The sequence below is a fragment of the Paucisalibacillus globulus DSM 18846 genome, assembly GCF_000482485.1.
GTDB classification, from domain to species: Bacteria; Bacillota; Bacilli; order Bacillales; family Amphibacillaceae; genus Ornithinibacillus; species Ornithinibacillus globulus.
The window spans coordinates 85,114-200,456 of record NZ_KI519438.1; the positions used below are offsets into that span (position 1 = coordinate 85,114).

The window sequence follows — 115,343 nt, forward strand, 5'->3', positions numbered from 1 at the left end:
TTCACAACTTAAATTATTAATAAAGTTACCGCGCAGTTTACATCAACTGCGCATAACACCCACCCACTCTGCAGCTATTCACGCTACAGTACACGGTCTTTCCCGGCGCATAAATTATTCTACGTACAGAAAGCAATCTTCTGTATGGTCATTTACCATTCCAGTTGCTTGCATATATGCGTAGCAAATAGTTGGGCCTACAAAATTAAAGCCACGTTTTTTCAAATCCTTACTCATCGCTTGGGAGATTTCTGTCTGGGCAGGTACATCTTCACTGCTCTTCCTATGATTTAGAAGTGGCTCTCCGCCGACAAAACTCCATATATATGTATCAAAACTTCCAAATTCTTCTTGAATCTTTAGAAATGCCTTAGCATTGGAAACTACTGAGCGAATTTTCCTTTCATTACGAATGATTCCTTCATTCGTTAAAAGCAATTGAATCGTATCCTCATCATAATTTTTGATTATAGTTGGATCAAATTCATCAAATGCTTTTCGATAATTTTCCCTTCTTCTTAGGATAGTAATCCAGCTAAGCCCTGCCTGGGCACCTTCTAAAATTAGCATTTCGAATAACTTCTGGTCATCATGAACCGGTCTCCCCCATTCATTATCATGATAATCTCTGTATAATAGATCATCTTCAGGGGCCCATGTGCATCTATTTTTAGTCATTTGTTTCATCCTTTGTTTCTACTTCATTTTCATCATAAGAAATCCAGTCGCTAAAACTTCCTGGGTATAGCTTAACATCTTTAAATCCAGCCATTTTTAGGGCGATCACATTTGGCGTTGCTGAAACACCTGAGCCACAGGATACAATAATTTCCTTCGTCTTATCCAATTTTGCAAAGTGGCTCTCTAATTCCAGATTACTTTTCCAATTTCCGTTTGCATCTAGTACATTCATCCAGAAGTAGTTTTTAGCACCCGGAATATGCCCTGCTTTTTTATACATAGGTTCGGTTTTACCTAAATATCGATCGTACCCTCTCGAGTCAATCAGCGTTGCTTTCTTACTAGTTATATTCTGTCTAATTCGCTCCATGTTTACTATTTCATCAGAGCGCACATAGGGAATAAACGTCTTTAGCTTTTTCTTTAGGACTTCTTTTGATACAGGACGCCCCGCTTTCAACCAAGCATCAAATCCACCGTCTAGAATATACACTTGATTATGACCCATATAATATAAATCCCACCAGAAACGAGGTGCAAACATATCATTTCCTTTATCATAAACAACAACCGTTGTATCTTGGTCTATTCCCGCTTGTCCTAATTTTTCTGCAAAAACAGCTACATCTGGTAATGGGTGATTTCCGCCATGTTTAGCAGGTTTACTTGATAAATCTTCTTCCAAATCAAAATATACTGCACCAGGAAGATGTGATTCCTTGTATGCTCTTTTCCCCGCTTCTGAGTCATTTAATTGAAATCGTGCATCTACAATCACAACCTCTGGATTGTTTGTTATTTTTTCTACTAACTCTTCCACATTAATTATATAAGACATAAAAATCCTCCTCTTTTAAGCTGCTATTATACTAGTTCGCCATAGATTGTTTATTTTCCTTTTCTACCTCAATTTTTACGTTTCCTAATTATTTCGGAATACGGTATAATTATTTCTATATTAAAATAATTTATCTACAAGGAGCGAATGACATTGAGAGACGATATGATTAAACGATTTACTACATATGTAAAAGTAGATACACAGTCCAATGAGGATAACGATACAACCCCCTCAACACCCGGACAACTAGAGTTAGCAAAATTGCTAGTTGATGAGCTGAATGAAGTCGGCATGGAAGAAGTAACGATCGATGAAAATGGTTATGTATTCGCAACCTTACCTTCTAACACGGATAAGGAAGTACCCACCATTGGATTTCTTGCACATGTCGATACTGCTACTGATTTTACTGGAAAAAATGTTAAGCCACAAATCGTGGAAAACTTTGATGGTAATGACATCGTTTTAAACAAGGAGCTTAATGTAGTACTATCTTCAAAAGAATTTCCAGAGCTACCAAGCTATAAAGGACACACATTAATTACGACAGATGGAACAACATTACTAGGTGCTGATAATAAAGCTGGAATTGCTGAAATCATGACAGCGATGGATTATCTAATTAACCATCCGGAAGTTAAACATGGTAAAGTCCGTGTCGCCTTCACACCAGATGAGGAAATCGGTCGTGGACCACATAAATTTGATGTGGAAAGATTCCATGCCGATTTTGCTTATACTGTCGATGGTGGTCCACTTGGAGAACTACAATATGAGAGCTTTAATGCTGCAGCAGCAAAGGTTATATTTAAAGGGAATAGTGTTCATCCAGGAACTGCTAAAAATAAAATGGTGAACGCTGGAAAAATGGCTGCAGAATTCGTTAATAAATTCCCAGACCAAGAATCTCCAGAGCAGACAGAAGGATATGAGGGTTTTTATCATCTTATCTCCATTAGTGGCGATGTAGAAAATACTCGTGTTTACTACATTATTCGTGATCATGACCGTGAAAAGTTTGAAAATAAAAAAGCGACACTAACCAAGTTTGTTGATGAAATGAAAGAAAAATATGGTGAAGCTAGTGTCGAGCTAGAAATGAATGATCAATATTACAATATGCGTGAAAAAATTGAACCTGTAATGGAAATCGTTGAGGTTGCAAAAGAAGCTATGACAAACCTTGATATCAAACCTATTATTGAACCAGTACGTGGTGGTACAGACGGCTCCCAATTATCTTATATGGGGCTTCCAACACCAAACATTTTTACCGGTGGAGAAAACTTCCATGGTAAATTCGAATATATCTCTGTAGATAATATGGTTAAATCATCCGAAGTTATCGTAGAGATTTGTAAATTATTTGAAGCAAAGTAAGGTCAAAAAGCTATCCTAAGACATACCCTAGGATAGCTTTATTTTTATGAACATTGATAAGAAAAAGCCAATTATCAACATAAATGAAAGAATTAAGAATGTCGTAAAATAACTCCCTACTTCCAATAAATAGATAGCTATAATTGGTCCAAGCATAGCACCTAAAAACAGGATAAATGCATAGTAAGCATTAGCTAGTGCCCTTCTCTCTCCGCCTAGCTCTCCTATCAACACCATTACTGCTGGGAATATCAATGATATACCAAATACATACATAATACTCATCAGAATCAGAAAGAAAATACTACTTCCGATTCCAAGAAGTAAAAGTCCTGAGGCTGACAATGCAAGACCAATCCTTAAAGTTGTGAGTACCCCAATCTTGTTGACAATCTTACCTACAAATGGCGATATCAACATACCGATAATTCCAATAGCACGAATCCCTAAAATCTCATTATCATTCAAATAAAATGGCTCACCACCCAAAAAACTCCCTAACAACGTATACATTCCCATAAACGTTAACAAAAGCGTAATTGTAATGATATAAATTAATTGGAAATTCCGTTGTCTAAAAATCAACCTACTTTGATATAGATAAAATCGAATTCCCTCTTTATGACTTGGCTTGTTTGGTGTTGGAAAAAGAAAAAGTACAGCTAAAAATGTGATGAAATACAAAGCTCCAAAAACATAAAAGACCACTTCCCAACTTCCCCATTGATACATTAAATCCGCAAGCACTTGCCCAACTATCCCTGATGTTACGTAACCAAAACTAATAAATCCAATAGTCGTCACAAGCCTTTTCGAAGGTATAACATCAAAAGCATATGCCAATGCAGATGGTGCAAAGGTAGAAGCTATAAATCCCTGAAGTCCTCGAAGTGCTACAAGCCCCCCGAAGCTAGTCGTCATCCCAATTATTGGCGTTACAACCGTTAAGGATGCTAACCCAAACAAAATAACTGGTTTTCTTCCAATTCGGTCTGCCAGTGGTCCAAACAATAGGAATCCAACAGCATAAAAAAAAGAAAACGAGCTGCTAGTCCAAGCAGACATCGTTTTCGAAATATCAAACGTTCGTTCAAAGACAGAAAAGAGTGGTGTCGTCACATAGGCACTTGAGACCACAATTAAAGCACACCAAAATAAGATAAACGTAATCAAAGCTGTTGATTGTTTCTCAGATGCCTGTCGCAAAGATGCTACTCCCGCCATTTCTCCACTCCTCTAAATGTCTCTCTTCTAAAGATATGAGATAGTGGGGAGAAATGTGCCTACCCTAGGATCACTTCTTCTATCGCTAGCATGATATCAAAGGCTCCATCACTTTTGTTTGAAGTAACTACTACCTTATGACCATCCGGATACACCGCAGCATGAAAATTAACACCAGGATCATATCCCATGACATGTTGCCTTATTATTTTCCCTTCCTGCTTATTCATCCAGATTCCGTATCCATAGTACTCATCTTCATCACTTTCAACATGTGGTGTAAGGAATTTTTTAGTGATTCCTTCCGATAAAAGCTTATTTCCAACTAATGCATCCCAGAATTTCATCATATCGGAAGCAGTGATAAACGCACCACCATCCGCACCACCTTTGACTGGTATGGAGTAGATATTACTTTTCCAAGCTCCAGACTCTTCATCATCGATATACCCAATTGCAGTATCCTTTGGTAATTGGTCTAACGAGAAATAGCCCGAATGGTTCATACCAGCTTTTGCAAATACTTTGGTTTCAACAAAATCAGTAAAGTTCATTCCAGAAATTTGCTCAATAACCAACCCCAAAACGATATAGCCAGCATTATTATAATGGAATCTTTCACCAGGTTGAAAGAGCATTTCTCGGTTTTGAAACATTGGCAGAAAGTCTTTTGGACTTCGCATCGTATACATTGGCCGTTCTAACCAAAGCTCAGCAAAATCCTCCATGACAGACTCATCAAAGTAATCTGGTATTCCGGAAGTATGAGTAAGTAAATGGTGGATTGTAATATCCTTTGAGTAATGAGGGAAATAAACATCCAAACATTCCGACAATTTAGTTTGAAAGGATATCTTTCCTTCATCCACTAGGATACCAATTCCCACTGCAGTAAAAATTTTGCAACCTGACGCAATTCCAAATCGAGTGTTTAGCATATTTTCCAATTGGTCAGACCGATTAGAATACCCAAATACTGATTCATGAATAACTTCATCATGATGATGAACCTTTATTACCCCTGAAAAACCTACCTCTGAGACGATTTCTTCAACTTTTCTATCTATTAATTTGTTCATTATGCTTCTCCCTTTCCAATTTGAAAAAGCACAATTAAATCCCTGCATAATTAGTATACTATATAGTTACCAATAATATCCACCTAGACCTTTTTACTATTTTCGTAATTTATAACGATATTAGCTCCTCTTAGTAGTATAATAGTTATGATATTTATTGTTCCAAAAGGAGAGACCACCATGATTAACATCAAAGGTTTTTATATACTTATTATTAGTTGCTTTCTATTGTTTTTAACTGCATGTAGCCAAAATACAGATAGAGGTATAGAAAAGGCTCCATCTGACAGCATTTCTGAAAATGAACCGATAGATGAGCAAGATACAGAAACTGAGGTTGAAGAGCCAATAAGGGAAGAATTAGTTCTCCCATCCCAAGAGCTACAAAAGGGTGATCAAGGTAAAGATATTCTCGCTTTACAAAAGGCGCTAACAAAAATAGGTTACGAAATCACTTCTACAGAAATATACGATCAAGAATTAGTTTGGGCAATCACTGATTTTCAATTACAATCAAAAGAACTTCTTGCTTCTGGAATATATGATAAAGAAACAAGCTCTGCTTTAGAAAGCCTTATAGAACAGGAACTAACTATAACTCCTGGTGAGGGATTAAAATTTAAGCAAGACGAATTCTTAGATGATGACACAGTTGTTATTGGCAATCCTTATGATGTGCTTGCTCTAGTCAATAAACAACATGCACTTCCAAAAGACTATGTTCCAAGCGATTTAATATTCCCTGATGTCCGCTTTCCATTTGTGGAGGAATTACCTAAAAAGCAAATGCGTGAAGTTGCTGCCAACGCTCTAGAAAAGTTGTTTGCTGACGCGGAACAAGAAAATCTAGATTTATATGCACAATCTGGTTATCGTTCCTATGAACGACAAGACGTGTTATTTGCTTCCTATGTCAGTAATCATGGCGAAGAGGAAGCAAATATCTTTAGTGCTAGGCCAGGTGAAAGTGAGCATCAATCAGGATTAACAATGGATGTTACTAGTCCACATGTTAACAATACGCTTGTAGTAGAATTTGGTGAAACAAAGGAAGGAATTTGGCTTGAGGAACATGCTCCAGAATATGGTTTTATTATCCGCTATCCTAAAGGAAAAGAAGATATTACAGGATATCAATATGAACCATGGCATTTACGCTATGTTGGTGTTAAAGCTGCAACTGAAATTATGGAACGAGGAATTACGTTAGAAGAATATTTAGATGAAATACTTGCTAATTAATAATAAGGATATCTTGTTTAGGGACTAATCCCTTACAAGATATCCTTATTTTGTTGCCACAGTCTTTGGATAGAGGCGTTTTCAAGTTCTAAAAGGTAGACATCCGGATTAGAAAGGTTCTTCCAATCATCATAGCCAAAACTAGGCTGAAAGGATTTTAATAATAATGCCATTAGGTTACCATGTGTTATTATTACGATATTTTCCCTTGTATCCTCCTGAAGATTCCTAATTACTTCAATGCCTCGATTCATAGCTTCCCGACTTGATTCTCCACCGTGATAGGAAAGATCCAAATCATCGAAGCTCATTTTTAGTTTCTCCTGCCAATCGTTCAAGTTTTTCGTACTCAATAACCTTTCCGATAATCTACTATCAATTTCCATGTCAATTTTTCTTTGGTTCGCAAGTGGACGTATCGAATCAATAGCTCTCACGAAGGGACTTGTAATGATACGATTGATTTCTATAGTAGAGAAAAAATGGACTAATTCTTCAGCCTGTTTAACACCTTCATCTGTTAATCTAGCTTCACGTTCTTGCCCTTCAGCCTTACAGTGCCTCACAAGATAAACTCTTTTCCCCATATTAACCTCCAAAAAACTATTTTTTATCTTCCGCTTCAGCAACTCGCTTAACACGTTCCACAAACTGTACTACTACCTTGTCACTGTTAGCTAGTTTAACTAGCATTTTCATAAACCACTTCAATGGATTATTCGTAGTTGTATAACGGAAATATGTTTTATTATCATCTAACTTTTTTAGTTCATATGCAGTAGTAATCTCAACTACATTTGCTAGATTAAACCCAACTTTTACTCGCTTATAATCCTCAGCATTCTCATATTCCAGCGTTTCCACGTCATATTCTTGTACCCTTTTACCCTCACGATACTTCTGCCGATAAACTGTTCCAACACCATTCTCTGTTTCCTTTATTAGCTTATTCTCAACGACATTAGGCATAATTTTTTGCATATCCTCTAGATTTCCATCTAGAAGCTTCCATACCTGGTTTATTGGCGCATTAATTTCTATATCCTTTGTCCACTCTTTCATTCTAATTCTCCTATACTTTGTATTTTCTCCATTTTAACATAGCTTTTTTCTAGAGAGATATTTGATTTATACAGCTTTGGTCGTTTAGTAGGCGAAATCTTCAGAAGTACCTTGATACAATCCGATATTTCCTATTAGATTCACCATGAAAAGAAGAAACGCCCCAAAGACAAATCCCGGGACGTTTCTATCAAAATGGTTTTACAATCATTAACACAATAACAATCAAGAAAATAGCATTCTCCAATCTTTCCACAAAGAACAATTTCTTTGCCATTTCCTCATATTCAGCTGGAATCTCTTCCCCTTCTGCTTCTTTTAATAACCTTTTAATAGGCTTTGATCTAGGCGATAGCAATAGTGGGCCAAATGCCAGAGCAATGAGAAATAGTACTAAACTAGTTACATACCATCCTTGCTGAAATAGATAAGGATTAATAGCTCCCATTAAAAGTCCTGACAGTAAAAGTAAAGTTCCTCCAACCATCGTAAAGATATGAAGTCGATTTCGAATGACATATGAATGTCTTAGTTCAGTTAAATTAGAGGTTTTTGAAACAACAAGGATCATCATAAATCCTGGACCCATTCCTAAAATCGCTGAAAATATATGAATAAAAACTAGAATCTCATAAAATGACATAACACAACCTCCAATATCATTTCTCTATTTCTATGATACACCTTTTTCAATTCAACTGTACGTGATAAAAATCACATAATATGAAACATGAAAGCTGTCTCCTTACACTGTAGATAATATTTTCCCGTGTGAGTTTGCTTTTCTATATTAAATCATATACTATGTTAATTGAAAATGATTATCAGTCGCAAATTTGTACTATATCATACAACACAAAGGGGTGTTAGACATGCAAGTACTTAAACAAGAAACAGAAATAGCCGAGGTTATAAGAGAGCGCCGCTCCATAAAAAAAGGATATAACAATCACTATGTAAAAGAAGACACCGTTACAGATTTATTAGAGGACGCCATCTGGGCCCCTACCCATGGAATGAGACAACCTTGGAGATTTGTGTTTATTGGTGAAAACCAAAAACAGGAATTTGCTAAAAGAATTGCAAGTACTTATCCTGAGGAAAGACAAGCTAATCGGGAAAGTTATTTAAATGAGCCAAGTGCAATTCTTGTTGTTATCATGGAAAAAGGCGATAACCAAAAAAAGCAGGATGAAAACTTTGGGGCAACTGCTTGTATGATTCAAAACTTCCAGCTTCTTGCATGGGAACGGCATCTTGGTGTAGTTTGGAAAACTAATCCTCATATTTATGACTCAAAAGTGGAGGAAATTCTTCAAGTGAATGAAGAAGAAAGAATTGTCGGTTTCCTACATATGGGATATTTTGATGAGTTACCTACAAAGAAAGAACGTATTCCGGTGAGAGATAAATTTAGTACGTTTCAAGTGGTTTAGAACATCAATAATTAAATAACTATAGGGTTAACCCCGTTCTAAGTGAGAACGGGGTTATACTTATAATTTTTTAATATCACTTTAGATTCTCTTCATTATAAAAAGCAAAAGTTTGTAAAGCCAGTTAGGTAGTGTCTTTCTCCACCCATAAAACTGCCTTTCGTCCTTGAATTATATACAGCATTTTCATTCCACCTTTCTTATTTTTTTAATAACACATGATTATCGAAAAGTATAATAATCGATTTTTCTTTTGTTCTCTTCATAGATTTTTTGAACACTTTCATTATGAAGTGCTTCCTCTAGAGAAGTTTCACGTTTCCTAATCGTTATCGTGAAAAATAAAATATTTAGCGTCATTCCAAATCACCTCCTTATAATTACCCAACAAATAGAAAAAACCGCAGAGAGACACTCCACTGCGGTAAAAAAAGGCACAAAAATACCGCAGGGGCACGCTTCTCCCTGCGGTATGGGTATGCTTAATTTCATTAGAAAAACTCGTACTCACTAATCCTTTTGTGAATTAATACGTTTTTCTTAGACTTCGGGAAAGTTTATAAACTTCCCTACCTTGATAAAAAGTCTTAAGCGATCCATTCCAATATGGTCGAATGCGTAATTATTAATTTTTCTGAAGTTGTTGCTTGTGACATCATTTTTTTGTTAACCATCATTTCATTCGACCTCCTTAAGAATTTTTTAACTCACGTGGTAATTATATCCACTTTCATACTGTTTGTAAACAACTTTTGCCTAATTTTCTAAATATTTTTAGAGAACACTATATAAGGTACCCAAAATATAGGGGACTTATCCTGGCAGACAAAACTCTTTTTTTATTCCCAAACCGTGCTTTTTAAATTTGCATTATTTTCATGTCGTTCAATTGCTAAGTCAATTAAGCGACTAATTAATTCCGTATAAGGGAGACCACTGATTTCCCATAGTTTTGGATACATACTTATTTTCGTAAAGCCTGGTAATGTATTCACTTCATTTACATAAAGCTCATCGTTCTCCGTTAAGAAAAAGTCGACACGAGCTAAACCTTCACACTCTAATGTCTTAAACGCCTCAATTGCAGCTTTTTGAACCTTCTTCATTTGTTCGTCCGTTAATTCAGCTGGAATTGCTAAGTCAGCACCTTTTTCATCGATATACTTAGATTCATACGAATAGAATTCCGTATTCGGTAAAATTTCACCTGCGATAGATGCCACCGGTTCATCATTACCTAGTACAGCACATTCTACTTCACGTCCAACAATATTTTCTTCAATGACTACTTTATGATCATATTGAAATGCTGATTCAATTGCAGCCTTGAATTCTTCTTCTGTCTTTACCTTACTTACTCCTACAGAAGATCCTTGGTTCGCTGGTTTAATAAACATCGGTGTTCCGAGCATCTCACTTATTTCTGCAAAGTTTAATTTATCCTTATTTGGGCGTTTAACCGTGATCCCTTTAGCAACATTAATACCCGCAGCATTCATCAGTCTTTTAGCAACATCCTTATCCATACATACTGATGAACCTAAAACACTTGGACCGACAAACGGTAAGTTTGCCATTCTTAGCATTCCTTGTAAACTTCCATCTTCTCCAAGTGTTCCATGAACAATTGGAAATACCACATCAAGTTGCTCAAGAGACACAGCACTTTCAGCATGAATGAGTTGATTCTCAGAAGTTCCAGGTACAATAGCCACATTATCATTAGATTTATTTAAAGCAATCAATTTAGGGTTCTCAGCATCTAATAAATAAGAGGATTGGTCATTTAAATGCCATTTTCCCTCTTTATCAATTCCAATTAAAACAACGTCATATTTTTCTTTGTCAATTGCATCTACAATATTTTTAGCAGATTGTAGCGAAACTTCGTGTTCTGCAGACTTTCCACCAAAAATGATTCCTACTTTTGTCTTTTTCACGTTAGACGTCCTTTCTATTACTAACTAAATGAATAAAGTTTTCCATAAAACTAAAATAGCATAGTTTGGCTTGTTTTTAATAGTATCTACTTTAAAAATACCCAAAAAGTATTTATATACCGCCATAGGGTATATCATATTCTTCTCCACTTATGAATATAGTAACCAGGGACAAACAATCAAAGGAGTGGGCAAATGTCATACATTTTATTCTTTATTCTAAGCCTATGTACATTACAAATTATTGGTGTCATTCTTGTCAATTTAATTTATCGAGAGTATTTACCATCCATGCACGGGATGATTATATCCATGTCACTAGGTATGATGACTGGACTTCTATTTGGTACAGTATTAGGTTTACTATTAATGGGTGACTTGTTCACGTCAACAGTTATATCTATACTTATTGGCCTCTCTATAGGATTCTTTGCAGGCCTACCTTTTAATCTTTCAGCCGTCATTGAAGGAGGTGTTTCTGGGATCATGGGAGGCATGATGGGTGCTATGCTTGGTGAAATGATTCCCATGTCAAATCCAGACGCGATGATAAAATTAATGACATTCTTCACTGTTATGATTCTACTACTTCTATCCTATTTAACTGAAACTTCCATTAAAAATAAAGAGCTAAAAATACCTATTATCGTAAGTAATTATCCCTTTTTATATGTTTTTGTTATAGCAATATTATTCTTCCTTTTAAGAGATGTTTCTGTCATTACAATTGAGGACCAGCAATATCATTAAAGTCTTTGATACGTAAGCTAAGAAAATACTAGTAAGGTTAGTATGATCATTATACCAGGATGCTTGCTGATTGTTCGCACCAGGCTAACTGATGCATTTATGTACATGGTTTGGAGGTGTTTTTTCACCTTCGTTTTTTATAGTCCATCCTTTTTTCCTGTATCCTCAATTCATTAGCTAACTTTCTAAAACCTAGTAACGTTATTATAATACACCATAACCATTTTCCCCACTTAACATAATTAGGTATCCTACTAAAATTTATGAGGGTAGAATAAGACAGTAATAGTAAAAACGGAGCCAGTAACTTCTGGCTCCCAGTGTCATAGATAGGGCTAAAATCTATTAACCCACCATGAGTAGAGTACTATATAACTATTCCCCTAAACATGCATCAGTGTTGGCTTTTGGCTTGATAAAACAGCACAAATTCTCTCAATTCTAAGGATATGTTACTCATTTTTACTAGAAATAGACTAGTAAACAACCATGATAGTTACTAAAACATAAATTGTAGTGTAATAACAAATTTGAGTAAAAAGGAGAGAAATAGCATGAGTTGTTGTTCAAATGGAAAGAACTCGGATTGTGTTTGTCATGTGGTTCGAAAAATCGTCGAAGCTCAGAATGAAGTAGCTGCGGCACAGGATGACTGCTGTACGACTGGTTGTGAGCAATCCATCAAACAATTGCTTTCCCCATCAACCGGAGGGAATGGTAACGGTCCAACTACAATCCCATTCCTGTTATACTGCAAGAGCGCTTGTGACATATTCATTGCCAGAGGTATAAGAGACAATAGTCCTTCAGGCTTCGAGTGTGTCGAAACACCAATATTCAAAGCTAAAAAATTAAAGCATGGATGCTGTGTAGAAGTAGAATTACTAGACTTCGAATACCAACCTTCAGAATCATTCACACCACCAAACCATCCACCTAATAATAATTGTGGCATCATTCCAGTCGGTGCAAACCAATTAGTTGAAACCGGAATCTGTATCACATTAGATTTAGATTCCTTTAGTGGTATCCAATGTCTAAATCCTACTACCCCACTACCACAGGCTTGATAAGGACTCATTGAAAAAATGGAACCTCCGTTCACACTAATGTGATTGTGAGGTTCCTTTATTATTCTCCTTAATCACATTGGTATGAAAGGATATTTTCTATAGATTGTTGGTAGTACATAATTTGTATAGACTGTGCGGTAACAATTTTCCTTGATTCTTACTTAGTGAAAGTTTGTGCGATGACATCGCTCCGGCAGAATACTCCGCTTTCCGCGGGCACGGCCTCAGCCTCCTCGCGGGAAAAACGCCGCTGCGGGGTCTTCGGACACGTGCTATTCCCGCAGGAGTCTCCGTATTCTGCCTGCGCTAGTATTGGTTCTCTAATTAAAGTTAGTTTAATGACGTGATAAGTGAAGTTAATGAATTCAATCTAAACTAGCTCCGGAAATACACGGAGACTCCTATGGGAGGACAGGCATAGGTGAGACCCCGCAGTGCGAAGCGCGAGGAGGCTCAACAGCCGCCCATGGAAAGCGCAGTGTATTTCCGGAGCGGGTTTGATGCACTACCAAAAATAATTAGTTACCGCACAGTTTCCATCTACTATGAAGGAACAACTACCATCGTAAAAAAGATAAAATAGTTGCATACAAAGAATTGGATGCCACAAGCCCATTCGGATATAGTAAATATGGGAGGAATGAAAGATGAGGCAATTTACGGATATACATTCAATAGGGGCAATTGATGATTTCATTGAATCCAATTCACTAGCGTTTATATACATTTCAAGACCAAGCTGTAGTGTCTGCCATGCCCTTATGCCCCAAGTTCAAGAATTAATGGTTTCATACCCAGAAATAAAAATGGCACATATTAATACAGATGAAGTCGAAGCAGTTGCAGGGCGGCTTTCTATTTTCACTGTTCCTGTATTGCTTTTATTTGTCGATGGAAAAGAATATTTAAGAGAAGCTCGAATCGTTCATATGGATTTGTTTAAGGATAAAATTGATAAGATATACAGAAATGTGGTTGGATAACACTATCCAACCACATTTTTTAAATTTCTCTACGCATTGCTTTTAACACATCAATCTGTGTTGCTCGTTTTGCTGGTCGCATTCCTGATAGGATGGTAATCACCAAGCAAATCGTAACAGCTATTAGAACAAGACTCCATGGTATAGCTGAGAATTGCAGTCCCTCTGGCATTTCTTCATCAAATGCCGTTTCTAAGATCAACGGTAATCCTATATTCACAACCACACTAGTAGCATACGCAACAATGGTTCCAATAATGGCACCAATAACACCAATATAACTACTCTCCAATAGGAAGATTTGTTTAATCGTTTTTGGATTGGCACCGATAGCTTTCATAATACCAATATCTGGTGCCCTTTCCGTTACTGCCATAGTCATTGTATTATAAATTCCAATTGATGCGATGATTAAAGCAATTGTACCAACTAATATTAATCCTGCTTTTGCAATTGTAAATAAAGTATTTATTTGCTTCATTTCGCTAACAATAGAATAGGTTGCATAATTTTCTTCATCTAAAGTATCAACAATACCTTGTACGGATTCAAGACTTTCTGCATAGACATTAACTTGATCAAAAGTCTCCAGATGCCCCGTGACCTTATTCTCTGGATCAACAACAATTTCTCCACCTGCAGTACCTGTAAATGCTTCAATCTGATGGAAAACTTCTTGTGAGATATAGACATCTTGATTTAGCATCCATTCTCTACCAGGCTCTTCTAATACTCCTACAATTTTCAATGGAATCTCTTTTGTAACTTTTCCCTCTTCATCCTGCTGTACTGTCATAGTGATAGTTTGGTCCTTTACTTCCCCTTTGAATTGAAACTCTTCCTTCACCTCGCCAGTTTCAGCATCATAGATATCCTCATCAGTTTCCATGTATAATGTATTAGAAAAATGATAACCAACAACTACTTCATTTGGATTTTCAGGCAATCTTCCTTCAGCAAGCTTTAAGCCTGAAGCTATTTCAGATGGAAAGTGAGTAGAAACCGCCATTGTCTCAGCTTTATAGCCATCTATAGTGTAGGTAGGTAATTGTCCTAATTGAATTTTTCTAGTAACTGCTTTTACATGGTCAACCTTCTCCAACTTTTCTATATCTGCAACTGTCATAGCCTCGAATCCATTTTCTACTTCTTTTCCATGAACTTGTATTTCTGTTACAACTTGATCCTCTAGTGTTTCTTTTACAACACTTTGTTGTAAGCCATATCCAATTGATGCAAGAACAATTAGAAAGGCACATCCCATGGCTGTAGCTAAAATGGTCATGAAAGTCCGAGCTTTATTTTTCTTGATATTTTGACGAATAAAGCGATATTTATCTTTTAATTTCATATAGCAGCGCCCCCTTTCATCACGCGGCCATCTTTTATGGAAATAGTTCGATGGCCAGTTTGTGCAACTTCTTCATCGTGAGTAATGATAAGGAAGGTGATGCCTAATTCTCGATTTAACTTTTGTATAATCTCTAAAATCTCTGCTTCTGTTTCACTATCTAAACTACCAGTTGGTTCATCTGCTAGGATAAGTGTTGGTTCTAACACTAATGCCCTTGCGATACTCACCCGCTGTTGTTGTCCTCCAGATAATTCACTTGGATAATGGTCTTTAAAATCACCTAGGCCAACTTTTTCCATTAGCCTTATAACCTTCTCTTGACGTTTCTTTTCATCTTCACCTTTCAAAATTAAGGGTAGTTCAATATTTTGATAGGCTGTCATACTTGGAATCAATTGAAAGCTTTGAAATATAAACCCTATATGTTTAAGACGAAAGTCAGCAAACTTTGCCTCCGAAAGTTCAGAAACCTGTACCCCATCAATCCAAATATCACCCTCTGTTGGACGAATGAAACCACTAATTAAATTTAATAACGTGGATTTTCCAGAACCACTTTTTCCTACAACAGAGACGATTTCACCTTTTCCGACTTCCATTGTAATATCTTTTAAAACTGGTAAAATTACTTTTTGATCTTTTTTACCTAATTTAAAATGATGACTTAATTCTCTAATTTGAATCAAGTTTTCTCCTCCAATCATTCGTTTTTAGTAATGGTATAGAATTGTAGTGAAACGTCACCACTCTTATCTTCATCATTTTCAAGAACAATTTCACCCTGATATAAAACTTCGCCGTTCGTTATATCTCCAACAAATATTTTTGTGGATTTTTGCATGTCGTTATCTAAAACATAAAGCTTATCGTCTATCAAGTTAATACCATAATCTTCCGCTTCCATACCCAGTTCCTTTAAATCAAATGTTTGTTGTGTATCTATTTCTAAATTATCAAGATTAAAGCTTAATACAACTAGGTTATTTCCATCTTCATAGGTTATATAAGCATGTGTGTCCGATACAGATCCATCAAGGTGAATTTCATTTGATAGTAGTTTATCGTAATGATTTTCTGGTATTAGTAGTTCTTGTTGCTGATTGGTTTTTAAGTCATAAACATAGAATTTTCTTTCCATTAACTCTGTACTTATTTCCCCCTCATAATCATCGCTATGATTAACTTCTTTATATTGACCTATATCTTTTTGCAACAACAGATTATCTGTCGAGTCAATTGCACTAAGATCATTTAGAAAGGTTAAGTTTGACCACTTATCCTTATCGCTTTGTTCAAGTGGGTCAAATAGGGTTTGATCACCAACAATTTTTTCTGAAGAGATATCCATTGTATATACTTTTATATCATTAACATATTGGTCATTTAGATAATAATTCACATTGACAATTACCTTCAATTCTTTTTTATCCATATGAACTTCCAATACGTCTACATATTGAATCTCATCCATCCCGGGTAAAATTGTTTGGAATGAAGTAGATGTATTCGACTCTTTGTTTAAAACATCTACTTCTAAATGATATGTTGGTAGAAAATTCGGAGTCCAATCCGATACTTCAGCACCTACATATGCAAGATAGTCATCATTTTCAAAGTATGAGGAAGATTGATATATTTTCCCCCTCATAAAGTTTCGATACTTATCCTTGAGTTCCGTTGCTTCATTAGGCGGGAAGCGGGGGTCTCGTTTTTCAAAATAGGATAACTCTTCGTAGTAGGTCGTATTATCGAGTGATACCATTAAAGCACTAGAATATTGATCCCCCTCGTAATAATCGCCACTTATGGTCATATTCTTCAATATGGTTTCATCACCACGGATAGTTTTTATTTCTAACTCCGGAAATTGACTAGCTATCACTAATGCTGTATGTACAAAATACGTTACAAGTATGGTGATAATAACAATTAACAAGATTATAAGCTTCCAAAATCGCTTTAATACCATCTCATCACACCCTTATCTTCTTATTCAACAAGTAATTACTTATCCAAACCGAACCAGCTATTACAATAAGTCCAGTAATGACCATAAGAATAAATAACTCAACTGGATAAAAGAATCCTTCTAAAATGGTCACCTGTAATAAAATTGGGGAAATAAATACAAATAACGAAATCCCCGCAAACAATATCCCAAAGAGGATTCCCTTAAGGCGAAAGCTTCTCTCAAATAAAATCCCTGTAAATATAACAAACACAGCCATGAACCCAATCCCGTAATTAATAAGGAATTCAATCAAAGTCGTAGGATAAAGAACACGCATATAATCAAAACCATTAATAATTTGATTAAGATTTTGACTTTCCATATACGTTGTTGGCACAATCAGCTTTGCTATTTGACTTTCAATCAAGATAAAGACCAACTGCAAAGAAACAAGTCCCAGAACCATTAAAAATATCGACGTTGCTTTCGCAAAAAACAAATTCATTCTTGCTGTTGGAAGCATGAATAGTCGATAAACAAACGTATTTTTACCAAACCAATCACGATACCAGATAAGAAAAACATAAATTAATAAAGAAGCGATACAAATGATGATTGGTCCACTAAACAATAAAGATGTTGTTAACGTACTGAATGAGAATGTTCCTAGGTTCATTTTGATCAATTCAGCTGTATTTCCTTCTAAAAGTAGACCCTCTACAGAACCCATATAGGTGTTTGACATCCATATTATGCCGACCGTTTGCATAACTAACGTTAATCCGATTAGTACGACATATAGCTTAAAGAAACGACTTAACTCAAAGTTCGTTAATTTTAAATAATTCTTCACGGCTGGTACACCTCTCTCATCACATCAATTATCGATTTACCTTCGTTTTCTCGTACCTCTTCTGCATTAAATTCTCTTAATACGACACCATCATTTAGAAGCACAGCTTTATCTATCAAATGCTCGATATCACTAATCTCATGTGTTGTAATAATGACGCTACGATTTTCCACTAGATGGCTTGTGAATACATCTGCGATTTGTTCCCGACTAAATATATCAATTCCTGAGAATGGTTCATCCATTAAGAGATAGTCCACATCCAGAGCTAGACCGAGAAGCATATTCACTTTTGCAGAATTTCCTTTTGAAAGCGTGGAAAGACGATCGTTTTTGTCCAACTTAAAGAATTCAATCATTTCATCTGCACGTTTTTGATTCCAAGATTGATAGAAGTCTGCCATGAACTGCATTGCGTCTGAGATTTTCATACTTGGTAACATGGTAATGGCATCCGGAATAAAGGTAATTCTTTCATAACTTTCTTTACGAATCTTTTCCCCGTCAATTAGAATTTCTCCACGATTAATTGGTGTTAGATTCATGATGGCATTTAATATAGTTGTTTTTCCAACACCATTAATTCCTATTAGACATGTAATCTCACCTTTATTTGCGGTAAAAGAAACACCATTCAATATCTTTTTTCTACCAAATCTCTTGGTAATATCTTTTACTTCAATCATCGGTTACCCTCCTGTTCATTCGGGTTTTCCTCATACTTTTTCTTTACTAAATTAATTGCTTCCTCTAACGGTACATTTATCGATTGAACAGCAACTATGAATGTACTTACAGCCTCTAAGATTAACTCTTCACGAACTTGCTTAATGATCATTTCATTTTTCGTAATTCTACTTGGTAGATTTCCCTCTGTAAAAATCAAGCCCTGTTCCTCCATTTCCTTATACGCTCTTTGTGCAGTATTTGGATTAATTTTCAACTTATTAGCTAATTCACGCCGTGATGAAATTTCCTGACCAGGCTCAAAAACACCTTTTGCAATTTGTTCTTTAAAATACCGAATGACTTGAATATAAACAGGTTCTCGGCTATTTAACTTTATATTCATAGCTACCAACTCCTATCTTTCTTGATGACACCATTACACCTCTGTATTAACCACCTAGTACACTGTTGGCAAAAATGTGTATTAACCGATTAGTACACTATCTAATGTGTATTATATGATTAATACACATTAGAAGTCAACATGTTCTTTTTAAATTAGCAAAGTCAACACCAATGACCGATTCAGCAGTTGATGTTATGATTATTAAATAAAGTAAAAGAGCTAGGATAAAGAGGGGAAATTATGAAATTAGTATCATGGAATGTTAACGGACTACGTGCATGTGTCCGCAAAGGTTTTTTAGATTATTTTAATGACGTTAATGCAGATATTTTTTGTATCCAAGAAACAAAACTTCAGGAAGGCCAAATAAATCTTGAATTAGATGGCTATTATCAATACTGGAATTATGCGGAGCGGAAGGGTTATTCTGGAACAGCGATTTTTACTAAGCAAGAGCCTATTTCCGTAAAGTATGGTGTAGGGGATCAGGATTCCCAATCGGAAGGACGTATTCTGACACTGGAATTTGATGATTTCTTTCTCATCAATATTTATACTCCCAATTCACAGCGTGATTTGGCAAGACTTGATATAAGATTAAAATGGGAAGATGCTTTATTTAAACATGTTTTAGCACATGATAAAATAAAGCCAGTTGTATTATGTGGAGATTTAAACGTTGCACATAATGAAATTGATATAAGGAATTATAAAATAAATTACGGAAATTCAGGGTTCACTGATGAAGAACGCGAAAAAATGACTCGTTTTCTAAATGCTGGTTTTATTGACACATTACGTTACTTCTATCCAGATCAAGATGGAATCTATACGTGGTGGTCCTATATGAAAACTGTACGTGAGCGTAATATTGGATGGAGAATTGATTACTTTATCGTATCTGAAAGAATCAAAGATAAACTGATTGACTCACAAGTTCATCCTACTGTCCTAGGCAGTGATCACTGCCCAATAGCATTAGAAGTTGATATGTAATATTCATTCGACAAATTACAACAAAATTCGGGAAGTGACAGGCACCTCCCAAACAGAAAGGTATGATAGCTATGGAAAATGAAATTAAACTTACTTCTCTTTCTTCTAAGGGGGGGTGTGGGTGTAAGATTGGTCCTGCGGATTTATCTCAGGTGTTGCGAAATCTTCCTACTCCCATTGCTGATCCGAATCTTTTAGTTGGACTGGATACTAGTGATGATGCTGGGGTTTACAAACTTACTGATGATATCGCCCTTGTACAAACGCTAGACTTCTTTACTCCTATCGTGGACGACCCTTATGACTTCGGCCAAGTTGCAGCCGCAAATGCTATTAGTGATGTGTATGCAATGGGAGGAAAACCACTCACAGCACTTAATATTGTAGCATTCCCTATTTCAACCTTAGACAAAAGCATTCTCTCTGAGATTCTACGTGGGGCAGGAGACAAATTAAAAGAAGCTAATGTTACACTAGTTGGCGGACACTCTATCGATGATAAAGAACCTAAATTTGGATTAGCTGTAACCGGAGTTGTCCATCCTAATAAAGTAAGAACGAATACGGGAGCACAACCAGGTGACAAACTAATTTTAACAAAACCTATTGGGGTTGGAATTTTAACAACATCTATCAAAAATAATTTATTATCCAATGAAGAGGTAAAACGAGTAACCTCTGCCATGACGACACTCAATAAAACGGCTGCTGAAGTTATGGAAAAATATGATGTTCATGCTTCAACCGATGTGACTGGATTCGGACTATTGGGCCATGGCTCAGAAATGGCTATCGGAAGCAATGTTGGTATGATAATCTATTCGGACCAGGTACCTGTCCTTCCACGAGTTCGTGAATTGGCAGAGGCAGGTTCTATGCCTGGTGGAACAAAGAATAACTACAAACATGTGGAAGATGTAGTGATTTATCCAGAAAAAATGGATTCTATTAATAGACATATTCTATGTGATGCAGTAACTTCAGGTGGTTTATTAATATCTGTGGAAGGTACTAAAGCCGGCCAATTACTAGAAGATTTACTGGCAAAGGGTGTAGAAGCAAGCATAATTGGGGATGTAACAGAAGAAAACAAAGGTAAAATAATCGTTCGTTAAGATTAAGAAGGTGTAAACATGTTTCAGGATATTTCCTTACCTGATTTATTAGAAAAACGCAAAAAACAAAACCATACATTAGTAGATGTTCGATCTCCAAATGAATTTGAACAAGGGACTATTCCTGGTAGTATTAATATCCCAATTTTCACTGATGAAGAACGGGCAGAGGTTGGCACCATTTATAAACAAGTTGGTCCTGATGCAGCCAAAGAACGAGGCTTACAAATTTTTTCTCAAAAGCTTCCTACTTTTATTAGTGAATTTAAAAAGATTGAAACCCAAATCACAGTCTTTTGCTGGCGAGGAGGAATGAGAAGTAAAACAGCAGCCACTGTGCTTGAATTAATGGACATCCATTCTACCCGTCTATCAGGTGGCATTCGCTCATACCGCCATTTTGTTGTGGAATACTTAGAGAGGGGAACATTCAAACCTGACTTCATTGTCCTCAATGGGTTCACGGGCACAGGGAAAACTGCTATTTTGAAAAAACTAGCTGATAACGGCTTTCCAGTAATGGACTTTGAGCGAATGTCCAACCATCGCGGTTCTATCTTTGGACATATTGGGCTAAACCCAAGTAATCAAAAGCGATTTGAATCACTTATTGTTGAAAAAATGATTGATTTTAAAGATACGCCATTCGTGTTTGTTGAAGGAGAAAGTAAACGAATTGGCAAAGTAGTTATCCCTGACTTCCTCTATGAAAAAAAAGAAAAAGGACTACAGCTTATAATAGAGATGCCAGTTGAAGAAAGAGTTCGAAATATATTAGATGATTACCACCCGTGGGATTACCCAGATAAGTTCTTTGAAGCATTTAATATCATCAAAAAACGAATTCATACACCAGTAGCAAAAGAAATCGATGAATATCTTCATGAGGAAAAATTTGCAGAAGCAACGAGATTATTGCTAAGCCATTATTATGATCCAAGATATGAACATGCTACGAAAGACTTCCAAGGCGAAAAAATCAAAATTGAAGCAAAGAATGTGGATGACGCTTATAATAAAATCCTTAAAGATTTAAATTCAAAAGGCCTTTTAGGTAGCGATCAAGTAATTGGATAGTAATTTAAAACGGTAGCAATACTTCAATTGCTACCGTTTTGTTTATTGTTTAAGCTTTTGAAAATAGTCAATAATTCCAAGAGCACTTATTTGCATGTCTAAATTTATCAAAATATACACAGGATGGTCATCGGGAACTTGAAGCTGATTCAAATGGTCTTTCACACGATTAAACATTCTTAAAGCAAGAACATCATAGCCCTTACCTTTTGCAACAACTTGCTCTCCTTCTTCTACAAAAATATCTAACCACTCAGACACTTGATGTAATGCTTTGGTCGTTTTTAACGTGGAACCAAAATGCCCAAAATAAATAAAATCCAAATTCATAGCAAGCATACGATCAATGGACTCATGCATTGCAGTTGGATCAAAGTGGTTTGGAGAGGTTGATGGTAAAAACAAATCAATTCCCAGTGGGTCTAGTTGATCATAGCGAACCCCTGCCGTATCACCAGTAAACATCCCATTACTAACCGGATCATAAATACCAAGATGGTGACGAGCATGCCCTGGAGTATCCAAGAATTGCAGTGTACAATTTGGCCCAATTTGAAGAGTATCCCCTTCGTCCTTTACGATGAGCTTTTCCTCAGGAATTGGCTCAACTGGATCAAAAAATTCAGAAAAGCTTTCTCCATAAATTGCTCTTGCACCCCCTGTTAATTTAACAGGGTCCATTAAATGTCTTTTTCCTCGAGGATGAACGATGACCTTTGCAAGTGGGCAAAGTTTAATTAATACTCCTGCGCCCCCAGCATGATCTAAATGAATATGTGTAAGAATTATATATTTAACCTCATTTAACGTGTGCCCTAAATCTTGTAGACCTTTTCTTATGTGTTTTATTGAAGGACTAGGCCCCGTTTCGACAATCGTTAGCTCTTCTTCATTAATAACATATGTACCAGTTCTTGAAGGGATCCCCATATCAAACCCATCAATTAAGTGTATGCGATCCGTAATTTGGATTGGTAATCTTTGCATCTTATTTCCCCCTCCCTGCTTTAACTAACATAATCGTAGCATTTCTTATTAAAAAATTCACTAACTTAGCAAAATTTGAATGACGAGAAAGTGGTTCGTGCTAATTGGGCATATAGATTAAAGTTCGGAGGCACATTTACATGCGTGACCTCATCCTAATTAGCAACTGAATCATTTATTATTATCCACGAATCTCATGTTACCAATCTAAAGTATTTTTCCTAATTTATGGTTTGGATATTTCACTTGTAACAGAAGATAATATACTTGATTCTTCTTAAGGAGGTAATAAAACTTGAACATGAACATGAATAATCAACAACAACAAAACCTGACAGGTACTTCGCAAATGCCTGCTAATATAAGCCATGGTGGTCACGAGCTTTTTGATGCACACGAAGCTATTGGCGGAATAGTTTCCGGTCTTGAACAATATATGATCTATGAGCAATTTGTTCAAGATCCACAACTTAAAACAATGATGCAGCAGCACAAGACATTCTTAACTCAACTTTATAATACTCTGGTTGAAACACTTAAAACTGGGAATGAACCTGCTGTTAAAACTCAAACTTATAATATGGCCAGCAGTAACGATGTGCTTTATGGAATGACACCAAAACAACCTAAAAAGCCGGCACAGACTGTAAATGAGATAAATGACGAATGTGTATCCGGATTTATCATGGGTTGCTTAAAGTCTAGTTCATCAGCATTTACAATGGCCGCACTTGAAACAACTAACCCAGTACTTCGAAGAGTATTCGCCGATAGCATTCCAAATCTTATTGAAATGGCTTATGAAGTATTCCTGTATCAGAATAAACATCAATATTATCAAGTGCCTCAATTAAAACAAGAAGATATGCAAAACTACATCAACAGTTTTGCGCCAGTTCAAGGAACCATGCCTAATTAATTAGGAGAAATCTTTAGGGTGCTCAAAAAAAGAGCACCCTTTTTCAATCTTTTACGAATCCATTTTATAGTTGAAACGTATGAATAACTATTACATATTTTAGGAGGATGTTAAAATGAGCGATCACGAAATTGATTACAAACTCTATGGGGATGATATGCAATTTGTAGAAGTTGAATTGGACCCACAAGAAACTGTTATTGCAGAAGCTGGAAGTTTAATGATGATGGATGAACAAATTCAAATGGAGACCATCTTTGGTGATGGCTCAAAAAGTAGCCAGGGCGGAATTATGGGTAAATTACTCGGTGCAGGAAAACGTGTATTGACTGGTGAAAGTTTATTTATGACTACCTTCACTAACATTGGAACTGGTAAAAAACACGTATCTTTTGCTTCCCCTTATCCAGGAAAAATAATTCCCATGGACTTAAGTCAAATTAATGGTAAACTCATTTGTCAAAAAGATTCTTTTCTTGCTGCTGCTAAGGGTGTTTCAGTTGGAATTGAATTCCAGCGTAAAATGGGAACAGGTTTCTTTGGTGGAGAGGGCTTTATCATGCAAAAGTTAGAAGGAAACGGGATGGCTTTTGTCCATGCAGGTGGTACAATCCATCAAAGGGAACTTCAAATTGGTGAGACATTACGCGTTGATACTGGTTGTCTAGTTGCGATGACTGGTGAGGTTGATTACAACATCGAATTTGTTGGCGGTGTAAAAACTGCACTATTCGGTGGGGAAGGACTATTTTTTGCTACACTTAAAGGACCAGGAACAGTATGGATTCAGTCTCTTCCATTTTCAAGGCTCGCTAGTCGTATTTTTGCAGCAGCTCCTCAAAGAGGCGGTTCTAAAGGTGAAGGCAGTATTGCAGGAGGATTGTTTGACCTATTAGGCGGAGATAGAAGATAATTGAAAAAGCGGATTTTTCTTAAGAAACTAACCTCTTATGAAAAATCCGCTTTTCTTATAATTTCTGTCCATAATACTTATCCAAAGTAAAACCTCGCCCTAATATTTCTGATGCATTTAGGAAAATAACAAAGGACTCTGGAATTTCTTGTTGAAGCATTCCTTTTAGCTTAACAGCCTCTTGTTGATCAGCAACACAAAAAATAAGTGTTTTATCCTTATTAGAATATCCCCCAACTGACCTTACTTTTGTTAATCCCCGGTCAATTCCAGTCCGGATTAATTCTTGCACCTTCAGTTCATCTTCCGTTATGATTACAATTAGCTTAGAAGCAGAAGTTCGAAGTTGCACAAAATCAATTGTTTTGCTAGAAATATAAATAGCCATCAGTGCAAACAGTGTTAGTTCAAAACTAAAAACAAAGATAGAGGATGTAACAACTACACCGTCCACAATTAGTTGCGTATAGCCACTAGATTTACCTGTATACTTTTTCAATATCTGTGCGATGGATGCAGTTCCTCCTGTAGAACCTTTACCAATATAAACGATTCCAAGGCCAACACCCAAGACAATTCCACCGTAAAGCCCCCCTAAAAAGGGATTAGTAATCGTAACAGGTATATTAGAAGTTAAGCCAATCATAAATGGTACCCAAAAAGTACCGACTAATGTTTTACCGCCAAAGTCTTTCCCTAATACTAACCAACCAATTATAAATATAGGGATATTAATAACAAATTGGGTTGCTGCTGGACTAAACCCGAATAATTCATATAAAACTGTGCTCACTCCCGATATACCACCTGCAGCAAGCTTGGACGGAAGTAAAAATACGTTATATGATAATGCTACTAATGTAGCGCCAAAAATAACTAGTAAATATTCTTTCATAATTATTCTACATTGAATATTCATTTTTAAAGTTCCTTTCTTTGAGGACAAGCAAATAATATTCTATCATAGCTTTCTAGTTAATTGAATAGAGAGACTTGTACAATGAGGGCAAATCAAGCAATTCACCCAAACTTTCCCAATAGAAAAAAATGGTAATTAACTTGATTCATAGAGTCATTTACGTTAAAATCATAACTTGACGACTTTCCTTTATAAAGTGTCAGGATAAAAGAGTAAAAAGATGGGGTGAATATGATGAAAAAAGTCTTAACATCAAAGATGTCCTTCTTTTTTGTAGCTGTAATATTACTCTGGTTAAAATCATATCTGATCTACGTAAACGAATTTAATTTAGATATAAAAAATGGAATGCAGGAATTTTTACTTTTCTTTAATCCATTAAGTTCTGCCCTAATATTCCTAGGATTTGCTTTATTCGCAAAAGGAAGACGTGCAGGAATATGGATAATCATCATTGATACTTTAATGAGTTTTCTACTATATGCAAATGTTGTGTTCTATCGTTTTAATAATGACTATATAACACTTCCAACCTTAACCCAAACCGATAACTTTGGAAGCCTTGGAAGCAGTATTGCTAGTCTTATGAATTGGACAGACATTGTTTACGCACTTGATGTTGTCATCCTTATTGCCTTATTTATATGGTTAAAAAAAGGTTGGTCAACAGAAAGAATGAGCCGTAAGAAGCCTATTTTAGTACTTATTATTGGTCTAATTGCATTTTCATTTAACTTAGGTTTAGCGGAAGCTGACCGACCAGAGCTACTAAAAAGGACATTTGATCGTAATTATATTGTGAAGTATTTAGGAATTTATAACTTCTCAATATATGATGCGTTACAAAATATTAAATCTTCATCACAACGTGTATTAGCGGATAGTGATGATATTACAGAAGTTGAGAACTATACCAAAAATAAATATGCAGAACCGAACCCAGAATTATTCGGGGTAGCAAAAGGTAAAAACATTATTAAAATACACTTAGAGTCCTTCCAAACATTTTTAATTAACTATGAGTTACATGGAGAAGAGGTTACACCATTCCTAAACTCATTAGTAAATGATCCGGAACAAGACTATACGTATTTTGATAATTTCTTCCATCAAACGGAACAAGGTAAAACCGCTGATGCTGAACTAATTATGGATAATTCCATCTATGGATTACCAACAGGGTCTGCCTTTACAACAAGAGGTACAAATACGTACCAATCATTACCAGCAATTATAAATCAACAACAAGGATATACTTCTGCGGTATTCCATGGTGATTATAAATCATTCTGGAACCGTGATGAGATTTACAAGCAATTTGGAATCGATACGTACTTTGATGCAAGTTACTATGATATGAGTGAAGACAATGTTATAAACTATGGTCTACTGGATAAACCATTCTTCAAGGAATCTATGCCAATGCTCGAATCTCTTGAAGAGCCATTTTATGCTCATTTGATGACATTAACACACCACCATCCATATATCGTGCCAGAAGAGTTAGCATCCATTGCTCCAGCTGAAACTGGGGACAAATCAGTGGATACGTACTTCCAAACTGCACGCTATTTAGATGAATCCTTAGAACAGTTCTTTAATGATTTAAAAGAAGATGGGTTATATGAAGATTCAGTAATCCTATTATATGGTGACCACTATGGTATTTCTAATAACCATAATCGTGCAATGGGTGAAATAATCGGAGAAGAAATTACACCATTTATGAATGCTCAGTTACAACGTGTCCCATTATTAATTAAAATACCTGGTGTAGAGGGAATGGGAACCATTCATGAATACGCAGGGCAAATGGATGTTATGCCAACATTACTTCATTTACTTGGTATTGACGGGCAAGATTATATCCAATTTGGAACGGATCTATTTTCTAAAGGTCACAAGGATATCGTTCCATTCCGTAGAGGTGACTTTATAACTCCTGAATATTCATTAGTTTCAGGAACTTATTATGATAATACTACTGGTGAGGAAATCGAGCCTACAGAAGAAATGACGAAGACAAAAAATGAAGTACTTCATGAACTTGAACTATCCGATCGTTTGTTAAATGGAGACTTACTACGTTTCTATTCTCCTAACGAAGACTGGACACCAGTTGATCCATCCGAATATCGTTATGGTAATGAATCTGGAGTTCCTTTTAAAGTAGAAGAAACACCTGAAATACCAGTAGATATGAGAAATCCATCTCCGCTGAAATAATATAACGAGTAATCTTAAGGAAAAATTTCCTTTTGATTACTCGTTTTTATTTTGTCTCTTAGCCCATACTAATGATTGAATACTCCAGAAAGAGGTGAATGTTATGGGACGTGGCGACCATAATAGAGCAACAGGAAAAAACTTTTTTGCTCAAACTCCTAAAAATCAACTATCCGATGGAATTGATGTAGAGTATTCTGAAGAACTTGCGGACCACGATGATATAGTGGCCAATGAAAGAAGTAAAGCTGCTAATAGACGTGTAAGCAAAAAATAATTCATATAGGTGGCCTAGAGGCCACCTGTACTTATAGCAAAAAGTAATTGGGCAGTAAAATAAGTACTCATGACAATATAATCTGCCAATCGAAATGTAACCCTAAATTTATTTATAGCTAAAACAGCATCAGAAATAAAGAATAGTAATGATGCAACAATAAGTATTGCTATACCTGTCATACTGGCTAAGCCTACCATTATTGTAATTATAGCAATGTAAAAAGCAACTGCCACAAGAAGAATAATGCCCCCTACTTTTCGTACATGTTGGAATAAGAAAAAATAAAATGTAACAGAGATTAAAACTAAAAAGAGAATTAGTACTATATTTGTTAAAGTAAACGTAAAACGAAACATAAGAAGAAGCCCAATAATATATAGAACATGAGCAATGAAAAAACTAACTAAACCATGAATAAACCACTTTTCACGTAGCATTAAGAAAATATCGCCTAATAATGAAAATAACAATGCAAATAATACCCAATTACTAAAATTCGTACTTAATCCCGACTCAATAATAGTCAGAAGTATAATTAATATCATGGTACCAGGTTTCCAAATATATTTATAAATTCTTCTGTCATAATATATGGCAAAAATAAGATAAAGAATAGCCGACATCACGATGATCCCTATTATTATTCCATTCATGTTTTTCCCCCTTTCTTATTCTTATTCTTCACCTAGTCCAATAATCCTCTTTTATTTGCACCTAGTAGCGCATCTATTTTACAATAGAAAATAATATACGGATAAAGCGAGGCATCCACAAAATGAGTAAGAAGAATGTAGAAGATTATCTTACAGAAGGTATATATGGTACCCGATTACCAAAACAAGAGGAACGAGATTATTTTCTTGGAACCCTACGAGAACGAATTGTAATAGCTTTAACTATTGGCCAAGTCATGACCGATAAAGGGTTACAAAAGCTTGAGGAAAATATGAGGCAAAATAAAGGTGCGAAATTACTTTTCAACGGTAAAATAGCTTCAAGATTTCTTAAAGAAGAAAAGGAATTAGCAAATAAACATCATATTCCGTATACAGTTGTTACGAATGAAGAAGTAGAAACAGATATCGGAGCCGTACTTGCCTATGACCATGCGATTGATAAAGAAAATATATTTTATGAAGAAAAAACGGAGCAAAAAGAAACACCAGAAAAAGATAAAAATGACAGCTTTTTTAACAAGCTTAAACGGTTATTTTAAAAGGGTATTTTCTAAGAGGTTATTGTTAACTACACAATTTGTATAGACTGTGCGGTAACTTTTTTAGGATAGTGCTATCATACCGCTCCGGCAGAATACTCCGCTTTCCGCGGGCACGGCCTCAGCCTCCTCGCGGAAAGTTCGCCGCTGCGGGGTCTTCGGACACGTGCTATTCCCGCAGGAGTCTCCGTATTCTGCCTGCGCTAGTTAGAGTTTCTAATTTATGGATTGCTTGTAACATATTTTTTCAGTAATTAAGTACAAAAATTCTATTTCACTACCAGCGTAGGAAATACACGGAGACTCCTATGGGAGGACAGGCATAGGTGAGACCCCGCAGTGAGGGTACTACTTGACTATGCATCTTTGCTCCCTTGCACCGAGGAAACATGCTTCGAAGCGTTACTAGTAGACGCAGGTGCACTCTTTTTAGCGCGAGGAGGCTCAACAGCCACCCATGGAAAGCGCAGTGTATTTCCGGAGCGGGTTTGATGCACTACCAAAAATAATTAGTTACCGCGCAGTTTCCATCAATTGCGCAAATAAGCAACAAACATTACGAAAATAGTCTTTTAATAATCCCTCCTAGTATAAAATCCATACATGGCTTCATACTAACAGTGGAGGTGTGTAAGTATGGCGCAAAAATACCGTTGCCCAAATTGCAAAACAAACCGATCCCGCTTCAATATCATTGAGCAAGTTGCAAAGCCGGTAAAAATGGACCCTCAAACCGGGGATATTATGGATGAATACGAAAATAGCCAAGTAGAGCCATTCCATACCTTGTATAATGGTCCAAAATATCGAATCCAATGTGGTTCCTGTGGACTTGTTGAGGATGAACATACATTTATTAAATTTGGAGAACGTCCATTATAGCCACAGAATACAATCTGTGGTTTTTTCTATGTTACACTAAGGTATGGAGGTGTTCTTAATGCGTTTAAAAGATAAAAAGGTTATTGCTCTCGTTGAAGAGGACTTTGAAGATTTAGAACTTTGGTATCCTATTTTACGCTTACAAGAAGAAGGTGCAACCGTACATCTTGTGGGAAAAGAAGCAAACAAGAAATATATTGGAAAATATGGTGTTCCAGCAGAATCTGATTATGCATTTTCCGATATTAGAAGTGAGGATTATGACGCAATTCTTGTTCCCGGGGGCTGGGCTCCAGATAAATTACGACGTTATCCGGAGGTTCTGCAATTTATCAAAGAAATGAATGCAGAGAAAAAACCAATCGGCCAAATTTGCCATGCAGGTTGGGTCCTAATCTCAGCAAATATCCTACAAGGCAAAAAGGTAACAAGCACCCCTGGTATCAAAGACGATATGACTAACGCTGGTGCAACATGGTATGATGAACCGGTCGTTGCCGATGGACATATTATTTCAAGTCGCCGTCCACCAGATTTACCACCTTATGTCAAAATCTTTGCCGATAAACTTGCGGAGAAGTAAACTATAAACGATGCCCATTATTAAGGTAATGGGCTTTTCTATTTTTCTAACCGTACTATTCTCATCTTTACACACAGAAACCGTTTACATATAATTAAATTAATGATGAATTTCGAGGGAGGATTACATGAAACAAATTGAAGAAGGTACATTACTTTGGAAACCAAGCCAAGACCGTATAAACCATGCAAATATTATTACATATATAAATTGGCTAGAGGAAAAAAAGGACCTTTCCTTTAATGACTATTCATCGCTTTGGGAATGGTCAGTAAATCATATTGAACAATTTTGGGAAAGCATTTGGGAGTACTTTGATATCCAATCTTCTACTCCCTATCACACTGTTCTCACTTCACATAAGATGCCCGGAGCTAAATGGTTTGATGGGGCAAAGCTTAATTACGTAGAGCATGTTTTCCGGAACTACCAAAAAGATAAAACCGCAATTATCCATACATCAGAAATTCGAACGGAAAAACAAGAAATAACATGGGAAATGCTTTATCACGATACTGCTGCAATGCAAGACACATTGAAAAGCCTAGGTGTACAAAAAGGTGACCGAGTTGTTGCTTACATACCAAATATTTATGAATCTGTTGTTGCTTTGTTAGCTACTGCTAGTCTTGGCGCTATATGGTCTAGTGCTTCCCCTGACTTCGGAAAACAAAGTGTCATTGATCGATTTAAGCAAATTGAGCCAAAGGTAATGATTACCGTAGATGGTTATCGATATGGTGGTAAGGTATTTAATCGTATGGAAGTCGTGAAAGAAATCCAGTCTGAGCTACCGACACTGGAAGCAACGATTGCTATTCCTTATTTAACTTCAGATGAGCCGTTTAATAATCTCAAATCAGTACATTTATGGGATGAAGTTGTAAACTATACGAATCAAGAAATAACCTATGAATTCGTTGATTTTAGTGACCCATTATGGATATTATTTTCCTCAGGAACTACTGGAAAACCAAAACCAATTGTCCATAGTCAAGGTGGAATGTTAATCGAGCACTTAAAAGCATTAACCTTCCATACAGACCTGCATGAGAATGATCGCTTCTTCTGGTTTACGACTACTGGCTGGATGATGTGGAACTACCTAGTTGGTGGTTTACTAACTGGAAGCACCATAATTCTGTACGATGGTAATCCAGCATACCCAGATAAAAAGATGCTGTGGAAGTTTGCCGAGAATACGAAGATGACCGTATTCGGGACATCAGCAAGCTATATAACGGCATGTATGAAAGATGACTTTTCACCAGGTGAAGAATTTGATTTAAGTCATTTGCAAACAATCAGTTCAACAGGATCTCCACTTCCACCAGAAGGATTTCAGTGGTGTTATGATCATGTGAAAGATGATCTCTCTATCGCATCCATCAGTGGTGGTACAGATGTCTGTACTGCATTTATCCTAGGTACTCCAATTCTACCGGTTTATGCAGGGGAATTACAAAGTCGTGGCCTTGGTGTTAAAATTGAAAGCTTTGATGAAGATTCTAAGCCACATGTTAATGAAGTCGGCGAACTTGTTATCACTGAGCCTTTCCCAGCTATGCCTATTTTCTTTTGGAATGATGAAGATGGAATCCGTATGCATGATAGTTACTTTAATATGTATCCCGAAATTTGGCGGCATGGGGATTATATTAAAATCACAGAGCGCGGAACCTGCATAATCTATGGTCGATCTGATGCTACGATTAATCGTGGTGGGATTCGTATTGGTACGAGTGAAATCTATCGTGCAGTTGACCAAGTTAAAGAAGTCTCTGATAGTTTAATAGTTGATATTCCACTCGAAAATGGTGACTCATTTGTGCCTCTTTTTGTGATGATGAAGAATGACCAAGAATTAACTGACGATATTATTGCGGCTGTGAAGCAACAAATACGAGCACAATGTTCACCAAGACATGTACCAACAGAAGTTATACCAGTCAAGGACCTACCTAAGACATTAAACGGCAAGAAACTTGAGATTCCTGTTAAAAAAATTTTAATGGGGCAGCCTTTAGAAAAAGTAGCAAACAAAGGTTCATTGAGTAATCCAGAATCACTTGTTTATTTTGAGAGGTTTTATAAAGAAAGATTTAAAAAGTAGGATTAAGGAGGAAGAGACTTGGTTTTTACAGACTGGATAATAAGTTTATTAATCTGGTGGCTAATCTGTCTTATATTCCTAAGAATACAGAAAAGGATTACTAATAGAAGTTTCAGCAAAGACGTAATAGTAGCATTTATTCAGAGTACTGTTTTATTAGTAGCACTTTATGTTTTTTGGGTAATCGGAAAATAGTGTGGAAAGAGGGTTAAAAAGTACCCTCTTTCATAGCTTTAATCAGTGTGGAAAAATCAGCACCATAAATTTCTTCATACACCCATTCATAACCAGTTTGTGACCAATTTGGGAATTGATCAGGTAACATTTTTCCGAAAGTAGCTTCAACTTCTTTGAATTTCTTTTTCTTTTTAACTTTACGATAGCCTTGAGTAAACAAAATCTTTGCTCTAAGGGCTTCAAAAGAGTAACCACGACCAACATGGTTCATTGTCTTAATTAAACGATTCAGGGACTCCGTATAAGCGTTTGTAATCAGAGAATCAAAATAATTGAATATTTCTTCTTCCCAATTATTCATAGCCTTAATCAGATCTTCAAAATAAGTCATTAATTCTTTAGGTACATTTGAAAGCCAATTTTGATAGAGTTTATAAGCATTGTTGATTGATTCGGCTTCATAGATGTCAAAGAATTGCTCTTTAAGTTCATAAGCCTGTCCAAGCAATGGAAAGTTTTGAGTCCATACTTGTAGCTTTATCTGGTCATCAAAGTCTATTAAGTCTTTACTCCTTGTAAGAAGCACATAACGATCTCTCATAAGTTGTCTGCGTTCTTTTGCTGACACATTTTGACGGTTAGCTTTTCGGATTTTCTCTAAGGCTTCATTGGCTAATTTAACGACATGGAATTTATCAATAACGATTTTAGCATGTGGTATCACTGTGTTAACAGCACTCTTATATGGATTCCACATATCCATTGCTACAAGTTCAATTTTATCAATGTCTTGGAGCTTTGAAAGGTAACTGATAACAGTATCCTTATTACGTTTCCGTAAGATGTCAATTACTGACTTGTTTTCAACATCAGTGATGACACAACGATAGTTTTTAAGCAAATGGACTTCATCAATACCAAGCCATTTAGGAGTTCTAAAATCAGTTTGAGCTTCAAGCTCATCAACGTAATCATTAAAGATGTTTCGTACAGTTTTCTCATCAACACCAATTTCTTCTGCAACACTGGTAAACGTCTTTACAAGGCTTGCTTCTTGAATCCAATTAATTAGCCTATTAGTAACAGAACGATTGACATCCATATCTGGCAGATTTCCAAAAAATGTTTCATTACAATCTCTACATTTATATCGTTGACGATTGACATAAATACCGACACGTTTTGCGTGCATTGGCAAGTCAAAAAATAACTGTTGTTTCTTACCATGTTTATATAAGTTTGCAACAGTACCGCATTTTGAACAATGTGAAGGAGATAGAGCAGTAGACTCAACTAAGAATCTATAATCATATTCACTTTCTTTCATATCCACTATCTTAAAGTTTGGTAGATTGAGCATATTAGTTTTCATTATTTGATTTCCTTTGTTGTAATGATTATTTACTTACAGGGATACCATCAAAAAGATGCGAATTTACTACGATAAGATCATTTTTCTAATGTTTCCCATGTTAAAAGTCTCGCAATCATCGTATGTATATGGATGATCCACGAGACTTATGTGTTTACTATTAACTTACAGGATGAACGAATTCATTCTGAAAATAAGGCACAATACTTCCATGATAGGCTTTTCTTTCCTCTACAAAATGCCTTATCTCTGTAAAAAATGCCTCATCTAGCAATGGATATTGCACTGTTCGTACTTGGTCTAAGATTGAGTTATGTTCAATTACTGCGTCAACACTTGCGATTAATTGATTGACGACCTTTTTACTTGGTGTAATCCCCATAATATCCTTATAAATCTGTGCATCTTCTTTTACATCCAGTACATGGTATGGTAGCTTCATATCGATATGGATGCCATCAACGAGATTTTCCTCATATAAGGTACGAACTTTTTGGTAATAGATACCACTTGTTGTTACAATTATTTTTCCGTCAAAAAGTGTTCTCACCTGTTGCAATAGATCACGAACTTCATTTAATGAATTTATAAGAAATTCACCACCGCTGAACATGATGGCATCAAATAAAAAGCCACTTTTCCTTAAATAGTCATATAAATCATCTGCAGTCTTATATTCTTTTGGTGTGTTTGCGATGATTTCATCATAATTATGACAGCCAAAACAATGAAGTGGACAACCTGACAATGAATGAATCAATAGTGTCGTATGATTAGGCAAATCAGTAAATGTGCGAATAAAGTTATTATATAGTTTCATTGTGATGTGTTCACCAGCTAATTACTGGTGAACAACCTCCTTCAATACATCCTCTTTTAATCGTTTTCTAATCGTCCAATCATGCCTTCTCGCTTTTGACCAAAAGTTATACTTTCCTTCATAATATCCCATATCGTCTACATGTATGTTATTTCTGGAAATCATCTTCAAATAACCAATAACCCTGCTGAACGTTGCGATGTCTTCTGATGCACAGACAGGGCAATGATGAATGTTCTTAGCATCTTCAGCAATAATTTTCTGACCACAACTCATACAAGATGTAATAGTTGGTGTCAATGTAATGTAATTAATTGGTTTTTCAAATATTTTATCCAAATATCTTGCTAAGGCTTCTGGTTTTACTTTTGCTTCAAGAAAATGATGTAACACACTGCCGGATGTAGCGTAGCCTTGGAATTCGGCACTGTTTTCCAATTGTTCTAGGAAATCATCTTCAGAAAATGGAGTCATACAGCCGCTAGTCAAGTAAGGATTATCTCCTTCACCTTGTACAAAAATTTCTCGATTATTTGCTTTAGCCCATTTAAGATCATGGCGTGCAAGTTTGATGGCAGCATTTTCGGCAGGGGCATACTCAATTCCACATGCCACTTTATCTCTCACAATAAATTCATTTACAATCTCTGTCATGTATTGCATAATTTCATGTGCAATCATTTTACCATCTTTATCTTTAATTCCATCCTTATAGCCTGAATTTATGAGGCCCTCATTCATACCAGTAAGGGCGAACACATTAAAGTAGTTTTTCAAATCTTTATTAAAGGCGAAAAAAGTCGGGTATAATTCCTTGTTTTGTTCAATCCACTTTCTCTTTTCCATGTGGGCTTCCTGCATAACTTCCATGTATTCACGTATCTTCACTTTGATGAGATCCATGTCATGTCCGAATTCCAAAAGCATTCTGTTCATGTTTAAATTGAGCACCTGTACGGCACCAGTAGAACCTGTTGATGAACCGAATACTCCACCACCAGCTTTGGAAAGTGTCTCTAAATTAATTTGCAGCCGACAGCAAAGGCTTCTACTAACTTCTGGATCTTTTGCTTGAATAAGCGGATTTAATGCTTTGTAATATATATCTTCAAATGGCTTTGTTTTAAAGTTCTCAAAATATACACCGCCCCAATGATACATATTATCCAAAAGCTCGATAAACAATGGGTTATCGTAATTAAAGTGATCATCAATTTGCACTGTTAGTAATGGGAAGGTAAAAGGAATTCCATCACTACCGGTCCCGTTTTTCATTACATCAATAATAGCTTGGTTTATACGGTCAAAGTAAGTTGCTGGTATATCCTTATACTGTATATTTCGTCCTTTACCACCGATGACGACATATTCATCTTTTATTTCTTCTGAAGGTTTCCCGAACTCTAATGTAATATTAGAAAAACTGCTTTGTGCACCAGATCTAAGTGGCATATTTAGTTCCCAGATTAGACTTTGAAACAGTTCTATGAGTTCTTCATCTGTGTATGTAATGTCACGGCTTTCCTCATCAAACAAATAAGAAGCTGCGATGGTTGATAATTGTGCTAGCATAACTGCACCCGAGACTTGTTGTGATACTAATGTAACAACATTACTAAAATGCCGTATTAAAGTTGAAAGCCGCTTAGTTGGTTTGGAAGAGATCATATTTTTAGCCAGCGACGGAATACCTTTTGTAGCAATGTCCATACAGCTAATGGATACACAATAAGGTGCAAGCTGCTTATCGTGTACATAGACAATTCCCTCATCATATAACTCTTTTATTTTTGGTGGGAGAATGTGATTAAAAAGAAACTCTTCCTCCGCATGATTCGTTAAATTATGCCTTAAGAGTGGCAAGGAATAAACATAATTACTATTCTCGTGCCTGAGATAATCTGTTTGCTTGTTTTCTTGTTGGGATGTGAATTTATCAATAATGTCAATCGTATTTTGGAACATGTACAAACCTCTCCTTTGGACTTTTTAATTATGTATCTTGTTAATTCTTTATCACCTTAACACAATATATAGTATTAAGAAGTGATAAAAATCACTATATATTGTTTTTGTTTTAAGGGGAAGGTTTGATGTGGTACTCCGGGGAAAGTAGTCTAACAGAATGAAAATATTCTCTTACCTTCAGAAAAACACCACAATTATTGCTTTCTGTTAAGGGTGGAGAATTGTTGAAGAACTATAAACAGAATCTAGAAGACATAAATTTTGGCTGGATTTCGATCCTATCAAGTTGATTATGAGGTAATCAACTTGATAATTGTCCTATTGCTATTAATTTACGTTCCCCCCTATAACCATAATCGGTGTTTTTTTAAGTCAATAATCCAATTTGATGATATTGATGAAATGTAAGAAAACTAACTCTTACTAATTAAGCTATTTCTGTTACTTTTTTTATCCATCTCTATATGTAGAGAACTTCATAAGAGATTCCACACTATTATCCGATTTATAGTATGTTAGATGTTATCTATTTAATATGAGTATTCTACACGATAATCCGAGTACCCTGTTTTTTTTACTTTTTTTAAGTAGGTTATTTATTGATGAATATTTCTTTATAAAAAGCCACATATGGTTAGAAAAACTCACATTCTTTCGTCCTTTAACGAATGTGGTAGTTTTTCTTATTTCGGCGGAAAGTTTTTATACTTTCCTATCTACGTACAAAAGGAAGAAAGAGTAGGTTCACTCTCTCTTCCTTTTATTTGTAGTAAACATTTCCGCCTTACCAGAACCAGTTCGAAGCCGAATGACATTCTCACCATCCCCGGTCTTTCCGTGTAGTTGGTGGTTTTCCCTTTTTTCAACATACATGGGGATATTGGTAATAATATCACCAGAACCAGTTTTAATATCAAACATCGCATTTAATTCAAATTCCCGAAATTCAACATGTATATTTCCACTTCCTGTTTTCAAATCTAACGTTGAGTTATCTGAGACTGAAATATTAATGTTCCCCGAATTTGCATTTCCCTTAATAGAACCACGAAAATTGTTCATATTAATTTTACCAGAACCAACATCTGCAATCGTAGTTTCTGCCCAGAGTTTCTCAGCTTCTATTTTACCCGAATTTGCTTTTACTGCAGCATTTTCCATATAAACTTCTTTTAATATAATTTTACCAGAGCCAGATTTCACTTCTAAATCTTCACCTTTTGCCTCTGATATTAGAATACTTCCAGATCCAACTTGACCACTTATATCACCGTAGGAAGAGTGAATTTCTACTATTCCAGAATTAGCATGGAACCTTAATTTGTCTGCCCTTAATTCTTTAAGGAGCATTTTTCCAGATGTCGTATGAACATTTATCTTTTCGGCTGTTATTTTTGATAAAGTAACTTTTCCGGATGTTGCATTCGCTCGAAATGTCTTGGAGACAATATGGGACGCATGAATAATTCCAGATGTAGCTGAGACATCCCAATGATTTGCAATATCTGTAGGAACATAAATCTTGAGATAGCATTTCGGCAACTCACCGAAAACAAATGTTGGACCTTTATGTTCTTTTTTAGAAATAATCGTTAAGGCATTGTCTGCATCCATTATTTCTAATCCCGGGCCACCCTCATAGGATTCAAACATAATATCCACCTTAGGAAGCTCATGTATAATTACTTCCACATCGGTAACATCAACCGATATAATTAGATCATTTACTTTTTGTATATCAAAAGACCTCTCATGCTTTACCGTTTCTCTCGAAGTTCCAAATAATCTTTTAACTAGACCCATCCATACCTCTCCCATCCGCATCTCTATAATTTTAGTATATTAAGTTCTTCTCCCGCTTACAACATACTTATGAATGAGATGCACTCCGCCCAAGGCCTGAATTCTTATTCCAAGAATCGTTTCCGTTGTTCTGGCGAAGGGATCATACATGCATCCCTTTTGCCAAACCATTTATATCGATTACGAGCAATGATTTCATACACCATATCTCGGAGTGGTCGAGGAATGATAATAAAGATATAAACAAACTTCCATAAACCTTTAAGATTCCTACACACTTTTAATGCCGCAGTTGATTTAAAGTAAACGTTGTTATCTTCTAAGTAAATAAAACTGTCCAATTCAGTAGGTACGTTATGTTCTGTTAAGAGTTTTTGTCCGATATCACTCTGAAGTGAAGTAAACTGATAGATTCCTGTTGAATCCCTTTTAATAATGAACTGGACACTTGAATTACAGAAATTACATACACCATCAAATAGAATAACTCTATCCATACGACCTTTCCCCCTCACGTATATAGGAAATGCGCTCCATATAAAGAGCGCATTTCTTAGAAGTTTGGTTTTAATTCAGTCGGAATTTTTTTCTTCGTTGATAAGCTTACAATAACATATACAAAGAATGATGCAACAACTGGCATAACTACCGCATGCATGCCAAATGGATTGAAAAATGATTGAAAAACATCACTATACTTAGGGAGTAGTGTCGGTAATAGATCTGATAATGAATATAATCCGACCCCAGTTATAATCGATGCAATCGCACCGTATTTGTTACCATTTCTCCAATATAAACCTAGCACAACTGGCCAAATAAAGGCTGCTTCCAAGCCTCCAAAAGCAAATAGGTTTAACCATATAATTAAATCTGGTGGATCAAGTGCCATAATAAAAACAATCACACCCAAAATTGCTGTAACCCCAATACTCATCCTTTTTATTGTCTGATGAGGTGCATCTGGTCTTATATAGTTAATATATACATCCTTAATGATTGTTGAACTTACTAATATTAAAAGCGCATTAACGGTAGACATAATCGCTGCCATTGGTGCTGCCAATACAACTCCCGCTAACCATGCCGGCATTGTCTCAAGCGCAATTAATGGCATAACTTTATCTCCAATTTCAATTCCAGGTAAAATTGGTCTAGCAAAAACACCAATTAAATGCATATTTAACATAATAAATCCAACTACAATTGTTCCAATAATGATTGCACGATGCATAGACTTTGAATCTTTATAAGACATCGCACGAACTGCTATTTGTGGCAAGGCAACAACACCAACGCCAACTAAAATCCAGAATGAAGATACATAGGTTGGAGTTAACGTCCCTTCTGCCCCAAATGGCGAGATTAGATTTGGGTTTTCCGCATGTAAGTCTTGAATAATATTGGAAATTCCACCACCAGCTTTAATCGTAGCAATAAGTAATATTAATGTACCAAAAAGCATAACAGTTCCCTGTACTACGTCTGTTAAAGCAACTGCACGAAACCCACCTATTGTAACGTAGATTAAAACAGACACTGCAAAAATAAATAATGCAGCAGTATAAGAAATACCTGTAAGTGATTCAATTAATCGCGCTCCACCTATCCACTGTGCAGACATGGCCGAAAATAGGAACACGATGATACTTATCGCAGAAAGGATAACAACAACAGAAGAGTTATATCTTACTTTTAGAAAATCAACCAGTGTTAATGTTTTATATTTCCTTGTTACAATTGCAAATTTCTTGCCTAAAATCATTAACACAAAGTAACCAGTAACTACCTGTGACATTGCCAACAGAACCCATCCTAATCCCTGTGTATAGGCTGTTCCTGGACCACCAATAAAACTACTCGCACTTCCATAGGTCGCGGCCATTGTCATCGCTAAGACAAATCCACCAAAGCTTCGCCCACCTAAAAAATACTCATCCATAAAGGATTGAGAGGATTGTACAAATTTACTAGCGTATATTCCAATCAAAAAGATTATAATTAAGAAAATAGCGAGTGGAATAATTGCAACCCAATTCACCATTACTTTTCCTCCCCTTCCTCATCATCGAAGGGAATCTCAACAAAGAAAACCTTTATGACAACAATCACCAAGACTATCATGACAATTAGACCTATGACACAACTATAGAAGAACCAATCTGGCAAACCAACTATGTATTTATATTCTTCTGGATCCTTACTTCCTAGACCATAAGCAAACCCATACCACCAGACAAAGTTAAAAATGACTAATCCAACACCAATTAAGGCTTCTCGATTAGCAACTTTATTCACATTATGCTTCTTATTTTGCAAAGCAGTACCTCCTTATTCATATGTGCAAGTACTATTTCTAATATATAGTAAAAAATTACAAAAAGAAATTAGTTAAGAAATTTTGAACGCATCTTAAACATTTTATAATAATAAAAATGAAACAATCAATCTTCATATAATAATTTCTTATGAAAGTGCAATTTATTTACATAATCTTCGTCTAATTTAATGAAAACCAGGAGGTGATGTATGGTGTCACATAACGAGATTATTTCAGATTGGTTTGAACGCTATGGTAATGATATTTATCATTTTCTAATATATAGAGTCGGACCAAGTGATGCCGAAGACTTACTGCAGGAAGTCTTCATTAAAGCGTTAAAAGGGTTTAATGGTTTTAAAGAAAATTCAACACCTAAGACTTGGCTATTTAGTATTGCGCGCAACGTAGCCATTGATGAATCAAGAAAGAAAAAGTCTAAGAAATGGGCGGACACTGTCCCGTTAGACACGATGAATGAACCAAAAACAGATACGTCTCCTGAAACCATCCTGGATCTAAATGAAAATACGAAATCTATTTATGAATGCATTCAATTACTAAAACCAAATTATCAAGATGTCATCATACTAAGGGGAATTAAGGAGCTCTCTGTACAAGAAACTGCAAGTATATTGAAATGGAGTGAAAGCAAAGTAAAGTCGACACATTATCGGGCCAAAATAGCTTTACATGAAGAACTAAGGAGGTGTTTCTCTTATGAAGAAACTAACTCACCTAGAGCAATTAGATGATCGCTTACGTATGATGCCAAAGCCTACATTAGATAAGAATAGAGAGTTACAAATAAAACGGACCATTATGAATACGAGGACTACAAAGATAACACCAAAAAAGAAACGTAATATTAAAGGTATTACCGCCACCATTGGTGCCATAGCAGCAGCATTTTTATTTGTAATATTAATTTACGGTAATGTTGGCCAAAGTCCTCAAACATCAACCATACCATTTTCCAGTTTTGTTGATGAAGATATTACAAAAATAGTTGGCATAACAGAGAATATTTCTTATTCTTCCGAGGACCGGGAGATTATTGATTCATTTTACGATACGGTAGGTTCTCTGGAATTTACTGAATTAAATAGTGACCGTGATAGGTTTAGTTCTGTAGAAGGATTGGAGCTTTATAATCAAGAAGGGGAACTGCTACAAACATTACACTTTGAGGAAACCGGACTCGTGTATATCGGTAACAATCTCTATGAATTTGATGCTTCCAAGTGGCATGAATTTAGAGATGTGTTCTTTACCAATGAACATTTAGCAGTTGAAGATTTAGAAGATGAGGAAAAAACGGAAGAACAACCGGATGAAACGGAGAATGTCCAGGAACTATTTGATAGTGAATTGGCAAAAGCACCAAGTGAAAGAAACTGGGATAATATATATGAATTTATTCAGGATGGGGCAAATCCAGATAAAGCCCTTCTAATTGCCGCTAAAGAAAATCTAGAATCTATTGTGACGGAATTATTAGAGCTAGGGGCAAATTCAAATGCTGTTGATGGATATAAGGATACTCCACTAACACTTACAACTAGTACTGCAGTAGCAAAACTGCTTATAGATAGCGGAGCTGAATTGGAGCATCGCAATGCACGTGATCATAGTGCTTTAGTAAATGCCGTATACGGTCATCAAACAGAAATGGCCAAACTTTTGTTAGAATCTGGAGCGAATCCAAACACTACCATAACTACTTCTAGCGATTTCACCGTTTTATGGATGGCAGGAAAATATAATCTCATGCCGATTGGAGACCTACTCATTCAGCATGGTGCAACTTTAATCGATGGGTATGATTTAGAATCGTGGATGGCTTCTGAAGTGCCATACCTTAAAGATATGCTAGACGAAAACTTCTTATCCTATGCTTCTATTGGAAGACTACCAAATATATTAACCGTTCAGTTACCAGCTGATCCTTCTGTATTTGAAAATCAATACGGAGAAAAGTTTGAGTCATTTGAAGTAGATGGTGGAACTGCGGATGTATATGGTGATCATATATTTATTAAGCCTAATGATTCAGATATGTATTTGTCCTATCGATTTGAACTAAATCCAGGTGATCATGTTACAGTGGCCGATGTTGAAAATGTTTTAGGTAGTCCGAAGTCAACTTACATGAATGAAAACAAAGATAGAGTCATCATGTCCTATATGTTGGAACATTATGATTTACAGTTGATTTATGATGGTACGATTACCTATCCAAAAGATGAAGCGAATATTATAGCACTTGAACTCCACTATAAGAAACCAGGTGTAATGGAACCTGCAAACGAAGTACTCGATATATTAGCAAATGGGGATATGAATGAACTAGCTACCTATGTTCATCCTGAGAAAGGCGTATTATTTGCACCTTTCTTACAGTTAACGTCTACGCCGATGTATGAACAACATGAACCTATAACATTTCATGCAAATGAAATTCCAACATTACTGCAAGACGAAGAAGTTTACCATTGGGGGGATCATGCAGCAAGCGGATTACCAATTGAGATGACACCAGCTGAATACTTCGACAGCTATGTTTATGCTAAGCAGGAACCAGATGCCATCTATGTAAACCAACAATATTTATCGGGTCCAGAATTCTTCACAGATAATGTTAGGGGCATGTTCCCAGATGCTCATATGGTGCAATACTCCTTCGATGAAACAGTTGAAGGAGAAGAGTTAAGTTGGATGCAGTTAACACTTATTTTTGAAGAATATGATGGGGAATGGAAGCTTGTGGGTATTATGCATAACGCGTGGACGCCTTAAGAAAATGAAACTCTAGACAAAAGAATTTTATTAACTAATCAATAAGACAGGGTATCTCTAAACTAGAGATACCCTGCATAGCTTAATCCTCTAAACTTACTTGTAAAATTCTATCTCTCACTTCAACCATAACAAATGTTTTGGATGTTGTTCCGTTTGTTACCTTTAGTGTGATATTTTTTTCTTTCAATATTTCCACTTGCTTTTTATTCAACAAGAGTTTTCTAGGTTTACTTCTATTGTAAATATCGATTAATACGTGTGACCCGTACTCAAGTGCTTCTAAGTCTTCTGTATGAACCGTTGCTGTTCCGTTATTCTTCTTAACGTGAACTTCCACATACTCTGGTTCTTCAGGCTCTTCCCCTGGAACTTCGTCTGTTGTTGCAATTCTTCCTTCAGGTCCATAAACAATCGGGTTATCCTCGGAGCTATTTAGGCTCTTAACGTATTCCACCATTGCATCCACATCAACAGGACCCATTTCAGGATTTTGGCCAAGGTCCTTAATTGGTCCATCCGAAGTGCCCATGTAGTTGTTTACGGTTAGTGTGTAAACAGCATCCCTATCAATTGGTGTTCCATCTGGAAGTGTGATATCTACAACCTGTTGCAATTCTGGATTGAATGTATAATGGAATCCAGCAATACTATAATCGGAACCATATTCAGATAGCTGCTCATTTAAAATTGGGTAAAGATCCGCACCGGTAATGTCAACTGTCATTAATGTATTACCAAATGGCAAGATATTGTATAGTTCACCCCAAGTGACTGGACCCGCTAGTAAGATGTCACGAATTCCACCACCGTTTTGCATCGCAAAATCACTACCCATTGTCCATTTCATACCATCAGCAATAAGATTTCCAAGACCATGGTCGCTATCATTCGAGTAACTACCAGTTAAGTCTTGTGCATTAAAGCCAACTTCTTCATTAATGATTGGCGCAATCGCCTCAGCATAGTATGATAAGGTTTCACCTACTACTGCGTCTGGCGTATAGTCACTCTGTTTAACAAAAACAACTTCCGCTGATTTCCCAACAATATCACCAGTTGTACGATCAATTTGTATATCTACATCAGCAAATGCTTTACCATATTCATTTGCTTGAACAATTAGCTTATTATCTACTACCGCATTATTCACCACGTGGTTATGTGCTGCAAAAATAATATCTACTTCATCATCGATTGTATTAGCTAAATCAGCTGCTGCCCCCGTCGCACTTTCCCCAGACTGATATGCAGGCATATGTGCTAAGACAACGATTGACTTTACACCTTGAGCTTTCAAATCTGCTACTGCGTCATTCACAGCTTCCGCTTCGTCTGTAAATGCCACTCCTTCAAGTGAAGCAGGCATTACCATATTGACCGTTTCCACCGTATTTACGCCAATGAAACCGATCTCCACGCCTTCAACTTCTGCAATATAATAAGGGTCTAGGAATGTTTCACCTGTATCTTCATCCACACAGTTTGCGCACAGTACTGGGAAGTTCATACCATCATAACCTTCCGTTCCCTTGCCTTCTGGATGATCCCCGCCATTTACCATACGCAGTAGTTCATCAAGACCTTCGTCAAACTCATGGTTCCCTACTGTTCCTACATCAAAGCCGATTTCTTCCATAATTTCTACAGTTGGCTCATCTTGGAGAAGCCCAGATACTGGAGAACTTCCGCCAATCATGTCACCTGCATGTACGATTATAGTGTTAGGATTTTCTGCTTCACGTTCTTTCATTGCTGTAGCAGTATAATCCATACGACCATACATTTCATTTACACCGTCACCATCAGGATCAATCATATATTCCTGATCAATTTTTCCATGTAAATCATTCATGCTTAAAATTTGCACATCTAATATAGTAGGATTTTCAGTTCCAAATGGCATAAATCCATAAGATTCCGCTTCCTCAGGACTAGTGAAGAAGATACGTTTATCAACTGGAACGGTCTCCCAATCCTGTGGTACAACATATTCCATTGTGTCAGAGTTTCCAACATATCGTAATAATCCTTTTTTATCATCAAAAGCACGGAACACAAACGGAAGCTCGAGTAGTGGATTTTCTGGATTCCAGATTCCTAATCCAGCAGCCTTTGCTTCTCTTACCGCATCTTGGTAAACCGGATATGCCTCTTCATCAATTGGTGCAAGGAAATAAGTTGAAGCATAGCCTTGTGCCACCATTTCTAGATTGATATTTAAGTTATCATCTTTACGAATAACTTCAGCTAAAATACGACCATAATCATCTGTTGGCTCTTCACCAATTTTTAATAAGATTTCATCCCCAGGCTGAATTAATTCATTAATATAAGTTTTTGCTAATTCACCATAATACTTTTGATTCTGATTAATTTCCGCACGTGCTGGGTCATTATTATGTGCATTATAGGTCTCTGCCGTATCCATATTTAAGAAACGTACTCTTGTTTCACCAAATACCGGCGTTTCAATTCGGATGGTATCCCCATCTGTAATACTGGCAACAGTAGTTTCATAGTATCCTGCTGGAGACGGAGATTCTGGTTGTTCAGCAGCCAGACGGATATCCGCTTGCTCTGTTGGAATTAGTTGATAATCATTATATTGACTAACAATAGCCGTAATGTCGTACCACTTATCTGATTCCACTTGTGAAATATCTAAAGCATTTTCCATCACACGTAATGTTGTTCCATTGAACTCTGCATCAACTAGAGAGACATTATATCCCCCACCAGCAGGGCTTCCAGGAATATTATTAATAAATGCATTAACTTGGACTAATTGCCCTTCAAGAGACTCTGCAATAGTAGAATTGTTCAAGTCTTCTAAAGTTATTATTTGTGCTTCAGGCAAAGGTTGATTTTGCGCTATTACTTCTAGGGATGTTGGAATAATTTCCTTCAAACCATTATAAGAATCTAGTTCCCCAACAACTTGCACCTTATCCCCTTTAGATAGGCTTGGTAAATCTCCCTTTTCATAAGCAAACAGATTAATACCAGCTGAATCATCCTGAATATACGTTGTAAACTGACCAACATTACTTATAGCATCGCTGTTAACAGTTACAACTCCTTCCACTGTCACGACAGTACCATCTGCCAAATTACGAATATCACCAATTGGCGATACCTCTCCCGGTTCTCCTGGATCTCCAGGGTCACCTGGCTCACCTGGATTTACACCATCCATTTCATGAAATCCTAAGTATGTAAAGTTATCTTTGCCTTGATTAACCCATTGTGATTCATTGTAAACGTCACTTGAAGCGATAACAGAGGAATCTCTTACTAAGGTCTTATCTGCACCAAAGTTTGGTCTCTCTCCAATTGTTCCAAGTACATCTAGTAAACTACCATTGTTCGTTAACGCTACCGCATCATCACCATTAAAGTTTATAACAGCATTATTTGTTACATCAGCAACGTTCAGTATTGCTTCACTAGCACTTGCATGTGCCAATACGAAAACATCACCATACTCTAGTACACCTGATAATGTGACCGTTTGGCTTGGTGAAGAAGCACCATTACTATACAGCTCTAATGTATAGTTTGATAGATTAACCGCTTCTCCCGTACCGTTATAAATCTCAAGAGCCTTATTAAATGAACTACCTTCTACATATTCCGAGATAAATAAATCCTCGGCAAGTGTTTCTTCCTCACCAGTTACTGATTCGGCAAATACGTACGGTGTATTCGCAAAAACTAGTGCAAAAATAAGAAATAGGTTGAATAACTTCTTAATCGATGCTTTTTTCATTTTTACCCTCCACTTTTTCATAGAATCGTAGACCAAAATTGCATCTTACATATCATTCATATCATAATAAACTCTCTTATTCTATGTAGTTTTTGTAAAGTTGGAAGTATTCACAACTATTTCCCTATGATTTTTCAAAAAACAGGAGTAATGGCCTAAGTCTTCATTTCCAGACTAAAGACTCAGGATAAGCCATATTTTATAAAGATTTAATTTATTTATTTAAAACTCCAATAAAAATTGGTGTTAAATAGAATAGGACTGCTCGAATGAACAGTCCTATTGGAATAACTCTTTAATTTGCTCATTAAGGAGTTGAATATCATGGTACTCAACCGGATCATCGTTTACATGATACTTTTCCTTTAATGCTATAATTCTCTCAACACTTTCATTTATTCGTTCCTCACTAATTTCACCAGCTTGTACTGCCGCCTTGATCGCTTCAATGGATTGCACAATATCCTCATAATGCTTACTAATTAAAATGATGTCATTACCTGCCTTTACCGATTGGACAGCAGCTTCCCCAGCTTCATAATGATTCTTTATTGCATCCATCATCATGTCGTCTGTCACGATAACACCATCATAGCCCAGCTCATCCCTGAGTAAACCTGTAATGATTGGCCTTGACATAGAAGATGGATATTCTGTATCTAATTGTTCGAATAATATATGGGCAACCATGACAACATCCGCGCCGTCATTTATGGCATTGATAAATGGAATTAATTCCAAATCATAGAGTTCAGCTAAACTTTTATCAATACGTGGCAACTCCAGATGGGAATCCACCGCTGTATCCCCGTGCCCAGGAAAATGCTTGATAACAGGGATAATATTCTCATCTTCCATTCCTTTCATCGTCTGGATCCCGAGCTTACTAACAAGCTCTGCCTCATCACCAAATGCACGGTCACCAATGACAGGGTTCTTTGGGTTACTATTTACGTCCAGGACAGGGGAATAGTTCATATTCATACCGAAAGCCTGAAGTTCCTTCGCCAAAATCTTTCCAATTCGATATGAGAGCTGCGGATCATTTTTTAATCCAATATCCCTGTTTGTTGGCAGTTCTTCAAGTCCAGGAAGTCTCCGAACACGTCCCCCCTCTTGGTCAACAGATAGGAATAACGGAATTTTATTGGCAGCATTGATTTGTTTTATACCATTAACAAAATTTCTTGATTGACTATAGCTTGTTAAATTATCGCTAAAGAAAATAATTCCGCCAACTTTATAGTCCTCAATTAAATTAGTTGTTTCTGGTGTTGGTGTTGTTCCTTCAATTCCTGCGATGATCATTTGACCTATTTTTTCATCTAGAGTTAATGAATCAACTAAACTAGGCTCCTCTTTCTCTGGATTAGTTGGTTCCGTGTAAACGGAAATATGATGTACTGTGGGATTTGCTACCTTTTCTGTAGGTCTAGGTAGAATCCACTTTAATTGATACGTCTCATTCAGTTGATAAACCAATATAATTTGGTCTATTTGGTTATCTTTATAATAGCGTTGTTCATCCGCTTCTCCTGCAAGTTGGATAATATCTTCAAAGTGTATATCCTTTAGTTCTTCTCCATACGATCGAACATCAAAAATAATATTATTACTGTATCCTAAACTAACTGACCCATCTTGATAATCGATATAAACCCCGTCACCCGCAGTAATAGAGTTTTCGGGTTCTCCCCACTTAGTTTTTACTTCATCAAGTGTAGTCTTACCAGCAACCACTGTCGCTTCTGGCAATTTCCCATCCTTTGCACGTTGAACAATTCTTTTTATTAACAGCGCAGCAGGGTCCGGTTTTATCTTACCAATTTTATCAACCGGAAATCGTTCCAGTTGATGGGCTTCTTTTGCAAAAAAGCCAGTTTCTGATACGAAGTAATTCTTTCCAAACCAAATAGCTCCTATTACTACAAGAAGGATACATACGAAACTAGTAAACTTGAACAACTTTTTCATTGTAATCACTCCTTCTCCAGATTAATGTTATATCACTGATGTTTTACTTGTTCTTGTTGAAGAATTGATTTAGTTGATTAAGGACAAAACTTTCACGCTTGAGAAAGCTGTTTTGTTCTAGCTGGTTAATCATTATTTGATTTTGCCTAATTGCTTCCTCGGGTAGAATCCAAACTGGCGTGAACTGTTCTTCATTCTCATAATCATCGAGTTCTGGAGAGACTTTATACTCATCAACCAGTTCACAAAGATAATAAACAGATATCATTTGGAACAGAGCATTATTATCATATTCATCTATCTTTCTCTCTATTACAGTTCCCATTTTACGTATCAACTGACAATTTACATAGCCAGTTTCTTCTCTAATTTCCCGAATTAGTCCATCTTCAAGGCTTTCCTCTTTCTCTACTCCACCGCCAGGAAACTTATAGTAATCTCTATTAGACTGAACTAGCAAAAGCTTGTCTTTTCTATAAATAACGCCCCTTACAGCAATTCTTTCTTTTATAAGAGCATAATTATTATTGTTCGGTTCTTCTATTACTTTATAAAAATTCAAGATAGCACCTCGTAAATTGTCTAAAGGATTTGAAAATCCCCCTACTAAAACCTTATACTTTTCCACATCAAATTAGACGTATTCTTTTTCTTATATGTTTCATATTCAATTATACTAGTAATCTTATTTGATTGAAAAATCACTTTTAAGTGAGTATAATATTGGTATATGATACGGGGCATTAGCTCAGCTGGGAGAGCGCTTGCATGGCATGCAAGAGGTCAGCGGTTCGATCCCGCTATGCTCCATTGAAACAGAAAGGACTCAGGACCCCGATTCTTATTAGGGGCTGAGTCCTTTTTATTTTTGTAACAGTAAAAAAGGAAAAGAGCAACGGCTGACCTTATTCTAAGATAAATACAATTGTAGAATAAACTTATATATTCCTAATTCTACCTTTTATCCAACCAATTAAAGCAACCAATAAACTCACTATCCCCCAAGTTTGAAGGAATGAACCATATTCCCCATTCCAGATATATGAGAGAAGTAATGAAACAAAACCCATGATGATAAACAAAAGAATATTATTATCCTTTTTCCTAACAACAATACAAATTAGATGTGAAATTAGAAAAACTCCTACAATCAGTCCTAACCTAATTAATACCCCTAAAATAAATTCTCCCAAATTACTTCTCTCCTTGAGTAGGATAAATAAACATATTATTAACAGAATATTAATTATATAATCTTAATTAAAATAATTCATTATATAATTTCCCAATTTAACCAGATATAATAGTGTTTAGAAGGGAAGTGTACATATGCTTATCGCCCTATTACTGTTATCCATCGCATTAATTATCCAAAGTCTATACCTCATGTATTACAAAAGCCAGATTAAGGATATCGGGAAGCAACTATCTTTTATCTCTGAGCATAATTCTTTCAAATTTATTCAAACACAAATCAAACCGAAAGAAATTCATCAATTAATAAATTTATGTAATACGATGCTTCGTAATCAGAGAGAACTAAATCAAGAATTCTTAAAGAAAAATGAAGAAATTAATGCAGCTATTGTTAACCTATCCCATGACATACGAACCCCACTGACTTCACTTGATGGTTATCTTCAACTGGCCGAACGTTCCAAAGACTATAAAGAAAAAACCCAATACATAATGATGGCCCAGACTAGAATAAGACAGATTATTACACTTGTCGATGAGCTTTTTCTATATACTAAATTGCAAAACCCAGAATATGTTTTAGAACTTGAATCGATTGAAATTGTTAATATGCTGAAAGGACGTCTTTTTTCTTTTATTGATGAATTTTCACAAATTGGATATGAACCGGATATCAATCTTCCAGAATCCCCAATTTTTATCAACGGAAATGAAAGTGCACTGGAAAGAGTCAGCGAAAACATTATTAAAAACTACCTTTTACATGGAGAAGGTGCATTATCTATTCATTATGAAGATAAAAAGAGCGAGGTAGTTTTTCACTTTACCAATTTGCTAAAGCAGAGCCAATTGATCAACTTTGATAAAATATTCACCCGCTTTTATAAGGAGGACTCATCCCGTACCAATCACTCTTCTGGATTAGGTCTTTCTATCGTAAATTCTCTAATGGAAAAAATGAACGGATCTGTTCATGCTGAATGGAAGGATAACCAGTTTTGTATCCGTGTTACTTTTGTAAAAACTGAAAGGAAGGATGAATATGAACGTACTGGGTCGGCCTAGTATTCTGATTATCGAGGACGATGAACATATTAATAACATTATCGTTGATGTGCTTCAAAAAGAAAATTTCGCATGTACGCAAGCATTTTCTGGTAGTGAAGGAAAAATGAATGTTACCCATCATGTATATGAGCTTATTATACTGGACCTTATGCTTCCAGGTTTATCAGGGGAAGACTTCATGTACGAATTAAGAACAAAATTACAGTGCGATACTCCAGTAATTGTATTGTCTGCTAAGGAAAAGCTCGATAATAAATTAAACTTATTTAACTTAGGGGCTAACGATTACGTTACAAAACCATTCGAAGTTAAAGAATTGGTTGCCAGAGTTAATGTTCATTTAAAAAGGCATTCCAAAACAGAACCTCCCGTAGAATACCGACATAAAGACTTACTATTAGATACAACCACAATGAATGTTAGTGTCCATCAAGCTCCCTTAAATCTAACACGACAAGAATACAAAATTATTGAGGTATTAGTGAAAAATCCTAATCGTGTGTTTACAAAGCAGGATTTATATGAATTGGCATGGGAAGACATGTACATAGGCGAAGACAAGACCATCACAGTGCATATTAGCAATATCCGCAATAAAATAAAGGTTCACACAGATGAATCCTATATTGACACCGTTTGGGGTATTGGCTTCAGGTTGAGCACTTAATTATTCTTTGAACTTTCTTAACCCTTTCTTGACACTATATTAGCTTCTTTTATTTAACCTAATAGGTAGGAGGTGGCAACTATGTCTGATGCCATTATTGAAGTTAATCAGTTAACGAAAAAGTTCAAATCAAAAGAAGCTTTGCGTAAGGTGGACCTTAAAATAAACAAAGGGGAAATTTTCGGATTGATTGGTCAAAACGGAGCGGGAAAGTCTACCCTTCTGAAGTTGATTGGAGGTCTAATGTTTCCGTCATCTGGGGAAATCCATCTATTTGACCATGCAATGAATGCGAATCATCCTTATTTCGAACGAATGGGCTTGCTTATTGAGAATGCAGGATTATTTCCCCAGTACTCCGCATATAAAAACCTGGATTTTGTAGCTATTTCCTATGGAATGAAGGACCGAAAAAAGCATATTAACGAACTACTGAAGCTTGTTGGACTGGAGAGTTCTAACAGGACAAAGGTCAATAATTTTTCCATGGGGATGAAACAAAGACTCGGGATTGCGGTTGCCTTATTAGGGAGCCCAGATGTTTTAATTTTGGATGAACCAATTAATGGTTTAGATCCACAGGGAATTTCTGAGGTTAGAAAATTGATTTTGGATTTGAATAAAAGTGGAATGACCATTATTATTTCAAGCCATATCCTGGAGGAGTTATCAAAAGTAGCAACTAAATATGCCATTCTTCATCACGGAGAGATTGTCGAGATTAGTTCTAAAGAAGAACTGATGCTTAAATGTGAGGAGCGTATTGAAGTTGAAGTAGACAATGCGGGTTTAGCAGTTCCCATCTTGGAAAATGACCTTCATATCATGAATTATAAAGTTATGGATGACCAAATGATATTTGTATATGATTCCCGTAAAGAAAGTCATCAAATAAATACGGTTTTAGTCGAAAGGGGCATTTCCGTTCATTCGATTACGAAGCATAAACAAAGCCTGGAACAATATTTTTTAAACCGCACGGGAAGTGAAGGTGATATCAATGATTAACCTATTCAAGATGGACCTTCATCGCTTTCTAACAAACAAAATGATGTATATCCTACTAATGATTTATTCTGCCTTTCAAATATTCGGCATATTTATGGGGAAAAAATATGAGCAGCCAGTTGAAGGCGAAACATTGATGAGTGCGATGAATGAAAGCCAGTTTATCCAAACGATACTTTCCCAAACGCCCTCATGGGTAATGATGTATATTACGGTATTCAGTGTTTATTTCTATATGAGTGAATATAACTCCGGCTTCTATAAAAATTATATATCCATGAATAACGCACGCATACATTCCGTCCTTTCAAAAATCCTGACTTTAGGTCTGTTCACATTGTTCATGTTAATCGTTATGATTATTTCTGATCTAATAGGAAGGGCAATTTTCTTTCATAACACAACAATTGGTGATTTAGGTTTTTTTGTGAAACTAATAATCGGTCAGTTTTTACTCCATTGGGCTTTTTCCATTGTAATACTTTGTCTCACCATGATGATTAAAAGTATGATTGCTAGCATAGTGATTGGGATAGTACTGGTGTTAAATGTTTTTGGTATGGTTGCTGGTGCACTTGAATCCCTTATTGGTAATAGTAATTTCTCCTCATACCTGTTGGTAAATACGATTATAAGGATAAAAGATTTTAATGATATGAATGAAACTATTCACGTAGCCAGTGTGGCGATTATCTTCATGGTGTTATTTTCACTTTTAGCGATTAGGTATAAATTGAAAGAGGATTTAAGATAGAACAGGAAATTACTGATTTAACATTTAATATATTAACTGTTTCTCTCCCTATCAACTTTTAGGATGTTGAATATTAATCTAGTACCAAAACTCAATGTCAATATCCCAAAAATGAAGTAATAGATAGTTTTGTTGATGTCTGGAGTTTCTAAGGAAATAACATATATCAATGCAGAAACTGCAACGATTAGTAGACAAAGGTTTGCAATTATTGATACCATAGTAAATTTTCTTGATTTCTTATCTTTTGTAGTGGCCAATTTACTACCTCCTATTAATCGAATACTCTACAAATTATAATTCAAAAACCGAGATTACCTCAAGAGGTAAGGCAGTAGTAAAACTAGTTCTATCAAAAGAAACACGTCCAAGCTCCCTTTGCTTGAACGTGTTTCAATCTTTAATTCTTAATAAACCGAATAACCAATGGAATTCTAAACGCTTCTCCTTGGTATGCCTTAACAGCAGCAATTATCGTTAGAACTAGAGCCGCAACCCCAACAACGAAAATTAATATAAATCCAATTAACACGATCATCAAAATACTACTTACAATACTATAAATCGTGAATGAAATAATAAAGTTAAAATACTCTTTCCCATGAAAATCTACAAATTCAGAATGCTCTCTTCTTAACAGCCATATTAATAATGGACCTAGTACTGGAAATGGAAGACTTAATACATATAATAGCATTGCAAACAAACGATCATCTTCTGTCGTAGCCATCTTATCCCCTCCTTTAAATTTACACCTATTGTATCTTTATTATGTTAATACGTCTAGATGATAGCAAAAGTTTCATATGTTTTATCCTATACCTACAATTTCACATTAATAAAAAGGAAATAACACATTTTTATCGAATACTATATATATGACTTTTTCAAGGGGGATACATATTGATTACAGTAAAAAAAGATACTATCGTTGAAGATTATCACGGTACAAAAGTAAGTGACTCTTACCGTTGGTTAGAAGATCCAAGTTCCAGTGAATCTAAGGAGTGGAGTAACTGGATGGGTGAAAAATGCGAGACATATTTTTCGGGTATTGAAACGAAGGTAGAAGACAAAAAAAGATTGGAAGAGCTTTGGAACTTCCCGAAGTACTTTGTACCGAAAAAAGTTAAGGGTAATCTTTATTACCAGAAAAATGACGGCCTACAAAATCAAGCTATTCTTTTCCACAAAGATAAAGAAAATGAGACAGTTGTACTAGATCCGAACACGTTAAGTGAAGACGGAACTGTTGCCATGACGAATTTCTCCTTTAGTAAGGACGGAAAGTATCTTGCCTATGCTACTTCAACACATGGAAGTGACTGGCAGGAGGTACACGTCCGAGACCTTACAACTGGGGAGGATTTGGAAGACCATATCCAGCATGTTAAATTTACAAGTATAACCTGGTCACCAGATAGTTCAGGATTTTTCTACAGTAGATTCCCAGAGCCTGGTAGTGTAGCACCAGAAGACGAGAGTAATTTTAATAAAGTATTTTTCCATAAACTTGGCGATTCACAAGCAGTCGATGAACTAGTTCATGAACAACCGGAGGATAAAGAATTAATGTTTTCTACTTTCCTAAGTGATGATGAAAAATATCTCGTATTATACGTTTCACTGGGAACAGCCACAGAAAACCGACTATACTTCAGACCAATTAACTCGAACGATTCATTCACTCGACTATTGGATGAGGCGGATGCTGAGTATTTATATGTGACAAACAAAGATAATATTTTCTATTTAAAAACGGATTTAAACACGCCAAACGGGAAAATCATTGCAATTGATATTAATAATGCTGATCCATCTAACTGGAAAGAAGTTATTCCAGAGCAAGAGGATGTCATTGATTTTGTCATCGCATTGAATGAAAAGTTGATTATTGGATTGTTACATGATGCCCATCACCAATTGAAAGTATTTGAATTAGATGGAACATATTCTCATGATATTGAACTACCTATTCTTGGCTCTTTAACGGATATTACCCGCAGTAAAGATGATAATGAAATCTACTTTGGTGTAACATCCTTCTTAAGTCCAACTGTTGTTTATAACTACAAGATGGAAACAAAAGAATTAAAGGTATTCGCTGAATCTGACATCCCTTTTGATACAACTGCATATGAAACGAATCAAATTTTCTACACATCAAAAGACGGTACAAAGGTTCCTATGTTTCTAACCCATCGGAAAGGTATGGAACTAAATGGCGAAAACCCTGTCATTTTATACGGGTATGGTGGCTTTAATATTAACATGACGCCTGCTTTTAACCCTGCATTACTACGCTGGATTGAAAAGGGTGGGATCTATGCCGTAGCAAATCTTCGTGGTGGAACGGAATACGGAGAAGAATGGCATCGTGCTGGCATGCTCGAAAACAAGCAAAATGTCTTTGATGATTTTATCGCTGCTGGTGAATGGTTAATAGAAAATGACTATACTCGTAAAGAAAAACTATCTATTATGGGTGGTTCCAATGGCGGACTATTAGTTGCTGCCTGTATGGTCCAAAGGCCGGACCTATATGGTGCGGTAATCTGCCGTGTTCCCGTAATTGATATGCTACGTTATCATAAATTTACAATAGGTCGTTACTGGATTCCAGAATACGGTAGTGCAGATAATCCAGAACAATTCCCATACCTTTATGCATATTCACCATTGCATAATGTAAAGGAAGACGTACTATACCCACCTGTACTAATTGCAACTGCAGAAAGTGATGACCGTGTGGTTCCAGCTCACGCCAAGAAGTTTGCTGCAACCTTAATTGAAAAAGCAGATCCGGATTCAACTGTTGTTTTAAGATTAGAAGCAAAAGCTGGTCATGGATTAGGTAAACCAACATCCAAGTTAATTGATGAGTGGGTGGACTTTTACGCGTTTTTGGAGAAGGAATTAAGATAGAAATAAACAGGGAGATTTCTAGTGAATATTTCACTGGGAATCTCCTAAAAACAACCTTGTATACAACTTTATGAATACTAGTATTATTGAAAAACTTATGGAGGTGTTAATCTTGAAGAAACAAAAGTAAAGTTGGGAAAGTATTTTGACACGAACACCTTCCCAACAGAAACATTCACTGTATTATCGCTTTTCTCTACTCATCCAGCTCACGCTTCTTATAAACGACACCAGATAAAATTACCGCAACAATCGCCCAAGCTAATATAACCGCTAAATAACTCCATAATTCACCAAACCCCGCACCAAGTTCTACTTGATATGCGAACTCTAACAATTGGATATTCGGTAAATACTCCACAAACGAAAGTACTGGATAACGGTCAATTAAGCCCATTAACATAGAACCAAAACCAAATATAAAGATAACTGGCATAACAATGAAGGATGCCTCAATGATTGTTCTAGATAATAAACCAAGAATCATGCCAATCCCCATGTAAAACACCATAGAAATAAATAGCGCTACAGCAACTAATGCAATATTTGCTGGCTGATAACCTGTAATAAATGCACATACCAAAAGAGTGATTACGGTTAAGAATAAAGTTACTAAGCTTTTTCCAATAAGAATCTCAGGAATAGATGCTGGTGAAAGCATTAAGCCTCTAAGTGTATGCTTTTCCTTCTCTTCTGCTATTACCGCACATTGAATAAACGCTGTAACCGAAGCTAACGCAAGGTTGATAATCATATAATGTAGATCGATTGAAGGCTCCTCAGTAGTGTAGCTATAAAGAAGGGCCATCAAGATAGGTAGTACAATAATAGAACTAACAAAATAGTTTTTCCATAAATCCTTTGTGTCCTTTTGAAATATCGCGTTAATTCGCTTCCATGATAATGTCATACTAATAACTCCTTTCCAGTAACTTGCACAAAAATATCTCCTAATGTTGGTTCATTGGAATGAACAGAAACCACTTCATCCTTAGACATGAATTGATAAAGTTCATCCGCACCCTTTGCACCCGCAGGGATACTGACCACATTTCCACTTTTTAATTCTACCCGTAAAGTACCATCTGCGAACTGTCGGCGTAATGCTTTTGGTTCATCAAGTAATTGAATCTTACCTTTATGCAAGAATGCTACCCGGTCACACAGTGTTTCCGCTTCCCCCATATCATGTGTTGTTAAGAAAATCGTTGTTCCTTTTTCAGTTAATCGACGTAGGCCTTCATGAATTTGCTGCGAGTTAGTCGGATCTAATGCTGATGTTGGTTCATCTAAGAATAACAACTCCGGCTCATGAAGTAATGTTCTTGCCAATAATACGCGTTGTGTCATACCTTTTGATAATTTGGAGATTCCCTTTTTCTTCTCATTCGTAAGGTTCACTAGTTCCAAAACCTCGTCAATTCTTTTATGTGGTACATCATATAAGTCACAAAAAAACTTTAGATTTTCAATAATAGAAAGACGCTGATATAGACCACTATTATCAGATAGAACCCCAATTCTTTTTCGGTAAGATCCATTATTTAAGGAAGTATTTTTCACCCCAAATACTTCGGCATCTCCAGATGTTTGTAATAATTGGCCTGTTAAAATTTTTATTGTAGTTGTTTTTCCGGATCCACTTGGCCCCAGAAATCCAAATGTTTCTCCTTTTTTCACATTAAAATTTACATCTTCTAAGGCTGTTTGGTTTCCAAAAACCTTAGCTAAATTTTTCACTTCAATAATATTTTCCATTTTACTCCTCCGTGATGATTATTTTTTCGCTTAACCATAGATTAAGAGAATACAAGGGTTTTGGCAGCATATTTCCCATGAAAAGAGTAATTTTTAGGTTGAATGGAGCTTATTTTAGGCCCAACATCTCCTTTAATTGCGCCATTTTTGTCTTGGAAAGTGGAATAGTCGATTTGGGTTTATCGTCCAAAACCAAACTATAACTATTTCTGGTCCACGTAATAACCTCACGAACTTTTTGTAGATTAACAATATACGAACGGTGGCAACGGAAAAATCCAAATGGCATTAATCGTTCTTCTAGTTCGTTCATGGTAAATGTACTTGGAAATGCTTCTCCTTTTATGAAAACATTCGATTGACCATCATTACTTTCGATATAGTCTATCTCTGGCGGATCAAATAATACAATTTTTTCATTAACTTTAGTTGGAATTTTATTAAACTTGAACGCTAGAGGGGTATCTTCTTCTTCATTTATTTGTTCCACTTCCCCAATTTCCGAAGCTACTACATCATCCCGAGTTTCAACCCGATGAATCCCATCGTCTTTTAGTCGGTATACTATATCAGACATTGTAATAGCACTTTCCATATTTCCAGTTAGAATAAGAACAGATTTACTTTTACCTTTTAGTTGCTCCAACACATTTAAGAAAACCCGCTTAGTCTCTAAATCTACATTTAGTTCAGGCTCCTCAAATATAAGCAAGACAGGATCCTCAATTAATATCTTTGCGAAATACACTCTTCTTTTTTCTGAAAAGGTTAATTTATGAACGGCTTTATGCTTTAGATTACTTAACTGGGTAATGGATAAAACATCGTCTAATGATTGGTCCGAATTAAATATTTGGTGAAAGAATCTTAGATTATCTAATACGGATAATCTTTCATAAACAACTTGTTCAAAAAAACTAATACCAGCTTTATAGGCTGTTAATTTCTTGTTTTTCTCGAGCTTCTTCCCTAGTACTTTTATTTCGCCTTTTCCAGTCGGAATCTTTCCTAGGAAAATCTTGAGCAAAGAATCTCGGATATTAAGGTTAGAATGAATAGCAACTACTTCCCCCGCATTTACAATCAAATCAAAAGAAGGAAATAATAATACGTCTTTGTCTTGTCTCTCTAAATTATGTACGGATAAAATTTCCACCAGAATCACAATCCCCTATACTTATCTTGTTATCTAACATTTTATGTTAACCTGAAAATAAGAAAAATACTAGCCTACCAATGTAAAAAAGTTACATTAGTAGAAAAAATCACATTCGCTCGTCCTTTTTCGAATATGTTAATTTTTCTTTACATGCGGAAAGTTTATAAACTTTCCTAACTACCAAAGGAAAAAGGTAGGGGACAGTCCCCTACCTTTTTCTTATTCCATTAGTTAGTACTTCAATTATCCGGTCTATCTCTACTTCCTCATCCCATTCATTATCCGGAAAAATCACATATCTCGTTATAATATAAGAAAAAACCGATGAACCTACCACGCGTATAATGGTATCTGGATGCATGTCTATAATCTGACCCTTGCCCTGAAAATGTCTCACAGTTTCTCTAAGACGCTCAAAAACTTCTTTTCCAATATGCTCAACTACTTGTTTCTTTAATTCTTCATGAAACGGCAATTCTTGAATAACGATCCGGAGCAAGGATGTATGTTTCTGTACGAATTTAATCCGATTCGCAATCATCGCTCGAATAAAGTCTTCAAACGTATTGAACTCTTTATCCAATACTTTATTAATATCTTTTTTCACTGCTGGGCTAATGACTCTGATCATGGTAGGTGAAACAATGGTTAATAGTAAATCCTTTTTTGATTTATAATGACGGAATATCGTTCCCTCAGCTACTCCGGCTTTTTTTGCTATCTCACTAGTTGAAGTTGCTGCATATCCTTTTTCAGCAAATAATTCCGTTGCTGCAGCTAATATTCCTTTTTGTTTTTCGGTTAGGTTTTGATCTTCAGTAAACAAGTTAATCTCCTCTTATCTCCGGTAAGCTATACCATTATCATACGTAAACCTGTTTACGTATGCAATTAGAAGAAGAATTATATTTTTCGATATTTCCTAAGTGCAAGGATGTTTAGAATCATAAATAGAATGGAAAAACCAAGTAACACGAAAATTTCCATATAAATTTCATTCCATCCATACCCTCTAACCATCACATCTCGAAGTGCTTCAGCTGCATAATAAAGGGGTGTAACTGGACCTATCCAGCTTAACCAATCAGAAATTGTTTCCAAATTAAACAATCCTGAAAAGAATACTTGAGGGACGACAATAATAGGAATAAATTGAATCATTTGTAGTTCGTTATTTGCAAAAGATGAAATTAAAATTCCAAGTGTCAAAGCAGTAAATGAAAGGGCTAGTATAATTACTAGTAAATAAAAAAACGAACCCTCCATCATCATATCAAGAACATAAATAGTATAAGCAGCAATAATTGTAGACTGGATCATGGTGACAATTCCAAAACCAAGTACATAACCAGTCACAATCTCCCATTTACGGAGAGGTGTTGAAAGTAAACGTTCCAATGTTCCAGTTGTTCGTTCTCGAATAAAAGAGACACCGGCAATAATAAATACAAAGAAAAACACAAAGAATCCTAATAACACCGGACCAAAAAAGTCAAACTGCCCCATATCCGTTGAACCATGTAAATAGGTAATATCGAGCTTCTGCTGATGGGATTCCTGTAGATTAGCAAAAGTAGACTGTATCCATCTTAGCGTTTCCCCATTAACAGTCGGATCACTTCCTTCTAAATAAATGGATGGATTTCCATCTGCAATCGTAATATATCCATCAATTTTCTGCGTAGCCAAATCTACCTCTGCATCACGAGCATTATCATATGTTGTAACTTCGGCATCGGAGAAATCCATGTTAGCCGATAAGCTATCAGGAATATCAACAAGCCCAACCTTGGGAATATAACTTTCTCCATTAAAAACGAGATGAAGCATGGTCAAAACAATTATAGGTGCAAAGATTAACATTCCCAGTGTTCGTTTGTCTCGAACAATTTGACGTAGAATACGTTTTGTTAATGCTTTAATCCTCATTTACTTCACCCCCGTATACTAGAAATGCCTCTTCAATGGAGCTGGAATTGGTACTTTGTTTCAATTCATCTGGAGTACCAACAGCAATTAATGAACCATCACGCATGAGACCAAGGCGATCACACTTCTCAGCTTCATCCATTACATGGGTAGTCACGATAATAGTCGTACCTTTTTTATTTAATTGATAAAAGGCATTCCAAATCCTCTTACGTAAAACTGGATCAATCCCTACAGTGGGTTCATCTAATATTAATAATTCTGGTTCATGAAGAAGAGCAATTGCCAATGACAACCTCCGCTTCATCCCACCGGAGTAATCGGAGACTAATTTATTTAGATGGTTTGTTAAATCAACAAGTTCCATAACTACTTGAATTCTCTCTTTCTGTTTTTTCCCCTTTAATCCATACAAGCTAGAGAAGAATTGAAGATTCTCATTTGCGGATAAATCCTTATAAAGCGCATCTGATTGTGCCATATAACCAATACGATTAATTGTTTTAAGCTCCGGCATCTTTTGACCCAATACGGTATTTTCACCCGAAGTTGCTATATCCAGTCCAGAAAGCTCTTTTACCAAGGTTGTCTTTCCAGCACCCGAAGGACCAAGCAAGCCAAAAATTTCACCTTCCATAATGTCTAGATTGATATTCTTTAAGACAACATGCTTTCCAAACTGCTTCGTCACATCCTTTACCCTTACACAAATGTTATCCATTTTAAAACCACCTTCCTAAAGTGAGTGATTACTCACATCTAATATAGTACGAAATGTTGTTGTTGTAAAGTGAGTAATCACTCATAATTGAAAATTACAAAGTATTTAGCCCATTCTTGCCTATTAGACTCCCAACCTAGTTAATTTCCCCATATATTAAATGGAATACATTTCAAGGAGGAATACGAATTGAATCAATTTGGACCACCATATGATGATGATGAAAGACAATTTAACTTACCTGGGTTTTTATTAGGGCAAATGTTTGGTAATCAATTCCCTGGAGGTGGGGGGTTCCCAGGTGGAGGTCAAACAGGAGGATTTTTCCCTGGAGGAGGTCCTGGATTTCCGGGACAATCACCTGGTTTTCCTGGTCAATCCCCTGGATTCCCTGGACAGCCTGGAGGTGGACAACAGGGCGCACCAAATACACCACCACCATCTTTTACACCACAGCAACCACAATTCCAAACTTTTGCCGTTGACCCTGGCGCAATTAGAGGCTGCCTATTCCGTTTCACCTATATATGGTTAGATAACGGTAGTGCATTCTGGTTCTATCCTACTTTTGTTGGAAGAAACTCGGTTGCTGGATTTAGATGGCGTAATTTCCGCTGGGTTTACTTCGGCATTGACTTAGACCGAGTTCGCTCTTTTCAATGTTTTTAGAAAAACCCAATTTTTCAAGTGTTACGTAATAGTTAAAAACACTGGTCCCTCCTTTTGCATAAGCTATAGCAAAAGGAGGGATTTACATGTGGGATAAACTAGTAGGCTTATATCTTGCGGCTATTTTAGCTGGATTTGCCTTAACACAAGTACCGACCTCAGCGCTTATCACATCACAAATTAAAACCATCCTTGTACTTGTTGGTGGAATTGTTATTATTATTTTTGCTATTGCAATCATTCACCTTGCCTTTAGAGCACTTTTTCATAAACATTCGAAATAAAGTTACTATCCATTTTACTATTGTCTAGGAAAGGGGCCATAGCGGCCTCTTTTTTTACTTTAAATAAACTCGGGGTTTTGTTATTGAATGAGACTTCATTAGGAGTGAATGAAGGTTGGAGATCTCTATACTTCATTTTGCGTTGGGATTGGTGTTGAAATGAAAAATGGGAGGGCTCTATACTTCATTTTGCGTTGGGATTAGCCTTGAAATGAAGAATGAGAGTGCCCCACTCATTACTTTGAAATAAAAATCATCCCAAAAGAAAAAAACACGACAAAAGCCGCCGTGTTTATCATTAACTATTTATAATATCATTTACAGTTGATTCCACATCTTCTCGAGACATCTTTTCCTTACCGCTTTTCAAGGCATTTAGAGTTCGATGTGCCAAAGCAAGTGGGATTTTGCAAAACAACGTAATATTCTTTGTCTTGATTGATTTCATATATTCATCAGCTTTAGCTAAGTTTTCTTCGGCGTAATTGAACATGTCCTCTCGACTCCAATTATCCGGGAAAAATTTAACTCCACGTTCTGCATCCTCATCCTGATTCCGCAAAACATTAACAGCCTGAAGGCCTCGTCCATATCCAATAGCTAATTCTGGAACGGTATCTGTATTATCATACCAACGCCAAATATCGGAAAGCATCACACCAACCAAACCAGCTACATAATACGTATAATCATCTAAATCCTCTTTCGTACGGATTTGCCAGTCCTTTTCCACCCAATCAGCCATACCGTTGGCCATCACACTCGTAGATTCTAAAACTTTGGAGGTTATTCCATCTGGGCAAAAGGCAATCCAATCCCCAAGACGCTTTGTTACTTCCGGTAACTTAGTTCCATACGGTTTAATCAGTTGTTCATAGGCTTCCACATTAAAATTATTCTTTAATAGTTCACTAGTTGAACGCAATAACGTTTGCTTAGTTTCCGACTCCAGCTCTTCATGATCCTCTATTTCATCAATCGCACGCATACATAAGTAGGCAGCACCAACTGTTTTACGTAAGGTTGGTTTTAAAAGCTTTATCGGTATATAAAAGGTTCTGCTCGTTTCTTTTAACATTTTCATTGCTTCTTTTTCTAATCTCACTACATCATTCAAGCTGGTATATCCTCCTTAAAAAAAACACACACTGAGATTAATATGTTTTGTGTGAAAGGGATTCCTTGAAAGCTACACTCTCATAGAATCCCCTTATCTATCATGTATATCATCTACTGTTATTTTACTCTAAACATAGATAAAGTATAACAAACTTTTAAGGATATTGCTTAAATGAAGTCATAAAGACTATTTTCAATCTACTGTTATGGTAATCTTTTGATTAATTGCTTTTCCTTCCCCTTGTTCTACTACAAGGTCACCAAGCAACTTTTCTCCCGTGTCTCCATATGCTTCCGTAACCTGTTTACCATTATTAGCGTCCGATGGGTCCATTTCTAGTTTTATTTCATAATTTTGTAAGTCTTTAATTCTGTCATCTTTTTCCGGATCTTTAATATAAATAGTCATAGAGCCATCAGGGTTCGCATAGGTAGTTCCATTAAATCCAGTTGTAAGGTAGTTCGGAATTGTAGTTATAGCACGAACAAATGACTCTTCAACGAGATTACTTTCAATATGAACTACAACATAGTCCTCGAATTTTTCAATCGTAGGTTTAATCCAAACATCAGCATTCCCTAAATCATCTGGAATATTCCACTCCGGTTCTTCGATTGCAAAGGATTGTTCTCCTGCATCAAAGAGAATTGTTTTACTGAAAGCTGCTTTACTTAATACTTGATCTTTATAGGAGTAATAGTAAATTCTAGCAAAGCTGCCAGTTATCCCATCAGAATAATGATTCATAATTTCATCAGTCTGGTTCCCTGTTTCAAAGGAAAGGTTGATATGTAATAAGCCGCCCTTAAATTCGTCTGGAATACCAGCTTCCAATTCAAAATCTCCGTTATCGTCAACTACCCCAGATCCATTTCCACCAATAATTACACCCTCTTCAGAATCTGCTTTTACATATAGCCTAGATTCAGGCAGTAAATTGGTCTTTCCTTTAACAGTGATTTTATGGTCTACAATCTGAAAGTCTCCCTCAAACCAAACATTTAAGTCACCCTGATCTTCCGGTGCTGTAGAATCGTTTACTTCAAACGAAACTTCTTCAGATTCCTCTTCTTCCTCAACCACTTCATCCTCAGGTTCATCCTTCTCCTCCGCTTTATCTTCTGATTTCTCTTCCGTATTTTCACTTTCCTTTTCTTTTGTAGCCTTTTCATCGGAATCACTGCATGCAGCTAAGAAAAACAGCAAAGCAGTCATTACAATGATTAACAAACCTTTTAATTTCATTTTCATTACACGTCCCTTATTTTATAATTACTACTTAATGATAGACATAGGTCAATCTAATCAGCAACAGGACTTTTTGCTTAATTTACCCTTTTCGCACCAGACCTTTTTACTAGGGTTATGAAGGAATCATCAATCAGAGATGGAATATTTCGTAATATTCCTCTATAATTAAAATAAAAAAGGAGTCCCAACTTCATGAATTCTGATAACCGCTTTATTAAATTCCTCGGGGGAAAAAATATTGTCTTTGTCCTATCGGTATTGATACTAATCGGATTAATGATATTTATTTATGATAGAGTATCTTATATCTTTAACCCGTTATTTGTTATCTTATCAACGATTACACCACCAATAATTCTAGCATTTATCGCATTTTATCTTTTAAACCCGATTGTTGATCTACTAGAAAAGGTAAAAATCAAGCGTATCTGGGGAATTGTGATCCTTATCTTAGGTATTACTGGATTACTTACTGGATTAATTCTATTAATCGCACCAGCGATTGAAAAACAAATATCCGACTTAATTTCTACATTTCCGGCATATATTCAACAGTTATGGATTGGCGTAAATGAATGGATTCAGGATTCATTTTTGGCTCCATACTACGATCGAGCGTACGAATGGGTCGTTTCTAATTTCAGCAATATCCCTGGTATTATTGGCGGATACATAGTTGATGCATTTGCAGGCGTACGAAATTTTGCAAGCACTGTTACTAACTTTGTTGTGGCACTTGTTACTTTTCCAATTATCCTTTTCTTCTTATTAAAGGATGGGGATCGTTTTAAAGCATATTTCTTAAAATTACTGCCACCAAAATACCGCGATGATGTAAATCAAATTTTAAATAACATGGATGCTCAGGTTGGTTCTTATATTCAGGGGCAAATTATTGTTGCATCCTGTATTGGTATCCTTTTATATATTGGTTACATAATTATAGGATTAGACTATGCAATTACATTAGCAATTCTTGCAGGTATTCTAAGTGTTGTTCCATATCTCGGTCCAACGCTATCCATTATCCCTGCAGTAATTATTGCGATTGTACATTCACCATTCATGCTTTTAAAGCTTGCAATCGTATGGGTAATTGTTCAATTCTTAGAAGGTAACTTAATTTCCCCAAATATTATGGGAAGAACAATGAAGATACATCCGCTAACCATTATTATTGTATTATTAGTAGCTGGAAATCTATTTGGACTACTTGGTGTCATTCTCGGAATACCGGGCTATGCCATCCTTAAGGTACTTGTTACTTACGTTTACAATAAATTCAAAGAACGTTATAACAAATTCTACGGTGAGGAATACGGTGAGTATTCAAAAGAAGAATAAAAAAAGGTTGGCTATAGAGGGAACATTCCTTCTAATAGCCAACCTTTTATTGGTGTATATAATTATAATGGGGTTCGCTGTTCGTTTTTAACCTTATACTCACTAGTTAATTAGTGGCGCACTTAACCGCAACTTACTCTTTACGTAAAATTAAAATGGATAACATTCCTAATCCAAAACCTACAGCGCCACCAGCCTCCACATTATGAAGCAACATTCCTATTCCAAACCCTATCGTTAAAAATCCAAAAAAGGCTAGACCACTTCGTACATAGTTCATCGTAGAACCCCCACATTCGTGATATTTGTATAGTATATTCGAATGGAGGTTTTTTGGTTAATTTTCTACATAATCAATATACATATAATCCGAAAACTCTACATTTAAATTTCGAGGTACCCTTATATAGAAAAAGCTTGACCCCGAAGAACCAAAACCATTTCCGAATTGACTTTCACCAATCAATTGCTTCATAGGAAATGCTAGATCATTAAAAGCTAAATGTATAGTTGATTCTTTTTCTGGACTAACAAATTGGAGTGTATTGGAAGTCATTTCAACATCCATATCTGGTGTATATTCACTTACATCCATGGAAACTGAATTTACCCCTAAAGTCTGCCAGTCTTTAATATAGTACACCTCAATCTGCCCATTTAGTTCATCCGTTTTTTCTACCAGAATACCTTCGTCATAATAATCCGAAGCTAAAGTTATTACATCCCCTGTATAAGGAATCTCCCAACTTCTAGAAATTTTACTAGTGGCAATGGAAGAAAATTCACCTTGCATTGCCTTCATATATAAACCGCCATTCCATTCTTCACTCTGATGCGGGTCTTCGATTATATTTGCTTCCGAACTTGGAAGAAATAAAGACACTACTGTTGTAATTAGCAAAATGGTAACATAAACAATAAAAATTAACGTTGATTGCCGTAACGTTAATGACTTACGTGTCAAACGTTTTTTCAGCGTAACAAACCATAGGATAATAATGATGATAATAAGTAAAGGAACTAACGACACTATTACTGCCATATTCATCTAACCTCCAATCGATTAGAAAACACAATTGATAATCCAAAACCAATTAAGATGGTGACAATGGCCTTTATGGAAAACATGATAAACGAGTGTTCCATAAAGTAGAACTCCAGCATATTAACAAAACCGGGATTGGAACTACTTTGTGTAACATAATTCAGACCAATAATAATAACTGGTAATAATATAATTAGCCCTTTGTTCACTTGTGTCATCATTCCAACCAAGTACCCAGCTGTAGCTGCCAATAAAATGAATAAGAATGTAGCTAATCCCCCTGCAACAAAATCAGCTATTGTAACCCCATGCGTAATGGTAAGAAATATATCTATGTCTGCCGTTACATAGGCAAGAATTCGAATTATTCCTGTTGTTAATAAGGCTGTAACCGTACCTATCAGACAAACTGTAAGTAGAAAGGCCATGTTGGATAAATTATACGATAATCGATTGGAAACAAAAGTAAAGTCATCTTCGCGATACGCCTTTGTTGTTATCAATATCGCGTTCATAAATGCCCATATCATCGTCAAAAATATAACTAGATCTGGTGAGCTTACTGTAACATCAACAGTATACATACCATTGGAAAAAGAGGTGCCTCCATGTCCTAATATGGATAGAAGAATACCAATCATTTGGACTACCATTAAAGCCAAAAACACTCCAGAATATGCCTTTAATTTATACCGAAATTGCATAACAACTACATTAGACAGACTTACTTTTGTTAAAGACATCATCAATTCCCCCTCCCTGTCCTTTAGTTAGGTATACACAAAGGTCGCTAGGAGTAACAGGCGACACATTTATTCCTAATTGTTTTACTTCCCCATGCAAAAAGTTATTTCGAACAACCACCGAACAATTGTCAATATCAACATTTCGTTTATAAATTACCTCTTTATCTTGTAGAGTCTGCATAACAACAGCCGTTCTCCCACTTAATGTCACCGCATATTCTTTTAACTCATCCACCGGAAGCTGAAGGACTTTTTTCCCCTCATCAATCAATAAAATATCCTCCAGTATATCCTCCATTTCATCTAAATGATGACTAGAAATTATAATCGTACGTGGGTTTAATAGATAATCTTTTAATAAGGCACGATAAAAGTCTTTCCTCACCGCTCTATCCATACCCGTTGTCGGTTCATCAAAAATAGTAAGGGGGCACTTAGCTGCAAGACCAACAATCATATTAAAAGTACTTCTTTTCCCTTTGGAAAGACTTTGATGTACAAGCCTTGGATTAAAGTTAAAATAACCCAGTAATCTTTCTGCAAGTTCCGCATCCCAGTTAGGATAAAAAGCCTGAGCCTCACTTAAAAGCTCCTTTAAATTTAACGTATTGGTAAAACTCATCATGTCGTCTACGAAAATAGAATTCATGGAAACCTCTAAATTGTTAAAGGGGCGTCTATCAAATACCGTTATCGTCCCTTCTGTTTCACGCCAGAAACCAGCAAGGATTTTAAGTAACGTAGTCTTCCCGGCACCATTTCGACCAATTAAGCCAGTAATGGTATTTTCCTTAATTGAAAAGGAAATATGATCTAGGGCATTCAAGCTGCCATACTTTTTCACTAGTCCTTCACATTCTATTACATTCACAACTACTCCCCCTTACTTTCATTAAGAATTTGCTTAAACATTCCTAAAAGTTCTTCTTCTGCCACTTGAAGGCGCACAGCTTCTTGAACAGCTTCCTTCAATAGCCCCTTCAATTTGTGGTTTTTTCTTTTTTCCAAAACAATATCCATTGCCTCAGTAGAAACAAACTTTCCCAGTCCACGCTTGTTATAAAGGATTTTCTCTTCAAAAAGAAGATTAAGTCCTTTAGCCGCAGTCGCTGGATTAATGGTAAACATATCCGCAAGCTTGTATTGGGAATACACCTTTTCATTAACCTTTAAATTTTCATTTAGTATCTCGTTCTCAAGCCATTCCGCAATTTGAACATAAATTGGAATTGTACTATCCATATTCAGAACCATATCCGGTCCCCCTTAACCAACATAGTGCATTAGTGTTGTAATGTAGTATATATAAAAATGTATGTGATTGCAATATAAATTTTAAAGATAGTTCTTATCTCAAAGAAAAAAGAGATACCAGATTGTATCTCCTAACCTATAACCCATATTGATTTTGTGTAGGCAACTCTAAGACCCAGCTTCTCCATATTATTCGAACTGACGCTAGCATATTTAGCTTGTCCTACAATTAATTCAGCTCCTTTAATATGAGCATCCCTTATTCTTTCTTTTAGCAACGCTTGATGTACACCTTGATTTCTCTGTTCAGGGACAGTTGCTGATGCCGCAAGGGTTGCAATCCCATTTTGGTAAAACATAACTGCTACCCCAGCTGGGTAACCATTAACAGTTGCTATGTAAAACTCCCATTCATCAAGTGGATGAAGTACTTGATTATTTTGAGCAATCCCCGGCTTAATAAATTCAGGTAAGCCGAATCCCCTAACATAGATATCTGCATACAATTCAAACTCGTCTTCTTTTAATTTACGTACTGAAATGGATGGATTAAAACCTTCGACAATACTAAGTTCACTACCATATAGTACACTATGAAAATTGCTTTGATAGAAGCCTTTACTAGCTAATATCTTTAATAACTCCGAATTAGCAGAGGCCGGTGTGATTTCTAGTTGAATGAGAATATCTTTTTCTTTATAAAAATCTATGATTTTATCAACTTCATCAATATCTTTATAAGTCAGGTCTCTTACCGTATTGAAGGAAGGGCCAGGAATCCCTTTCACATAGAAAGCTGTTGCTTGTCCAAACTGCTTTATTTCAACTCCCATCGGATTCCTCGGAATGTCCTGAATTGCAGTAAGTCTCGAATGAAGCATATCTATTTCCGAAACTTCAATTCTTCTAGCCAATTCACCAGTTAATACTGGAACCATGAATAACTCCCCTTCCTTAATCGATACCTACAATAGAGCTTCTACGTTCTAAGAAAACAACGTCTCTCCACACACCATTAAGTTGCCCAACCCGTTTTCGAGTTCCTACAATATCAAATCCAAATCGTAAATGAAGCTTAATACTAGCAATATTTTCAGCAAAGATTAACGCTTGCAACGTCCAAAAGCCCGATTCTTCACTTGCTCTAACTAATTCCTCTAATAACGTTGCTCCAACCCCCATGCCAGAACAAGCACTAGAAACATAAATACTATCCTCTGCAACACCACGATATGCTTTCTTTTGAGTAGTTTGACTTAAGGCAGCCCAGCCAACAATTTGCTCATCTAAACGGGCAACTAACCGACAGGATTTCACGTGACCCTTATCCCATTCTTCCCGTGTAGGAGGCTCTATATCAAATGTAGCATTACCAGTGTGAATACCTTCCAAATAAATTTCACGTACCGCTTCCCAATCCTCTTGTCCCATCTGCTTAATTTTCACCTGTTGTTTTTCCACGTTACCTCACCTAGTCGTCTATAGATTTATCCAAAATCTTCTTTTAACAGTACCATCTGAATCCTTCTCGGAATGAGCTTCCACGCCACCATTGTTCAAAATTACTTTTGCAGAACCAGTATTATCCTCATCACATGTGACTAATACTTTTCCCATCTCTAATTCCCTACATTTATCTAGGGCTTCACTTAAAATAAACGTAGCATAACCCTTCTTCCTTTCAGAAGGGCGAACACTATATCCAATGTTTCCACCTATTCGATAGAGAAAATCATTTAATTCATGACGAATATCTAGCATTCCTAGCACTCTATTTTCATCATTTACTAGAAAATAACTTGAAAACGGCAACCACTTGCCTAATCCTTTTTCTTTCTTTACTAAATCATCCAGATAGGCTTCATAACTATCAAACCCATCCAGATTAAAACAACTGGGAATCATTCTAGTTGATCCCCATTCTTCTTTGTATGTACGATGTTCTTTCTCCCATTCTAATGATGGCCTGACTAAACGCATTCGTATTCCCCCTTTATACAAAAACAACGAATTGATTAAATCCATTTTAATCAATTCGTTGTTTAAAGAAAAGAACTATTTTTTCCTTGCTTTGATCCACCCATCGATAATATCCCAAACTAGCCCAATTAGTAGAATGGCTACCGTAATCCTAGTACTATTTCTCCAAATGGCTTCCCCAATCTGATAGCCCTCCGAACCTTCCGCTACAACTCCAGCTTGAACTAAATCGTTCATAAACTCCGGATTCCAAAAAGAATCGCCAGTAATTAGGAAGAATATAACCACAATTCCTAATATGTTAATCACGGTTGTATAACCTACTAATTTCATTGTCCACTTTCCAGAAATAAGCTTTAAACATTCTTTTACAATGAAAGTTGCAAAGAATAACAACACAAATGGCATATACATCGAAAAGGCTTCTTCATTTAAGAATGGAACAACCTCTTTAAATCCATTATCATTAAACACATAAATTCCAAAGAAATCACTAGAGAATGCAAACCATACCATTATTATTACATAAAAAATTATCGCAATAATCGGTTCAGATCGCTTAATTCGTCTTTTGGGGTCTGGAATTGCTGTTAACATTGCAGGACTCCAAGCTTTATCTAGTCCTAGATCCTTTGTCTTCAAACCCCCACCATATTCAACTAATACAAACATTAATGCAACCCAACCAAGCGCCTGTGGTAAACCAGTAACTAGGGCTACAATTAACTTAACAAAGTGATCCAATATCTCAGGTGGGGTTATGATGGATTGAATAACAAAAACAGCCCCTAACCCAACTGACATAGAGATCAATACGATTTTTAGAACAATAAGAAATGGGTCATATAACTCTGGGCCAATTAGATACTTTTTTGTACCACGATACTTGTTTGCCATTTCCCTAGGACTACCCAATTCTAATAAAACTTCCTCTACTACTTGATTACTAGCCTCACCACTACCGATACGCTCTTCTATCATGTCTTCAATCAATCCACGGAGTTCGATCGCAATATCATCACGTTGATTTTGTGGTAGCTTCTGCGTGACTGCATAAATATACCGTTCAATCATCTCCATTTTCCTCATCCTTTCTAGTATGAATCAAGTCATCTAAACTCCTTACAATACCCTCCCATTCCTTACATAATTGTTCGTAGACCGCTTTTCCCATTTCACTTAATACATAATACTTCCGTGGTCTTGCCTCATTTGTATCCCAGCTACTTTCAAGCAAACCTTGCTTTTCCAATCTTCTAAGTAGTGGATACAATGTGCCCGGTTCTACTGGAACTCCCTTTTCATTTAACATCGTTACAAGAGAATAACCATATTGCGGACTTGAAAGCTGGCTAAGTACGCCAATTGTAATCGTACCCCGACGTAACTCAAGCATTAACTTATCGATATGTTCTTGTTCGTTCAACGTTATCAACTCCTAACCACATTATAGTGTATGACGCACACTATTGTAAAGTGCATATTATTAAAAAATAAAAAACATGATTAGATACACTCCAATCATGTTTTTTGATTAACGTTCGTATTCCATTGCAAGCTTAGTTTCTTCATGGTATTTAGCTGGCCACTTTGACCTTATCATTATCGCTGTGATGAAATACGGTATGAAGGATGCAAAATGGAACCCTATATTTGTAAAAGATACTTCCTCAAACACCACTTCAGAAAACGTATCTCCTATAAAGGTACTGACAAGAAAGAATGCTAACACAATCATTACTTGTGAGTATATCCAATGCAAAATGCTTTTCCAATACTTTGTTTTCTTTAGTCGATAAACGTATAAAACATAAGAACTTAAAATAACGATATATGGAATGATATTCGTAAAAACAATAGATCTTTCTTTAATTAATTCATACTCAGCAAAGCCAAAGATAACTAAATATGCAGCAAATTGTACTATAAAAAGTATCCAAATTGGATATCTGAAATTAAAGATGCCTCGTCTTTCTAAACTTTCTTTATACATTGGACCCATTTCTGGCTGTGGTTTCTCCGAGGTATATCCATTGAACTCCTTATTCTCGAATATATTTCCCATTATAGGTAAATTTCTTGTTTTCATCTTAGAATCCAGAATCTCCAATAACTTTTTTTCCGGAATAAGATATAGTTGCCTTTCCGTAAACTCAATAGAAATATGTAAATCAAATAAGGATTTAAGCAAATAATTCATTGCCTCTTTAGTATACTCTTCGTGCTGTAGCATAAGGTGACTAATTTGCTGATTCTCTTCATAAATTAAATGAATAACAGGATATACTAAAAATCGATCCTTATAATGGAGATTTTTACGCACTTCAACAATTTCTCTAGATATTACACATCTTTTTACTCGAGAAAAGTCTAAATAGCCTTCCCTATATTCCTCGCCAACCATATGATGCTTATATGCAAAGCCTTTACTTGATATCTTATAACTATTAAATTGATTATTAATTTTTAACATAGATACATAATAACTTACCATCATAAACACAATTGCTATAACAAGTGGTGCTAACGTTATATAGAAAGCCATGAAAATTGTTTCGCGGTTATTATCTAAAAAATAAAATGGAAATAAGAAATAAAAAATTCCACCTGCGACCATTGCGATAACAATAATGGTTGTACTAATCCATACGAATAAATTGTTTTTATTTTGATATGTGTATTCTGAGTTATTTACCATAAGTTCCCCCCACCTCTTGTTAAATATAACGAAAAGGAAGGCAGTTAGGTTTCAAAAATAATAACTGAACTGATTTGTGTTGCGATTGACAAATCCCGTATAATTAGATTTCATGGAAGTAGACAGATTAAAACAGGAGAATTTTAATGAAAATTTATGTGGATGCAGACGCTAGTCCCGCTAAAGATATAGTTATATCAGTAGCCAAGGTATTTACTATCCGAGTCGTTCTTGTAAAAAGTATTAACCACTTTTCACATGATGAAGAAATGGAGGGGGTAGAAACCGTCTATGTCGATACAGGGGCAGATGCAGCTGATTACCGGATTATGCAACTAGCAGAAAAAGGCGATTTAATTATAACGCAAGATTACGGACTTGCTTCTTTGGGCTTAGGAAAAGGTTGTCTTGTTTTACATCATAAAGGATTTGCCTACACGAATAAAAACATTGACCAGCTACTGCAAACTCGCCATTTAAGCGCTAAGGCTAGAAGGAGCGGCCAAAGAACAAAGGGACCTAAGCCATATACCGATGAAGATCGGCAAAAGTTTCGAGACTTATTAGAAAAAACCATTCAGTATAAGGTAGAAAAAGGGAGCAATGATGATTAATTGCCCCCTTTAGTCATTTATAGTTTTTGAATAGTAAAATTCACCTGAAGTACTGCACAATTTTGTGGGAACGGATTCCCCAACACCCAGTAACTAACACCTCTTAATCCGTATTCTTTGACGGTATCATATTTAACTTGCACACTCCTTGCATCCTCAAACCAAACCTCATGCTTCTGACCGCCCGAATCCGTATACCGGTAAAACGGAGACTGGTATGTATCATCATATAGAATACTAACATTATTTCTGGCTGCGAGATTCATAGCTTCTTTCGGGCTTACTGTTTTAGCAAAAGTCCCTTGTACCCAAGGAACCTTCCAATCACGCCCATATAGTGGCATCCCCATCATTATTTTATTTCTCGGTATTACCGTTACTGCATAATCCAATATATCTCTCACTTTATTAATTGGAGCTATTGCCCAAGGTTCTCCGCCTGCCCATCCCCACTCATAAGTCATTAGCACAACAAAGTCACATAGCTCCCCATGTACTTCATAGTCATGTGCTTCATAAAGAAGTCCTGATTGATTCTTTGATTCCTTTGGAGCTAAAGCAGTAGAAACCGATAGCCCCAGTGGTCGTAATCGATTCACTACTTTTCGTAAGAAGTTATTATAATTCTCCCGATCGCCTGGATAGAGATACTCAAAATCTATGTTTAATCCTTCATAACCTTTCACTTGAATGGTGTTTACTATATTTTCAATGAGGGTATCTTGTAAACTAGGATTTCTTAAAAGAGTAGCACCTAAATCTGAATTAAATCCACCTCCAGCATAATTGGTTATTACAAGTAGGGGTGAAATATCATTCACTCTAGCCGCTTCAACAAGGCCAGTCTCACGCATATCTGTCAGACTACCATCCTCCCGAAAGCTATACATGAACGGTGATAGATAGGTAAAGTATCGACCCAATGCAAATACTTCTTGTCTCCCCTGCTCATTTGTCTAAGTGGTATAGGCATTTGTTTCAGCTGTTGACCTTGGCTTTCTCGGAATTCTTAATTGTTGACCTGGATAGATTAAAGAGGGACTTTCCATTCGATTTGCCTGTAGGAGTTGATTAATTGTTACACCGTAGCGTTGGGCAATGACCCAGAGGTATTCACCTAATTGAATCGTATGTATACGATAAGGTATTTCTAGTAATTCACCAACAAAAATTAAATTAGGATTAGAAATGTTATTAAATTGCTGTAATTCCTGTACCTTAACTCCAAGATTACTTGCAATCGCCCACATATTATCTCCCGGTTGAACAACATATTCAAGATGCGGCTCTGGGATAACAAGTGACTGACCAACTACCAAAATATCAGGGTTTTCCAATTGATTAAGATAAATAATCTGGTTTACATCTGAATTATACACTTTAGCAACCTGCCACAAAACCTCTCCTTGACTCACGACATGAATTTGCATGTAACTATCCCCCAATACAATTGATTACTATTCTCAAACATATTCTAATAGAGGCTGTCCTAGTATTGAATTAGGGGAAATAGATAGGATTTTTGTACTTTTATTTCTTTAACATTGAAACAATCTTACTAGTTCCATATGGGCACTTAACCAAAGTAGTTTTTTTGATATTATCCTTATATCCTCTTTACATCAATAATGACAAACCTACTACCAGGTATGCTTGGAATTCGTATCATACTATATCGAAGATCCTGCTTCGGAACCACATACTCCACCTTGCTGATTAGGAATTCAAGTACCACTTTCATCAATTCAATTGTTAACCATTCCCCCGGACAGCGATGCCCACGATAATAATCACCACCACCTTGTGGAATAAAGTTATAAAAGCTCTCTTCTCTATCCCTAAATCGTTCTGGATTAAAAGTATATGGTTTTTCCCAGATATCAGGATGATGGTTCGTTCCATAAAGATCAAGGAGAACTAAGTTTCCTTTTCTGAAATCATGACCATTCCACAGAAAATCCTCTCGTACTTTAGCTGTCAGTAATGGAAAAAAAGGGTAATACCTTCTAACTTCCCGGACAAAGAGTTCTGCATATTCAAATCCTTCAGTTCGAAGCTTATCTTTTTCTTGTGGATTCTCATATAATGCCAACGCTTCGAAAGTAATATAAACAGAAACTGCGACAATCGGCCGCAAAATATTGAGTAGTTCCACTGCAACAATTTGCTCATTTAATACTTCTCCATTTTTATCTTGGTACCACGACATTTTATACAAAGCAGAATCTTTATTAGCATTGACTTTTCCATTGCGTACTTGCCCGATAAGTTCTCGAAGCCAAACTTCTGCACTATTTCTAGAGATTCTTCCCTTCCAATGCCTCAGGCCCAATGCTCCGGCACTATCAAACATAGCCTCAAGTTGAGTTGCCCTTCTAAAAACCGCTTTATCATCCAATGGTATACCCGCCCATGCGCAAGCTACTTTCGTGAGTAGCTGAACCATGTCATTGTATACCACAACCATTTTTTGCTTTTCCCATTTGTCTACTGCATTCTCTAAGTGACTTTCAAGTAACGAACTTATATCGTCTAGTCTTTCTTTTGTCATTAATGACATGAATAGTTCTTTACGATGTCGATGATTATCCCCATCCATGGTTTGAATGGCATGCTCCCCAAATAAAGTTTGCCGTAGCCGCTTCGGTGCAGCACCTTTACGAATCAGTTTATCTTCATCATAAAAAGTCTTAACAGCCTCTTCCCCAGCTATACAAATAGCTTTTTTTCCACCAAGAATGCGTGTTTCAAATATATCTCTACCAAATTTATTTCTCCTATTTGTAATATAGTTGTACCCCTCTAATAATAACTTTACGGTATTATCAATCCCTTTATCCACTGGAATTTGTTCCCGATATGGCATATTTTTCACTCACTTCTATATGGTATATTCCTTGTATAGTCTGTTTTAGAGCTCCTCCCTTTATGCACAGTTCCTTTCATTTACTCTTCGTGTGACAGTCATTATAATAAAGGAGAGGTGAATGACATGGCGCGTGAACGGAAGTTTTCAAATCGAGAACTTTATCAAGCTACGAAAGAATTACTTTTGAGTCATGGATATGAGGGCTACACTTTCACATTGCTCGCTAATCAATTAGATGTTTCAAGGGCTGCAATTTATAAATACTATGAAAATAAGGAAGAGCTTTTAAGCGAATATATGCTTTATGAATTGACAAACTTCTTAACTAAATTAAAAGAGGTGAATAAAGAGAAAACATTTCTTGATCAGTTCCATGCATTATTTGATGTTATCTTTGATGATATGAGTCTTTATCAATTAAGGGAAATAGGTATACAAATTCCAAAGGTAAATAAGAAAGTAGCTATGAATAAACAAAAAATAAGTCATATCATTACGGAGTTGTATACATCACTCCAACATTTCATAGACTTAGGAAGACACGAAAAAATATTAAGAGGAGATATACCTAGCAACATCGTATTAGGCATGATTTTCCAAACAGTTAATATCCCTAACACAGAGGGTATTTCACACCAAGATTGGGTAAATAGTATGAAAGATGTCATTTGTAACGGAATGTTCATTAACGAATAATTGACACAAGTGTAACTTTCAAGTGATAATAAAGTGAAACTTCACTCAGTGGGGCTTTGCTCTTCTCCACTGAGTGTTAGTTGAACGAATCGGGCTTTTACTGGCTGTTTGATCCCCCACTTATTTTTCTTCGCTTCTATCAAAGTCTTGATGGGGGGGGCTTACAGCCAGTTAACCTGCGATAAAATATCGGTTCTTAGATACCGTTATTTTTTCATTCAAAGTTACACAAACGTAACTATTAGAAAGGATTTTTATTTTATGAAAAATTTACTACAGAAAATAACTGATAGAGTTTCGACTAAAAAAGGAATGTGGATCACATTAGCTTCATGGATACTTATCATGGTCATCCTGACTGTTACTGTTCCTAGCGTAAGAGATTATCAAGTTACATCGATTGATTCCTTGCCTGAGGATATGCATTCCGTCGTTGCAAACGAAAAAATCGCTACCTATTTTGGCGATAGTGAGTTATTACCAGCTATCTTGGTTCTTCAATCAGAAGGTGAGATTGAAGAACAGGATTTAGTCACGATTACGGATACGGTAATTGCAGAAGATATTAGTGGTCTGAAAGAAATCGTTCCAATGGGAAAACTCCCTGAACCAGCTACCAATACATTTTTCTCAAAGGACCGGTCAACAGCCATTATCCCCGCTAACTTAGATGCTAATTTAGATACACCTGAAGTAAAAGAAGTACTAGACGAAATAACCACTATTATTACGGACAACACAGATTTGTCCGTGTCGGTTACAGGACCTGCGGGAATTGCGGTTGACACGACGGATTTATTTACAAGAGCCGATATCGTCTTAATTATGTCCACCATTGGAATTATCCTAGTGCTATTAATTATTATTTACCGTTCACCATTAATTGCATTAATTCCATTATTAGCAGCAGTATTTGTCTATCAAATTGTAACGCAGCTCCTTGGACTATTTGGTAAAGCTGGACTCCTCATGAGTTCCCAGTCCGTGTCCATTATGTCGGTATTGTTATTTGCAGCAGTAATTGATTACTCCTTATTCGTATTCTCTAGGTATCGAGAAGAACTGAAGCAACATGAAGATAAACATACGGCAATGAAATTAGCGATGAGAGGTACGGGATTACCTGTCTTCTACTCAGGTGGAACGGTATTTCTTGCTATGATTATCTTGATCTTTGCAGATTTAGGGGATTATAAAAACTTTGCTCCAATCTTCGGTACAGCACTAGCTGTTATCATGGTATCATCGGTTACACTTGTACCAGCTTTATTTACCATCTTTGGTCGAAAATCGTTTTGGCCAGTTATTCCAAAAGTTGGCGATACGAATGTAAAAGCTAGCTCTATTTGGAGTAAAATTGGAAAATTTGTAACAAAAAAGCCGATTGTTTCCATGAGCATTGTTGGGATATTTATTGTATTAAGTTCAGCTTATAACTTGAATCTTAAATATGAATTTGATCTAATTAAATCCTTCCCAGATGATATGCCATCTAGAGCTGGGTATGAAGTGTTAGAAGAAAAGTTTGCACCGGGAGATCTTGCTCCTACTACTGTTCTTGTAGAATCAAATAAAGAAGTATCAGAAGAAAGTCAACAAGCTTTATTAGATGAACTTTTGAAAGAAGAACATGTCAGTACAGTCAGAGTTGAAAATCAAACGGAGAATCAAAAAGTTGTTTCTTATAGCCTGACATTTGATGATAGTCCGTATGCGATTGAGTCTATTAATGCATTAGAAGATATTCGGGAAAAGTCAGATGATATTCTTAATGCTAGTAATGTGAGCGGGGAATTGTACTTTGCTGGTGAAACATCTGCATCTCTTGATGATAGAAATACAAATGACCGTGACCTTGTCGTTATTGTATTACTAGAGACACTATTAATCTTTATCATGTTAATCTTCCTAACCAAGTCATTCAAAATGCCACTATATATGATGGGAACGATTATCGTCTCATTCTTTGCTGCATTGGGATTAGGTATGTTCTTAACTAATTTATTCTTTGACATTGATACTATTAGTACTCGCGTACCGGTGTATGCTTTCATATTCCTTGTTGCTCTAGGAGTCGATTACAATATTATTTTAGTTTCTAGATTTATGGAGGAGCGGGAAAAGCATTCCATTAAAGAAGCTACTCGCATTGCAGTCGCAAATACTGGTGGAGTAATTTCCTCTGCAGGTATTATTTTAGCAGCCACATTTGCGGTACTGATGACCCAACCTATTCAACTATTATTCGTATTCGGATTTATTGTTGCGGTTGGTATTTTGATTGATACTTTCTTGATAAGGGGAGTATTATTACCAAGTTTAATTGTATTGTTTGAGAAAGATAAAAAGCGAGATAAGGCATAAAGAAAAATAACCTGAAGGATGGATTCCTTCAGGTTATTTCATTTTTGAACGGGTAGCAATGAGAAAAGGGCTTTTTGCTCATTATTAATCAATAACTTAATAATTGGATAGACTCCTCCCCCTTTGATAGAATTATCCTTAGCAAAGATAATTTCAAAGGGGGACATTTTTATGAAAATTGTATCAATCGAACCAACTCCAAGTCCATATTCCATGAAAATAAATGTAGACGAAACAATGCCAGATGGAAAAACGGAAAACTATAAACTTGGTGATGACTTGGCAGGTGCCCCTTCTTATATACAGGACCTCTTCTCTATTAATGGAGTAAAGGGGATTTATCGTGTAATTGATTTTATTGCCTTGGAACGGGATGCTCGTACTCCTTGGGAAGAAATTTTACCTGAGATTCAACGTACACTTGGTTCAGCTGAAGAAAAGCAAACGGAAAGAAACATAGATCAGTCGTCAGTTGACAATCATTTTGGGGAAGTAAAAGTATTCGTTCAAATGTTCCGCTACATTCCAACTCAAGTTAAGCTTGAGGAAGGTGATACAGAGCATCGATTTGGCCTTCCAGACCGTTTCATGAATGCTGCAATTGAGGCATCTGTGGCATCGGACAATATGCTAGCTGAGCGAAAATGGGTAGAACAGGGGCCACGCTATGGTGACTTGGAAGATATCGGCAAAGAGGTAGTGGAGGAAATATCAGCTACATATGATGATGGCCGTTTGAAAGAATTGGTCCAGTATGCAATCGATAATAAAACTGCTCCGTCAAGGTGGATTAAAGTTACCTTGGATATGCTTGATCATCCAGACTGGAGAGAGCGCTATGCTGCACTTGACAAAATGGATCCAACCATCGACGACCTACCTGTTTTAGATAAGGCACTTGATGACGAAAAAGCATCCATCCGACGTCTCGCAACTGCATATCTTGGAATGCTAGATGATGAAAAGGTCCTACCATACTTATATAAAGCATTGAAGGATAAAGCAGTTAACGTAAGAAGAACTGCCGGAGACTGCTTATCAGACTTAAGCTTGGCAGATGCAATTCCCGAAATGATTCAAACATTAAAAGACAAAAGCAGGCTAGTTCGTTGGCGTGCAGCGATGTTTTTATATGAAATAGGTGACGAATCTGCCATCCCAGCAATTCAAGAAGCACTGGATGACCCGGAATTTGAAGTGAGAATGCAGGCTAAAATGGCGTTAGCACGTATTCAAGGTGGAGAAGAAGGTAAAGGCTCCATTTGGCATCAAATGTCACAGTTGATTAATACAGACAAACAGGGGCGAATGTGATGTTAGTTAGAGAAGCTATGCCTTCAGATGCTGCAGGACTTGCAGAACTAATTCAACAAGTGGAAAACACTTCACAATATATGCTATGGGAGCCTGGTGAAAGAAATATTCAGCCAGACCAACAACAAAGGATGATGGAAAGAATTCAGGGAGAAGATAACTCCACTATTTTAGTTGCTGAACAAGATGACCGCTTAATGGGGTATCTGTTTGCGATTGGAGGCAAACCCAAGAAAACAAAACACTCGGCATATCTCGTAATCGGCATTCATCAGGATTATCGAGGGAAAGGTGTCGGCTCCTTGCTATTTAACGAGCTAAATCAGTGGGCAGCCCATCATCATATTCGTCGGTTAGAACTGACAGTAGTTTCAAGAAACGAACCTGGACTTGCCCTTTATAAGAAAATGGGATTTGATATTGAAGGAACAAAGAAAGAATCGTTATTTATCAATGGTGAATATGTTGATGAATATTATATGTCTAAAATATTTCAGCAAAAAGATTAACACTATATTCAGCCTAAATAAGAGTAAGGCAAAAGTTAATTCTTTTGCCTTATTCTTATTTAGGCAATCCCTTTTTTGGGACCTACTTTAAGTAAATTTGCTTGTATCAATCTACTTCTTACCGTTATTCCAATCCAGCTTGCCAAGAAGGCTTTTATAAAACCAACAACAAGGAATGGATAAACACCAGCGAGAAGTGCAGCATTCCAATCTAAATCTAAAACAAACTTTAATTGTATCGTCCCAAATGTTAACGTAATAAACATCCCGATACTATTTGCAATAAATGCCATAGGAATCGTAAATTTTGTCTTTTCTAAAATAATACCAGTAAAAAAGGCAGCAGCAATAAATCCAAATACATATCCTCCTGAAGGACCAACTAACACTTGCAATCCAGCTCCAAATCCAGCAAATACAGGCACTCCAATAGCACCAATTGCCAAATAACAGACCATCGCAAGTGCACCTTGTCGACTACCAAGTACAACTGCAGCAATCCCCACTGCAAGTGTTTGGCCACTTATCGGAATTAAAGGTAATGGAATTTCTATTTGCGCTAAAATCCCCGTAATAGCTGCGAATATAGCAACATTCATCATAACTCTTAATCTTCTGCCCTGTTCTTCCATATGTAAGCTCCCCCTTTTTATACAAACCCTTCTATCCAACTAATTATCTTCCAAAATTATATGATGGTGAACACCTAATTGTCAACCATAAATATTACAAGTTGACAATTTGCGGATTTACATCGTTCTTCCTATACTATTTTCGAATAAAAAAAGCGCATTTCTGCGCAAAAGTATTTTATATACAAATTAATTATTTCCCTAATAGTGAACTTATCCTTTTAGCTTCTTCTTCCTTATCCAAATACTCAAACAACCCAATCTTATTTTCCCAAGGATCCGAAAATGTACACCATTTAACAGGTACCTCTTCTCTTGAAAAGACTTCCAAATTCTCTACCCCAAGCAAAGTGATTAACCTACTTTTCAACTCTTCTATATTTTCCACACCAAATCGTAGTGGTCCACTTCCTTCAGCAGGGACACCCTCAGAAAGCTGAAGCCAACTTCCCGGAATAATCTCCCACTCTGCAAATCCTGCATGCGGTATAAAGTCTGGCTCTTTGTCTAATAATAATTTATACCAATAAAGACCTTTTTCAAAATCTGAGACTCGAATTTGAATCGTCATTTCGAAAATCATCCATTTCACTCCACTCTATAATATTTGTAAGCGAGGTTAAGTAAATGAAGAAATCATTCGTCAAATTACTATGTTGTTCTTTTCTATGTTTTGGAATGCTCACCATCTATCAACCCATAGATTTTATATCTGCCCAAAAAGAAGTCCCTTCCTATGCAAAGTGGGGGCGTGTAGCTATGCAAAAGGTAAAAGAAAAATATCCAGAAGCTAAAATTGTTGATTATCTCCATGTCGGCCGAAAAAAGGGAGATAAAACCTCAACTGAAACGTTTAAATTGTGGTTAGAAGCACCTAAAAAGGAATTTGGTATCTTTATCGATATTACGTTTGATAATATCACAGAAAAAGTAGTGGATATTAAATACCGTGAAGTATCTAGTTAAGTTGATAATACCACAACATTTTGTAACACAAACAGATAAGGCCCAATTCACCAGCGTGAATTGGGCCTTATCTTATTTGCATATACCTTTTTAGTCAGTTTCCTTATTGCAATCGCGCACTAGAGGTACGATACTCGGAAAAGCCCTAGAGTAAGAACGTTGAGATTCCCCAAAGTTCCTACCTCTTTAACCTGCGCACTCTTTCCAAGAAAGCCCCGTATCTTCCTTCTCCTCGATAATAGCTTTAACAAATAACTCCTTTGTAAAGTCAGGAAATAACTCATCTACAAAACACAGTCTTGCCTCTGAGGATTGCCACATTAAAAAGTTACTTACTCTCTTTTCTCCACCGCTTCTAATCACAACATCTGGATCTGGTAGTCCTCTAGTATAAAGATACTTTTCAAAAGTCACCTCATCCAAATCATCTATAGCTAAGCCATTTTCCTTGGCATCCTTAAGTACACGGTAAATTGCTTGAAGAATCTCACTCCTACTACTATAATTCAAGGCAAAATTCACGATTAAGCCCGTATTATTTTTCGTTTTCCTCATTGCCCTCTCAACCGCATTCCTTGTTTTCTTCGGTAACCCATCAACATCACCCGAAATAAGAATTTTAATATTTCTCCTCATGAACTCAGGAAGTTTTTGATTAAAGAATTTAATTGGTAAACTCATTAAATAATTCACTTCATCTTTTGGCCGCTTCCAGTTTTCCGTTGAAAAGGCATATAGTGTAAGAACCTTAATACCCTGTTCAGTGCTTGCATCAATTATATCTTCCATTGCCTTTGTACCTGCATAATGCCCTTCACTTCGGGTAAGTCCCCTACTTTTCCCCCAACGTCCATTTCCATCCATTATAAGTGCCACATGTGTCGGAATCGTACTCATATAACTCCTCCTCATAATTCTAATTCGCGAAGTCTTTCCACAACCTGCTGTTTCTTGAAATTAAATGACTGCCAATTATCAAGCTCAAGATAACCAATCATTTCTTTTCGACTTTGAAGTATTATCTTTAGCTCTGGATAATTCGGATCTTGTTCATACAAGGTTATCAGTCCATCAATACCGGAATAAGACAAGCTATTTAAATAATAAACATCAATTTTACCAGTTTCTTCATAACGCTCTAAATTATTCTCAACGATTATTTCTTCCAAATCGATTGCATTCAATCCAGTGTAAAATAGTAAGCCAGCAATAAAGTAAAAATGTATGATAGATATTCTTTCCAGCCACACACGAATAAAGGTATAAGCGAATATGACGATTAAGAATAACATGAATGTATGTGCTAAAATTCGTTCTAGTGTAAAACCATATGCCGCTTCATACATACTTAGACGCAAGTAGGCAGACGTAAGCATAATGCCACTCACTACAATAAGTAAAGAATACAAAACTTTTAAGAAATACCCCATTGATTCTTTCTTCACTTTTACAAACTTTAAGCAGCCCAATAATATGGACCAGTTAAACAATGTTACTAATAACAATTCAAAAAAACCTTTTCTTGCGTATTCCGCATAGGTTAAATTTTCCTGAAGTGCATCTCCAAAGAAATATTTAAATTGAACTGCGACGAATAATAAGTATATTCCGTTTAACAAAACTAGGATTGTCGCAAGTGTAATGCCATCCCATTTTGTTTTCTTTTGATCCATTGTCGGCCGAATAATTGGTGGAACATACCTTTTATAAAGTACTTGAAATGCGCCAAAGAATAATAAGGTTAAAAGGAGCACAAGAATAACCCGAAATACACCTTCCAAGAAATTCAATTTAAAAATAAACTCTGGTACCTTCATTACTACATTGCCAAAGTTAACATCCGCTAACATCAAAAGAAATGTAATAAAAAATAGCAATGGTCCTCCAATTAATAGTCCAATTACAATCCGTTTAATTGTTTGTGTAGTTTCCTTTTTCACTTGCTTAAATAGTACCCGTTTTAAGATAACCTTTACCAAACGTTTTCCATAAGCAAAGGTTTGCGAAAACTTCTGCATGATACGTTGAAAGAAAGGAACGGATATCCAGTCCACATGGTTTGGTGCAGTGATTAAAACAATATGAATGAACACAAGTATAGGAATTGCGATGATATTCAGTACATAAAATGATTCATTATCATGAAACAAATAGGAAGCTGATAATGTCCATATAACTAGCATTAACAATAAACCAATTCGACGATGATTAAAATTAAAACCAAATCGGTAATAAAGTACTGCATAAAATGCTGCAATGAAAATAGGATAAGAAACCCCTATGATTCCATGAAAGAAACTTAGCTCTGCTAGCACTCCAAGCCCCAGACAAATGAATAAAAACAACAAATTTTTCTTTCGTTCTTTCATTATGTTTCACCACCTAGATAGATAATCTATATACATCGTTATTCTATGTATATAGGCAAAAAAACGATTGATTTTCATGATACCGCGGGCAAGGTGACCTTTTTACACAGATGCTTTCCTTCCCCAACGATATCCAATCCAACTTATCGGATATAGTACAATTGTTAATAAGATACACGCCAGAATGAACGGGCCATTTAAAAGTGGCTGAAACCATTCATGCGGAATGAGTTTAAAGACGATTAGATACATGAGTAAGAGATTCGGTATAACCGCATATGTAAATGTTCTACGAAGTATCTTCAATCCGCCACTACCAAATTCTTTACCAATTTCATAACCAAGAAGTCCCCAGAATGCCATATAAACCATGATGATGATTGACGGGACTGCTGTCAGCCTTTTCCACAACAGTTCAATCCATTCAAACTGATAAACGTTATAAGCAACCGTAAGCGCGATTCCACCAAAGAAAATCAAGATGTTTAATACAACAAACAGGATTTGCATCTTCTTAGGTGTTACCTTGGCTTCTTCTTTCCATATCGAAGCAATTTCATCTGGAGATCCAAGCCGCCTTACAATTTCCTCATACTTGCCTATGGCAGAAGTTTCCCCTTCATGAAGAATTTCATAAACATGAGAACGGTACTCTGCAATAATTTCTTCTTTTTCAGGGTGCTTTCCAAGAGCCTGATTAAGCTCCTGGAAAAACTGTTCCTCCCCCGTACTCACGATTCACTTCTCCCAATTAGGTTATTCATCACCTGCACATAACGATGCCATTCACTGGTTTTAGCCGCAAGCATTTCTTTACCTTCTGTGGTTATTCGATAATACTTTCGAGCAGGACCTTTTTCTTGGTTTTGCCAATAACATTCAATATATTCCTGCTTTTCAAGCTTGTGAAGCGCAGGGTACAATGTTCCTTCTTTCATTTGGAAGTTATGCTCACTACGTTGGTCCATTTCCTTAACAAGCTCATAACCATACATATCACGTTCATTTAAAAGCTGTAGGACAAGAAGTGATGTACTTCCTTTAACTAGCTCACGATCAAACATATTCTCACCTACCTAGAATTATTAGGTAACTATACTATATAGAATTTCGAGGTATATGTAAAGCCCAATTTTTAAATTTATTTTACCTTCGCATAAACACAAGTATCGCGAAGTTCCTTTCTATAAACATCATAGCTGTCCTTTCTCAAAATACCTTCTAGTATAAAGCCTGCCCTTTCCGCTACAGCACTACTCCTTACATTTTTAACATCACACCGAATCTCCACACGATTAGCCTGTAGTTCTAGGAAAGCAAAATTAGTTATTCCCTTAACAGCCTCTGTTATATATCCTTTCCCGCTATAGCGACTATCAATCCAGTATCCAATTTCAAATTTGCGGGTATCCCAGTCAATTCTATGTAACCCTGAGTTTGCAATTAAGGCACCCGTTTCTTTATGGAAAACTAGTAGTCTTAGGTCTTCACGAGTAAGGAATTTCACATGTGCTTCACGTATGTTTATTTCATCGCCCTCTTCACTTTGTTCCCGATGTGCCCACGGCATCCACGGTAAAAGTTCATTCATCGAAGCCTGCTTAGATTCATATACGACTTTCCCATCCCCAGGCTTCGGCATTCTAATTAGTAATCTCTCTGTTTCAAACTCACTTGGAAAGTCGATTAGTATTGGATTCATGGTTGGTCCCCCTAGATATTGTAGTATGGTTGATTAATGGATATAAGTGTTTGTTTCAGGTGAGTACGCAACTCTTCATGTTTGTTGATTACTTCTAAGTGTAAAAGTAAACTCCGTAAAAATTGTTTGAAATTGGTTCGCTGCATAAAATGCCCCTTGTTTCCATCTATGAAATTTTGCTTAAGTTCACTAGTTATCTCATTAATCTTTTCTCTAACAATTTGTTGGTCCACTCCCCTTTGAAGTAGGGAAACCATTGTAGTTACCATCCTTTCATCCTCTTCAAATAAGAAATAGTCTTTGTCAAAATACATTTTCTTGATAATGGTTTGGGCTATTTCTTCCAATCTAGCGTTAGATAGCTCCGGTTGATTCACCAGTTCATCTAGTGTATCCGCAACATGTGCAATGCTATGTGCCCAACCTTTCTCTTCCACAAACCCACGCACATCATATTCTTTATCTACGTACTCCATTAATTTAACAGAAATCTCATCAATTTCCTCTTCCGCCAAAAATGAGTTTTGTCTATTAACATGCAGTAGCACCGCAATAATTAAGGATGAAAAAGCCCTGGTGAATACAGCATCTTCATCAGCTTCATTTATTTTATAAAATAAATGCTTCTCATCCAGACAAACTTTCATTATTCGATTTAACTCCGGCCGAGGATAATGGTTATTGATAATTAGGTTTGTGAGGCTTGGGTAAATAAGATGGTCTCGTAATTCTGGATCAGTACTTCCAATATGATGGAGCATGGAAGTTGTCAATGTACCTACATCTATTGTGCCAAGGCTCTGAAAATTGTTTTCTTTAAATTGAGTTAAGATTATTTTTAGTTCTTTTTCATTCATATAACACCCACCCTTTTCTTTCATTTTAATTTTGAAGTCAGTCTATTGGACAGAGTTGCCGCTTTTTGCGAATCTTTGTCCTTTAGAACCCGTCTATTAGACAGAGTTGCCGTTTTTTCGGTATCTTTGTCCTTTAGAACCACTCTATTAGACAGAGTTGCCGCTTTTCCGGGATCTTTGTCCTTTAGAACCAGTCTATTAGACAGAGTTGCCGCTTTTCCGGGATCTTTGTCCTTTAGAACCACTCTATTAGACAGAGTTGCCGCTTTTTACGAATCTTTGTCCTTTAGAACCCGTCTATTAGACAGAGTTGCCGTTTTTCCGGGATCTTTGTCCTTTAGAACCACTCTATTAGTCAGATCCACCCATTTTTCGCAAACTTTGTCCTTTAAAACCACTCTATTAGTCAGATCCACCCATTTTTCGCAAACTCTGTCTTTTAAAACCACTCTATTAGACAAATTCACCTTATTCCCTAAAACTTTGTCTATTAAAACCATATTATTCTACTTCATTATCGAAAATCCCTCTTTTTTCCATAAAATAAAAAAGAGAGCCCACATCTCAAGGCTCCCTCACAACCTACCGACCTGAAACATTCTCCAGTCCACCAGGCTTAGTATAATCTGCTAGTTTGTCTACTAATTTATTACTCTCATCATTTAACCCAACCACTTCTACCTTAATTCCATTTTGATGATATTTCTGCACAACCTTATCAATTGCACCAACACCAGAATCATCCCAAATATGTGCATTGGATAGATCTAATTTAATCGTATCGACATCTTCTTTATAATTAAAGCTTTCAACAAAATCAGTTACTGATGCAAAAAAAAGTTGTCCAGAAACCCGGTATACTTTTTTCTTTGCATTTTCGATGGCCATAGCAGTAACTTTCACTTTGGATATTTTAGCAGCGAAGAATAAAGCACTTAAAATAATACCGACTAATACACCTTTTGATAAATCATGTGTAAAGATTACCGTAACGACTGTTGATACCATGACAATAGTATCGGTAACCGGTGTCTTACGAATGTTTTTAATAGCTGACCAATCAAACGTACTAATGCACACCATAAACATGATACCAACCAAAACAGCCATCGGTATTTGAACCAAAAGCCCATTAAATACTAGAATAAGCGTCATTAAAAATGCTCCAGCAACAAAAACTGATAACCTACCGCGTCCACCAGATTTTACGTTAATAACGGATTGTCCAATCATCGCACAACCTGCCATCCCACCGAAAAGACCGGAGACAATATTCGCCATGCCTTGTCCTCGTGCTTCTTTATTCTTATCACTCTTTGTATCCGTCATATCGTCGATAATAGATGCCGTTAGAAGTGACTCAACCAATCCAACAATTGCAATCGATAATGCATAAGGGAAGATAATTTGCAGCGTCTCAAAGTTAAGCGGTATATCAGGGAATAAGAAAATTGGCAGTGTCTGTGTTAGTTCCCCCATATCACCAACCGTTTTTACGTTGCTCCCAGTAAAAATCGCTATTGCTGTAATGACTACAATTGCTACTAAAGGTGCTGGAATCACTTTAACAAATCTCGGTAAAATATAAATAATCGCTAATGCACCAGCAAGCATCGCATACATTTCCCAATTTGCCCCTGTAAAATGTTCAAGCTGCGCCATAAAAATCATAATTGCAAGTGCGTTAACGAATCCAATCATCACCGAGCGTGGAACAAATTTCATTAAACGTCCAAGCTTTAACACACCCATCACAATTTGAAGGATACCTGTTAAAATCGTTGCGGCAAATAGATACTGTAATCCGTGTTCTGCAACCAAGGTTACCATTAATAATGCCGTTGCACCTGTTGCAGCGGAAATCATTCCGGACCTTCCACCAACAAAAGCAATGGTTACTGCAATACAGAAAGATGCATATAGTCCAATCATCGGATCTACACCGGCAATAACAGAGAATGCAATCGCTTCTGGAATTAAAGCAATGGCAACTACAATTCCCGCTAAAATATCACCTCTAATATTTCCAAACCACTCATTTTTTAATGTTGCGATATTCATTCATCCACCTCTTTTAATTTTTGATAACTTTCGACTCTCACGAAAGTCGGGGCCGTAACAAACATATGTATTATAACGGGATTCGACAGTTTTGTGAAATACGTAAGAGAACGGAAACATTTGTCGTTTCCTGATTTTTTCTCGAAATTCCTCGTTATTAGAATCACATATGCTATAATAAAAAACAAAATCCAAGTTAACTATGATGTGAATATAATACTTTTATCGATTGGTAGAGGAGGAAAAACTATGTTTAAGAAGATTCTCTATGCGGCAGATGGATCAGAACACTCCTTAAGAGCAGGGGAAAAAGTATTTGAACTTGCTAGACTTACCCCTCAAACAAAAGTAGATATTATTTATGTTGTCGATCCGAAGCATTCTAAGGACGAGGTTCTAAATAACTGGGGAAAAGATGCGGAAGATGCTAGAAAAGAAAAGCTTGCATTTATCGTTCAGAAAGCCAAAAAATCTGGTGTAGAATTTGAGGTTATTTTCCTCAACGGTGATCCAGGCCCTACCATTGTTGACTATGCAAATAAAAATAATTATGATTTGATTGTTCTTGGTAGTCGTGGTTTAAATAAATTTCAAGAAATGGTTTTAGGTAGTGTTAGTCATAAAGTGGCTAAACGAGCGATGAGTCCGGTGTTAATTATAAAATAAATCTTCAAACTCCCAGGTTTGGGAGTTTTTTTATGTCTGTTCCACAAATTAATGTGCTTTAGGATATGGCAGGGAACACTCTTGAGCAGAGGATAGGATTAATATTGCTGAATTAATTTTAGTCTAAGGATTAATATAAGTAGGGCAAGAAATTTATTTCATTATTTTTAAAAACATTAAAACAAATTATTAATATCCTGGAAATAATGTATGATATGAATAGAAAAAGAAGACAAATCATTATTTCCATAATAAACAGGTAGCATATAAGGAAGTGAGTACATGAATCAAGCAGCCATTATATTCCAAGACGTCAATTATTCGGCAGAGGGTCTACATATTATTAAAAATATCACCGGTTTCTTCCCAGAAGGTAAAATCACAACCCTTGTTGGTCCATCCGGGGCTGGGAAATCCACTCTGTTTAAGCTATGTAACGGACTACATTCTCCTGATTCAGGGGAAATCTTAATTAAAGGGAAACCAATAGATACGTATAATCCAATAGAATTACGTAGAAGAGTTGGTATTGCATTGCAAAGTGCAACGATGATTAAAGGAAGTGTATTAGAAAATCTAGAACTTCCACTTACATTACAAGAAAAGACAATTGATAAGGAATATGCAGAGGAACTACTTCATGACGTTGGATTAGCTGGAGACTTTTTGAAAAGAAATGCCATGGACTTATCAGGTGGGCAAAAACAAAAACTATCTATTGCGCGGACACTGGTAAACAAACCCGATATTTTACTACTAGATGAAATTACCTCTTCCCTTGATAGAGTGTCACAACACGATATTGAGGAACTAATTGAGAAGATTAACAAAAAATACGGGACAACCATGATATGGATTACCCATAATCTTGAACAGGCATTAAGAATTGGACATTTTACCTGGGTGATGATGAATGGTGAACTGATTGAATCGGGGGAAAGTTCTATTTTAGAAAATCCACAGGACGAGCGAGTAAAGCAATTTGTTAAGGGGGAAATAGAATGACATATCTCACCCTTTCACTGACACTAATTTTTGTCCTAATCCCAATTATTCTTTCTCGGACATTAAAGCTTGGTTTAGAGAAGGACACACTTATCGCAACAGTCCGATCGATTATTCAATTACTAGCAGTTGGTTATGTTCTGCAATATGTATTTGAAGCTGACAACATCATTTTCATTCTACTCATGGTTTTACTAATGATTGGAGCTGCGACCCAGAATGCCCGGAGAAAAGGGGATTCTATTCGAGGAATTACGTGGAAACTATTTGTTACATTCGTTTTTATTGAAGTTTTAACACAAAGCATCTTATTAGGATTTAATATCGTGCCACCGACCCCACAGTATATTATCCCGATTAGTGGGATGGTAATTGGCAATTCGATGGTACTTGGGATTCTATTTTTGAATCGTTTTACAGCTGAGGTAGAAAGTCGCCAAGATGAAACAGAACTGATTCTAACCTTAGGCGGAACACCAAGACAGGCGATTCATACGCAATTAATTACTTCTATTAAATCAAGCACCATTCCAACGATTGAAAGTCAAAAGACAATCGGTCTTGTTCAATTACCTGGGATGATGAGTGGGCAAATTATTGCTGGGGCAGATCCGGTTCAAGCGGTGCAATTTCAATTGTTAATCCTGTTTTTACTATTAACAACTGCTGTGGTAACAAGCATTATGCTTGGCTTTCTTTCCTATCCAACCTTATTTAATAAACGGATGCAGTTTTTAAAATTAAAGAGTTAGTTTTTTAGGCAATCCTATAAGGGTGCTTATTTCCTTGTATTTCCAACCCAACATTATTTAGAATAAATATAACATTATATAGGAGGTTTTATTTTGACTAGCAAAGTACGCATCGGAAAAACTGATTTAGTAGTAAATCCAATAGGTCTTGGGGCTAACGCGATTGGCGGACATAATTTATATCCTGGACTTGATGAACAAGCGAATAAGGATCTTGTAAAAGCTGCTATTAATGAGGGATTAGATTACATTGATACTGCTTTTAGTTATGGTATGGGACGGTCTGAAGAGTTAGTTGGAGAAGTAGTAAAAGAAATGGGAAATCGCCAAGATATCATTATTGCAACAAAAGGCGCCCAAAGAATGGTGGGAGAGGAAAGAATCATTGATAACTCCCCGGAGTTTTTACGCGAAACAGTAGAAGCTAGTTTAAGACGATTACAAACTGACTATATTGATTTATTTTACATACACTCCCCCGATGAAAAAACACCAAAGTATGAGGCGGTTGGGGCGTTGAAAGAATTAAAAGATAAAGGAATAATAAGAGCCATTGGTGTATCGAATTTCTCATTAGAACAACTGAAAGAAGCTAATCAAGATGGTTATGTTGATGTATACCAAGGTCATTATAATTTACTCAATCGTCAGGCAGAGCAAGTATACTTCCCTTATACGACCGAACATCAAATTTCGTTTGTCCCATTTTTCCCATTCGCCTCTGGTTTGCTCGCTGGAAAATATACTAAGGATACTCAGTTTAATGATTTCCGTTCGAACATGCCACATCTTCAAGGAGAGGAATTTGCACAAAATCTTGCCAAAGTTGAAAAGCTGCGCAATATGGCAAATGCAAAACAAACCGAAGTATCCAATCTTGTTTTAGCATGGTATCTAGCACAGGATGCTATAGACACCGTTATTCCCGGAGCCAAGAAGCCGGAGCAAGTTATCCGTAACTTAGCGACACTGGACGTTCAACTAAGTAGAGAAGAATTAGAAGGGATTAGCAGGATATTTTCATAAGAGGGACTTAGGTCCCTCTTTTTTTATTTGCTTATAAATGTCATAATCGTAAATGCTAGTAATAGGAAATTTGACAAACAGCTAATATTTTATTAAAATATACTTAATTAAAGATATTTAAATTAATAATAATAAAATTAAAGATAAAGAAGGTGTAAATATGAGCGAGAATCTTTCCTTAAAAGCATTCGTCGTTCTGATGAAAGCCTCTAAGTCACTTCAAGAGGTAACTAAAGATGATATCAGCAACCATGGAATGCGGATGTCTGATTTTGAAATATTAGAAGCACTTTATCATAAAGACAGACTTACGGTTAGAGAAGTATCTGAAGCTGTATTAATTAACACAGGATCCATCACCTATGTCATTGATAAATTGGAGAAAAAGGGACTAATAGAAAGAAGTAATTGTAAGGATGACAGACGTGTGGTGTACATCCAAATTACAGACGAAGGAAAAAAACTAATGGATAATATTTTCCCTGCACACCAACGTGTAATCGAGGAATTATTTGAAGGCATTTCTGAGGAAGAAAAAGATACCGTTATAAAAGTATTAAAACACGTTGGAAAAAAAGCAGCACAAGGAAAGTAGAATAGATGAAGGTCTAGCCACCTAAGAAAGCAAACAAGAGAGGATTGTTATAGATGAGACATATTTTTCAAAAAGGAACGAATCCTGATAAACCAACATTATTATTATTGCATGGAACAGGCGGAACGGAACAAGACCTTCTTCCACTTGCAGAAATTATCGATAAAGAAGCTAACGTATTAAGCGTTCGTGGAAATGTTTCGGAAAATGGTATGCCTCGTTTCTTTAAACGCCTGGCAGAGGGTGTTTTTGATGAGGAGGATTTAATATTCCGTACGAAGGAATTAAATGAATTCTTAGATGAAGCTGCTGAGAAGTACGAATTTGACCGTCATAACATTGTAGCTGTTGGCTATTCTAATGGTGCAAACATTGCTGCGAGTCTTATGTTCCACTATCAAGATGCGTTAAGAGGAGCAAGTCTTCACCATCCAATGGTGCCAAGAAGGGGAATTGAATTACCAGATTTAGCAGGTAAACATGCATTTATTTCAGCTGGAACGAATGACCCAATTTGTCCAGCACAGGAATCCGAGGATTTGAAGGGATTACTGGAGGGTGCTGGTGCTGATGTAGAAATACATTGGGAAGATAGAGGACATCAGTTAACGATTAGTGAAGTAAGAGCTGCTGCGGCTTGGTATCAGGAATTATAAATAAAATGAGGTCTACAAAATAAAATGTAGACCTCATTTTTATGTTAATTCTAAGGCCTGATGCTTATTTATCTCTCTACGCAATACAGGCGCAACCTCTGTTCCCAGTAATTCGATTGTTTTAGCAATATTCTTAAATGGCACTCCACCAATATCTGTTTGTAGCATAAATCGCGAATGGCCATAAAGTTCATACTGATGCAGTACTTTTTCAATAATCTCTTGTGGGCTTCCAATAAACATAACACTTTCAGGACCTGTCATTTGTTCAAAAACTTCACGGGGTAAGATACCGGAACGCATCCCTCGTTGCTCCTGGATTAGTTTAAGATAATGTGAATAGTATGGATAAAACTCATCCCTTGCTTGATCCATTGAATTTGCAATATAACCGTGTCCTGAAACAGCAACTTTTAATTGCTTATCGGTAAAGCCAGTAATATATCCCGATTCACGATAAGCATCAATTAATGGTATAAAACGCTCATGTGCACCACCAATCATTGCAATGTTTAACCCGGTACCATATCTTCCTGCCCTTTCAGCACTAGAAACAGTTCCTCCCACTCCAACCCAAATTGGTAGTTGCGCCTGCTCTGGTCTTGGTGTTATTTCAGCATTATTCAATGCAGAACGAAATCTTCCAGACCAAGTGACACGTTCCTGTTCATTTAATTCGATAAATAATTGAAGATGCTCTTCAAATAATGCATCATAATCATTGAAATCATAACCAAATAACGGAAAGGACTCTACAAATGCTCCACGTCCAGCAGTAATTTCTGCTCTTCCACCGGAGATTAAATCCAATGTAGCGAAATCCTCAAATAAACGAACTGGATCAACTGTGTTCAAAACGGTTGTTGTCGTTGTTAACTTTATATTCTTTGTAGCTTGAGCAATAGCCGATAGTACCATTTGCGGAGAAGAAACGGCATAGTCTAGTCTGTGATGCTCACCTACACCGAAAACATCTAAGCCTACTTCATCAGCAAGCTTAGCCGCTTCGATTATTTCGTGAATCCTACCTTTTGCACTAATTGTTTCACCTGTTAACAGATTCTTGACTATATCAGCTAATGTGTAAATCCCAATTTCAAAAGGTTGATTCATCTGTTGTGTCTCCATTGATGTTCCCCCAAAAATCTTATTCGCTTAATTGAAGCTGAATTGTGTTGCCAGCAGGGTCTTTCACAACGAAATAATTACCTTCTACTACAACCTCTGCACCAACTTTGCGAAGGCTTTCGATTTTATTTTGTCTTGTTTCTTCGTCTGCCATAATCAATGTAAACCAATTTAAACCAACACTATTTTCAGCAGGTGCCGGCGCTCCCTCACCATTCCATACGTTTAGGCCTATATGGTGATGATAGCCACCTGTAGATGCGAATAATGCCCCAGGATATCTCGTTACAATATCAAATCCAAGACCATTTACATAGAAGTTTTCAGTTGCTTCTAAGTTGGCCACATGTAAATGGATATGTCCCATCACTGTATCCTTTGGTAGTCCATCCCATACCTTATCACTTTCAGCCAACAATCCTTGAGCATCTAGCTGGGCGGTAGCCATATCAACTGTACCATTATCCCAAGACCAGCTAGTAGATGGTTTATCAACTGCCACTTCAATTCCATTGCCATCCGGGTCATCGAAATAAAGTGCTTCACTTACATAATGATCAGATGCTCCCAGGCGCAAAGTCTGCCCTTCCGTTTGAACTAAATGCTGTAAGAAATTTGCTAAGTCTGCTCTTCTAGGTAGTAAAATTGCAAAGTGATACAGTCCTGTTGTTCTACCTTTTTTGGGTTGCACATTTTCAGGTTGTTCCAGTACAAGGATTGGTCTTACACCATCTGCTGATAAAGCTACTTTTCTCTCTGTTTGCTCTAAAATTTGAAAACCAAATACACGTTGGTAAAAAGCTAATGAGTTTTTTAAATTAGTTACATTTATATTTACTTCCCCTACATAGGTTGTTGGTTTTTGAAAAAATTTCTTTTCCATATTTTTTAGCTCCTTTTTATTTGAATGTTACATATTATAAGTTGGTTACTATTTGTAAGTATAATGTTATTTTTGCTATTTGTCAAGGTTACTTCTAATATTATCCACTTCTTCTGTTCTATTATTTAACAATGATCATAGTATCCTAAGTGAAAAACTTCTTTCTATTTTTATTCACATGTACTATACTAGATTAGTTGCTTTCAAGACGTGGTTCGTGACCATCCCACGTAAAAAAACTAGGGAGAGATAAAAATGAAAATAAGAACATTAGTAATGAATGCACTAGTGGCAGCTCTTTATGTTGCTGTAACAGCACTAGTCGCGCCTTTTGGATTTACCCATGTGCAATTCCGTATTTCAGAGATTTTCAATCATCTTATTGTCTTCAATAAGAAATACTTTTTTGGAATTGTTTCCGGTGTATTTATTGCCAACTTATTAATGTCCCCATCCAAACTAGACCTGATCTTTGGGGTAGGACATTCCGCGATTTCGCTTGGTATAGTTATTTTATTTTCCAAATACATTAAGAATGTATGGGCATTATTAATTGCAAACACAATTGTATTTACTTTTAATATGTTCATTATTGCATGGATGCTAAATATTGCTGCAGGTTGGCCATTCCTCTTTACTTGGTTAACAACCGCGGCTGGAGAATTCGCAGTGTTAGCAATCGGTATTCCGATTATTTATGCTCTTAATAAACGTTTGGATTTCGATAAGAGAATATAATTAAAAACCTTCACAGCCATATTAGACTGTGAAGGTTTTCTTATTTAATACTATTTTGCAATGCATGCATCTCTTTATCCAATTGTTCCATTAAAATATCCATACCTTCTTTTTTCGAAAGGCCTTCCGGAAGATGCATTGGTTCTCCGTAAATTAATCTTGGTTTTATTCGTTTAAATAAATCCTTAAAATTATTCGGTCCCACATATGCAGCTGGTACGATTGGTACATCCGCATGAGCAGCAATCGTTACCGCACCACGCTTAAGGGGAGCACCTTCACTTGAACGTGTTCCACTTGGAAAAATCCCAACAACCTTGCCTTGCTTTAGTAGTTTCCTAGGTGTTTTAATAGCACTTGGACCTGGATTTTCTCGGTCTACTGGAAAAGCATTTAATCTTTCCATCAGCCATTTCAAAAACTTTGTTTCAAATAATTCTTTTTTTGCCATATAATGAATTTCTGTTGGCAATGTGGCAACACCCAGCCATAAAATATCAACAAAACCAGTATGGGTACAGGCAATAACATAACTACCAGACTCAGGTAAATTCTCTTTTTGATAAACTTTTATTCTTCCGAAAAGGTTTAGAAACACCTTTACAACATTAGCTCCAAATTTATACATATATACTCCTCACTTCTTTGTAACGCTGTCTTAATTTTACCACAAACTAATAGCACCTGATACCAATTTATCTTATTTACCTGGTGGTACTTTTTAACACTCTCATTTGTATTAATTCAAGTCTTGAATAAACGTAACAAGACGCCCCGCTTCTTTGAAACCAACACTCCTATGAAATAAGTAACTATTTTGATTACCCTCTTCCATATCCGACCCAATCTGTTTGCAACCTTTTTCTAAAAGCCATTTTTTCCCTTCATTAAATAAAGCCGTAGATATTCCCCTTTTTCGAAAATCTGGATTCACATATACTCCCTCTAAATATCCTGTAGGGCTTGATTCACAACCTTGCACATAATCTACACGAATAGACAGGTGCATAAAAGCTACTGGTTCATCATTCATTATATATAATAGAAATCGATGTTTGTCAGTTAGAAACATCTCATTAAATTCTTGGTGTAGCCCCTCATATGTACTCCCGGTATACACTTCCATCGCTAGTTTAATCAGCTCATCAATCTGCTCTTTACCTGCAGCTATTATTTTCCCCATCATCCACCAACCTCCACCTATCTCCCATATCTTAAGAATAGAATATCGCTTTATCCTTTTCCCATCAACTACTTTTATTAATTGTAAAATCCTGCCTAACCTAAGATTAATTTTTGGATGTTTTGGTAAGTATAGATACTGTGATTCAAGTACATAGGAAAGTAGTGAAAATAATGGTTAACGATCCAAATGATATTCCACAAACAAATATCGAGAACGAGGACACCCTTACAACAAGGCAAGGACATCCGGTTACCAACAATCAAAACATACGGACAATAGGTAACCGCGGGCCAGCAACATTAGAAAACTATGATTTCATTGAGAAAATCAGTCACTTTGACCGTGAAAAAGTTCCAGAGCGTATTGTTCACGCTAGGGGTGCGGGTGCTCATGGATATTTTGAAACATACGGGACGGTTGGTGATGAGCCCGCTTCTAAATATACAAGGGCAAAAGTTTTCAATGGAAAAGGAAAGCAAACTCCAGTATTTGTACGTTTCTCAACTGTAGTGGGTGGCCTCGATTCACCAGAAACCGCACGTGACCCAAGGGGGTTTGCTATTAAGTTTTACACGGAAGATGGAAACTGGGACCTGGTTGGTAATAATATTAAGATTTTCTTTATTCGTGATGCCATGAAATTCCCAGATATGATTCATGCATTCCGAGCAGACCCGGTAACCAATATGCAAGATCCTGAGCGATTCTTTGACTTTTGCTCTAACTCACCAGAATCCTTCCATATGGTTACATTCATTTATTCTCCATGGGGAATTCCGGCAAACTATCGAATGATGCAAGGATCAGGTGTAAACACATATAAATGGGTAAACAGTGAAGGAAAAGCAGTTCTTGTGAAGTATCACTGGGAGCCAAAACAAGGAATTAAAAATTTAACCGTGAAAGAAGCTGCCGAGATTCAAGCAAAAAGTGTCAATCACGCAACACAGGATTTATATGAAGCAATTGCAAATGGTGACTACCCGGAATGGGAATTATTTGTACAGATAATGGAAGACGGCCCACATCCGGAGCTTGATTTTGATCCATTAGATGACACAAAGCTTTGGCCAGAAGATCAATTCCCATGGCTACCAGTTGGGAAAATGGTGTTAAACAAAAATCCAGAAAACTACTTTATGGAGGTAGAACAATCTGCATTCGGGACAGGTGTATTAGTAGATGGACTAGATTTTTCCGATGACAAAATGCTTCAAGGCAGAACATTCTCCTACTCCGATACCCAGCGTTATCGTGTAGGAGGAAATTACTTACAGTTACCAATTAATGCTGCCAAAAAGCGTGTTGCAACCAACCAAGAAGGCGGACAGCTTCGTCATTATAATGACAAAGCACCGGGACAAAACCCACATGTTAACTATGAACCATCCACACTTGGCGGATTAAAAGAAGCTGAACAAGTTGGGAAAGAATACACTCCAATGGTGGAAGGAAATCTTGTCCGGGAATCTATTGAACGAGAAAACAATACAAAACAAGCTGGTGAAACTTACCGCCGCTTCGAACAATGGGAAAAGGATGAACTTATTAACAACCTAGTTAATGATTTATCCATTTGCGATAAACGAATTCAAGATAAGATGATTGCTCTAGCTGAAGAAGCTGACGAAGAGTACGGCCGCCGTTTGCGTGAAGGCATTGCTAGTAAAGTAAAAGAGATGGGCAATATGAAAATGGAAGCAGGAGAAGAATTCCATCCACTGGGTAAAGCAGATGCTGCCGAAGCTGTGGATGATGCAGTGGAGAAAGGCCGGGATGCTGAGCCTTATTAAGGGTTTATTAGGGGGTACCATTTGGATGGTGCCCCTTTTTATATAAATGAAAAGAGCATATTCTTCATTTCAAACTGGGTCCTAGCGCAAAGCGATGTATATAGTGTTACCATTTTTCATTTCAACTCCAATCCCAACGCCAAATGATGTATAGCGCACTTCCATTCTTCTTTTCAACAACAATACCAGTGCGAAATGATGTATAGCGCACTGCCATTCTTCTTTTCAACGCCAATACTAGCGCCAAATGATGTATGGAACACTTCCATTCTTCTTTTCAACGCCAATACTAGCGCCAAATGATGTATAGAACACTCCCATTCTTCTTTTCAACGCCAATACTAGCGCGAAATGATGTATAGAACATTCCCATTCTTCTTTTCAACGCCAATACTAACGCGAAATGATGTATAGCTAACACTAAACTACCTTCCCTGACCACCTACCAAAATAAAAGTTTATAAAAATACCAATCAAAAGCAATAACTACTCAGTTCAATAATTATTCAAGAAGAGCAGGAAAATCCATGTAACTTTTTGTGGACTTGTGTTATGATAGTCCCAACAAATTCTAAAGGATGTGAAAAATGGAACTAAAGAAACGAACAATGCCAAAGGAACTACAAATATTTAATAGTTTAGCACCACGATTGGAGCTGACTAGTCGCGACAAGCAAACACACCATAGTATAAAAAAAGGATATGAAGGGGAGTTAATGTTCGATCAAATTCTTGACAACCAACTCCAGCGTGAACACCTCATCATCAAAGACCTACTTTTAAACTACGATTCAAATACTTTTCAAATTGATACTTTAATTATTTTTCCTTCTATTATCGAATTTTTTGAGGTGAAAAATTTTGAAGGCGAACATCACTATGATAAAAAAAGAGACAAGTTTTACAAAAACACAGATTTTGAAATTCAAAATCCTGAACATCAAATGTCCCGTGCAGAAACCCTTCTACGCAAGTTATTAAATCAGCATGGATATCAAGTAGGACTCCGCGGAACCGTGGTTTTCATCAATCCTGAATTTACACTTTACAATTATACCCCCGATAAACCATTTGTCCTCCCCACCCAGATCAATCCTTTGATGAGAAAACTCAACCAAATTCCCTCCCGAAAAATCACTAACCAACATAAGTCAATTGGCAATAAACTCCTCTCCCTTCACGAGAAAGATTACCCAGTTAAAAAGGTGCCAGAATATACATTTAGGGAACTGAAGAAGGGAATAAACTGCTATCATTGCAACTCACTATCAATCTCATTGAGAGGTCACTATTGTTACTGTTCAGAATGCGGGGGAAAAGAACTGGTAAAAAGCGCGGTGCTCCGTTCTGTGCAGGATTTTAAACTACTCTTCCAGAAGGAGAAAGTTACAAAAGCAAAAATTCATGAATGGTGCGGGGGTATGGTGACAGAGCAGAGAATTATGCGAATACTGGCGCAGAATTTTCAAATGTTTAGTAAAAATAGATGGGCATATTATGAGCCAAAAACCACTAGTAAATAAGATACTAGTGGTTTTTCTAACTGTAAATATTAATGATGATGTCCGTACTTAGGGTTCGTAATAAACATTTCTTCCTGTGGAAAATGGAAGTATTGAATCCATACGCCATCTAAATACTCATTATCTTTTTCTAAAATAACATCAATATCTTTATCGGTTTTTACAACCTCATCATTCTCTGTTGGTGTATCTAGTTCGATATCATAATGTGCATGGTCGCCGTGGACATGTGTGACAACTACACGGATCATTTTACCTTTTGCTTCTTCTGTCTCTAATCTCTTTTTCAAGACTTTTGCTGCATTTCGATTTATTTTACATTGCATATTAGTTAGCTCCTTTAACTTTTTTCATCTTTATTGTTTCAGTTTTTACCGAAAAAAACAATTTAAACAACCTGACCCAAAAAATCAGATATTCACGGACAATATTTTCATGTATACTAGAAATAGGTATTTTTGAGAGGGGGAAACGTTTTGCCGGTACCTGTCAATCATTCTAAACCAATTCGTACCACAGCAAAAGAAAGCGCATACAAACAAATTTTACATTGGATTATTGATGGAACCCTATATCCTGGTGAGAAATTAAATGACACAGAGCTAGCTGAAGCTCTGGGAGTGAGTAGAACACCAGTAAGAGAGTCACTACAGCTATTAGAATCACAAGGGCTTGTTAAAATGTATCCAGGGAAAGCCACACAAGTAACAGAGGTCGAGAAAGAGTCTATCAAAGATTTACTTCCACCTTTGGCCGTTTTACAAGCATTATCCGCAGAGCTTGCAATCGATCATATAACAAAAGATGAAATCTCTTCATTGAAAAGTATAAATCAGGAGTTTGCTGAAGCCCTTTATAAAAAGGACTTTCATGCTGCCCTCAATATAGATGAACAATTTCATCAACTGATTGTTGATACTGCAAATAATTCTTACATTATTGGTATTGTAGAAAAGCTCCAAGCACATGTTAGACGCCTATTTTTTCATAACTCTATAATTCTATCCGAAAGCTCAATAGAAGTTCACGATAATATTATTCACTCTATTGAAATGAGAGATAAAGAAAAAGCTTCGGCAATAATGAAACAAAACTGGTTAGAAATAAAGAAAGATTTTCAATTACCAAACGAAGTTAACCAATAAAAAGGTCGGTTTCCTGTTGAATAGGAACCGACTTTTTTATTATACTTCTATAGGCCGTGAAACTTTCTGGAATCGAGCAAAAACTCCTGTTAAAACAATTACTATTAATGCAGGAACAAGCCATCCTAATCCTTCATTATAAAGTGGTAGTGTGTTTTCATAAAATGTTACAACAGGTTGGAAGAAACCGTAGCCTTCAATATCCAATGATTTGTATAATGTTTTTAGTCCATCAATGATACTTATTAAGAATGTAACCGCAATTGTTGCTACATACACAATACGAGAGTGATTAAATAATGATGATAAGAAAGTTAGTAACATCAACACAATTGCAAGTGGATAAAGAAACATTAATACCGGAACGGAATACGTAATAATATTATCTAGTCCAAAGTTAGCAATAATAAAGGTTATCGTTGTAAAAAAAGTAACGAGAATTTTATAACTAAACCTTGGTAATAACCGGTGAAAATATTCACCACACGCAACCATAAGACCTATATTTGTTGTTAAACAAGCTAGGATAATGACAATCCCTAACAATACAGCACCTAATGTACCGAAATAATAATCTGCAGCATTACTTAGAACCGGTCCCCCAGTATCAAAAACACCAAACGCCTCAACACTCACAGATCCTAAATAGGCAATACCTACATAAATTAATCCTAATAACACAATTGCAATCGTACCTGTTTTTGCAGTAGTAGCTAGAATCTCCTTCTTAGAAGTGACCCCAAGTGCACGAATCGCCTTAATGACAATAATACCGAATACGAGCGATGCCAAAGCATCCATTGTGTTATACCCCTCGATAAACCCTGTCACAAACGTCTTACCTTGATACGCTTCTAATGGAGCCTGTGCAGCCCCCATCGGTTTAAATACTACCAATGCAAGGAGTATCCCTAATAATACGACAATTCCTGGTGCTAATAGTTTACCGACATTATCTACAATTTTTGCCGGATTTAATGAAAACCAAAGTGAAATAGCAAAGAACAGTATGGTAAAGATTAATAGCGCAACTTGAGAAAAATCTTCACCGATATGCGGCGCGAAAGCAATATCGAATGCTACTGCACCTGTTCTTGGAGCCGCAAAAAATGGTCCAATTGTAAGATACAGTAATGATGTAAAAAATACTGCGTAAACAGGATGAATTCTACTAGAAAGGTCTTGCAAATCTTTACTTCCTGAGAACCCCATTGCAAAAACTCCCAAAAACGGCAATCCCACCCCTGTAATTAAAAATCCAAAAACTGCCGGCCATAAGTTAGTACCCGCAGCTTGTCCGAGTTGCGCTGGAAAAATTAAGTTTCCCGCTCCAAAAAATAATGCAAATAACATGACGCCAATGGCTAATTGCGATGAAATTGATAGTTTTCCGTTCATATATTTCTCCCCTTGATGTAATTATCTTATTCAAAATTATCTGAAAACGTGATATGCAATATATTACTGAATATGTGAATCATCATACTACGTATTTTATCAAAATGCAATAGGTTTTGGATGAGTTTTTAGATTATTTATAAAAATAACTCTATATTATAGGATTCTGTATATGTTGTTTTACCACTATCATTCCAAAGACTTATAAAAATAGAATCCCCAAAGTTATCTCGATAGCTAACTTTGGGGTGTTTCCGATCAACAATTTCTATCCGTTATTCTAATTGCTCAGACGTTGTTCCCTCTTTAACCTAATCTAATAATCGGCAGGTGGTGTTTTCAAAGTCCTAAATCGGTACGCATTCATTGCCGTTTCTCCTAACTGATCAAGCAGATTATAATTAGCATAAGCACCAACAACCGCGCCAATCCCCGGTAGTAATTGAAGCATTTTTACAAAATCAATATAATCGCGATATTCCTGTTGAAACACTCGCCAGTCCATATCAATAAGCTTCTCCTTTTGTTCTTCCCAGTTTTCGATAATGAACAATGTTTCTCGCTGCTTGTCATCACTTGAAAAGGCTAGCTGGAAAATATGAAGGATAAATAGACGTTCCTCATATTCCTTCGTATCAAATCCATAAATAGCTGCCGCTTCAAATAGATACTTCATTTTTATTGAAAGCAATAATGGGAAATCCGCAAGACCTAAAAATATTCCTCCTGCTCCCGTACCTGCACCTTCCACTGTCGCAGTTCTTCGATAAGTAGACAATTTTTCTTTTGCTAACTCATCCCGGTCATATAAACTCATTTCTGTTGGCACTACCTTTTTCGTTGTTATATTCGAACCAACTAATGTTGCTTTTACCATATGTTTAATACTGTCGGTAATAATTTGGTGTGCCTTTTCAGGAATCATTCCATTTATTTTATTTTGAGCCTTTTTTGCAAATCGGTTTACCATACCAGATGGCTTCATCATTTTTGCACGCCACACCTGGAGCTCATCATATATTTTTAATTGGTAATCGTTCATCACTATCTTCCTTTATAAGTTTATATTATAGTTTTCATACGCTATTATTTATCGTTAAGTTTCATTTAAATATTGTTAATTTCAACCAATTAAAACACCCAAAATTACAATTACCATATATAATTGAGGTTATATTAAGAAAGGATGTTTACATGATGGTATCGGCAAGAAACAGAGTTGTTGGGATAGCAATAATTACTGCAATCGCGGTTATGGGCGACTCCATGTTATTAATTGTTCTTCCAATTTACTGGGAAGAATTCGGATTAACTGCCCTATGGCAAATTGGTCTTCTCCTTTCTATAAACCGATTTATTCGTTTACCAATCAATCCGCTGGTTGGGTTATTTTATCAACGGTTCCAATTAAGGACTGGTGTTTTCATCGCAATAATTTTAGCTATTTTCACTACATTTTCTTACGGACTTTTTCAGTCATTTTGGCTTTTATTTTTGATGCGTGCCTTATGGGGTGTAGCGTGGTCTCTTCTTCGTCTTGGAGGATTATTAACGGTTACTGATGTAACAAATGATAATAATCGAGGGCAATATGTCGGTATGTATAACGGATTATGGGGATTAGGTGGTTTAACCGGAATGCTAGCAGGTGGTTTACTCGTTGACCAAACATCCATCTTTTTTGTCACGTCTTTATTTGCTTTGATAGGATTATTAGTTGTTCCTACCATTTGGTTTCTGGTTCCAGTAACAAAGGGAGCAAAAAAGGAAGAGAATAGCACACCTACTATAACAAAATGGTTCTCTCCTTATATAGTAATGGTTTTAATTACTGGTACTGCAATGGGACTTGTAATTTTTGGTCTATTTGCATCCACAGTGAGTTCGTTAATCGAGCGGAGTTACGTAAATGAATGGACCATTGCACAAATAACCATTGGTGCAGCAACTATCGCTGGAATTATTCAAGCAATTCGCTGGGGGTGGGAACCATTTCTTGCTCCATTAATCGGAAAGATGATAGATTCATCTAAGTCTGTACTCAACATATTATTGATTCCATTGTTTGGTGGGGGGATTACTTTCATTATCTTAGGTAATATACAATCGATGATTTTACTTATCATTACACTGTTGATGTTCCAGCTAATTTCAACTATTTTTGTAACAACGACAGATACGTTAGCAACAACAGCGGCATCCCAATCCAATCGCGTGAAAGTCATGACAGCTCATACGGTAGTTGTCGATGTTGGAGCTGCACTTGGGCCACTCGTATCCTTTTTGATAATTGAGTTTCACAGTTTAACAATCGTATATTACATAGCAGGATGCCTGCTGTTCTTATTAGGATTTGCTTGGGTAGCGTTTAATAAAAGCGATATGTGGACTAGTCCCTCATCCCAGTAAGTTGTAAGGTAAAAAGAAACATCCAAAATATATGTTCATATACGTTGGATGTTTCTTCTTATGTTAATTGCTGTTCGGCAAACTCCCGATACAAATCATGTGTTTCAATTAATTCTTGATGTGTTCCAGTACCTGTTACTTTTCCTTTTTCAATAAAAATAATTTTATCCGCATCAACAATTGTGGATAATCTGTGGGCAATGACAAAGGTTGTTCGTCCTTCCATTAATCTAGAAAGTGCCTCTTGAACAATTCCTTCTGATTGGCTATCTAAGCTCGCTGTAGCTTCATCCATCATTAGAATTTTTGGATCTCTCAAGAATGCTCGAGCAATATTGATGCGTTGTCTTTGACCTCCAGACAGTTTTACACCACGCTCACCGACTTCTGTATCTAATCCATTCTCAAAACCTCTTATAAATTCATCTGCATAGGCCATCTTTGCAACATCCCATAACCGTTCATCAGGTATGTTTTCAGCATCCTCTAGACCATACATTAAATTTTCACGTATAGTCCCAGCCATCATCGCACTTTCTTGAGATACATATCCAATTTGACTACGCCAAGACTTTAGGCTTATTTCCCGTATGGAGGTATTTCCAACTTTTATCTCTCCCCCTGTAGGTTCATAATATCGCTCTATCAAGGAGAATAAAGTTGTTTTCCCTCCACCACTTGGCCCCGCAAAAGCAATCATTTCACCAGGACTAGCACTGAATGTTATATTCTCAAGAACCGGTTCCGCTTCATCATAGGCAAAAGATACATTCGAAACATAAAGGGCCTCGTTTGTAATATCCTTATCAATACCATCTTGCCCAGCTTCCTCCGGGATTTCCAAAATATCAATAATACGCTCCGTAGCACCTTTTGCCTTCTGTAGCTGAGTAAAGAACATCGCAAATGATGTGATTGGAAATATGATTTGGAAAAGGTAAAGTAAAAATGCTACTAATGAACCTGTTGTCATCGTTCCGTCTGCAACCCGAATCCCGCCATATCCAATAATGACAACAATTACTAACATCATCACCGTATAGATAAGTGGGCCAATAAGTGCAAAGATACGTGCTTCCTTTAGTCCAAAACCTAATAGTTTCTTTACACCAGACATTCCTTTTTCTTTTTCAACGGATTCTGCCGTAGAAGCTTTCATTAAACGAATTTCGCTTAGCGTTTGTTGAATACTACCAGAAAATGTAGCTGTCTCATCCTGCAGGCTCCGGGATACTTTTGCCATTTTACTACCGAGAGGAATCATAATTACCATGGTAACTGGTACAGCAATAAGCATCATTAACGTCATTTTCCAATCCATGATTAAAAGGATAATAACAGAACCAATAATTGAAATTACTCCACCAATAAATTGTGGAAAATGCTGTGAAATTAAATCCTTCACGATACCTGTATCATTTACGACACGACTTACGGATTCTCCACTTGCCTGTTTATCAAAATAACTTACAGGTAGGCGTATCAACTTCAACCACATTTGATCACGTAGCCTTGCAACAATTTTTTGCCCAACTGCTGCTAGTAAATAGGTGGATACTCCATCGAGAACAGCCTGTAGGATAAAGACTACACCGATGACAATAATGAGTCCGACACTTAATGATGCTAATGAAAAGCCATCCACTAGTTCTCTTGTTAAAAGTGGGATGGTCAAACCAACAAGTGTAGTGATGATACTACCAATTAACCCCATCGTCAGTGCAAGCTTCGGGATATTGGTTGATACTATTAAGGATATAAAGGGACCTAGTCCATTTTTATCTTTCATATTTTTTTCTCCAATCGTAATATGTTAATTTTTTGCTTAACTATTAATAACCTCAGGTCCCTACTATTCGAACCTAAGGTTATTATACATTTAACTATTTTAACTTGAAAGATTAGTTCTATAAACTAATCTTAGCCTTCCTATTTTGAAAATCTATATCCTTATAATACGCATTCTTTACTAACAAGTTGGGACCTAAACATTTAACAGCAGGACAATGACAATTTAAACTTTTTGCCGTCTGCGTTTCCAACCAACGACTATATGCTTCCGGTAGCGTTGTATCTTGAATATTACCTAATGATGGCTCTTCATCACCAAAATCGGTTACTATTATGTCGCCGGTAAAGATATTGACGTTAAGACGTGACCTTCCATCCGGATCATTTCGAAGTGTAACATTTTTTTCCTTATAAAGTCGTTGTAGTAACGCTAATTCATCTGGAGAAGAACTACATGCATAAAATGGTAAGGTTCCAAACAACATCCACATATCTTGATTACGATGATCTAGTAACCTAGTAATCCCCTTCCGTATCTCTTCTAAACTGAGCGTTTCTAAATTACTTGCGAAGTCTACTGGATACATTGGGTGGACCTCATGACGTGCACAGCCCATTTCATTGATATGGTCATGAATCTTTTCTAAATATGGATAGGTCTGTTTATTCAGCATGGTCTCAGCGGATACCATTACACCCTTTTTAGATAGAGCCTGTGCATTTTCTACCATTCTTGTAAAATATTTTTTACGATTTTCTTCTGAAGGCTTCCGGTCCATATGTGCAAATCCTGTTTCTGCAAATTCTTCTTCCGTACCCCAATTATGCGAGATATGTAAGACATCTAAATAAGGAATAATTTCCTCATACCGTTCATATGGCAATGTTAAATTAGAGTTAATTTGTGTACGAACTCCACGTTCATGTGCGTACTTTAGTAATGGAACAACATAGTTACGAACAGACTTTTTATTCATCATTGGTTCGCCGCCAGTAATACTCATCGTCCTTAATTGGGGTATTTCCTCTAGCCTTTGAATCAACAGATCCGTTGGTAATGCATCTGGGTCCTTTTGCTGTAGCATATAGCCTACTGCACAGTGCGCACAGCGCATATTACACATATATGTTGTCGTAAATTCTACATTGGAAAGAGTCATTTTGCCATGCTCTTTCACGTCCATATACGCTTCCCATGGATCATATAGCGGTGTTAGAGGTTGTAATTCATTTGTTTTCATTAGAAACTCCTTTCGCTGTTCTTCTAAGATTCTAAAATCCTTCGAAAAGTTTCGTATTGGTTCATTATATATGAAGGGCGCTTCTATTATTCTAGCATTATTTTTTACCGTTGACTCTCCATAACTGATTATGATTTACCATAAAATCATTAGGATAAAATAACACGTTCTATATTATTAACCCGTGATATCGCGTTTATTGTAACCAATATACCCAACTAAAGTGACTAACATAGATAGGATGATTAAACTAGTAGTGGTAGCAATACTAAAGTCCTCGACAGGAATTTGTGGAATATGCTCAAAGACTGAAAAATTGTTCACCCACTCTGGAAAATCTAGGATTCCACTAAGATACAAAACTACGAAACAAAAGACCACATAGCCCCAAGCAAAGCCTGTTAGTCTAGGAATAGCTCCAACCAATAAGACTGTCAATCCAACTACAACCCACATTGCAGGAAGATAAGCGAATGCAGAGGTAAATGTGGTACCAAATCCCAACGCATCCTCCATTACCGTCATACCCACTAACCATAGGCCAAATGCAACTGCCAACTGCATGATTACTGTTACAATTATCCCTAAAAGAAAGTAACTACTCATTAGCTTAGTTCGCGAAACAGCACGACTATAAAAGTGCTCGGTACGATTTTTATTCTCTTCGCCTTTTAATTTCAGTACTACCATTACAGCTGGAATAGTTCCGATTAACGACATGATTGCCATCAATAATGTAATAAATTGCTCTGTCATAGAATTACCGGACTCATTTACAATGAAGGCTTGCATAAATTCGATATCTGCAAAGTAAGTTTCCAAATCACCTAAAATTGCACCAAAAGAAGCCCCTAAAAGAAACAGTCCTATTATCCACGAAATAATCATTACCTGCTGTTGTCTAACAACAAATCCAAATGACGTTTTTAGGAAAGCAGAAGCATGTTTCTTTCCTTTTCTAGTCGGTATAAATCCTGCGCCAACATCACGTATAGCATTTAAATAAAAAGTAACTCCTAATAGGAACAATGATACAAGAATAGGAAGAATAATCATCCACCAATCATTTTCCATAAACACTTTCGCATGAACTCCCCACCCTAAAGGGGAGAATAATGACATAGTATCATTCTCAACATCTCCAATTGCTCGCACCAAATAAGAAATGATAAGAATTGCAAAAGCTAAACTGGATGTTCCTCTAGAAGTCTCAACCACTTGAGCAAAAAGAGCGGTTATACTTCCAAATACTAAGCCAGTCATTCCTAAAATAGCTCCATACATCATGGATCCTTCTAGATCTACACCTTCAATTCCCAAGGTCAATAATCCAAACCCAACTAATATAGCCAAGAGTAAGTTTGTAACTACTACAACGATTATAGAAGCACTTAAATAGGATAGCTGTCCAACAGAAAGCGCACGAATGATTTCAGTGCGTCCATCTTCTTCGTCTGCCCGAGTGCTACGACCCAAAAGTAAAATACTCATAATGGCTACTGCAACCGCAGAAAACAAAAGCATTTCATGTGCAAATAACGTACCAACGGAATTTAAGTAACTAGTAAGCTCATAACCAGGACCTAGCATCGCTTGCATTGCTGGATTTTCCATTGTTAACGCAAAAGCTTGCCTCGATTGTTCATCCTGATACATCGTAGGATAGGCCGAAGCTGCGGATAACGTAATGACGACTATAGCAATTAACCAAATAATAATTTTAAAGCGTTGCTGTCTAAAGAGTAATTTTACTAAAGCTCCTGTCCCTCTAAAAAGCTGTGTATACATAAACCTTTCCTCCCCTCATAAACTAAAATCTAAGCGTTCTCTACTTTCTTCTCATAGTGACGCATAAATAAATCCTCTAAAGTAGGAGGAGCACTTTCTAATTTTAAAATGCCAAATTTACTTATATGGCGGATAACATGGTCAAGCTCTTCTGTATCAACTTGGAATGTGACAGCCTCTTCTTTTTCCACCACATCATATACACCCTTAAAGTCTTCCAAATCAGATAGCCTTTCTTTTGTTTCCACTAATAAATTCGTACGGGTTAAATGACGTAATTCTGTTAAAGAACCTGACTCAATTATTTTTCCCTGTCGGATAATACCAACACGGTCACAAAGCTTTTCTACTTCGGATAGGATATGACTGGAAAGCAGCACACTTTTTCCTGCTAGCTTTGCTTCAAGTACACATTCCTGAAAAACCTGTTCCATTAAAGGATCTAATCCAGATGTAGGCTCATCAAGTATAAATAGATCAGCATCGGAAGAAAAAGCTGAAACTAATGCCACCTTCTGGCGATTTCCTTTTGAATACGCGCGACATTTCTTTCGTGGGTCTAAATCAAAACGTTCGATTAATTGTTCCCGTTTTTCAGTTATCTTTGCGCCACGTAATGTCGTAAATAAGTCAATAACTTCACCGCCAGTTAGATTTGGCCAAAGATTGACATCCCCTGGAACATAGGCAATCCGCTTATGAATATCGACCGCGTCTGACCAAGCGTCTTTACCAAACATTTTAGCATCCCCACTCGTTGCTTTTAAAATCCCCAAAAGTATACGAATTGTTGTAGATTTACCCGCACCATTAGGACCGATAAATCCAAATACTTCTCCTTCACTCACTTCAAGATTAATTCCGTCTAAAGCTGTAAACTTTCCAAACCTCTTTGATAAGTTATTCGTTTCTAACATTTTCATCTTTCTGCCTCC

117 protein-coding genes, 1 tRNA gene and 1 riboswitch are annotated in these 115,343 nt (G+C 36.4%); of the genes, 45 read left to right on the forward strand and 73 right to left on the reverse strand.

Going from position 1 to position 115,343, the window contains the following annotated elements:
- Positions 1–114 precede the first annotated feature (114 nt).
- Both K332_RS0117535 and K332_RS0117540 read right to left on the reverse strand, forming a co-directional pair.
- Entirely contained in the window at positions 115–687 is a 573-nt protein-coding gene (locus tag K332_RS0117535) for a DNA-3-methyladenine glycosylase I (RefSeq protein WP_026908645.1), read from the reverse strand.
- On the reverse strand, positions 671–1,519 hold the full coding sequence (locus tag K332_RS0117540) for a sulfurtransferase (protein ID WP_026908646.1): 849 nt from the start codon (positions 1,517–1,519) through the stop codon (positions 671–673). The genes K332_RS0117535 and K332_RS0117540 overlap by 17 nt, the downstream gene beginning before the upstream one ends.
- A gap of 165 nt (positions 1,520–1,684) precedes the next feature.
- Between K332_RS0117540 and pepT the strand changes: the two genes are divergently transcribed.
- Entirely contained in the window at positions 1,685–2,902 is a 1,218-nt protein-coding gene (pepT, locus tag K332_RS0117545) for a peptidase T (protein WP_425414467.1), read from the forward strand.
- 27 nt (positions 2,903–2,929) lie between these two features.
- Here the strand turns inward: pepT and K332_RS0117550 are convergent, their stop codons facing one another.
- Together K332_RS0117550 and K332_RS0117555 are read right to left on the reverse strand one after the other, a co-directional pair.
- The gene (locus tag K332_RS0117550) at positions 2,930–4,126 is read right to left on the reverse strand and encodes an MFS transporter (protein WP_036689241.1); all 1,197 of its coding nucleotides are present in this window, start codon (positions 4,124–4,126) and stop codon (positions 2,930–2,932) included.
- A gap of 59 nt (positions 4,127–4,185) precedes the next feature.
- Positions 4,186–5,205, reverse strand: coding sequence for a serine hydrolase domain-containing protein (locus tag K332_RS0117555; RefSeq protein ID WP_026908649.1), 1,020 nt, complete (start codon positions 5,203–5,205; stop codon positions 4,186–4,188).
- A gap of 180 nt (positions 5,206–5,385) precedes the next feature.
- On the opposite strand from K332_RS0117555, the gene K332_RS0117560 reads away from it, so the two are divergent.
- Positions 5,386–6,447 carry a D-alanyl-D-alanine carboxypeptidase family protein gene (locus tag K332_RS0117560; protein WP_026908650.1) on the forward strand — a complete coding sequence of 354 codons (1,062 nt, stop codon included), beginning with the start codon at positions 5,386–5,388 and terminating at the stop codon, positions 6,445–6,447.
- A gap of 32 nt (positions 6,448–6,479) precedes the next feature.
- On the opposite strand, the gene K332_RS0117565 is transcribed toward K332_RS0117560, so the two are convergent.
- The 3 genes from K332_RS0117565 to K332_RS0117575 form a co-directional block, all read right to left on the reverse strand.
- Entirely contained in the window at positions 6,480–7,034 is a 555-nt protein-coding gene (locus K332_RS0117565) for a histidine phosphatase family protein (protein WP_026908651.1), read from the reverse strand.
- Positions 7,035–7,050: 16 nt separating this feature from the next.
- Positions 7,051–7,509, reverse strand: coding sequence for an SRPBCC family protein (locus K332_RS0117570; protein ID WP_026908652.1), 459 nt, complete (start codon positions 7,507–7,509; stop codon positions 7,051–7,053).
- A 190-nt stretch (positions 7,510–7,699) separates the two neighbouring features.
- A complete protein-coding gene (locus K332_RS0117575; RefSeq protein WP_026908653.1) occupies positions 7,700–8,152 on the reverse strand; it encodes a DUF2269 family protein in 453 nt (150 codons plus the stop codon).
- Between the two features lie 229 nt (positions 8,153–8,381).
- Here K332_RS0117575 and K332_RS0117580 point away from each other — a divergent pair, with 229 nt between their 5' ends.
- Complete coding sequence (locus tag K332_RS0117580) at positions 8,382–8,945, forward strand: nitroreductase family protein (protein WP_026908654.1); 564 nt, start codon at positions 8,382–8,384, stop codon at positions 8,943–8,945.
- Between the two features lie 222 nt (positions 8,946–9,167).
- Here K332_RS0117580 and K332_RS23740 read toward each other — a convergent pair whose 3' ends face one another.
- Together K332_RS23740 and ddlA are read right to left on the reverse strand one after the other, a co-directional pair.
- Positions 9,168–9,305, reverse strand: coding sequence for a YrzI family small protein (locus K332_RS23740; RefSeq protein WP_084288097.1), 138 nt, complete (start codon positions 9,303–9,305; stop codon positions 9,168–9,170).
- Positions 9,306–9,784: 479 nt separating this feature from the next.
- The gene (gene ddlA, locus K332_RS0117595) at positions 9,785–10,885 is read right to left on the reverse strand and encodes a D-alanine--D-alanine ligase (protein WP_026908655.1); all 1,101 of its coding nucleotides are present in this window, start codon (positions 10,883–10,885) and stop codon (positions 9,785–9,787) included.
- Between the two features lie 195 nt (positions 10,886–11,080).
- On the opposite strand from ddlA, the gene K332_RS22835 reads away from it, so the two are divergent.
- The 3 genes from K332_RS22835 (at position 11,081) to K332_RS0117620 (ending at position 13,691) form a co-directional block, all read left to right on the forward strand.
- On the forward strand, positions 11,081–11,635 hold the full coding sequence (locus tag K332_RS22835) for a hypothetical protein (protein WP_051359519.1): 555 nt from the start codon (positions 11,081–11,083) through the stop codon (positions 11,633–11,635).
- A 554-nt stretch (positions 11,636–12,189) separates the two neighbouring features.
- Positions 12,190–12,705, forward strand: a complete 516-nt coding sequence (locus K332_RS24890) for a CotY/CotZ family spore coat protein (protein ID WP_084288100.1) — start codon at positions 12,190–12,192, stop codon at positions 12,703–12,705.
- A gap of 650 nt (positions 12,706–13,355) precedes the next feature.
- Entirely contained in the window at positions 13,356–13,691 is a 336-nt protein-coding gene (locus K332_RS0117620; RefSeq protein WP_026908657.1) for a thioredoxin family protein, read from the forward strand.
- A 19-nt stretch (positions 13,692–13,710) separates the two neighbouring features.
- On the opposite strand, the gene K332_RS0117625 is transcribed toward K332_RS0117620, so the two are convergent.
- The 6 genes from K332_RS0117625 to K332_RS0117650 are packed head-to-tail and all read right to left on the reverse strand — an operon-like array spanning position 13,711 to position 18,921.
- Positions 13,711–15,042, reverse strand: a complete 1,332-nt coding sequence (locus K332_RS0117625; RefSeq protein ID WP_026908658.1) for an ABC transporter permease — start codon at positions 15,040–15,042, stop codon at positions 13,711–13,713.
- Positions 15,039–15,731, reverse strand: coding sequence for an ABC transporter ATP-binding protein (locus tag K332_RS0117630; RefSeq protein ID WP_026908659.1), 693 nt, complete (start codon positions 15,729–15,731; stop codon positions 15,039–15,041). The genes K332_RS0117625 and K332_RS0117630 overlap by 4 nt, the downstream gene beginning before the upstream one ends.
- A gap of 14 nt (positions 15,732–15,745) precedes the next feature.
- A complete protein-coding gene (locus K332_RS0117635) occupies positions 15,746–17,014 on the reverse strand; it encodes a hypothetical protein (protein WP_026908660.1) in 1,269 nt (422 codons plus the stop codon).
- A gap of 4 nt (positions 17,015–17,018) precedes the next feature.
- Complete coding sequence (locus K332_RS0117640) at positions 17,019–17,849, reverse strand: hypothetical protein (RefSeq protein ID WP_026908661.1); 831 nt, start codon at positions 17,847–17,849, stop codon at positions 17,019–17,021.
- Positions 17,846–18,535 (reverse strand): ABC transporter ATP-binding protein, encoded by a 690-nt coding sequence (locus tag K332_RS0117645; protein WP_026908662.1) that lies wholly within the window; start codon positions 18,533–18,535, stop codon positions 17,846–17,848. The genes K332_RS0117640 and K332_RS0117645 overlap by 4 nt, the downstream gene beginning before the upstream one ends.
- A complete protein-coding gene (locus tag K332_RS0117650) occupies positions 18,532–18,921 on the reverse strand; it encodes a GntR family transcriptional regulator (RefSeq protein ID WP_026908663.1) in 390 nt (129 codons plus the stop codon). Before K332_RS0117650 ends, K332_RS0117645 begins: the two co-directional genes overlap by 4 nt.
- Before the next feature lie 243 nt (positions 18,922–19,164).
- Between K332_RS0117650 and K332_RS0117655 the strand changes: the two genes are divergently transcribed.
- The 3 genes from K332_RS0117655 to mnmH all read left to right on the forward strand — a co-directional run bounded on the left by K332_RS0117655 (position 19,165) and on the right by mnmH (position 22,112).
- On the forward strand, positions 19,165–19,920 hold the full coding sequence (locus K332_RS0117655; RefSeq protein ID WP_026908664.1) for an exodeoxyribonuclease III: 756 nt from the start codon (positions 19,165–19,167) through the stop codon (positions 19,918–19,920).
- Between the two features lie 71 nt (positions 19,921–19,991).
- Positions 19,992–21,035, forward strand: a complete 1,044-nt coding sequence (gene selD, locus K332_RS0117660; protein ID WP_425414466.1) for a selenide, water dikinase SelD — start codon at positions 19,992–19,994, stop codon at positions 21,033–21,035.
- Positions 21,036–21,053: 18 nt separating this feature from the next.
- Positions 21,054–22,112 (forward strand): tRNA 2-selenouridine(34) synthase MnmH, encoded by a 1,059-nt coding sequence (gene mnmH / locus K332_RS0117665; RefSeq protein WP_026908666.1) that lies wholly within the window; start codon positions 21,054–21,056, stop codon positions 22,110–22,112.
- A 42-nt stretch (positions 22,113–22,154) separates the two neighbouring features.
- Here mnmH and K332_RS0117670 read toward each other — a convergent pair whose 3' ends face one another.
- Positions 22,155–23,099, reverse strand: a complete 945-nt coding sequence (locus K332_RS0117670) for an MBL fold metallo-hydrolase (RefSeq protein WP_026908667.1) — start codon at positions 23,097–23,099, stop codon at positions 22,155–22,157.
- Positions 23,100–23,400: 301 nt separating this feature from the next.
- Here K332_RS0117670 and K332_RS0117675 point away from each other — a divergent pair, with 301 nt between their 5' ends.
- Together K332_RS0117675 and K332_RS0117680 are read left to right on the forward strand one after the other, a co-directional pair.
- Positions 23,401–24,018, forward strand: a complete 618-nt coding sequence (locus K332_RS0117675) for a spore coat protein (RefSeq protein ID WP_245604761.1) — start codon at positions 23,401–23,403, stop codon at positions 24,016–24,018.
- Positions 24,019–24,133: 115 nt separating this feature from the next.
- Positions 24,134–24,931, forward strand: a complete 798-nt coding sequence (locus tag K332_RS0117680; RefSeq protein WP_026908669.1) for a TIGR00266 family protein — start codon at positions 24,134–24,136, stop codon at positions 24,929–24,931.
- A gap of 55 nt (positions 24,932–24,986) precedes the next feature.
- Here K332_RS0117680 and K332_RS0117685 read toward each other — a convergent pair whose 3' ends face one another.
- Positions 24,987–25,850: a YitT family protein gene (locus K332_RS0117685; protein WP_026908670.1), complete on the reverse strand. Its 864-nt coding sequence runs from the start codon at positions 25,848–25,850 to the stop codon at positions 24,987–24,989.
- Positions 25,851–26,084: 234 nt separating this feature from the next.
- On the opposite strand from K332_RS0117685, the gene ltaS reads away from it, so the two are divergent.
- Together ltaS and K332_RS23750 are read left to right on the forward strand one after the other, a co-directional pair.
- Positions 26,085–28,076 carry a lipoteichoic acid synthase gene (gene ltaS / locus K332_RS22840; RefSeq protein WP_036689245.1) on the forward strand — a complete coding sequence of 664 codons (1,992 nt, stop codon included), beginning with the start codon at positions 26,085–26,087 and terminating at the stop codon, positions 28,074–28,076.
- 103 nt (positions 28,077–28,179) lie between these two features.
- On the forward strand, positions 28,180–28,353 hold the full coding sequence (locus tag K332_RS23750; protein ID WP_084288103.1) for a YfhD family protein: 174 nt from the start codon (positions 28,180–28,182) through the stop codon (positions 28,351–28,353).
- 14 nt (positions 28,354–28,367) lie between these two features.
- On the opposite strand, the gene K332_RS0117700 is transcribed toward K332_RS23750, so the two are convergent.
- Positions 28,368–29,009, reverse strand: coding sequence for a lysoplasmalogenase (locus tag K332_RS0117700; protein WP_026908671.1), 642 nt, complete (start codon positions 29,007–29,009; stop codon positions 28,368–28,370).
- A gap of 122 nt (positions 29,010–29,131) precedes the next feature.
- On the opposite strand from K332_RS0117700, the gene K332_RS0117705 reads away from it, so the two are divergent.
- The 4 genes from K332_RS0117705 to K332_RS0117720 all read left to right on the forward strand — a co-directional run bounded on the left by K332_RS0117705 (position 29,132) and on the right by K332_RS0117720 (position 33,150).
- The gene (locus tag K332_RS0117705; protein WP_026908672.1) at positions 29,132–29,572 is read left to right on the forward strand and encodes a YueI family protein; all 441 of its coding nucleotides are present in this window, start codon (positions 29,132–29,134) and stop codon (positions 29,570–29,572) included.
- Positions 29,573–30,208: 636 nt separating this feature from the next.
- Positions 30,209–30,454: a hypothetical protein gene (locus K332_RS0117710; protein WP_026908673.1), complete on the forward strand. Its 246-nt coding sequence runs from the start codon at positions 30,209–30,211 to the stop codon at positions 30,452–30,454.
- Positions 30,455–30,512: 58 nt separating this feature from the next.
- Positions 30,513–31,037 (forward strand): type 1 glutamine amidotransferase domain-containing protein, encoded by a 525-nt coding sequence (locus tag K332_RS0117715; protein WP_026908674.1) that lies wholly within the window; start codon positions 30,513–30,515, stop codon positions 31,035–31,037.
- A 127-nt stretch (positions 31,038–31,164) separates the two neighbouring features.
- Positions 31,165–33,150 (forward strand): acetoacetate--CoA ligase, encoded by a 1,986-nt coding sequence (locus K332_RS0117720; RefSeq protein WP_026908675.1) that lies wholly within the window; start codon positions 31,165–31,167, stop codon positions 33,148–33,150.
- Between the two features lie 208 nt (positions 33,151–33,358).
- On the opposite strand, the gene K332_RS0117730 is transcribed toward K332_RS0117720, so the two are convergent.
- From K332_RS0117730 to K332_RS0117760, 7 genes are all read right to left on the reverse strand, one after another.
- Positions 33,359–34,687, reverse strand: coding sequence for an ISL3 family transposase (locus K332_RS0117730; protein ID WP_245604751.1), 1,329 nt, complete (start codon positions 34,685–34,687; stop codon positions 33,359–33,361).
- Positions 34,688–34,859: 172 nt separating this feature from the next.
- Positions 34,860–35,519, reverse strand: coding sequence for a 4Fe-4S cluster-binding domain-containing protein (locus K332_RS0117735; protein WP_026908677.1), 660 nt, complete (start codon positions 35,517–35,519; stop codon positions 34,860–34,862).
- 21 nt (positions 35,520–35,540) lie between these two features.
- Complete coding sequence (nrdD, locus tag K332_RS0117740; RefSeq protein ID WP_026908678.1) at positions 35,541–37,484, reverse strand: anaerobic ribonucleoside-triphosphate reductase; 1,944 nt, start codon at positions 37,482–37,484, stop codon at positions 35,541–35,543.
- Between the two features lie 747 nt (positions 37,485–38,231).
- Positions 38,232–39,290, reverse strand: a complete 1,059-nt coding sequence (locus K332_RS0117745) for a DUF4097 family beta strand repeat-containing protein (RefSeq protein WP_026908679.1) — start codon at positions 39,288–39,290, stop codon at positions 38,232–38,234.
- A gap of 104 nt (positions 39,291–39,394) precedes the next feature.
- Positions 39,395–39,787, reverse strand: coding sequence for a thiol-disulfide oxidoreductase DCC family protein (locus K332_RS0117750; protein WP_026908680.1), 393 nt, complete (start codon positions 39,785–39,787; stop codon positions 39,395–39,397).
- 56 nt (positions 39,788–39,843) lie between these two features.
- Entirely contained in the window at positions 39,844–41,331 is a 1,488-nt protein-coding gene (panF, locus tag K332_RS0117755) for a sodium/pantothenate symporter (RefSeq protein WP_026908681.1), read from the reverse strand.
- A gap of 2 nt (positions 41,332–41,333) precedes the next feature.
- Positions 41,334–41,609 carry a YhdT family protein gene (locus tag K332_RS0117760; protein WP_026908682.1) on the reverse strand — a complete coding sequence of 92 codons (276 nt, stop codon included), beginning with the start codon at positions 41,607–41,609 and terminating at the stop codon, positions 41,334–41,336.
- A gap of 210 nt (positions 41,610–41,819) precedes the next feature.
- On the opposite strand from K332_RS0117760, the gene K332_RS22845 reads away from it, so the two are divergent.
- The gene (locus K332_RS22845; RefSeq protein WP_342665470.1) at positions 41,820–42,365 is read left to right on the forward strand and encodes an RNA polymerase sigma factor; all 546 of its coding nucleotides are present in this window, start codon (positions 41,820–41,822) and stop codon (positions 42,363–42,365) included.
- Positions 42,331–44,409, forward strand: a complete 2,079-nt coding sequence (locus K332_RS0117770) for an ankyrin repeat domain-containing protein (RefSeq protein ID WP_026908683.1) — start codon at positions 42,331–42,333, stop codon at positions 44,407–44,409. The genes K332_RS22845 and K332_RS0117770 overlap by 35 nt, the downstream gene beginning before the upstream one ends.
- An 82-nt stretch (positions 44,410–44,491) precedes the next feature.
- Here K332_RS0117770 and K332_RS0117775 read toward each other — a convergent pair whose 3' ends face one another.
- The 3 genes from K332_RS0117775 to K332_RS22850 form a co-directional block, all read right to left on the reverse strand.
- Positions 44,492–48,181 carry a 5'-nucleotidase C-terminal domain-containing protein gene (locus K332_RS0117775; protein WP_026908684.1) on the reverse strand — a complete coding sequence of 1,230 codons (3,690 nt, stop codon included), beginning with the start codon at positions 48,179–48,181 and terminating at the stop codon, positions 44,492–44,494.
- Between the two features lie 279 nt (positions 48,182–48,460).
- On the reverse strand, positions 48,461–50,155 hold the full coding sequence (gene nagZ, locus K332_RS0117780) for a beta-N-acetylhexosaminidase (RefSeq protein WP_026908685.1): 1,695 nt from the start codon (positions 50,153–50,155) through the stop codon (positions 48,461–48,463).
- Positions 50,156–50,198: 43 nt separating this feature from the next.
- Complete coding sequence (locus K332_RS22850) at positions 50,199–50,717, reverse strand: NUDIX hydrolase (RefSeq protein WP_036689252.1); 519 nt, start codon at positions 50,715–50,717, stop codon at positions 50,199–50,201.
- A 175-nt stretch (positions 50,718–50,892) separates the two neighbouring features.
- Between K332_RS22850 and K332_RS0117790 the strand changes: the two genes are divergently transcribed.
- A tRNA-Ala gene (locus tag K332_RS0117790) sits at positions 50,893–50,965 on the forward strand.
- Positions 50,966–51,093: 128 nt separating this feature from the next.
- Here K332_RS0117790 and K332_RS0117795 read toward each other — a convergent pair.
- Complete coding sequence (locus tag K332_RS0117795) at positions 51,094–51,348, reverse strand: hypothetical protein (protein WP_026908686.1); 255 nt, start codon at positions 51,346–51,348, stop codon at positions 51,094–51,096.
- Between the two features lie 136 nt (positions 51,349–51,484).
- Between K332_RS0117795 and K332_RS22855 the strand changes: the two genes are divergently transcribed.
- From K332_RS22855 to K332_RS0117815, 4 genes are all read left to right on the forward strand, one after another.
- Positions 51,485–52,417 carry a sensor histidine kinase gene (locus K332_RS22855; protein ID WP_051359520.1) on the forward strand — a complete coding sequence of 311 codons (933 nt, stop codon included), beginning with the start codon at positions 51,485–51,487 and terminating at the stop codon, positions 52,415–52,417.
- Complete coding sequence (locus tag K332_RS0117805; RefSeq protein ID WP_036689255.1) at positions 52,395–53,087, forward strand: response regulator transcription factor; 693 nt, start codon at positions 52,395–52,397, stop codon at positions 53,085–53,087. Before K332_RS22855 ends, K332_RS0117805 begins: the two co-directional genes overlap by 23 nt.
- Positions 53,088–53,168: 81 nt before the next feature.
- Positions 53,169–54,095, forward strand: coding sequence for an ABC transporter ATP-binding protein (locus K332_RS0117810; RefSeq protein WP_026908688.1), 927 nt, complete (start codon positions 53,169–53,171; stop codon positions 54,093–54,095).
- Positions 54,088–54,849, forward strand: coding sequence for an ABC transporter permease (locus K332_RS0117815; protein ID WP_026908689.1), 762 nt, complete (start codon positions 54,088–54,090; stop codon positions 54,847–54,849). The genes K332_RS0117810 and K332_RS0117815 overlap by 8 nt, the downstream gene beginning before the upstream one ends.
- Before the next feature lie 32 nt (positions 54,850–54,881).
- On the opposite strand, the gene K332_RS0117820 is transcribed toward K332_RS0117815, so the two are convergent.
- Together K332_RS0117820 and K332_RS0117825 are read right to left on the reverse strand one after the other, a co-directional pair.
- Positions 54,882–55,109: a hypothetical protein gene (locus K332_RS0117820; RefSeq protein WP_026908690.1), complete on the reverse strand. Its 228-nt coding sequence runs from the start codon at positions 55,107–55,109 to the stop codon at positions 54,882–54,884.
- 140 nt (positions 55,110–55,249) lie between these two features.
- On the reverse strand, positions 55,250–55,579 hold the full coding sequence (locus K332_RS0117825) for a DUF4870 domain-containing protein (RefSeq protein WP_026908691.1): 330 nt from the start codon (positions 55,577–55,579) through the stop codon (positions 55,250–55,252).
- Between the two features lie 173 nt (positions 55,580–55,752).
- Between K332_RS0117825 and K332_RS0117830 the strand changes: the two genes are divergently transcribed.
- Positions 55,753–57,774: a prolyl oligopeptidase family serine peptidase gene (locus K332_RS0117830; protein ID WP_026908692.1), complete on the forward strand. Its 2,022-nt coding sequence runs from the start codon at positions 55,753–55,755 to the stop codon at positions 57,772–57,774.
- Positions 57,775–57,970: 196 nt separating this feature from the next.
- Here the strand turns inward: K332_RS0117830 and K332_RS0117835 are convergent, their stop codons facing one another.
- The 6 genes from K332_RS0117835 to K332_RS0117860 form a co-directional block, all read right to left on the reverse strand.
- Complete coding sequence (locus K332_RS0117835) at positions 57,971–58,684, reverse strand: ABC transporter permease (RefSeq protein WP_026908693.1); 714 nt, start codon at positions 58,682–58,684, stop codon at positions 57,971–57,973.
- A complete protein-coding gene (locus tag K332_RS0117840) occupies positions 58,681–59,532 on the reverse strand; it encodes an ABC transporter ATP-binding protein (protein ID WP_026908694.1) in 852 nt (283 codons plus the stop codon). The genes K332_RS0117835 and K332_RS0117840 overlap by 4 nt, the downstream gene beginning before the upstream one ends.
- 109 nt (positions 59,533–59,641) lie before the next feature.
- A complete protein-coding gene (locus K332_RS0117845; RefSeq protein ID WP_026908695.1) occupies positions 59,642–60,688 on the reverse strand; it encodes a LytTR family transcriptional regulator DNA-binding domain-containing protein in 1,047 nt (348 codons plus the stop codon).
- 211 nt (positions 60,689–60,899) lie between these two features.
- Complete coding sequence (locus K332_RS0117850) at positions 60,900–61,517, reverse strand: TetR/AcrR family transcriptional regulator (protein WP_245604753.1); 618 nt, start codon at positions 61,515–61,517, stop codon at positions 60,900–60,902.
- 77 nt (positions 61,518–61,594) lie between these two features.
- Positions 61,595–62,620 (reverse strand): ABC transporter permease, encoded by a 1,026-nt coding sequence (locus K332_RS0117855; protein ID WP_026908697.1) that lies wholly within the window; start codon positions 62,618–62,620, stop codon positions 61,595–61,597.
- Positions 62,610–63,341, reverse strand: a complete 732-nt coding sequence (locus K332_RS0117860; protein ID WP_026908698.1) for an ABC transporter ATP-binding protein — start codon at positions 63,339–63,341, stop codon at positions 62,610–62,612. The genes K332_RS0117855 and K332_RS0117860 overlap by 11 nt, the downstream gene beginning before the upstream one ends.
- A gap of 261 nt (positions 63,342–63,602) precedes the next feature.
- Between K332_RS0117860 and K332_RS0117865 the strand changes: the two genes are divergently transcribed.
- Positions 63,603–64,010, forward strand: coding sequence for a hypothetical protein (locus tag K332_RS0117865; protein WP_084288127.1), 408 nt, complete (start codon positions 63,603–63,605; stop codon positions 64,008–64,010).
- An 86-nt stretch (positions 64,011–64,096) separates the two neighbouring features.
- Complete coding sequence (locus K332_RS0117870) at positions 64,097–64,294, forward strand: hypothetical protein (RefSeq protein WP_026908700.1); 198 nt, start codon at positions 64,097–64,099, stop codon at positions 64,292–64,294.
- 298 nt (positions 64,295–64,592) lie between these two features.
- On the opposite strand, the gene K332_RS0117875 is transcribed toward K332_RS0117870, so the two are convergent.
- Positions 64,593–65,411, reverse strand: coding sequence for a squalene/phytoene synthase family protein (locus K332_RS0117875; RefSeq protein ID WP_026908701.1), 819 nt, complete (start codon positions 65,409–65,411; stop codon positions 64,593–64,595).
- Between the two features lie 195 nt (positions 65,412–65,606).
- Positions 65,607–66,665 carry a hypothetical protein gene (locus tag K332_RS0117880; RefSeq protein ID WP_026908702.1) on the reverse strand — a complete coding sequence of 353 codons (1,059 nt, stop codon included), beginning with the start codon at positions 66,663–66,665 and terminating at the stop codon, positions 65,607–65,609.
- A gap of 192 nt (positions 66,666–66,857) precedes the next feature.
- Between K332_RS0117880 and K332_RS0117885 the strand changes: the two genes are divergently transcribed.
- Positions 66,858–68,009, forward strand: a complete 1,152-nt coding sequence (locus tag K332_RS0117885) for an AI-2E family transporter (protein WP_026908703.1) — start codon at positions 66,858–66,860, stop codon at positions 68,007–68,009.
- A gap of 133 nt (positions 68,010–68,142) precedes the next feature.
- Here K332_RS0117885 and K332_RS24055 read toward each other — a convergent pair whose 3' ends face one another.
- From K332_RS24055 to K332_RS0117940, 11 genes are all read right to left on the reverse strand, one after another.
- Positions 68,143–68,289: a hypothetical protein gene (locus tag K332_RS24055; RefSeq protein WP_156914228.1), complete on the reverse strand. Its 147-nt coding sequence runs from the start codon at positions 68,287–68,289 to the stop codon at positions 68,143–68,145.
- Positions 68,290–68,346: 57 nt separating this feature from the next.
- Positions 68,347–69,051 carry a hypothetical protein gene (locus tag K332_RS0117895; protein ID WP_036689258.1) on the reverse strand — a complete coding sequence of 235 codons (705 nt, stop codon included), beginning with the start codon at positions 69,049–69,051 and terminating at the stop codon, positions 68,347–68,349.
- Positions 69,052–69,053: 2 nt separating this feature from the next.
- Positions 69,054–69,797, reverse strand: coding sequence for a hypothetical protein (locus tag K332_RS0117900; protein WP_026908705.1), 744 nt, complete (start codon positions 69,795–69,797; stop codon positions 69,054–69,056).
- On the reverse strand, positions 69,769–70,671 hold the full coding sequence (locus tag K332_RS0117905) for an ATP-binding cassette domain-containing protein (RefSeq protein WP_026908706.1): 903 nt from the start codon (positions 70,669–70,671) through the stop codon (positions 69,769–69,771). The genes K332_RS0117900 and K332_RS0117905 overlap by 29 nt, the downstream gene beginning before the upstream one ends.
- Positions 70,672–70,673: 2 nt before the next feature.
- Entirely contained in the window at positions 70,674–71,054 is a 381-nt protein-coding gene (locus K332_RS0117910) for a GntR family transcriptional regulator (protein WP_026908707.1), read from the reverse strand.
- Positions 71,055–71,185: 131 nt separating this feature from the next.
- Positions 71,186–71,992, reverse strand: a complete 807-nt coding sequence (locus K332_RS0117915; RefSeq protein WP_026908708.1) for a GNAT family N-acetyltransferase — start codon at positions 71,990–71,992, stop codon at positions 71,186–71,188.
- Positions 71,993–72,008: 16 nt separating this feature from the next.
- Complete coding sequence (locus tag K332_RS0117920) at positions 72,009–72,515, reverse strand: GNAT family N-acetyltransferase (RefSeq protein ID WP_026908709.1); 507 nt, start codon at positions 72,513–72,515, stop codon at positions 72,009–72,011.
- Positions 72,516–72,533: 18 nt separating this feature from the next.
- Positions 72,534–73,034 carry a GNAT family N-acetyltransferase gene (locus K332_RS0117925; protein ID WP_051359521.1) on the reverse strand — a complete coding sequence of 167 codons (501 nt, stop codon included), beginning with the start codon at positions 73,032–73,034 and terminating at the stop codon, positions 72,534–72,536.
- Positions 73,035–73,109: 75 nt separating this feature from the next.
- Positions 73,110–74,108, reverse strand: a complete 999-nt coding sequence (locus tag K332_RS0117930; protein ID WP_245604755.1) for an HAAS signaling domain-containing protein — start codon at positions 74,106–74,108, stop codon at positions 73,110–73,112.
- Positions 74,101–74,430: a PadR family transcriptional regulator gene (locus K332_RS0117935; RefSeq protein ID WP_036689326.1), complete on the reverse strand. Its 330-nt coding sequence runs from the start codon at positions 74,428–74,430 to the stop codon at positions 74,101–74,103. Before K332_RS0117935 ends, K332_RS0117930 begins: the two co-directional genes overlap by 8 nt.
- A gap of 138 nt (positions 74,431–74,568) precedes the next feature.
- Positions 74,569–75,732: a hypothetical protein gene (locus K332_RS0117940; RefSeq protein ID WP_026908713.1), complete on the reverse strand. Its 1,164-nt coding sequence runs from the start codon at positions 75,730–75,732 to the stop codon at positions 74,569–74,571.
- 146 nt (positions 75,733–75,878) lie between these two features.
- Between K332_RS0117940 and K332_RS0117945 the strand changes: the two genes are divergently transcribed.
- Positions 75,879–76,346, forward strand: a complete 468-nt coding sequence (locus K332_RS0117945) for a YaiI/YqxD family protein (RefSeq protein ID WP_036689260.1) — start codon at positions 75,879–75,881, stop codon at positions 76,344–76,346.
- 17 nt (positions 76,347–76,363) lie between these two features.
- Here K332_RS0117945 and K332_RS24815 read toward each other — a convergent pair whose 3' ends face one another.
- From K332_RS24815 to cypC, 3 genes are all read right to left on the reverse strand, one after another.
- Positions 76,364–77,269 carry a glycosyl hydrolase family 18 protein gene (locus tag K332_RS24815; protein ID WP_342665471.1) on the reverse strand — a complete coding sequence of 302 codons (906 nt, stop codon included), beginning with the start codon at positions 77,267–77,269 and terminating at the stop codon, positions 76,364–76,366.
- A gap of 33 nt (positions 77,270–77,302) precedes the next feature.
- Complete coding sequence (locus tag K332_RS24820) at positions 77,303–77,776, reverse strand: LysM peptidoglycan-binding domain-containing protein (protein WP_342665472.1); 474 nt, start codon at positions 77,774–77,776, stop codon at positions 77,303–77,305.
- A 176-nt stretch (positions 77,777–77,952) separates the two neighbouring features.
- Complete coding sequence (cypC, locus tag K332_RS0117955) at positions 77,953–79,212, reverse strand: CYP152 family fatty-acid peroxygenase CypC (protein ID WP_026908715.1); 1,260 nt, start codon at positions 79,210–79,212, stop codon at positions 77,953–77,955.
- A 126-nt stretch (positions 79,213–79,338) separates the two neighbouring features.
- On the opposite strand from cypC, the gene K332_RS0117960 reads away from it, so the two are divergent.
- The 4 genes from K332_RS0117960 to K332_RS0117975 all read left to right on the forward strand — a co-directional run bounded on the left by K332_RS0117960 (position 79,339) and on the right by K332_RS0117975 (position 84,098).
- Positions 79,339–79,911: a TetR/AcrR family transcriptional regulator gene (locus K332_RS0117960; RefSeq protein ID WP_026908716.1), complete on the forward strand. Its 573-nt coding sequence runs from the start codon at positions 79,339–79,341 to the stop codon at positions 79,909–79,911.
- Positions 79,912–80,172: 261 nt separating this feature from the next.
- A complete protein-coding gene (locus tag K332_RS0117965) occupies positions 80,173–82,275 on the forward strand; it encodes an MMPL family transporter (RefSeq protein WP_026908717.1) in 2,103 nt (700 codons plus the stop codon).
- Positions 82,276–82,446: 171 nt separating this feature from the next.
- A complete protein-coding gene (locus K332_RS0117970) occupies positions 82,447–83,589 on the forward strand; it encodes a conserved virulence factor C family protein (protein WP_026908718.1) in 1,143 nt (380 codons plus the stop codon).
- The gene (locus K332_RS0117975) at positions 83,589–84,098 is read left to right on the forward strand and encodes a GNAT family N-acetyltransferase (RefSeq protein WP_026908719.1); all 510 of its coding nucleotides are present in this window, start codon (positions 83,589–83,591) and stop codon (positions 84,096–84,098) included. Before K332_RS0117970 ends, K332_RS0117975 begins: the two co-directional genes overlap by 1 nt.
- Before the next feature lie 59 nt (positions 84,099–84,157).
- Here K332_RS0117975 and K332_RS0117980 read toward each other — a convergent pair whose 3' ends face one another.
- On the reverse strand, positions 84,158–84,730 hold the full coding sequence (locus K332_RS0117980) for a biotin transporter BioY (protein ID WP_026908720.1): 573 nt from the start codon (positions 84,728–84,730) through the stop codon (positions 84,158–84,160).
- Positions 84,731–84,923: 193 nt separating this feature from the next.
- Positions 84,924–85,313: a VOC family protein gene (locus K332_RS0117985; protein ID WP_026908721.1), complete on the reverse strand. Its 390-nt coding sequence runs from the start codon at positions 85,311–85,313 to the stop codon at positions 84,924–84,926.
- A gap of 95 nt (positions 85,314–85,408) precedes the next feature.
- Between K332_RS0117985 and K332_RS0117990 the strand changes: the two genes are divergently transcribed.
- Positions 85,409–85,696: a DUF3889 domain-containing protein gene (locus K332_RS0117990; protein WP_245604762.1), complete on the forward strand. Its 288-nt coding sequence runs from the start codon at positions 85,409–85,411 to the stop codon at positions 85,694–85,696.
- Between the two features lie 186 nt (positions 85,697–85,882).
- On the opposite strand, the gene uppS is transcribed toward K332_RS0117990, so the two are convergent.
- The 7 genes from uppS to K332_RS0118035 all read right to left on the reverse strand — a co-directional run bounded on the left by uppS (position 85,883) and on the right by K332_RS0118035 (position 92,685).
- Positions 85,883–86,593: a polyprenyl diphosphate synthase gene (uppS, locus tag K332_RS0117995; protein ID WP_036689263.1), complete on the reverse strand. Its 711-nt coding sequence runs from the start codon at positions 86,591–86,593 to the stop codon at positions 85,883–85,885.
- Between the two features lie 11 nt (positions 86,594–86,604).
- The gene (locus tag K332_RS0118000; protein ID WP_026908724.1) at positions 86,605–88,065 is read right to left on the reverse strand and encodes a DUF4153 domain-containing protein; all 1,461 of its coding nucleotides are present in this window, start codon (positions 88,063–88,065) and stop codon (positions 86,605–86,607) included.
- A 102-nt stretch (positions 88,066–88,167) separates the two neighbouring features.
- A complete protein-coding gene (locus tag K332_RS0118005) occupies positions 88,168–88,800 on the reverse strand; it encodes an HAAS signaling domain-containing protein (RefSeq protein WP_026908725.1) in 633 nt (210 codons plus the stop codon).
- Positions 88,797–89,129 (reverse strand): PadR family transcriptional regulator, encoded by a 333-nt coding sequence (locus tag K332_RS0118010; protein WP_026908726.1) that lies wholly within the window; start codon positions 89,127–89,129, stop codon positions 88,797–88,799. Before K332_RS0118010 ends, K332_RS0118005 begins: the two co-directional genes overlap by 4 nt.
- A 77-nt stretch (positions 89,130–89,206) precedes the next feature.
- Complete coding sequence (locus K332_RS0118015; RefSeq protein WP_026908727.1) at positions 89,207–89,767, reverse strand: GNAT family N-acetyltransferase; 561 nt, start codon at positions 89,765–89,767, stop codon at positions 89,207–89,209.
- Positions 89,768–89,778: 11 nt separating this feature from the next.
- Entirely contained in the window at positions 89,779–90,624 is an 846-nt protein-coding gene (locus K332_RS0118020; protein ID WP_026908728.1) for a DUF2785 domain-containing protein, read from the reverse strand.
- A 582-nt stretch (positions 90,625–91,206) separates the two neighbouring features.
- Entirely contained in the window at positions 91,207–92,685 is a 1,479-nt protein-coding gene (locus tag K332_RS0118035; RefSeq protein ID WP_026908731.1) for a SulP family inorganic anion transporter, read from the reverse strand.
- A gap of 249 nt (positions 92,686–92,934) precedes the next feature.
- Between K332_RS0118035 and K332_RS0118040 the strand changes: the two genes are divergently transcribed.
- The 6 genes from K332_RS0118040 to K332_RS0118065 all read left to right on the forward strand — a co-directional run bounded on the left by K332_RS0118040 (position 92,935) and on the right by K332_RS0118065 (position 97,385).
- Positions 92,935–93,351: a universal stress protein gene (locus tag K332_RS0118040; RefSeq protein ID WP_026908732.1), complete on the forward strand. Its 417-nt coding sequence runs from the start codon at positions 92,935–92,937 to the stop codon at positions 93,349–93,351.
- 282 nt (positions 93,352–93,633) lie between these two features.
- Positions 93,634–94,356, forward strand: coding sequence for an ABC transporter ATP-binding protein (locus K332_RS0118045; RefSeq protein WP_026908733.1), 723 nt, complete (start codon positions 93,634–93,636; stop codon positions 94,354–94,356).
- Positions 94,353–95,108, forward strand: a complete 756-nt coding sequence (locus K332_RS0118050; protein ID WP_026908734.1) for an ABC transporter permease — start codon at positions 94,353–94,355, stop codon at positions 95,106–95,108. The genes K332_RS0118045 and K332_RS0118050 overlap by 4 nt, the downstream gene beginning before the upstream one ends.
- A gap of 93 nt (positions 95,109–95,201) precedes the next feature.
- Entirely contained in the window at positions 95,202–96,134 is a 933-nt protein-coding gene (locus tag K332_RS0118055) for an aldo/keto reductase (RefSeq protein ID WP_026908735.1), read from the forward strand.
- Between the two features lie 160 nt (positions 96,135–96,294).
- Positions 96,295–96,729 (forward strand): MarR family winged helix-turn-helix transcriptional regulator, encoded by a 435-nt coding sequence (locus tag K332_RS0118060; protein WP_036689266.1) that lies wholly within the window; start codon positions 96,295–96,297, stop codon positions 96,727–96,729.
- 53 nt (positions 96,730–96,782) lie between these two features.
- A complete protein-coding gene (locus K332_RS0118065) occupies positions 96,783–97,385 on the forward strand; it encodes an alpha/beta hydrolase (protein WP_026908737.1) in 603 nt (200 codons plus the stop codon).
- Between the two features lie 39 nt (positions 97,386–97,424).
- Here K332_RS0118065 and K332_RS0118070 read toward each other — a convergent pair whose 3' ends face one another.
- Together K332_RS0118070 and K332_RS0118075 are read right to left on the reverse strand one after the other, a co-directional pair.
- On the reverse strand, positions 97,425–98,513 hold the full coding sequence (locus K332_RS0118070; protein WP_026908738.1) for an LLM class flavin-dependent oxidoreductase: 1,089 nt from the start codon (positions 98,511–98,513) through the stop codon (positions 97,425–97,427).
- A 19-nt stretch (positions 98,514–98,532) separates the two neighbouring features.
- On the reverse strand, positions 98,533–99,396 hold the full coding sequence (locus tag K332_RS0118075; protein ID WP_026908739.1) for a VOC family protein: 864 nt from the start codon (positions 99,394–99,396) through the stop codon (positions 98,533–98,535).
- 204 nt (positions 99,397–99,600) lie between these two features.
- Positions 99,601–99,645: riboswitch (PreQ1 riboswitch) on the forward strand.
- 6 nt (positions 99,646–99,651) lie between these two features.
- On the opposite strand from K332_RS0118075, the gene K332_RS0118080 reads away from it, so the two are divergent.
- Positions 99,652–100,134: a QueT transporter family protein gene (locus K332_RS0118080; protein ID WP_026908740.1), complete on the forward strand. Its 483-nt coding sequence runs from the start codon at positions 99,652–99,654 to the stop codon at positions 100,132–100,134.
- Between the two features lie 40 nt (positions 100,135–100,174).
- On the opposite strand, the gene K332_RS0118085 is transcribed toward K332_RS0118080, so the two are convergent.
- Both K332_RS0118085 and aac(6') read right to left on the reverse strand, forming a co-directional pair.
- Positions 100,175–100,762: a lysophospholipid acyltransferase family protein gene (locus K332_RS0118085; RefSeq protein WP_026908741.1), complete on the reverse strand. Its 588-nt coding sequence runs from the start codon at positions 100,760–100,762 to the stop codon at positions 100,175–100,177.
- Positions 100,763–100,873: 111 nt separating this feature from the next.
- Entirely contained in the window at positions 100,874–101,320 is a 447-nt protein-coding gene (gene aac(6'), locus K332_RS0118090) for an aminoglycoside 6'-N-acetyltransferase (RefSeq protein WP_051359523.1), read from the reverse strand.
- A gap of 170 nt (positions 101,321–101,490) precedes the next feature.
- Between aac(6') and K332_RS0118095 the strand changes: the two genes are divergently transcribed.
- Both K332_RS0118095 and K332_RS0118105 read left to right on the forward strand, forming a co-directional pair.
- Positions 101,491–103,113: a catalase gene (locus K332_RS0118095; protein ID WP_036689269.1), complete on the forward strand. Its 1,623-nt coding sequence runs from the start codon at positions 101,491–101,493 to the stop codon at positions 103,111–103,113.
- Between the two features lie 587 nt (positions 103,114–103,700).
- Positions 103,701–104,636: a nuclease-related domain-containing protein gene (locus tag K332_RS0118105; RefSeq protein WP_026908744.1), complete on the forward strand. Its 936-nt coding sequence runs from the start codon at positions 103,701–103,703 to the stop codon at positions 104,634–104,636.
- Between the two features lie 29 nt (positions 104,637–104,665).
- Here the strand turns inward: K332_RS0118105 and K332_RS0118110 are convergent, their stop codons facing one another.
- Entirely contained in the window at positions 104,666–104,962 is a 297-nt protein-coding gene (locus K332_RS0118110; protein ID WP_026908745.1) for a heme biosynthesis protein HemY, read from the reverse strand.
- A 150-nt stretch (positions 104,963–105,112) separates the two neighbouring features.
- Here K332_RS0118110 and K332_RS0118115 point away from each other — a divergent pair, with 150 nt between their 5' ends.
- Entirely contained in the window at positions 105,113–105,781 is a 669-nt protein-coding gene (locus K332_RS0118115) for a GntR family transcriptional regulator (RefSeq protein ID WP_026908746.1), read from the forward strand.
- Between the two features lie 39 nt (positions 105,782–105,820).
- Here K332_RS0118115 and brnQ read toward each other — a convergent pair whose 3' ends face one another.
- The gene (brnQ, locus tag K332_RS0118120) at positions 105,821–107,179 is read right to left on the reverse strand and encodes a branched-chain amino acid transport system II carrier protein (RefSeq protein WP_026908747.1); all 1,359 of its coding nucleotides are present in this window, start codon (positions 107,177–107,179) and stop codon (positions 105,821–105,823) included.
- 316 nt (positions 107,180–107,495) lie between these two features.
- Entirely contained in the window at positions 107,496–108,221 is a 726-nt protein-coding gene (locus K332_RS0118125; RefSeq protein ID WP_026908748.1) for an EcsC family protein, read from the reverse strand.
- Between the two features lie 152 nt (positions 108,222–108,373).
- Here K332_RS0118125 and K332_RS0118130 point away from each other — a divergent pair, with 152 nt between their 5' ends.
- Positions 108,374–109,588: an MFS transporter gene (locus K332_RS0118130; RefSeq protein WP_026908749.1), complete on the forward strand. Its 1,215-nt coding sequence runs from the start codon at positions 108,374–108,376 to the stop codon at positions 109,586–109,588.
- Between the two features lie 58 nt (positions 109,589–109,646).
- Here K332_RS0118130 and K332_RS0118135 read toward each other — a convergent pair whose 3' ends face one another.
- The 4 genes from K332_RS0118135 to K332_RS0118150 form a co-directional block, all read right to left on the reverse strand.
- Positions 109,647–111,377, reverse strand: coding sequence for an ABC transporter ATP-binding protein (locus K332_RS0118135; protein ID WP_026908750.1), 1,731 nt, complete (start codon positions 111,375–111,377; stop codon positions 109,647–109,649).
- 118 nt (positions 111,378–111,495) lie between these two features.
- The gene (gene yfkAB / locus K332_RS0118140; RefSeq protein ID WP_026908751.1) at positions 111,496–112,620 is read right to left on the reverse strand and encodes a radical SAM/CxCxxxxC motif protein YfkAB; all 1,125 of its coding nucleotides are present in this window, start codon (positions 112,618–112,620) and stop codon (positions 111,496–111,498) included.
- A 177-nt stretch (positions 112,621–112,797) separates the two neighbouring features.
- On the reverse strand, positions 112,798–114,408 hold the full coding sequence (locus tag K332_RS0118145; protein WP_026908752.1) for an ABC transporter permease: 1,611 nt from the start codon (positions 114,406–114,408) through the stop codon (positions 112,798–112,800).
- Positions 114,409–114,437: 29 nt separating this feature from the next.
- Positions 114,438–115,331 carry an ABC transporter ATP-binding protein gene (locus tag K332_RS0118150; RefSeq protein WP_026908753.1) on the reverse strand — a complete coding sequence of 298 codons (894 nt, stop codon included), beginning with the start codon at positions 115,329–115,331 and terminating at the stop codon, positions 114,438–114,440.
- Between the last annotated feature and the right edge of the window lie 12 nt (positions 115,332–115,343).

What these genes read in the sequence shown, in the direction of transcription:
- K332_RS0117535 (WP_026908645.1), bottom strand. Translation starts at nt 687, where the DNA reads ATGAAACAAATGACTAAAAATAGATGCACATGGGCCCCTGAAGATGAT.
- K332_RS0117540 (WP_026908646.1), bottom strand. Translation starts at nt 1,519, where the DNA reads ATGTCTTATATAATTAATGTGGAAGAGTTAGTAGAAAAAATAACAAAC.
- pepT (WP_425414467.1), top strand. Translation starts at nt 1,685, where the DNA reads ATGATTAAACGATTTACTACATATGTAAAAGTAGATACACAGTCCAAT.
- K332_RS0117550 (WP_036689241.1), bottom strand. Translation starts at nt 4,126, where the DNA reads ATGGCGGGAGTAGCATCTTTGCGACAGGCATCTGAGAAACAATCAACA.
- K332_RS0117555 (WP_026908649.1), bottom strand. Translation starts at nt 5,205, where the DNA reads ATGAACAAATTAATAGATAGAAAAGTTGAAGAAATCGTCTCAGAGGTA.
- K332_RS0117560 (WP_026908650.1), top strand. Translation starts at nt 5,386, where the DNA reads ATGATTAACATCAAAGGTTTTTATATACTTATTATTAGTTGCTTTCTA.
- K332_RS0117565 (WP_026908651.1), bottom strand. Translation starts at nt 7,034, where the DNA reads ATGGGGAAAAGAGTTTATCTTGTGAGGCACTGTAAGGCTGAAGGGCAA.
- K332_RS0117570 (WP_026908652.1), bottom strand. Translation starts at nt 7,509, where the DNA reads ATGAAAGAGTGGACAAAGGATATAGAAATTAATGCGCCAATAAACCAG.
- K332_RS0117575 (WP_026908653.1), bottom strand. Translation starts at nt 8,152, where the DNA reads ATGTCATTTTATGAGATTCTAGTTTTTATTCATATATTTTCAGCGATT.
- K332_RS0117580 (WP_026908654.1), top strand. Translation starts at nt 8,382, where the DNA reads ATGCAAGTACTTAAACAAGAAACAGAAATAGCCGAGGTTATAAGAGAG.
- K332_RS23740 (WP_084288097.1), bottom strand. Translation starts at nt 9,305, where the DNA reads ATGACGCTAAATATTTTATTTTTCACGATAACGATTAGGAAACGTGAA.
- K332_RS22835 (WP_051359519.1), top strand. Translation starts at nt 11,081, where the DNA reads ATGTCATACATTTTATTCTTTATTCTAAGCCTATGTACATTACAAATT.
- K332_RS24890 (WP_084288100.1), top strand. Translation starts at nt 12,190, where the DNA reads ATGAGTTGTTGTTCAAATGGAAAGAACTCGGATTGTGTTTGTCATGTG.
- K332_RS0117620 (WP_026908657.1), top strand. Translation starts at nt 13,356, where the DNA reads ATGAGGCAATTTACGGATATACATTCAATAGGGGCAATTGATGATTTC.
- K332_RS0117625 (WP_026908658.1), bottom strand. Translation starts at nt 15,042, where the DNA reads ATGAAATTAAAAGATAAATATCGCTTTATTCGTCAAAATATCAAGAAA.
- K332_RS0117635 (WP_026908660.1), bottom strand. Translation starts at nt 17,014, where the DNA reads ATGGTATTAAAGCGATTTTGGAAGCTTATAATCTTGTTAATTGTTATT.
- K332_RS0117645 (WP_026908662.1), bottom strand. Translation starts at nt 18,535, where the DNA reads ATGATTGAAGTAAAAGATATTACCAAGAGATTTGGTAGAAAAAAGATA.
- K332_RS0117650 (WP_026908663.1), bottom strand. Translation starts at nt 18,921, where the DNA reads ATGAATATAAAGTTAAATAGCCGAGAACCTGTTTATATTCAAGTCATT.
- K332_RS0117655 (WP_026908664.1), top strand. Translation starts at nt 19,165, where the DNA reads ATGAAATTAGTATCATGGAATGTTAACGGACTACGTGCATGTGTCCGC.
- selD (WP_425414466.1), top strand. Translation starts at nt 19,992, where the DNA reads ATGGAAAATGAAATTAAACTTACTTCTCTTTCTTCTAAGGGGGGGTGT.
- mnmH (WP_026908666.1), top strand. Translation starts at nt 21,054, where the DNA reads ATGTTTCAGGATATTTCCTTACCTGATTTATTAGAAAAACGCAAAAAA.
- K332_RS0117670 (WP_026908667.1), bottom strand. Translation starts at nt 23,099, where the DNA reads ATGCAAAGATTACCAATCCAAATTACGGATCGCATACACTTAATTGAT.
- K332_RS0117675 (WP_245604761.1), top strand. Translation starts at nt 23,401, where the DNA reads ATGAACATGAATAATCAACAACAACAAAACCTGACAGGTACTTCGCAA.
- K332_RS0117680 (WP_026908669.1), top strand. Translation starts at nt 24,134, where the DNA reads ATGAGCGATCACGAAATTGATTACAAACTCTATGGGGATGATATGCAA.
- K332_RS0117685 (WP_026908670.1), bottom strand. Translation starts at nt 25,850, where the DNA reads ATGAATATTCAATGTAGAATAATTATGAAAGAATATTTACTAGTTATT.
- ltaS (WP_036689245.1), top strand. Translation starts at nt 26,085, where the DNA reads ATGAAAAAAGTCTTAACATCAAAGATGTCCTTCTTTTTTGTAGCTGTA.
- K332_RS23750 (WP_084288103.1), top strand. Translation starts at nt 28,180, where the DNA reads ATGGGACGTGGCGACCATAATAGAGCAACAGGAAAAAACTTTTTTGCT.
- K332_RS0117700 (WP_026908671.1), bottom strand. Translation starts at nt 29,009, where the DNA reads ATGAATGGAATAATAATAGGGATCATCGTGATGTCGGCTATTCTTTAT.
- K332_RS0117705 (WP_026908672.1), top strand. Translation starts at nt 29,132, where the DNA reads ATGAGTAAGAAGAATGTAGAAGATTATCTTACAGAAGGTATATATGGT.
- K332_RS0117710 (WP_026908673.1), top strand. Translation starts at nt 30,209, where the DNA reads ATGGCGCAAAAATACCGTTGCCCAAATTGCAAAACAAACCGATCCCGC.
- K332_RS0117715 (WP_026908674.1), top strand. Translation starts at nt 30,513, where the DNA reads ATGCGTTTAAAAGATAAAAAGGTTATTGCTCTCGTTGAAGAGGACTTT.
- K332_RS0117720 (WP_026908675.1), top strand. Translation starts at nt 31,165, where the DNA reads ATGAAACAAATTGAAGAAGGTACATTACTTTGGAAACCAAGCCAAGAC.
- K332_RS0117730 (WP_245604751.1), bottom strand. Translation starts at nt 34,687, where the DNA reads ATGCTCAATCTACCAAACTTTAAGATAGTGGATATGAAAGAAAGTGAA.
- K332_RS0117735 (WP_026908677.1), bottom strand. Translation starts at nt 35,519, where the DNA reads ATGAAACTATATAATAACTTTATTCGCACATTTACTGATTTGCCTAAT.
- nrdD (WP_026908678.1), bottom strand. Translation starts at nt 37,484, where the DNA reads ATGTTCCAAAATACGATTGACATTATTGATAAATTCACATCCCAACAA.
- K332_RS0117745 (WP_026908679.1), bottom strand. Translation starts at nt 39,290, where the DNA reads ATGGGTCTAGTTAAAAGATTATTTGGAACTTCGAGAGAAACGGTAAAG.
- K332_RS0117750 (WP_026908680.1), bottom strand. Translation starts at nt 39,787, where the DNA reads ATGGATAGAGTTATTCTATTTGATGGTGTATGTAATTTCTGTAATTCA.
- K332_RS22845 (WP_342665470.1), top strand. Translation starts at nt 41,820, where the DNA reads ATGGTGTCACATAACGAGATTATTTCAGATTGGTTTGAACGCTATGGT.
- K332_RS0117770 (WP_026908683.1), top strand. Translation starts at nt 42,331, where the DNA reads ATGAAGAAACTAACTCACCTAGAGCAATTAGATGATCGCTTACGTATG.
- K332_RS0117775 (WP_026908684.1), bottom strand. Translation starts at nt 48,181, where the DNA reads ATGAAAAAAGCATCGATTAAGAAGTTATTCAACCTATTTCTTATTTTT.
- nagZ (WP_026908685.1), bottom strand. Translation starts at nt 50,155, where the DNA reads ATGAAAAAGTTGTTCAAGTTTACTAGTTTCGTATGTATCCTTCTTGTA.
- K332_RS22855 (WP_051359520.1), top strand. Translation starts at nt 51,485, where the DNA reads ATGCTTATCGCCCTATTACTGTTATCCATCGCATTAATTATCCAAAGT.
- K332_RS0117805 (WP_036689255.1), top strand. Translation starts at nt 52,395, where the DNA reads ATGAACGTACTGGGTCGGCCTAGTATTCTGATTATCGAGGACGATGAA.
- K332_RS0117810 (WP_026908688.1), top strand. Translation starts at nt 53,169, where the DNA reads ATGTCTGATGCCATTATTGAAGTTAATCAGTTAACGAAAAAGTTCAAA.
- K332_RS0117815 (WP_026908689.1), top strand. Translation starts at nt 54,088, where the DNA reads ATGATTAACCTATTCAAGATGGACCTTCATCGCTTTCTAACAAACAAA.
- K332_RS0117825 (WP_026908691.1), bottom strand. Translation starts at nt 55,579, where the DNA reads ATGGCTACGACAGAAGATGATCGTTTGTTTGCAATGCTATTATATGTA.
- K332_RS0117835 (WP_026908693.1), bottom strand. Translation starts at nt 58,684, where the DNA reads ATGACATTATCATGGAAGCGAATTAACGCGATATTTCAAAAGGACACA.
- K332_RS0117840 (WP_026908694.1), bottom strand. Translation starts at nt 59,532, where the DNA reads ATGGAAAATATTATTGAAGTGAAAAATTTAGCTAAGGTTTTTGGAAAC.
- K332_RS0117855 (WP_026908697.1), bottom strand. Translation starts at nt 62,620, where the DNA reads ATGAGGATTAAAGCATTAACAAAACGTATTCTACGTCAAATTGTTCGA.
- K332_RS0117860 (WP_026908698.1), bottom strand. Translation starts at nt 63,341, where the DNA reads ATGGATAACATTTGTGTAAGGGTAAAGGATGTGACGAAGCAGTTTGGA.
- K332_RS0117865 (WP_084288127.1), top strand. Translation starts at nt 63,603, where the DNA reads ATGTTTGGTAATCAATTCCCTGGAGGTGGGGGGTTCCCAGGTGGAGGT.
- K332_RS0117870 (WP_026908700.1), top strand. Translation starts at nt 64,097, where the DNA reads ATGTGGGATAAACTAGTAGGCTTATATCTTGCGGCTATTTTAGCTGGA.
- K332_RS0117880 (WP_026908702.1), bottom strand. Translation starts at nt 66,665, where the DNA reads ATGAAAATGAAATTAAAAGGTTTGTTAATCATTGTAATGACTGCTTTG.
- K332_RS0117885 (WP_026908703.1), top strand. Translation starts at nt 66,858, where the DNA reads ATGAATTCTGATAACCGCTTTATTAAATTCCTCGGGGGAAAAAATATT.
- K332_RS24055 (WP_156914228.1), bottom strand. Translation starts at nt 68,289, where the DNA reads ATGAACTATGTACGAAGTGGTCTAGCCTTTTTTGGATTTTTAACGATA.
- K332_RS0117895 (WP_036689258.1), bottom strand. Translation starts at nt 69,051, where the DNA reads ATGGCAGTAATAGTGTCGTTAGTTCCTTTACTTATTATCATCATTATT.
- K332_RS0117900 (WP_026908705.1), bottom strand. Translation starts at nt 69,797, where the DNA reads ATGTCTTTAACAAAAGTAAGTCTGTCTAATGTAGTTGTTATGCAATTT.
- K332_RS0117910 (WP_026908707.1), bottom strand. Translation starts at nt 71,054, where the DNA reads ATGGTTCTGAATATGGATAGTACAATTCCAATTTATGTTCAAATTGCG.
- K332_RS0117915 (WP_026908708.1), bottom strand. Translation starts at nt 71,992, where the DNA reads ATGGTTCCAGTATTAACTGGTGAATTGGCTAGAAGAATTGAAGTTTCG.
- K332_RS0117925 (WP_051359521.1), bottom strand. Translation starts at nt 73,034, where the DNA reads ATGCGTTTAGTCAGGCCATCATTAGAATGGGAGAAAGAACATCGTACA.
- K332_RS0117930 (WP_245604755.1), bottom strand. Translation starts at nt 74,108, where the DNA reads ATGATTGAACGGTATATTTATGCAGTCACGCAGAAGCTACCACAAAAT.
- K332_RS0117935 (WP_036689326.1), bottom strand. Translation starts at nt 74,430, where the DNA reads ATGCTTGAGTTACGTCGGGGTACGATTACAATTGGCGTACTTAGCCAG.
- K332_RS0117940 (WP_026908713.1), bottom strand. Translation starts at nt 75,732, where the DNA reads ATGGTAAATAACTCAGAATACACATATCAAAATAAAAACAATTTATTC.
- K332_RS0117945 (WP_036689260.1), top strand. Translation starts at nt 75,879, where the DNA reads ATGAAAATTTATGTGGATGCAGACGCTAGTCCCGCTAAAGATATAGTT.
- K332_RS24820 (WP_342665472.1), bottom strand. Translation starts at nt 77,776, where the DNA reads ATGCAAATTCATGTCGTGAGTCAAGGAGAGGTTTTGTGGCAGGTTGCT.
- cypC (WP_026908715.1), bottom strand. Translation starts at nt 79,212, where the DNA reads ATGCCATATCGGGAACAAATTCCAGTGGATAAAGGGATTGATAATACC.
- K332_RS0117960 (WP_026908716.1), top strand. Translation starts at nt 79,339, where the DNA reads ATGGCGCGTGAACGGAAGTTTTCAAATCGAGAACTTTATCAAGCTACG.
- K332_RS0117965 (WP_026908717.1), top strand. Translation starts at nt 80,173, where the DNA reads ATGAAAAATTTACTACAGAAAATAACTGATAGAGTTTCGACTAAAAAA.
- K332_RS0117970 (WP_026908718.1), top strand. Translation starts at nt 82,447, where the DNA reads ATGAAAATTGTATCAATCGAACCAACTCCAAGTCCATATTCCATGAAA.
- K332_RS0117975 (WP_026908719.1), top strand. Translation starts at nt 83,589, where the DNA reads ATGTTAGTTAGAGAAGCTATGCCTTCAGATGCTGCAGGACTTGCAGAA.
- K332_RS0117980 (WP_026908720.1), bottom strand. Translation starts at nt 84,730, where the DNA reads ATGGAAGAACAGGGCAGAAGATTAAGAGTTATGATGAATGTTGCTATA.
- K332_RS0117985 (WP_026908721.1), bottom strand. Translation starts at nt 85,313, where the DNA reads ATGATTTTCGAAATGACGATTCAAATTCGAGTCTCAGATTTTGAAAAA.
- K332_RS0117990 (WP_245604762.1), top strand. Translation starts at nt 85,409, where the DNA reads ATGCTCACCATCTATCAACCCATAGATTTTATATCTGCCCAAAAAGAA.
- uppS (WP_036689263.1), bottom strand. Translation starts at nt 86,593, where the DNA reads ATGAGTACGATTCCGACACATGTGGCACTTATAATGGATGGAAATGGA.
- K332_RS0118000 (WP_026908724.1), bottom strand. Translation starts at nt 88,065, where the DNA reads ATGAAAGAACGAAAGAAAAATTTGTTGTTTTTATTCATTTGTCTGGGG.
- K332_RS0118010 (WP_026908726.1), bottom strand. Translation starts at nt 89,129, where the DNA reads ATGTTTGATCGTGAGCTAGTTAAAGGAAGTACATCACTTCTTGTCCTA.
- K332_RS0118015 (WP_026908727.1), bottom strand. Translation starts at nt 89,767, where the DNA reads ATGAATCCAATACTAATCGACTTTCCAAGTGAGTTTGAAACAGAGAGA.
- K332_RS0118020 (WP_026908728.1), bottom strand. Translation starts at nt 90,624, where the DNA reads ATGAATGAAAAAGAACTAAAAATAATCTTAACTCAATTTAAAGAAAAC.
- K332_RS0118035 (WP_026908731.1), bottom strand. Translation starts at nt 92,685, where the DNA reads ATGAATATCGCAACATTAAAAAATGAGTGGTTTGGAAATATTAGAGGT.
- K332_RS0118040 (WP_026908732.1), top strand. Translation starts at nt 92,935, where the DNA reads ATGTTTAAGAAGATTCTCTATGCGGCAGATGGATCAGAACACTCCTTA.
- K332_RS0118045 (WP_026908733.1), top strand. Translation starts at nt 93,634, where the DNA reads ATGAATCAAGCAGCCATTATATTCCAAGACGTCAATTATTCGGCAGAG.
- K332_RS0118050 (WP_026908734.1), top strand. Translation starts at nt 94,353, where the DNA reads ATGACATATCTCACCCTTTCACTGACACTAATTTTTGTCCTAATCCCA.
- K332_RS0118060 (WP_036689266.1), top strand. Translation starts at nt 96,295, where the DNA reads ATGAGCGAGAATCTTTCCTTAAAAGCATTCGTCGTTCTGATGAAAGCC.
- K332_RS0118065 (WP_026908737.1), top strand. Translation starts at nt 96,783, where the DNA reads ATGAGACATATTTTTCAAAAAGGAACGAATCCTGATAAACCAACATTA.
- K332_RS0118070 (WP_026908738.1), bottom strand. Translation starts at nt 98,513, where the DNA reads ATGGAGACACAACAGATGAATCAACCTTTTGAAATTGGGATTTACACA.
- K332_RS0118075 (WP_026908739.1), bottom strand. Translation starts at nt 99,396, where the DNA reads ATGGAAAAGAAATTTTTTCAAAAACCAACAACCTATGTAGGGGAAGTA.
- K332_RS0118080 (WP_026908740.1), top strand. Translation starts at nt 99,652, where the DNA reads ATGAAAATAAGAACATTAGTAATGAATGCACTAGTGGCAGCTCTTTAT.
- K332_RS0118085 (WP_026908741.1), bottom strand. Translation starts at nt 100,762, where the DNA reads ATGTATAAATTTGGAGCTAATGTTGTAAAGGTGTTTCTAAACCTTTTC.
- K332_RS0118095 (WP_036689269.1), top strand. Translation starts at nt 101,491, where the DNA reads ATGGTTAACGATCCAAATGATATTCCACAAACAAATATCGAGAACGAG.
- K332_RS0118105 (WP_026908744.1), top strand. Translation starts at nt 103,701, where the DNA reads ATGGAACTAAAGAAACGAACAATGCCAAAGGAACTACAAATATTTAAT.
- K332_RS0118110 (WP_026908745.1), bottom strand. Translation starts at nt 104,962, where the DNA reads ATGCAATGTAAAATAAATCGAAATGCAGCAAAAGTCTTGAAAAAGAGA.
- brnQ (WP_026908747.1), bottom strand. Translation starts at nt 107,179, where the DNA reads ATGAACGGAAAACTATCAATTTCATCGCAATTAGCCATTGGCGTCATG.
- K332_RS0118125 (WP_026908748.1), bottom strand. Translation starts at nt 108,221, where the DNA reads ATGAACGATTACCAATTAAAAATATATGATGAGCTCCAGGTGTGGCGT.
- K332_RS0118130 (WP_026908749.1), top strand. Translation starts at nt 108,374, where the DNA reads ATGATGGTATCGGCAAGAAACAGAGTTGTTGGGATAGCAATAATTACT.
- K332_RS0118135 (WP_026908750.1), bottom strand. Translation starts at nt 111,377, where the DNA reads ATGAAAGATAAAAATGGACTAGGTCCCTTTATATCCTTAATAGTATCA.
- yfkAB (WP_026908751.1), bottom strand. Translation starts at nt 112,620, where the DNA reads ATGAAAACAAATGAATTACAACCTCTAACACCGCTATATGATCCATGG.
- K332_RS0118145 (WP_026908752.1), bottom strand. Translation starts at nt 114,408, where the DNA reads ATGTATACACAGCTTTTTAGAGGGACAGGAGCTTTAGTAAAATTACTC.
- K332_RS0118150 (WP_026908753.1), bottom strand. Translation starts at nt 115,331, where the DNA reads ATGAAAATGTTAGAAACGAATAACTTATCAAAGAGGTTTGGAAAGTTT.